At 74.3% G+C, this 106,490-nt stretch carries 96 protein-coding genes and 1 pseudogene; 60 read left to right on the top strand and 37 right to left on the bottom strand.

Going from position 1 to position 106,490, the window contains the following annotated elements; all coding sequences use genetic code 11:
- Positions 1-86: 86 nt before the first annotated feature.
- From rfaE2 to ACH5AO_RS15065, 7 genes are all read right to left on the bottom strand, one after another.
- Positions 87-1,499: a D-glycero-beta-D-manno-heptose 1-phosphate adenylyltransferase gene (rfaE2, locus tag ACH5AO_RS15095; RefSeq protein WP_398924687.1), complete on the bottom strand. Its 1,413-nt coding sequence runs from the start codon at positions 1,497-1,499 to the stop codon at positions 87-89.
- Positions 1,496-2,122 carry an SIS domain-containing protein gene (locus tag ACH5AO_RS15090; protein ID WP_398924686.1) on the bottom strand — a complete coding sequence of 209 codons (627 nt, stop codon included), beginning with the start codon at positions 2,120-2,122 and terminating at the stop codon, positions 1,496-1,498. Before ACH5AO_RS15090 ends, rfaE2 begins: the two co-directional genes overlap by 4 nt.
- Positions 2,123-2,196: 74 nt before the next feature.
- A complete protein-coding gene (locus ACH5AO_RS15085) occupies positions 2,197-3,444 on the bottom strand; it encodes a glycosyltransferase (protein ID WP_398924685.1) in 1,248 nt (415 codons plus the stop codon).
- 298 nt (positions 3,445-3,742) lie between these two features.
- Positions 3,743-4,807 (bottom strand): glycosyltransferase family 2 protein, encoded by a 1,065-nt coding sequence (locus ACH5AO_RS15080; RefSeq protein WP_398924684.1) that lies wholly within the window; start codon positions 4,805-4,807, stop codon positions 3,743-3,745.
- Positions 4,804-6,468, bottom strand: a complete 1,665-nt coding sequence (locus tag ACH5AO_RS15075; protein WP_398924683.1) for a carbamoyltransferase — start codon at positions 6,466-6,468, stop codon at positions 4,804-4,806. The genes ACH5AO_RS15080 and ACH5AO_RS15075 overlap by 4 nt, the downstream gene beginning before the upstream one ends.
- Positions 6,469-6,546: 78 nt before the next feature.
- Positions 6,547-7,509, bottom strand: a complete 963-nt coding sequence (locus tag ACH5AO_RS15070; protein ID WP_398924682.1) for an NAD-dependent epimerase/dehydratase family protein — start codon at positions 7,507-7,509, stop codon at positions 6,547-6,549.
- A 333-nt stretch (positions 7,510-7,842) separates the two neighbouring features.
- Complete coding sequence (locus ACH5AO_RS15065; protein ID WP_398924681.1) at positions 7,843-8,352, bottom strand: hypothetical protein; 510 nt, start codon at positions 8,350-8,352, stop codon at positions 7,843-7,845.
- 170 nt (positions 8,353-8,522) lie between these two features.
- Here ACH5AO_RS15065 and ACH5AO_RS15060 point away from each other — a divergent pair, with 170 nt between their 5' ends.
- From ACH5AO_RS15060 to ACH5AO_RS15035, 6 genes are all read left to right on the top strand, one after another.
- On the top strand, positions 8,523-9,776 hold the full coding sequence (locus ACH5AO_RS15060) for a cytochrome P450 (RefSeq protein WP_398924680.1): 1,254 nt from the start codon (positions 8,523-8,525) through the stop codon (positions 9,774-9,776).
- A 124-nt stretch (positions 9,777-9,900) separates the two neighbouring features.
- Complete coding sequence (locus ACH5AO_RS15055; RefSeq protein ID WP_398924679.1) at positions 9,901-10,089, top strand: hypothetical protein; 189 nt, start codon at positions 9,901-9,903, stop codon at positions 10,087-10,089.
- A gap of 23 nt (positions 10,090-10,112) precedes the next feature.
- The gene (locus tag ACH5AO_RS15050; RefSeq protein ID WP_398924678.1) at positions 10,113-10,808 is read left to right on the top strand and encodes a hypothetical protein; all 696 of its coding nucleotides are present in this window, start codon (positions 10,113-10,115) and stop codon (positions 10,806-10,808) included.
- Positions 10,805-11,782: a DUF6895 family protein gene (locus tag ACH5AO_RS15045; RefSeq protein ID WP_398924677.1), complete on the top strand. Its 978-nt coding sequence runs from the start codon at positions 10,805-10,807 to the stop codon at positions 11,780-11,782. The genes ACH5AO_RS15050 and ACH5AO_RS15045 overlap by 4 nt, the downstream gene beginning before the upstream one ends.
- The gene (locus tag ACH5AO_RS15040) at positions 11,779-12,696 is read left to right on the top strand and encodes a DUF6895 family protein (protein WP_398924676.1); all 918 of its coding nucleotides are present in this window, start codon (positions 11,779-11,781) and stop codon (positions 12,694-12,696) included. Before ACH5AO_RS15045 ends, ACH5AO_RS15040 begins: the two co-directional genes overlap by 4 nt.
- Entirely contained in the window at positions 12,693-13,778 is a 1,086-nt protein-coding gene (locus ACH5AO_RS15035; protein ID WP_398924675.1) for a serine hydrolase domain-containing protein, read from the top strand. The genes ACH5AO_RS15040 and ACH5AO_RS15035 overlap by 4 nt, the downstream gene beginning before the upstream one ends.
- Before the next feature lie 55 nt (positions 13,779-13,833).
- Here the strand turns inward: ACH5AO_RS15035 and ACH5AO_RS15030 are convergent, their stop codons facing one another.
- From ACH5AO_RS15030 to ACH5AO_RS15010, 5 genes are all read right to left on the bottom strand, one after another.
- Positions 13,834-15,204: an alpha-lytic protease prodomain-containing protein gene (locus ACH5AO_RS15030; RefSeq protein ID WP_398924674.1), complete on the bottom strand. Its 1,371-nt coding sequence runs from the start codon at positions 15,202-15,204 to the stop codon at positions 13,834-13,836.
- Between the two features lie 182 nt (positions 15,205-15,386).
- Complete coding sequence (locus ACH5AO_RS15025; RefSeq protein ID WP_398924673.1) at positions 15,387-17,051, bottom strand: alkaline phosphatase D family protein; 1,665 nt, start codon at positions 17,049-17,051, stop codon at positions 15,387-15,389.
- A 226-nt stretch (positions 17,052-17,277) separates the two neighbouring features.
- Complete coding sequence (locus ACH5AO_RS15020) at positions 17,278-18,039, bottom strand: metallophosphoesterase (protein ID WP_398924672.1); 762 nt, start codon at positions 18,037-18,039, stop codon at positions 17,278-17,280.
- The gene (locus tag ACH5AO_RS15015; protein ID WP_398924671.1) at positions 18,036-18,323 is read right to left on the bottom strand and encodes a BON domain-containing protein; all 288 of its coding nucleotides are present in this window, start codon (positions 18,321-18,323) and stop codon (positions 18,036-18,038) included. The genes ACH5AO_RS15020 and ACH5AO_RS15015 overlap by 4 nt, the downstream gene beginning before the upstream one ends.
- A 22-nt stretch (positions 18,324-18,345) precedes the next feature.
- The gene (locus tag ACH5AO_RS15010) at positions 18,346-19,035 is read right to left on the bottom strand and encodes a nucleotidyltransferase family protein (protein ID WP_398924670.1); all 690 of its coding nucleotides are present in this window, start codon (positions 19,033-19,035) and stop codon (positions 18,346-18,348) included.
- Between the two features lie 238 nt (positions 19,036-19,273).
- On the opposite strand from ACH5AO_RS15010, the gene ACH5AO_RS15005 reads away from it, so the two are divergent.
- The 7 genes from ACH5AO_RS15005 (at position 19,274) to ACH5AO_RS14975 (ending at position 29,067) form a co-directional block, all read left to right on the top strand.
- A complete protein-coding gene (locus tag ACH5AO_RS15005) occupies positions 19,274-19,849 on the top strand; it encodes a hypothetical protein (protein WP_398924669.1) in 576 nt (191 codons plus the stop codon).
- A gap of 24 nt (positions 19,850-19,873) precedes the next feature.
- Positions 19,874-24,196 carry an HAD-IC family P-type ATPase gene (locus ACH5AO_RS15000; RefSeq protein ID WP_398924668.1) on the top strand — a complete coding sequence of 1,441 codons (4,323 nt, stop codon included), beginning with the start codon at positions 19,874-19,876 and terminating at the stop codon, positions 24,194-24,196.
- Between the two features lie 327 nt (positions 24,197-24,523).
- Positions 24,524-25,597 (top strand): zinc-binding dehydrogenase, encoded by a 1,074-nt coding sequence (locus ACH5AO_RS14995; protein WP_398924728.1) that lies wholly within the window; start codon positions 24,524-24,526, stop codon positions 25,595-25,597.
- 106 nt (positions 25,598-25,703) lie between these two features.
- On the top strand, positions 25,704-26,306 hold the full coding sequence (locus tag ACH5AO_RS14990; RefSeq protein ID WP_398924667.1) for a hypothetical protein: 603 nt from the start codon (positions 25,704-25,706) through the stop codon (positions 26,304-26,306).
- A gap of 109 nt (positions 26,307-26,415) precedes the next feature.
- A complete protein-coding gene (locus ACH5AO_RS14985; RefSeq protein WP_398924666.1) occupies positions 26,416-28,146 on the top strand; it encodes a SulP family inorganic anion transporter in 1,731 nt (576 codons plus the stop codon).
- Positions 28,143-28,568 (top strand): ATP-binding protein, encoded by a 426-nt coding sequence (locus ACH5AO_RS14980; RefSeq protein ID WP_398924665.1) that lies wholly within the window; start codon positions 28,143-28,145, stop codon positions 28,566-28,568. The genes ACH5AO_RS14985 and ACH5AO_RS14980 overlap by 4 nt, the downstream gene beginning before the upstream one ends.
- 148 nt (positions 28,569-28,716) lie before the next feature.
- Complete coding sequence (locus ACH5AO_RS14975; RefSeq protein WP_030869497.1) at positions 28,717-29,067, top strand: metalloregulator ArsR/SmtB family transcription factor; 351 nt, start codon at positions 28,717-28,719, stop codon at positions 29,065-29,067.
- Between the two features lie 108 nt (positions 29,068-29,175).
- Here ACH5AO_RS14975 and ACH5AO_RS14970 read toward each other — a convergent pair whose 3' ends face one another.
- Entirely contained in the window at positions 29,176-29,625 is a 450-nt protein-coding gene (locus tag ACH5AO_RS14970; RefSeq protein WP_030869494.1) for an SRPBCC family protein, read from the bottom strand.
- 97 nt (positions 29,626-29,722) lie between these two features.
- Positions 29,723-30,400 (bottom strand): class I SAM-dependent methyltransferase, encoded by a 678-nt coding sequence (locus tag ACH5AO_RS14965; RefSeq protein WP_398924664.1) that lies wholly within the window; start codon positions 30,398-30,400, stop codon positions 29,723-29,725.
- 84 nt (positions 30,401-30,484) lie between these two features.
- Here ACH5AO_RS14965 and ACH5AO_RS14960 point away from each other — a divergent pair, with 84 nt between their 5' ends.
- On the top strand, positions 30,485-30,937 hold the full coding sequence (locus tag ACH5AO_RS14960) for a flavodoxin family protein (protein ID WP_030869489.1): 453 nt from the start codon (positions 30,485-30,487) through the stop codon (positions 30,935-30,937).
- Positions 30,938-30,961: 24 nt separating this feature from the next.
- Here the strand turns inward: ACH5AO_RS14960 and ACH5AO_RS14955 are convergent, their stop codons facing one another.
- Positions 30,962-32,044: a YihY/virulence factor BrkB family protein gene (locus tag ACH5AO_RS14955; protein ID WP_398924663.1), complete on the bottom strand. Its 1,083-nt coding sequence runs from the start codon at positions 32,042-32,044 to the stop codon at positions 30,962-30,964.
- A gap of 104 nt (positions 32,045-32,148) precedes the next feature.
- On the opposite strand from ACH5AO_RS14955, the gene ACH5AO_RS14950 reads away from it, so the two are divergent.
- The 3 genes from ACH5AO_RS14950 to ACH5AO_RS14940 all read left to right on the top strand — a co-directional run bounded on the left by ACH5AO_RS14950 (position 32,149) and on the right by ACH5AO_RS14940 (position 35,915).
- Positions 32,149-32,781 carry a GNAT family N-acetyltransferase gene (locus tag ACH5AO_RS14950; RefSeq protein WP_398924662.1) on the top strand — a complete coding sequence of 211 codons (633 nt, stop codon included), beginning with the start codon at positions 32,149-32,151 and terminating at the stop codon, positions 32,779-32,781.
- A 182-nt stretch (positions 32,782-32,963) separates the two neighbouring features.
- Positions 32,964-33,638 (top strand): lytic polysaccharide monooxygenase, encoded by a 675-nt coding sequence (locus tag ACH5AO_RS14945; protein WP_398924661.1) that lies wholly within the window; start codon positions 32,964-32,966, stop codon positions 33,636-33,638.
- A gap of 282 nt (positions 33,639-33,920) precedes the next feature.
- On the top strand, positions 33,921-35,915 hold the full coding sequence (locus tag ACH5AO_RS14940; RefSeq protein ID WP_398924727.1) for a DUF1996 domain-containing protein: 1,995 nt from the start codon (positions 33,921-33,923) through the stop codon (positions 35,913-35,915).
- Between the two features lie 89 nt (positions 35,916-36,004).
- Here the strand turns inward: ACH5AO_RS14940 and ACH5AO_RS14935 are convergent.
- Positions 36,005-36,454 (bottom strand): annotated as a pseudogene (locus ACH5AO_RS14935) (MMPL family transporter); the annotation flags it as partial.
- Entirely contained in the window at positions 36,445-39,036 is a 2,592-nt protein-coding gene (locus ACH5AO_RS14930; protein ID WP_398924660.1) for a SpoIIE family protein phosphatase, read from the bottom strand. The gene ACH5AO_RS14930 and the pseudogene ACH5AO_RS14935, both read right to left, overlap by 10 nt.
- A gap of 153 nt (positions 39,037-39,189) precedes the next feature.
- Here ACH5AO_RS14930 and ACH5AO_RS14925 point away from each other — a divergent pair, with 153 nt between their 5' ends.
- On the top strand, positions 39,190-39,771 hold the full coding sequence (locus tag ACH5AO_RS14925; RefSeq protein WP_398924659.1) for a hypothetical protein: 582 nt from the start codon (positions 39,190-39,192) through the stop codon (positions 39,769-39,771).
- An 18-nt stretch (positions 39,772-39,789) separates the two neighbouring features.
- Here the strand turns inward: ACH5AO_RS14925 and ACH5AO_RS14920 are convergent, their stop codons facing one another.
- Positions 39,790-40,482: a GAF and ANTAR domain-containing protein gene (locus ACH5AO_RS14920; protein WP_398924658.1), complete on the bottom strand. Its 693-nt coding sequence runs from the start codon at positions 40,480-40,482 to the stop codon at positions 39,790-39,792.
- A 166-nt stretch (positions 40,483-40,648) separates the two neighbouring features.
- Between ACH5AO_RS14920 and ACH5AO_RS14915 the strand changes: the two genes are divergently transcribed.
- From ACH5AO_RS14915 to ACH5AO_RS14885, 7 genes are all read left to right on the top strand, one after another.
- Positions 40,649-41,443, top strand: coding sequence for a restriction endonuclease (locus ACH5AO_RS14915; RefSeq protein ID WP_398924657.1), 795 nt, complete (start codon positions 40,649-40,651; stop codon positions 41,441-41,443).
- Positions 41,444-41,478: 35 nt separating this feature from the next.
- Entirely contained in the window at positions 41,479-41,745 is a 267-nt protein-coding gene (locus ACH5AO_RS14910; protein WP_398924656.1) for a hypothetical protein, read from the top strand.
- A 78-nt stretch (positions 41,746-41,823) separates the two neighbouring features.
- Complete coding sequence (locus ACH5AO_RS14905) at positions 41,824-42,699, top strand: oxygenase MpaB family protein (protein ID WP_398924655.1); 876 nt, start codon at positions 41,824-41,826, stop codon at positions 42,697-42,699.
- Positions 42,700-43,070: 371 nt separating this feature from the next.
- On the top strand, positions 43,071-43,577 hold the full coding sequence (locus ACH5AO_RS14900; RefSeq protein WP_398924654.1) for an SRPBCC family protein: 507 nt from the start codon (positions 43,071-43,073) through the stop codon (positions 43,575-43,577).
- Positions 43,570-45,216 carry a phytoene desaturase family protein gene (locus tag ACH5AO_RS14895; RefSeq protein ID WP_398924653.1) on the top strand — a complete coding sequence of 549 codons (1,647 nt, stop codon included), beginning with the start codon at positions 43,570-43,572 and terminating at the stop codon, positions 45,214-45,216. The genes ACH5AO_RS14900 and ACH5AO_RS14895 overlap by 8 nt, the downstream gene beginning before the upstream one ends.
- 45 nt (positions 45,217-45,261) lie before the next feature.
- The gene (locus ACH5AO_RS14890; protein WP_398924652.1) at positions 45,262-45,735 is read left to right on the top strand and encodes a hypothetical protein; all 474 of its coding nucleotides are present in this window, start codon (positions 45,262-45,264) and stop codon (positions 45,733-45,735) included.
- Positions 45,732-46,607 (top strand): SDR family oxidoreductase, encoded by an 876-nt coding sequence (locus ACH5AO_RS14885; protein WP_398924651.1) that lies wholly within the window; start codon positions 45,732-45,734, stop codon positions 46,605-46,607. The genes ACH5AO_RS14890 and ACH5AO_RS14885 overlap by 4 nt, the downstream gene beginning before the upstream one ends.
- A 14-nt stretch (positions 46,608-46,621) precedes the next feature.
- Here the strand turns inward: ACH5AO_RS14885 and ACH5AO_RS14880 are convergent, their stop codons facing one another.
- From ACH5AO_RS14880 to ACH5AO_RS14865, 4 genes are read right to left on the bottom strand one after another with little or no spacing between them, the layout of a single operon-like run.
- Complete coding sequence (locus ACH5AO_RS14880) at positions 46,622-47,638, bottom strand: DUF5914 domain-containing protein (RefSeq protein ID WP_398924650.1); 1,017 nt, start codon at positions 47,636-47,638, stop codon at positions 46,622-46,624.
- Complete coding sequence (locus tag ACH5AO_RS14875; protein WP_398924649.1) at positions 47,635-48,636, bottom strand: phytoene/squalene synthase family protein; 1,002 nt, start codon at positions 48,634-48,636, stop codon at positions 47,635-47,637. The genes ACH5AO_RS14880 and ACH5AO_RS14875 overlap by 4 nt, the downstream gene beginning before the upstream one ends.
- Positions 48,633-50,162 (bottom strand): phytoene desaturase, encoded by a 1,530-nt coding sequence (locus ACH5AO_RS14870; RefSeq protein ID WP_398924648.1) that lies wholly within the window; start codon positions 50,160-50,162, stop codon positions 48,633-48,635. Before ACH5AO_RS14870 ends, ACH5AO_RS14875 begins: the two co-directional genes overlap by 4 nt.
- Positions 50,159-51,448 carry a polyprenyl synthetase family protein gene (locus ACH5AO_RS14865; RefSeq protein WP_398924647.1) on the bottom strand — a complete coding sequence of 430 codons (1,290 nt, stop codon included), beginning with the start codon at positions 51,446-51,448 and terminating at the stop codon, positions 50,159-50,161. The genes ACH5AO_RS14870 and ACH5AO_RS14865 overlap by 4 nt, the downstream gene beginning before the upstream one ends.
- 243 nt (positions 51,449-51,691) lie before the next feature.
- Between ACH5AO_RS14865 and ACH5AO_RS14860 the strand changes: the two genes are divergently transcribed.
- From ACH5AO_RS14860 to ACH5AO_RS14850, 3 genes are read left to right on the top strand one after another with little or no spacing between them, the layout of a single operon-like run.
- The gene (locus ACH5AO_RS14860) at positions 51,692-52,885 is read left to right on the top strand and encodes a lycopene cyclase family protein (protein WP_398924646.1); all 1,194 of its coding nucleotides are present in this window, start codon (positions 51,692-51,694) and stop codon (positions 52,883-52,885) included.
- Between the two features lie 27 nt (positions 52,886-52,912).
- Entirely contained in the window at positions 52,913-53,644 is a 732-nt protein-coding gene (locus ACH5AO_RS14855; RefSeq protein WP_398924645.1) for a methyltransferase, read from the top strand.
- Positions 53,641-55,260, top strand: a complete 1,620-nt coding sequence (locus ACH5AO_RS14850; RefSeq protein WP_398924644.1) for an FAD-dependent oxidoreductase — start codon at positions 53,641-53,643, stop codon at positions 55,258-55,260. The genes ACH5AO_RS14855 and ACH5AO_RS14850 overlap by 4 nt, the downstream gene beginning before the upstream one ends.
- On the opposite strand, the gene ACH5AO_RS14845 is transcribed toward ACH5AO_RS14850, so the two are convergent.
- The 7 genes from ACH5AO_RS14845 to ACH5AO_RS14815 all read right to left on the bottom strand — a co-directional run bounded on the left by ACH5AO_RS14845 (position 55,232) and on the right by ACH5AO_RS14815 (position 60,872).
- Positions 55,232-55,600: an STAS domain-containing protein gene (locus tag ACH5AO_RS14845; RefSeq protein WP_398924643.1), complete on the bottom strand. Its 369-nt coding sequence runs from the start codon at positions 55,598-55,600 to the stop codon at positions 55,232-55,234. The genes ACH5AO_RS14850 and ACH5AO_RS14845 overlap by 29 nt on opposite strands.
- Complete coding sequence (locus ACH5AO_RS14840) at positions 55,597-56,679, bottom strand: B12-binding domain-containing protein (RefSeq protein WP_398924642.1); 1,083 nt, start codon at positions 56,677-56,679, stop codon at positions 55,597-55,599. Before ACH5AO_RS14840 ends, ACH5AO_RS14845 begins: the two co-directional genes overlap by 4 nt.
- On the bottom strand, positions 56,676-58,343 hold the full coding sequence (locus ACH5AO_RS14835; RefSeq protein WP_398924641.1) for a PP2C family protein-serine/threonine phosphatase: 1,668 nt from the start codon (positions 58,341-58,343) through the stop codon (positions 56,676-56,678). The genes ACH5AO_RS14840 and ACH5AO_RS14835 overlap by 4 nt, the downstream gene beginning before the upstream one ends.
- A gap of 356 nt (positions 58,344-58,699) precedes the next feature.
- Positions 58,700-59,116 (bottom strand): ATP-binding protein, encoded by a 417-nt coding sequence (locus ACH5AO_RS14830; protein ID WP_030866689.1) that lies wholly within the window; start codon positions 59,114-59,116, stop codon positions 58,700-58,702.
- A gap of 79 nt (positions 59,117-59,195) precedes the next feature.
- Positions 59,196-59,345, bottom strand: coding sequence for a hypothetical protein (locus ACH5AO_RS14825; protein WP_179167355.1), 150 nt, complete (start codon positions 59,343-59,345; stop codon positions 59,196-59,198).
- 89 nt (positions 59,346-59,434) lie between these two features.
- Positions 59,435-60,487 carry a DUF6745 domain-containing protein gene (locus ACH5AO_RS14820; RefSeq protein WP_398924640.1) on the bottom strand — a complete coding sequence of 351 codons (1,053 nt, stop codon included), beginning with the start codon at positions 60,485-60,487 and terminating at the stop codon, positions 59,435-59,437.
- A gap of 58 nt (positions 60,488-60,545) precedes the next feature.
- Positions 60,546-60,872, bottom strand: a complete 327-nt coding sequence (locus tag ACH5AO_RS14815; protein ID WP_398924639.1) for a hypothetical protein — start codon at positions 60,870-60,872, stop codon at positions 60,546-60,548.
- 221 nt (positions 60,873-61,093) lie between these two features.
- Here ACH5AO_RS14815 and ACH5AO_RS14810 point away from each other — a divergent pair, with 221 nt between their 5' ends.
- The 8 genes from ACH5AO_RS14810 (at position 61,094) to pgm (ending at position 69,507) form a co-directional block, all read left to right on the top strand.
- Positions 61,094-62,050: an STM4015 family protein gene (locus ACH5AO_RS14810; RefSeq protein ID WP_398924638.1), complete on the top strand. Its 957-nt coding sequence runs from the start codon at positions 61,094-61,096 to the stop codon at positions 62,048-62,050.
- An 8-nt stretch (positions 62,051-62,058) separates the two neighbouring features.
- Positions 62,059-63,015 (top strand): STM4015 family protein, encoded by a 957-nt coding sequence (locus ACH5AO_RS14805; protein WP_398924726.1) that lies wholly within the window; start codon positions 62,059-62,061, stop codon positions 63,013-63,015.
- Complete coding sequence (locus ACH5AO_RS14800; RefSeq protein WP_398924637.1) at positions 62,996-64,171, top strand: STM4014 family protein; 1,176 nt, start codon at positions 62,996-62,998, stop codon at positions 64,169-64,171. Before ACH5AO_RS14805 ends, ACH5AO_RS14800 begins: the two co-directional genes overlap by 20 nt.
- A gap of 55 nt (positions 64,172-64,226) precedes the next feature.
- Positions 64,227-65,048, top strand: a complete 822-nt coding sequence (locus ACH5AO_RS14795) for an STM4013/SEN3800 family hydrolase (protein WP_398924636.1) — start codon at positions 64,227-64,229, stop codon at positions 65,046-65,048.
- The gene (locus ACH5AO_RS14790) at positions 65,045-66,409 is read left to right on the top strand and encodes an STM4012 family radical SAM protein (RefSeq protein WP_398924635.1); all 1,365 of its coding nucleotides are present in this window, start codon (positions 65,045-65,047) and stop codon (positions 66,407-66,409) included. Before ACH5AO_RS14795 ends, ACH5AO_RS14790 begins: the two co-directional genes overlap by 4 nt.
- Positions 66,410-66,419: 10 nt before the next feature.
- Positions 66,420-67,268, top strand: a complete 849-nt coding sequence (locus ACH5AO_RS14785) for an STM4011 family radical SAM protein (RefSeq protein WP_398924634.1) — start codon at positions 66,420-66,422, stop codon at positions 67,266-67,268.
- A 54-nt stretch (positions 67,269-67,322) separates the two neighbouring features.
- Positions 67,323-67,751, top strand: coding sequence for a hypothetical protein (locus ACH5AO_RS14780; protein ID WP_398924633.1), 429 nt, complete (start codon positions 67,323-67,325; stop codon positions 67,749-67,751).
- Positions 67,752-67,866: 115 nt separating this feature from the next.
- Positions 67,867-69,507: a phosphoglucomutase (alpha-D-glucose-1,6-bisphosphate-dependent) gene (gene pgm, locus ACH5AO_RS14775; protein ID WP_398924632.1), complete on the top strand. Its 1,641-nt coding sequence runs from the start codon at positions 67,867-67,869 to the stop codon at positions 69,505-69,507.
- A gap of 53 nt (positions 69,508-69,560) precedes the next feature.
- Here pgm and ACH5AO_RS14770 read toward each other — a convergent pair whose 3' ends face one another.
- Positions 69,561-70,058 (bottom strand): hypothetical protein, encoded by a 498-nt coding sequence (locus ACH5AO_RS14770; RefSeq protein ID WP_398924631.1) that lies wholly within the window; start codon positions 70,056-70,058, stop codon positions 69,561-69,563.
- Positions 70,059-70,302: 244 nt separating this feature from the next.
- Between ACH5AO_RS14770 and ACH5AO_RS14765 the strand changes: the two genes are divergently transcribed.
- From ACH5AO_RS14765 to ACH5AO_RS14715, 11 genes are all read left to right on the top strand, one after another.
- Positions 70,303-71,400, top strand: coding sequence for a PP2C family protein-serine/threonine phosphatase (locus ACH5AO_RS14765; RefSeq protein ID WP_398924630.1), 1,098 nt, complete (start codon positions 70,303-70,305; stop codon positions 71,398-71,400).
- Between the two features lie 34 nt (positions 71,401-71,434).
- A complete protein-coding gene (locus ACH5AO_RS14760; protein ID WP_398924629.1) occupies positions 71,435-71,950 on the top strand; it encodes a MarR family winged helix-turn-helix transcriptional regulator in 516 nt (171 codons plus the stop codon).
- A 91-nt stretch (positions 71,951-72,041) separates the two neighbouring features.
- Positions 72,042-72,452: a hypothetical protein gene (locus tag ACH5AO_RS14755; RefSeq protein ID WP_398924628.1), complete on the top strand. Its 411-nt coding sequence runs from the start codon at positions 72,042-72,044 to the stop codon at positions 72,450-72,452.
- Positions 72,453-72,516: 64 nt separating this feature from the next.
- Positions 72,517-73,782 carry a glycosyltransferase family 4 protein gene (locus ACH5AO_RS14750; RefSeq protein ID WP_398924627.1) on the top strand — a complete coding sequence of 422 codons (1,266 nt, stop codon included), beginning with the start codon at positions 72,517-72,519 and terminating at the stop codon, positions 73,780-73,782.
- Positions 73,779-74,576 (top strand): transferase, encoded by a 798-nt coding sequence (locus ACH5AO_RS14745; protein WP_398924626.1) that lies wholly within the window; start codon positions 73,779-73,781, stop codon positions 74,574-74,576. Before ACH5AO_RS14750 ends, ACH5AO_RS14745 begins: the two co-directional genes overlap by 4 nt.
- A gap of 166 nt (positions 74,577-74,742) precedes the next feature.
- Positions 74,743-75,843, top strand: coding sequence for a substrate-binding domain-containing protein (locus ACH5AO_RS14740; protein WP_398924625.1), 1,101 nt, complete (start codon positions 74,743-74,745; stop codon positions 75,841-75,843).
- A 162-nt stretch (positions 75,844-76,005) separates the two neighbouring features.
- Entirely contained in the window at positions 76,006-77,337 is a 1,332-nt protein-coding gene (locus ACH5AO_RS14735; protein ID WP_398924624.1) for an ABC transporter substrate-binding protein, read from the top strand.
- A 25-nt stretch (positions 77,338-77,362) separates the two neighbouring features.
- Complete coding sequence (locus tag ACH5AO_RS14730) at positions 77,363-78,352, top strand: carbohydrate ABC transporter permease (protein WP_398924623.1); 990 nt, start codon at positions 77,363-77,365, stop codon at positions 78,350-78,352.
- Positions 78,349-79,212: a carbohydrate ABC transporter permease gene (locus tag ACH5AO_RS14725; RefSeq protein WP_398924621.1), complete on the top strand. Its 864-nt coding sequence runs from the start codon at positions 78,349-78,351 to the stop codon at positions 79,210-79,212. Before ACH5AO_RS14730 ends, ACH5AO_RS14725 begins: the two co-directional genes overlap by 4 nt.
- Before the next feature lie 31 nt (positions 79,213-79,243).
- Positions 79,244-80,269: a hydroxyacid dehydrogenase gene (locus ACH5AO_RS14720; RefSeq protein WP_398924620.1), complete on the top strand. Its 1,026-nt coding sequence runs from the start codon at positions 79,244-79,246 to the stop codon at positions 80,267-80,269.
- Positions 80,266-82,164 carry a DUF2264 domain-containing protein gene (locus ACH5AO_RS14715; RefSeq protein ID WP_398924619.1) on the top strand — a complete coding sequence of 633 codons (1,899 nt, stop codon included), beginning with the start codon at positions 80,266-80,268 and terminating at the stop codon, positions 82,162-82,164. The genes ACH5AO_RS14720 and ACH5AO_RS14715 overlap by 4 nt, the downstream gene beginning before the upstream one ends.
- A 15-nt stretch (positions 82,165-82,179) precedes the next feature.
- On the opposite strand, the gene ACH5AO_RS14710 is transcribed toward ACH5AO_RS14715, so the two are convergent.
- A complete protein-coding gene (locus ACH5AO_RS14710; protein ID WP_398924618.1) occupies positions 82,180-82,965 on the bottom strand; it encodes a hypothetical protein in 786 nt (261 codons plus the stop codon).
- A 305-nt stretch (positions 82,966-83,270) separates the two neighbouring features.
- Between ACH5AO_RS14710 and ACH5AO_RS14705 the strand changes: the two genes are divergently transcribed.
- Both ACH5AO_RS14705 and ACH5AO_RS14700 read left to right on the top strand, forming a co-directional pair.
- Positions 83,271-86,654: a CARDB domain-containing protein gene (locus tag ACH5AO_RS14705; RefSeq protein WP_398924617.1), complete on the top strand. Its 3,384-nt coding sequence runs from the start codon at positions 83,271-83,273 to the stop codon at positions 86,652-86,654.
- A 173-nt stretch (positions 86,655-86,827) separates the two neighbouring features.
- Positions 86,828-87,709, top strand: coding sequence for a L,D-transpeptidase family protein (locus tag ACH5AO_RS14700; RefSeq protein ID WP_398924616.1), 882 nt, complete (start codon positions 86,828-86,830; stop codon positions 87,707-87,709).
- Between the two features lie 147 nt (positions 87,710-87,856).
- Here the strand turns inward: ACH5AO_RS14700 and ACH5AO_RS14695 are convergent, their stop codons facing one another.
- Together ACH5AO_RS14695 and ACH5AO_RS14690 are read right to left on the bottom strand one after the other, a co-directional pair.
- Positions 87,857-88,861: an MASE1 domain-containing protein gene (locus tag ACH5AO_RS14695; RefSeq protein ID WP_398924615.1), complete on the bottom strand. Its 1,005-nt coding sequence runs from the start codon at positions 88,859-88,861 to the stop codon at positions 87,857-87,859.
- A 51-nt stretch (positions 88,862-88,912) separates the two neighbouring features.
- Complete coding sequence (locus tag ACH5AO_RS14690) at positions 88,913-89,743, bottom strand: PP2C family protein-serine/threonine phosphatase (RefSeq protein ID WP_398924614.1); 831 nt, start codon at positions 89,741-89,743, stop codon at positions 88,913-88,915.
- A 132-nt stretch (positions 89,744-89,875) separates the two neighbouring features.
- Here ACH5AO_RS14690 and ACH5AO_RS14685 point away from each other — a divergent pair, with 132 nt between their 5' ends.
- The 9 genes from ACH5AO_RS14685 (at position 89,876) to ACH5AO_RS14645 (ending at position 98,321) form a co-directional block, all read left to right on the top strand.
- A complete protein-coding gene (locus ACH5AO_RS14685) occupies positions 89,876-90,226 on the top strand; it encodes a hypothetical protein (protein ID WP_398924613.1) in 351 nt (116 codons plus the stop codon).
- A 228-nt stretch (positions 90,227-90,454) separates the two neighbouring features.
- Positions 90,455-92,509 carry a discoidin domain-containing protein gene (locus tag ACH5AO_RS14680; RefSeq protein WP_398924612.1) on the top strand — a complete coding sequence of 685 codons (2,055 nt, stop codon included), beginning with the start codon at positions 90,455-90,457 and terminating at the stop codon, positions 92,507-92,509.
- 17 nt (positions 92,510-92,526) lie between these two features.
- A complete protein-coding gene (locus ACH5AO_RS14675; protein WP_398924611.1) occupies positions 92,527-92,973 on the top strand; it encodes a hypothetical protein in 447 nt (148 codons plus the stop codon).
- 97 nt (positions 92,974-93,070) lie between these two features.
- The gene (locus ACH5AO_RS14670) at positions 93,071-93,508 is read left to right on the top strand and encodes a Fur family transcriptional regulator (protein ID WP_398924610.1); all 438 of its coding nucleotides are present in this window, start codon (positions 93,071-93,073) and stop codon (positions 93,506-93,508) included.
- A gap of 33 nt (positions 93,509-93,541) precedes the next feature.
- Positions 93,542-95,773, top strand: a complete 2,232-nt coding sequence (katG, locus tag ACH5AO_RS14665) for a catalase/peroxidase HPI (RefSeq protein ID WP_398924609.1) — start codon at positions 93,542-93,544, stop codon at positions 95,771-95,773.
- Between the two features lie 130 nt (positions 95,774-95,903).
- The gene (locus tag ACH5AO_RS14660; protein ID WP_391793361.1) at positions 95,904-96,134 is read left to right on the top strand and encodes a DUF2945 domain-containing protein; all 231 of its coding nucleotides are present in this window, start codon (positions 95,904-95,906) and stop codon (positions 96,132-96,134) included.
- On the top strand, positions 96,131-96,481 hold the full coding sequence (locus ACH5AO_RS14655) for a DUF3140 domain-containing protein (protein WP_398924608.1): 351 nt from the start codon (positions 96,131-96,133) through the stop codon (positions 96,479-96,481). Before ACH5AO_RS14660 ends, ACH5AO_RS14655 begins: the two co-directional genes overlap by 4 nt.
- A gap of 204 nt (positions 96,482-96,685) precedes the next feature.
- On the top strand, positions 96,686-97,648 hold the full coding sequence (locus tag ACH5AO_RS14650; RefSeq protein WP_398924607.1) for a YihY/virulence factor BrkB family protein: 963 nt from the start codon (positions 96,686-96,688) through the stop codon (positions 97,646-97,648).
- A 148-nt stretch (positions 97,649-97,796) separates the two neighbouring features.
- The gene (locus ACH5AO_RS14645) at positions 97,797-98,321 is read left to right on the top strand and encodes a hypothetical protein (protein ID WP_398924606.1); all 525 of its coding nucleotides are present in this window, start codon (positions 97,797-97,799) and stop codon (positions 98,319-98,321) included.
- A 455-nt stretch (positions 98,322-98,776) separates the two neighbouring features.
- Here the strand turns inward: ACH5AO_RS14645 and ACH5AO_RS14640 are convergent, their stop codons facing one another.
- From ACH5AO_RS14640 to ACH5AO_RS14625, 4 genes are all read right to left on the bottom strand, one after another.
- On the bottom strand, positions 98,777-99,199 hold the full coding sequence (locus ACH5AO_RS14640; RefSeq protein WP_398924605.1) for a DUF350 domain-containing protein: 423 nt from the start codon (positions 99,197-99,199) through the stop codon (positions 98,777-98,779).
- An 89-nt stretch (positions 99,200-99,288) separates the two neighbouring features.
- Entirely contained in the window at positions 99,289-101,397 is a 2,109-nt protein-coding gene (locus ACH5AO_RS14635) for a bifunctional serine/threonine-protein kinase/ABC transporter substrate-binding protein (RefSeq protein ID WP_398924604.1), read from the bottom strand.
- 4 nt (positions 101,398-101,401) lie between these two features.
- On the bottom strand, positions 101,402-103,600 hold the full coding sequence (locus ACH5AO_RS14630) for a bifunctional serine/threonine-protein kinase/ABC transporter substrate-binding protein (protein ID WP_398924603.1): 2,199 nt from the start codon (positions 103,598-103,600) through the stop codon (positions 101,402-101,404).
- Positions 103,597-104,262, bottom strand: coding sequence for a hypothetical protein (locus ACH5AO_RS14625; protein WP_398924602.1), 666 nt, complete (start codon positions 104,260-104,262; stop codon positions 103,597-103,599). Before ACH5AO_RS14625 ends, ACH5AO_RS14630 begins: the two co-directional genes overlap by 4 nt.
- Before the next feature lie 347 nt (positions 104,263-104,609).
- On the opposite strand from ACH5AO_RS14625, the gene ACH5AO_RS14620 reads away from it, so the two are divergent.
- Both ACH5AO_RS14620 and ACH5AO_RS14615 read left to right on the top strand, forming a co-directional pair.
- Positions 104,610-104,966: a hypothetical protein gene (locus ACH5AO_RS14620; protein ID WP_030866824.1), complete on the top strand. Its 357-nt coding sequence runs from the start codon at positions 104,610-104,612 to the stop codon at positions 104,964-104,966.
- A gap of 163 nt (positions 104,967-105,129) precedes the next feature.
- Positions 105,130-106,362, top strand: coding sequence for a ricin-type beta-trefoil lectin domain protein (locus ACH5AO_RS14615; protein ID WP_398924601.1), 1,233 nt, complete (start codon positions 105,130-105,132; stop codon positions 106,360-106,362).
- The last annotated feature ends 128 nt before the right edge of the window (positions 106,363-106,490 follow it).

Here is a 106,490-nt window from a genome sequence, read left to right as displayed (position 1 = left end):
GGGGGGGGCCCCCCCCCCCCCCCGGGGGGGGGGGGGGGGGGGGGGGGGGGGGGCCAAAACCCCCCCCCCCCCCCCCCCCCCCCGCCTCACCCGTCCGCCGCCCGAAGGGCGACCGCCGCCCGCGCCGCCCGCCGGGCCAGCAACGTCGTGGACCGCCCGTCCAGATACGGCAGCACCACCGCCTGCCCGCCCCAGGAACGCAACACCTCCGCCTCCGGCAGCTCCTGCACGGAGTAGTCCCCGCCCTTCACCCACACATCGGGCCGCAACCGCCCCAGCACCGCCTCGGGCGTGTCCTCCTCGAAGACCACCACCGCGTCCACGCTCCCCAGCGCCGCCAGCACCCTCGCCCGGTCCGCCACCGGCGTCAGCGGCCGCCCCGCCCCCTTCCGGCGCGTGACCGAGGCGTCGGAGTTCAGGCACACGATCAGGCAGTCACCGACCCGCCGCGCGCTCTCCAGCAGCCCGACGTGCCCCGCGTGCACCAGATCGAAGCAGCCCCCCGTGGCGACCACCGTCCCCCCGCGCGCCCGCACCTCCTCCGCCAGCTCGAACGCGTCGGCGGCCGGATCGTGCGCGGGACCGGGCACGGCCGGCGCGTGCCACAGGTCAGGGTTCCCCGCCCCGCCCGCCGCGACGAACGCCGCCGCCTCGGCGACCGCCCGCTGCAGCGCCTCCTCCGGCAGCAGCCCGTCGGCCAGTGCCGCGACCGCCGTCGCCGCGAAGCAGTCACCCGCGCCGCACGGATCCCCCACCGCCCGGAACGGCGCCGGGATCAGCATCGGCGTACCCACGCCGGGCCGGGTCAGCAGCACCCCGCGGTCCCCGAGCGTCACCGCGACCCCCGCCACCCGCCAGCGCTCGGCCAGTTCCGTCCCGCGCGCGGCGAAGGCGCCCAGCGACACCCCGGACACCCCCGGCGCACCCGCGCACAGGGCGACCGCCTCCGCCGCGTTGGGCGTGACCAGGCGCGCCCCCGGCACCGGGGGGTCGCCCTTGGGGTGCGGGTCCCACACCAGCGGCGTGTGCCGGGCCGCGTCCTCCAGCTGCGGACGCACGGCCCCCGCGGTGTGCCGCCCGTAGTCCGCGACGAGGACGGCGTGCGCGCCCGCGAGCGCCTCGCGCACCGCCTCGTCGGGCTCTCCCGGCGTCCCGCCGCCCCGGTCGATGCGCACCACGGGCCGCCCGCCCGCCAGCACCCGTGTCTTCACCGGCAGCGTGCCGTGCAGCGGCAGCTCGAGGAGCCGGACCCGGCCGTCGAGCTCCCGGCGCACGGCCTCGCTGGCCGGGTCGTCACCGAGCGCGGTCACCAGCACCACGTCCCGGCCGCCGCGGGCCGCGAGCGCGGCGGCCAGCCCGGCCCCGCCCGGATGCCGGCGGTCACCGGTGACGTCGACGACCGGGGCGGGCGCGTCCGGGGCCAGCCGGGTCGCGACCCCCTCGATGTCCTCGTCGAGCAGGACGTCCCCCACCACCACCAGCGGCTTCGGAGCGGTCATGACGTCCTCCCGGGGGCGGTCGCCGCACCGCGCGCGAGGGGCGCGGCCACGGCGGCGTCGAAACACTCGCAGAGCAGGTGCACGGCGACCAGATGCGTCTCCTGGACGGTCGCGGTGCTGCCCGCCGCCACGCACAGTGCGTCGTCCGCGGCCTCCGCCAGCGGGTTCGGGCCGGGCCCGGTGAGCGCCCACACCCGCAGCCCGGCCCGCCGGCCCGTCACCGCCGCCGCGATCAGATTGGCGCTGCGCCCCGAGGTGGACAGCAGTACCAGCACGTCGCCGGGGCGCCCGTGGGCGGCCACCTGGCGGGCGTAGACGTGGTCGAAGCCGTAGTCGTTGCCGATGGCGGTGACGCTGGAGGTCTCCGCGTGCAGGGCGAGCGCCGAATAGGCGCGCCGCTCCCGCCGGTAGCGGCCGACCAGCTCGGCGGTCAGGTGCTGGGCCTGGGCGGCGCTGCCGCCGTTGCCGGCGGCCAGCAGCCGTCCGCCGCCGCCGAGGACGGAGGCGAGGCGCCCGCCCCAGTCGGCGATCCGGGGCAGGCCGCTCCGGCGGAAGCCGTCGAGGGCCTCCTGGAGCGACCGGCAGTGCAGCCGGGCGGCGTCGAGCGCGGGGTGTTCGGTCATGGTGTTCCGGGCGTGCCGCCTCGAGGGGACGACGGCGGGACCCGCACCTCCTTCCAGGGTCGGACACCGGCAGGTCAGCCGGTTCCGGTCGCGGCGGGCTCGGCGTCGAGGACCTCGCAGTACACCGCCTCGGTGGCCGCGGCGATCCGCGGCCAGCCGTAGCGGCTGAGCACCCGGCGGCGGCCGGCCGCCCCGCACGCCCGGCGGGCCGCCGGATCGGCGAGCAGGCCGGCCACGGCCCGGGCCAGTGCCCCGGGGTCGCCGGGCGGGACCAGCCGGCCGGTGCCGGGGTCGGCGACCGTGTCGAGCTGGCCGCCGACCGCGGTGGCCACCACCGGACGGCCGCAGGCCATGGCCTCCAGCGGGACGATCCCGAAGGGCTCGTAGTCGGCGGGGCACAGCACCACGTCGGCGGAGCGCAGCAGCGCCGGCACCCGCCCGGCGTCCACCCCGCCGGTGAACCGGACCCGGTCGGCGACCCCGGCGTCCCGTGCGACGCCGCGCAGTCGGCGCACCTCCGGGTCGTCGTCGAGGCGGTCCGCGGGGGGACCGCCGACCACCAGCAGCTCGGTGCCGGGCAGCCGGGCCAGCGCGGCCAGCGACACCGCGGCGCCCTTGCGCGGCACCAGCCGCCCGAGCTGCACCAGCCGGTACCGGAACGGGCCGCGCGGCGCGACCGGGCCCACCGGTGTGAACCGGTCCGTGTCGACGCCGCACGGCACGACGCAGATCCGCTGCGCCGGCACACCCATCCGGATCAGCTCGGCGACCTCGTCCCGGCAGGTGGCGACGATCCGGTCGCAGCCCAGCCCCACCTCGGTCTCGCAGCCGATCCGCTCCGGCGGACTGGTGTCGGCGAGCCGCTGGTGCCGGCGCTTCACCGTGCCCAGCGCGTGGTACGTGTGCAGCAGCGGCAGTCCCAGTTCCCGGGCCGCCCCCAGCGAGGCCAGCCCCGACATCCAGTAGTGCGAGTGCGCCACGTCCGGGGGGCGCGCCCGCCACTCCCGGGCCAGCAGGCGCCCGAACTCGTCCATGTACGGCAGCAGCCGGTCCTTGGGGACCGGCTCGGCGGGGCCCGCCGCGACGTGGTGCACCTCGACGCCCTCGCGCAGCGTCACCCGGTCGGGCAGGCCGGGCGCGTCGCGGCGGGTGTGCACGGTGACGCGGTGGCCGCGGTCGGCGAGCGCCCCGGCCAGGGCGGCGACGTGGACGTTCTGCCCGCCGGCGTCCACCCCGCCGAGGTTGGCGAGCGGGCTCGCGTGCTCCGAGACCAGGGCGACGGACAGCACGCCCGGGGCGAGCGGGCCGGAAGCGGGGGTCATGGGCGCACCTCCGTGATCGGTCGCGGCACGGGCCGCGGCGGAATGTTCCTGGGCACCCCGGCCCACCGCCACGGCCGGACACCGGCCGCCCGCCGGAGCGGGCGGGCCCGCCGGCCGCACGGCGGGCGGACCGGGCGTCTCTCTCCCCGCGGCCGTACGGCCCGGGTGCGGAGGCCCGCCGGAGGGGAGGCCGTGGCTCCCGTCGGCCGGGACGCGGCCCCGGCGGGGACGGCGGCACCGTCGCGGAGGGACACGGACGGAGGGGCCGCGACCGGGGACGGCCGGCGGGACGGGCGGGTCACGAGGGGAGCCGTTCGCCGGCCGACGGGGAGTACGCGGCAGCGGGGGGACCGGCCCGGTGCGGGCGGGACCGCGCCGCGCGGTGCAGGGCGTGGCCGCGCAGCCAGTGCCAGGTCGCGGCGGGCGGGACCAGCACGCTGGTGAGGGACATGGTGACGATCTCCTCGCGGGTGCGCGGGCCCGGCAGGATCCGGGCGAGGGCGAACTCGGCGGTCCCCGCCAGCCACCCGAGGGCACACACCGCCGCCGTGCGCGGCCGGCCGGACAGCAGACAGCCCGCTGCCGCCAGGCCCGCCGCGGTCAGCGCCAGATGCGCGGGCAGCCGGCCCCGCGGTGCCTGCGCCCGCCGCCACCAGCCGCGCCCGTGCAGCCGGGTCATCAGCACGTCGTCGGCGTTGCCCGCCTGGAGCCGGACGGAGATACAGCGCCCGGCGGGCCGGACCGGATGGGCGGTGGTGCGGCGGCCCTCGGACAGGACCCAGCCGGCGTCGAGCATCCGCAGCGCCAGGTCCGCGTCCTCCCGGAAGGCCCTGCGGAACCGTTCGTCGAAGCCGCCGACGGCCTCCAGCGCCCGGCGCCGGTACGCCATGTCGGCGGTGATCCAGCGGGCCCGGGCGAGCCCGGCGGTGTTCCGCTCCCAGTCGGTGGGCGGCCGGTCCGGCGGCAGGGGCACCTCGATCCGGGCGGCGATCCCGGCGGTCGCGACGCTCGCCCCGGCGAGGTCGAGCGCCAGGTCGTCGGCCCAGGTGGGGCCGGGTACCACGTCGTCGTCGAGGAAGACGATCCACGGCGCGTCCCCGGCGGCCCGCCACCCGGTGTTGCGGGCGGCGGCCGGACCCCGCGCCCCGCCGGGCACGACGAGGGTGCGCGAGCGCAGCGACGGCGGGACGGCGGCGGTCAGCGGCGCACCGGCCGCGTCCGGGCGGTCGTCGACCACCACGACCCGTACCGGGCCGGGCCCGTCCGCCTCGGCCAGCGCCCGCAGGCACCGGCCGAGTCCGGGCCGGCCGAGCGTCGGCACCACCACCGCGTACTCCCCGTCCGGGGCGGCGGGGCCGGTCACCGGGGGACCTCGCCGTCGCCGGAGCGGAACAGGTCGCCGCGCCGGATCGCGTACGGGCCGATGGCCAGGAGGTCGACGGGGGAGGAGCCGAAGCACTCCAGGGCGTCGCGCGGATCGTCCACCATCGGCCGGCCCGCCGTGTTGAGGCTGGTGTTGACGACCACGGGCAGCCCGGTCAGCCGCTCGAACTCGCCCAGCATCCGCGCCACCAAGGGCTCGCGCGCCGGATCGACCGTCTGGATGCGGGCGGTGCCGTCGACGTGCACCACGGCCGGGACGCGGTCCCGCCAGGCGGGCGCCACGTCGTGCACGAACAGCATGTACGGGCTGGGCAGCGGCCCGTCGAAGATCCCGGCGGCCCGGTCGGCGAGCACCATCGGCGCGACCGGCCGGAACTGCTCGCGCCCCTTGACGTCGTTGAGCCGCTCCAGATTGCCCGCGTGTCCGGGGTGGGCCAGCAGCGAGCGGTGGCCGAGCGCCCGGGGGCCGTACTCGCTGCGCCCCTGGAACCAGGCGACGATGCCGTTGCCGGCCAGCGTCCGGGCCACGGTGGCGGCGATGTCCGCCGGCCGTTCGAAGGGGACGGCGGCCGTCTTCAGCCACGCCCCCAGCTCCGCGTCGGACCAGTCCCGGCCGAGGTCGGCTCCGGTCATGGGCTCGGGCCCGTCGCCGGCGCCGGCGGACAGCAGCAGGGCGCCGCCGAGCGCGGTGCCCGCGTCCCCGGCCGCGGGCTGCACCCACACCCGGGAGAACGGACCCTCGCGGGCGATACGGGAGTTGGCGACGCAGTTCAGGGCCACGCCCCCGGCGAGGGTGAGCACCGAGCCGTGGGTACGGCCGTGCAGCCAGCGCACCAGGTCCAGCAGGGTCTCCTCCAGGACCGCCTGCGCGCTCGCGGCGACGTCGGCGTGGTCCCGGGTCCACGGTTCGTCCGGGCCGCGCGGCGCGCACAGGTCGTGCCAGGGCACGCCGGTGGCGTGGAAGCCGCCGTCGCCGGTCGGATACACGTACCGGCGCAGTTCGGGCAGCATGCGCGGGGTGCCGTGGGAGGCGAGGGCCATCACCTTGAACTCGTCACAGGAGCGCAGGAAGCCGAGGTGCTCGGTGAGTTCCTCGTAGACGAGGCCGAGCGAGTGGGGGAGGTCCTGGGCGCGCAGGGGTTCGAGCCGGTCGCCCACCCGGCGGGCGGCGAGGTGCGAGGCGCGTTCGCCGCGGCCGTCCAGCACCAGCACGGAGCAGTCCCCGGCGTCCGGCGCGGCGAAGGCACCGGAGGCGGCGTGCGCCATGTGGTGCGGTACGAAGCGGACGAGCCCGGGGTCGAGTCCGGGCAGCGCGGTCCGCAGGAAGCCGGGTGCCTCCCGCGCGTAGGTGAGCCGCAGGTGGTCCCACGGGTCGTCCAGACCCATCGCGTCGGCCGGGCGGGCCAGCGCCGGGTCGAAGGAGTAGGCGACCGCGTCGAGGTCCTCCGGGCGCAGCCCGGCCCGCTTCAGACACCAGGCGGCGGCCCGCTCGGGCAGCTCCCAGGCGGAGAACGGCAGCGGGCGCTTGCCGTGCTTGCGCCGGGAGAACCTCTCCTCCTCCGCGGCGGCGACGGTCCGCCCGTCGATCACCAGGGCGGCCGCGGGGTCGTGGAAGAGGGCGTTGATACCGAGGATGCGCATGGGCGGACGGGCCTTTCACGGATCGGGCGGCCGGGTGGTGGGGCCGCGGTGTCCCGGGGCCGGCGGGGACGACCGCGCTCAGCGGCGTGCTTCGGCGCGGAACCAGTCGATCGTGCGGCGCAGCCCCTCCTCGGTGCCGACCAGGGGCTCCCAGCCGAGCTTGTCGCGGGCCAGCGTGATGTCCGGGCAGCGCACGGCCGGGTCGTCCACCGGACGGTCGATGTAGCGGATCTCCGACCGGGAACCGGCGAGCGCGACGACGAGACGGGCCAGGGCCAGCATGGTGATCTCACCGGGGTTGCCGATGTTGACGGGGCCGCGCATGCCGTGGCCGGCCGCCGCGAGGACGCCGGCCACCGTGTCGTCGACGTAGCACAGCGAGCGGGTCTGCAGGCCGTCACCGGTCACGGTGAGGGGTTCGCCGGCCAGGGCCTGCCTCACGAAGGTCGGCACGGCGCGGCCGTCGTGGCCGCGCATCCGCGGGCCGTAGGTGTTGAACAGCCGCACGATGCAGGTGTTCGTGCCGTGGGTCTCCGCGTAGGCGGTGGTCAGCGCCTCGCCGAAGCGCTTGGCCTCGTCGTAGACGCTGCGCGGGCCGACCGGGTTGACGTGGCCCCAGTACCGCTCGTCCTGCGGATTCTGCTGCGGGTCGCCGTAGACCTCCGAGGTGGAGGCGAGGACGAAGCGGGCCTCGGCGTCCTGGGCAAGCCTCAGGGCGTTGCGGGTGCCGCGACTGCCCGTCTCCATGGTGTGCAGCGGCAGCCGCAGATAGTCCGCCGGGGAGGCGGGGGAGGCGAAGTGCAGCACCAGGTCGGGAGGCCGCTCGACGGGCAGCTCCTCGGCCACGTCGGCCCGTACGAGCGTGAACCCGGGCCGCTCGAGCAACGGGGCGATGTTCTCCGGCCGGCCGGTGCTGAGGTCGTCCACGCACGTGACGGCGGCGCCCGCGTCGAGCAGGGCGGTGCACAGATGGGAGCCGACGAACCCCGCGCCGCCGGTGACGACGGCGTGCTCCCACTTCCGCGATATGACGGTGCTCATGCCGCCCAGCCTGAACCCGGCCCCCACGCACGGCACGACCGCCTACTGCATTCCGGTGAACGACGCAGCGTGACCACCACGTGCACCCCCGCCCACCGCGTGCAGTCGTGCCGCAGGGCGCCCCGCAACCGCGGGCAGTCGTGCCTCCCCCAGTGCCTCAAGGGCCTGGGAGGTACCCCCAGGGCGGCACGGGTGGGCGGTGGGGGTACCTCCCGCTCGAGCGGAGCCGAGAGATGGGGGAGGCACCCCGCAAGTGCCGGGCCGCGCGAACACCCCCCGGCTCCCACCAACGCGGGGCACCCGCACACGAGGAACCCGGCAGGAAGCCCCCCGTCACCTCACGAGCGTGGCGTCCGGGTCCAACCGGCCGAGCAGCGCCGACCGGTGAAGCCCCGCCACCGGACCCACCAGATCCGGATGCCGCAGCAACGCCGACGCCCGGCGATCCGTCTCGTCGGGCGCGACCAGCCGACGGAACTCGGCGGACCCGGCACCCCCCGTGAGCGCGGTCACCGCGAGACCGGCCAGCCCCGGATCGGCCAGCAGGCACACCGCCCAGCTCGCGACCACCTCGTCGACCCAGGTACGCCAGGCGTCCCCCGCGGCACCGTCGCCCCCGTCCGCCCCGGTCACCCAGTCGAGCCGCCCCGAACCCCCGGGCCCCGCCAGCCCGACCAGGGCGACGTCCATCTCCGTCGGATACCGCAGCCGCGCGGCGACGGTCACCGCCTGCCGCGCCTGCACCTCGCACAGGGCGGCCGCGAGCGCCCCGCCGGGCGCGGGAAAGGAACGGGTCAGCCACTGCGCGGTCGCCGCGATGACCGGGGAGAGATCTGCTTGCACTGCGGGCCGTCCGAGCTGCCGGGGTGAGAGAACCGCACGGAACGCTAGCCGCCGGCCCCCGGCCCCGATGTGACCCCTGCCTCCTTCGGCACGTGGTCTCGGACACATCTGAACGGGTGGTCCCGGCCGCGGTCGGAGTGTCGCGGCATCCCCCGGGGCACCCGGCAGTCATGGACGTACTCAGCCGCCCCATGATCGACCGCACCCTGCCGCTGTTGGCCGAGGGCTACGCCTGGCTGCCCAACCGGATGCGCGACACCCGCGGTCCCGTGGTCCGCACCCGGATCCTGGGCCGGCCCGCACTCGCCCTGCGCGGCCCCGAAGCGGTGCGGTTCTTCTACGACGAGCGGAACGTGCACCGGCACCGCGCCATACCCGAACCCGTACTCGCCACCCTGTTCGGCCACGAGGCGGTGCACACCCTCGACGGCGTCGCCCACCGCGCCCGCAAGTCCCTGTTCCTGCCGCTGCTCGCCCCGGACCGGATCGCCGGTCTCGTCGACCACACCACCGCCGCCTGGGACGAGGCCGTCCCCGCGTGGGGCCGGCGCGGCTCCGTCGTGCTGTTCGACGAGGCGAGCACGGTGCTCACCACCGGGGTCCACCGGTGGGCCGGCGTACCGCTGGACGACGCCGGCGCCGAGACGACGGCCCGCGACATGATCGCCATGGTCGACGGTTTCGCCACCGCCGGACCGCGCCACCTGCGGGCCCGGCGCGCCCGCGCCCGGCAGGAGGACCGGCTGGGCCGGCTGGTGCGGGACGTGCGGACCGGCACGGTCACCGCCCCCGCGGACTCGGTCCTCGACCTGGTGTGCCGGCACCGCGACGCGGACGGCGAGCCGCTCGACGAGAAGACGGCCGCGGTGGAACTGCTCAACGTCGTCCGCCCGACGACCGCCCTCGCCTGGTTCGTCGCCTTCACCGCGCACGCCCTGCACAAGTGGCCCGAGCACCGCGCGCCCCTCGCGGACGGGGACGTCCCGTTCGCCGCCGCGTTCGCCCACGAGGTGCGCCGCTTCTACCCGTTCGTGCCGTTCCTCGGCGGCCTGGCCGCCCGGGACCTGTACTGGCGGGGCGAGTGGGTCCCGGCCGGGGGACTGGTGGTGCTCGACGTGTACGGCCAGAACCACGACGAGTCGCTGTGGGGCGATCCGTACGCCTTCCGCCCGCGGCGCTTCCTCGAACGGCCCGTGGAGCGCGACGAACTGATCCCGCAGGGCGGCGGCGACCCGGGCGCCGGCCACCGCTGCCCCGGCGAGGGCATCACCGTCGGCGTACTGGAGGCGCTCGCGGTGCGGCTCGCCCGAATGGAGTACACGGTGCCGGAACAGAACCTCACGATCCCGCTGCACCGGGTCCCGACCCGCCCGCACAGCGGCGTCCTCCTGTCCGGCGTACGCCCGCCCGCCGCCTCCTCGTGAAGCCCCGGCACCCCGGCCTGTTGAAGAAGTGACGAAAGTAAGTACTGAGAAAAGTGGCGCAGTTCGTCCGGTATGGGCGAGTCTGGGAGGGAAGGTACTCGCTCCACTTCAGGGAGATGGTGTCATGCGTCCCGACCAGAAGGTCACCGAGGAACTCACCGGCATCCACAGCGCCGACATCGAGGCGGCACTCGACCCGGTCGAGACCGACGGTGTGTACCGCGACAGCCGGCAGGGCGCCGCTCTGGCCCTGCTCGTCGGCGGAGGCGCGCTGCTGCTGTCGCCGCCGACCCCGCGTCCGAAGAAGGGCTGAACGGACCGACCGGAGCAAGTGACATGGAGCAGTCAGGCGCTTCGACCCGTTTGCGGGCCGCGGTGCAGGACCTCGCTTCCGGTGTGGTCTCCGCCCTTCGGGACGGGGGCCGCACCCGCGCGGTCCTCCCGGCGGGGACCGACGGGGAAGCGGGGGACCTCGCGCTCGCCGCCGTACGGGTGCTGGGCGCGGACGCGATGCTGCCGGCCCTTCTGCTGGGCACCCCGCCCGACCCGGCGGAAGCGGCCGTCTTCCGCAAGGCGGTCGAGGCGTACCCGCCCCGTGCGGACGCCGCACCCACCGTCCGCTGGAGCCACTGGGGCATGGCGCGCGCCCTGCGGCGGATCGACCCCTCCTTCTCCTCCGGACCGCCGGACGAGCCGGGCACCGGCTGGCTCGACGAGGCGGGCTGGCAGTCCCTCACCCACCAACTCGCCGTACTGGCCCCGCTCGCCCTGCCCGGCGAGGACTGCGCGGTGGGAAGCGCCGCCGGGCGCCGCCCCGTCGACGTCGCCCGCGGATTCGTCCGGGCGGTGCGCCGCCGGGACTGGCGGCAGGCCGCCGGAGCCGGCCGCTGGCTGACCCTGCTGCCCGGCGTCCCGGACACCCTCGGCCTCGAAGCCGGCCTGGACTTCGTGGAGCTGATGGGGGAACGGGACCCGTACGTCGCGCTCCAGGTGCAGGCGGCGCGGCTGATGCGGACCGGAGCACGCGTGTGACCGCGCCCGGCACCCGGGACGTCCGGCGGGTCGCCGAGGACGCCCTCGCATGGGTGACCGCCCACCGCGCACGCTTCGCACTCGGCGAGGACGCGCTGGCGGCCGACGGCCGGGTCGACGGCACCTGGAAGCCGCTCGGCGAACTGGCCAGGGTCTGCGCGACCGTGACCCGCCGCACCGCCCCCGCCGACCCGCTGCACGCCCGGGCGGGCGCGCTGCTGGAGTTCGCCTGGCGGCAGACGCGCGACGGCGAACTGTTCGCGCTGCTGCAACGGTTGGAGCCGTTCGCCACCTACCCGTTGGAGGTGTACGCGGCCTTCGCCTCGGCCGGCTTCTCCCACCCCGCCTACGAGGAGGCCGCCGCCGTGGTCGCCCGCACCCGGGGCTGGCGGCTCACCGAGCAGGACCCCACCCGGCGCCTCGGCGTCCTGAAGGCCGAGGAGAGCTGCGGCATCCACCGGTCCGGAGGGGACCCGGCCCTGCTGCCGCGCACCTGGCTCGGCGGACTCCCCGAACCCTGGACCTTCGAGCGCGCCGCCGGATACGCCCTCACGCACGTCGTCTTCCACCTCACCGACTGGGGACGCGCCGACGACGCGCTGCCGCCGGACCTCGCCGGCTATCTGGCCGACTGGCTGCCGGCCTGGCTGGACACCTGTCTCGACGCCGAGATGTGGGACCTGGGCGGCGAGTTGCTGGCCGTGGCCGCGACCCTGCCCCGCGGCACTCCCGAGGACGTCGTCCCGCCGGACGCCTGGCAGCGCCTGAGGGCGGCGCAGGACCCCTCGGGTGCGATCCGGGAAGAGGGCCGCGACGACGGGGACGGCGAAGCCGTCGACCCCGAACGGTACTTCGCCCACCACTACCACTCCACCCTCCTGGCCGTCTTCGCGGCCGTACTGACCATGGCGCGTCCGGCCGGCGCACCCGTCGGCACCGGAACGCGGCACGGCCGGCAAGGAGCGCCGGCATGACCGACACCCGCCTGATCCACACCGTCGGAGCCGGCGCCGTGGAATGGCTCTGGGCCCACCGCGACGGCTTCCGGCTGGAACCCGACGCGGACCCGGAGACGGGGTTCCTGGAGCGCTTCAAACCGGTCGGTGAACTCGCCCTGATCTGCGCCGTGCTGTTCCGTGAGGGCGTCGCCGGCTCCCGCCAGGCCGCACTGGCCCGCCGGCTGATCGACCACGCCTGGCGCGACACCCTGGACGGCGGCCGCATGCTGGTGCGCGGACAGCGCACCGAACCGGTCTCCCCCGTCCCGTTCGAGGTGTACCTGCCGTTCCGGGAACTCGGGTACAGCCAGCCCGAGCTGGAACGTGCCGTCGTGCTCAACCACCGCCTCGGCAGCTGGCGGGCGTTCGAGGCGTCCCCGACCCGGCGGCTCGCGCTCTGCGCGTTCCAGCGCCGCTACGGACTCACCCCCCGGCCCCCGGAGTCCGAGGCCCTGCGCGCCACCTGGCTGGCCCGCACCCCCGAACCCTGGACCGTCGAGGGCCACATCGCCTACGACATCACCCACTGCGTGTTCCACCTGACCGACTGGGGGGAGAACCCCGGCGGACTGCCCGAGGACATCGCCGACTACCTCACCACCTGGCTGCCGGCCTGGATCGACGACTGGCTGGACCTCGAACGCTGGGACCTGCTCGGCGAACTCCTGGTGGTCGACGCCTGCCTGCCCCGGCCCACGCTGGACGAGCCGGCCTGGAAGGCCTTCGCCGCCGCACAGCAGCCCGACGGCGCCATGCCCGCGGTCCGGACGATGCCCGAGGGCGACGGGGAAGCGGTGTTCGACACCGTCTACCACTCGACGCTGGTCGCCGCCTTCGCCTCCGTCCTGGCCACCTCCCGCGCCCTGACCGAACTGGCCCGCGCCTCATGACGACGACGTACCGCACCCCCTGGCCGGGCCTCCCGCCCGACGACGAGCCCCCCGCGCACCGGACGGAGTCCCGCGCCGACGAGCGCCTGTACGAGCGGCTCGGCGACGCCGTCGTCGCGGTCGACGCGCCCGACGCCGTCTTCGCCGTGTCCCGGCACGGCCGCCGCACCGTACGCACCGGCGGCACCGCCCCACCCCCGGAACACCCGCGCGACACCCTCCGCTACGAGATCGGCTCGGCCACCAAGGCGTTCACCGGACTGCTCCTGGCCCACCTGATGGACAGCGGCCGGCTCTCCGGCGGCGAACCGGCCCGCACCCTGCTGGACGGCGGCCGGCCCGCCGGGTCGGCGCCGGCGACACTCGTCCACCTGATCACCCACACCGCCGGACTGCCCCGCCTCCCGGCCGGCTTCCGCGTCCGGGCCCTGCCCGCCCGGCGCGGCAACCCCTACGCCCGCTACCCCGACGCGCGCGTCGTCGACGCCTTCCTGCGCCACCGCCCCCACCACCGTCCCGGCACCCGCTGGCACTACTCCAACTTCGGTGTCGCCGTCCTCGGCCACGCCCTGGCCGCCGCCACCGGCACACCCCTGAACGACCTGATCGCACGGGAGCTGCTCGAGCCCCTCGGCCTCGGCGGCACGGCCCTGCGGGCGGACGCGGGCGGACCCGACGCCACCGGGCACGGCAAGGACGGCAGGACGACCGTCCCGGCCTTCGACGCGGGTGGCTTCCAGGCGGCCGGCGCCGTCCGGGCCACCCCGCACGACCTGCTCACCTTCCTCGAGGCCCATCTCGACCCGGCCCGCGCACCCGGCCTCGCCGGCGCGCTGCGCGCCGTACGCACGCCTGTCCTCCGCCGCGGACCCGGGCACCGGCACGTGCACACCACCGCCTGGTTCCGGCACCCGACGGACGGCGGCCCCCTGTACTTCCACGCCGGGGCCACCCTCGGCCAGCAGGCCTTCCTCGGCTTCCGGCCCGACACCGGGACCGCCCTGGCCGCGGTGTGCACCCGCCGCTTCCGCGCCCGCGACCCGTTCCAGGCCACGGCGTACGCCCTGCTCGCGCAGGAGTGACGCCGCCTCGCACGGACGGCGCCGGCCCCGGGCCGGCGCCGTACCGGTCACACGGTCACAGCCGCTGCCACAGCGCCGGGGTCCCGGCGGGCGCCCACGCGCCCTGCGCCTGGTGGGTCTGCAGGCACTGGTAGCGCACCCCGTCACGGGTCACCGTGGCGCCCACCTCGTAGATCCGGCCCGCGGTCCACGCCTGCGCGCCGTCGCCCTGCTGGTCCGGCACGGTCTGCGCCGCGGCGGTGGTCAGGGTGAGACCGAAGTCGCCGAGGATCGGGTTGACCGGCTGGTAGAACGTCGTACCGCCACTGGTGCAGTCACCGGACCCGCCGGAGGTGACGCCCTGCGCCTGCGCGCCCGTGACGTACGGCCCTCCGGAGTCGCCCGGCTCGGCGCACACCGTCGTCCGGGTCAGCCCGTCGACCCTGCCCTCGGCGTAGCGGACGCTGGTGTCGTGCTGCTCGATGGTGCCGCAGTGCCATCCGGTGGTCGAGCCGGAACGGCACACCGACGCCCCGACGAGCGCCTGCGCCGAACCGGTGACCTGCACCTCCTGGCCCTCCTGCGCCTTGACGCCGGGCGTGGGCGTCCACTGGTCGTTGGTGGCCACCCACGCCATGTCCTCGCCGGGGAACGTGGAGGCCTGGAAGACGCCCTGCGCGGTGCGGTCGTACCCGGTCGTGGTCGCGCCGGGATCGCCGCAGTGACCGGCTGTGACGAAGCCCGCCTGTTCGCCCCGGGTGACGGAGAAGCCGACGGAGCACCGCGCGGAGCCGTCGATGTAGAAGGCGTCGCCGCCGGTGATGTCCTGCAGCAGGCGCGGCCGTTCCGTCGTCATCCGGATGCCGATGTCCTCGCCCTCGAGTCCCGCGGCCTCGACGAAGGCGGTGCCGGCCGCCTGGCTGGTCGCCTGCACCACGACCCGGTTCCCCGGTACGTCGACGTACCAGACGGGCGTGTCGAGGGTCTCGACCCGCTCGGCCGCCGCGTCCAGTTCGGCCTTGGCCGCCTTCAGTTCGGCCAGCGTCCGCCGGACCACCTTGGCCGTGGCGCCCTCGGCCTCGATGGCCGGCGCGTCCTTGGCGTCGGTGGTCGCGACCGTGAGCTCCCCGGCCGTCCTGCCGTGCACCCAGGCACCGGCGAACCGGTCGCCGAGCGCGTTGCGCAGCCGGCCGGCCCGGGCGCCCGCCTCCGCTTCGTTGACCAGCCGTTCGGAGGCCTGCGCCGGGTTCAGCCCCAGGTCGCGCCGGAGCGCCGCGAGCAGGTGGGGCGAGGGCCGGTCGGCGCCGAGGGTCTGGGCGGCACCGGGCGCCGGCCCCGCCACGGGCGTGGGGTCGGCCGCCGCGGCGCAGGGGAGTCCGGCGAGGACGAGGGCGCCGAGCGCCGTGAACGCCGACCGGCGTGCGACCCGGACGTGTCTGAGGACCATGCGGTACGTCTCCTTCATGTGCGGTGCGGAGCAGCGGAGGAGACTCAGTCCTTGCCCGTGGCGCCCGGCACGATGTCAGGACACGCCGGGGTTACCGCGTTCGTGGCACGTGCGGACGCCAAGTGCAGTACACGCGTACGGCTCCGGTCACCCGGACGGGTGGGGCCGGCGTCAGACCGGCGTCAGACCGGCGTCAGACCGGGCGAGCCCGCCTCGGTGACGAAGGAGGCGGCCGTGAAGACGGGGGCGCCGGGCGTCGTCACGGCCGGGACGATCCGGTAGTCGGCCCGGGCGTTCTCCCGGCCCAGCTCGACGCGCACGTAGCCGCGCCGGCCGTCGTAGAACCTCAGGTGGGGGTTGGCCCGCAGGTAGGTGTCCCGGTTGGCCGGGTGCTCCGCGCCGTCGCGGCCGCTGGAGACGGAGGTGCAGGTCAGTTCCGTGCCCAGGACGGCGGAGTCGGGGTCGTCGAAGTCGTCCTTGATGTCGAAGGCGTACGCGGCGTGGACGTCGCCGGTGAGGACCAGCCAGTTGGCGACACCGGCCGCCTTCGCGCCCGCGACCAGCCGGCCGCGACTGGCGCGGTAGCCGTCCCAGGCGTCCATGGAGACCCTCGCCTCGGCGTTCAGGTCCAATCGGCGCTGCGAGAAGCACACTTGTTGGGGCATCACGTTCCACAGCGCCGTCGACGTGCCCCATCCGTCGAGCAGCCAGCGCTCCTGGGCGTCCCCGGTGAGGGTGCGCGCCGGGTCGTCCGACTCGGGCCCGGGAACGTGCGGGGTGTCGCCGTAGGCCTGGTCGGAGCGGTACTGCCGGGTGTCGAGGACGTCGAACTGGGCGAGGCCGCCCCAGTGCAGCCGGCGGAACAGCCGGGCGTCGGGACCCTCGGGGAGCTGGTCGGCGCGCAGCGGCTGGTTCTCCCAGTAGGAGCGGTAGGCGGCGGCGCGGCGGGGCAGGAACAGCGCCGGGTCGCTGCCGTTCTCGTCGAGCGCGCCCGCGTAGTTGTTCTCGGTCTCGTGGTCGTCCCAGGTGACGACGAACGGGTGCGCGGCGTGCGCGGCCCGCAGGTCGGGGTCGCTCTTGTAGAGCGCGTAGCGCATCCGGTAGTCCGCCAGCGTCGTCGTCTCGCGGTTGAACACGGCCGGCAGCGTCACGTCGGTGTAGCGGCGGGCGCCGCCCGCGGAGTCGACGGCGTACTCGTACAGGTAGTCCCCGAGGTGGAACACCACGTCGACGTCCTCCTGCGCGAGGTGCCGGTGCGCCGTGTAGTAGCCGTCGTGGTACGCCTGGCAGGAGACCGCCGCCAGTCTCAGGCTCGCGGTGCCGGCGCCGGCCGGGGGAGCGGTGCGGGTGCGGCCGGTGGGGCTGATCCAGGTGCCCGTGCGGAACCGGTAGTAGTAGTGGCCGCCCGGTTCCAGGCCCTGCACGTCGACGCGCACGCTGTGCCCGTACTCGGGCAGGGCGAGGGTGGTGCCCTGCCGCACGACCAGCGTGAAGGACTCGTCGGCGGCGACCTCCCAGGAGACCTCCACCCGTTGCTGTCCGAGACCACCGTCCGGTGTGAAGGGGACCGGGGCCAGCCGGGTCCAGATGAGCACCGAGTCGGGCAGCGGGTCCCCTGAGGCGACACCGAGCGTGAACGGGTCCTCGGTGATCCGGGCCGCGTCGAGCCGGGGCGCGGCGAAGGCGCCGCGCGCGGGGAGGTTGGTGGTGAAGGCGAGGGCGGCGGCCGCGGCGGTGACGGTGAGGAAGCGGCGGCGGGCCGGATGCCGTGCGGCGGCGCGCAGTTCGGCGTCGTGCGGGGTGAGGGCGAGCGCGGACGACGGTCCGGTACGGCTCGACAGTGCCATCAGGTGTCCTCTCGTACGCGGGCAGGCAAGCGCGACCGTGACTCGGGCGTGTGCGCGGCGACGCGGGCCACGGGGCCCGGAGCCTGCATGCTAAGCAGGTAAAAGGAGCAAAAGGCGCGCGCCTTGCGGGGTGTTCACACGAGAGGCCCCGCACGGACCTGTTCCTGAGGCAGAGAGAAGCGCCGCCGGTGTGACCGGCGGCGCTGGTGCGGGGCAGGGCGGCGGGTTAGGCGGTCGCGGCTCCCGGGCCGGCGCCCACGCGGTCGCGCACTGGCAGGTGGTAGACGTGGAAGGCGCGGCCGATGACCGGCTGGGCGACGTTGCGCACCTTCACGCCCCCTGTCGTCATGCCGTGTTCGCTGCCGGCGTGCGCGTGCCCGTGCACGGCGAGGTCGGCGCCGGCCGTGTCGATCGCCTCGGCCAGCAGATAGCTGCCCAGGAACGGATAGATCTCCAGCGGCTCCCCGGCCAGGGTCTCCGGCACGGGGGAGTAGTGGGTGAGGGCGATGCGGGCGTCGCAGCCCTCCTCGTCCAGCTTCTCCAGCGAGGCCCGCAGGCCGTCGGCGCACCGGCGGGAGAGGCGCACGAACTCCTTCATCACCGGCTCGCCGAACTCCCCGGCGCTCGCCCCGACGAACCCGCCGCCGAACCCCTTGGTACCGGCCACCCCGACGCGCGCGTCACCGGCCCGCACGACCGCCGACTCCCCTTCCAGGACGTGGGCGCCGGCGTCCCGCAGGACGGCCGTGACCTCGTCCTGCCGGTCGTCGTGGTGGTCGTGGTTGCCGAGCACGGCGACCACGGGGACGCCCAGGCCCCGGATCTCGTCGGCCACCACGCGGGCCTCCTCGACGGTGCCGTGCCGGGTGAGGTCCCCGGCCAGCAGCAGGAGGTCGGCGCACTCGGGCAGGGTGTCGAACGCGGGGCGGAGCGTGCCCCGGGTGTCGGGGCCCATGTGGATGTCCCCGACGGCGGCGATCCGGATCATGACAGTTCCTCCGCGTGGTCGGGTGACGAGGTATCGCTGATCACGACGTCGCAGTGCACCTCGAGCCCGGCGAGCTCCTCCCGTACGGTGCTCAGGGCGTCCTCGCGGCACTGGGCGGAGGGGACGGTCCCGGTGACCAGTACGTCCTTGCCGCGGACCTCGACCCGCACGCCGAGTTCGCCGAGTTCGCCGGAGGCGAGCCGGTCCTGGAGGTGGGCGACGCGGTACTCCGGGCTCGCCGCCGCCGGTGTGCCGCCTGCGGAGCCGGCGTCGTGGGTGTCCATGAGCGTTCCCTTCCGCGGACGTTCAGATGACGTTCAGGCGTTCCAGGAGGAAGAAGAAGGCGGCCGGCATGGGCTCGTCCCCGCAGTCGCGCCGCACCTGTTCCCAGTCGACCTTCTCGCGCAGGGCGCGGGCGATGGGCAGGACGGCCCCGAAGTCGCAGTGGTGCTCCGAGAAGGCGGCCAGCAGGCCGGTCAGCAGATCGGTGGGCGCCAGGACCGGCATGCGCACCGATTCCACCGGGAGTTCCCGCGCCCGCCGGAGCATCTCGGTGGAGACGGGCCGGTGCGCCAGCTCGAAGATGAGGTCCACGTCCTGGCCGAAGCACGTGGCCTTGATCAGCCAGTCCTCGGGCGGGGTGTACACCGTCAGCCCGGCCTCGCGGAGCGTGGCGGCCGCCGACTCGGCGTCCTCGGGCCGGATGCAGAAGTCGACGTCGTGCTGGAGGTTCCCACTGCCGCCGTGGGCGTGCACGGCGACGCTGCCGGCCAGCGCGAACAGGTGCCCGCCCCGCTTGAGCACCGCGCCGACCTGCTTGGTCGCCTCCAGGATCGCCTGGTTGCGGTCGCGGGGCAGCTCCGGGTCGTCCTCCTGGACCCGTGCGCCGCCGCGCGCGGCGTGCGCCGGCACCGGCCCCGGGGCGTCCGTGGCCAGACGGAGCTCCCGGGTCCCCGGGGGCCGGGCGAGCGTGGCGTCCTCGCCGTTCTCCGTCATGACCACTCCCTTCGCCCACCGGGCGGTCCGCGCGGCCGCCGCGTGCCTGCACCTAGTACCCGGCGTGCCCGTTCCGACACGGGCGCGGGCGAAAGGCCCCGGACCGGACCGGGGCGCTGTGCGGCCCCTCGCCGTCACGGAGGTACAAGAAAGGCGCTTTGTCTGACAAAGGCCGAATATGGGGCAAAAGGCAGGGAAGGTGATGAGTGCCGTGAGGGACTCGCTCATGGAGGCCGGCATGGAACAGCACACGTCCCGTCCGTCTGATCTTCCGGGGCCCCTGCGGACCGTCGCCTCGGGCCTGCGGAACCTGCCGGGCGCGCGGCAGGTGGGAAGGGTGGCCGGTGGCGCCCTGGACGCGATCGGCGCGGTCTCCCCGCGCGGGCGCCGGATGGCCGTCTACGCCGGAGCCGGAGTGCTCGGGGCGGCCGGCGTCGTCGAGTGGCCGGTGGCCCTGACCGGCGCGGCCGTCGCCTGGCTCACCCGGCCGCGCCCCGCGCGGCGGCCCGACGGCGCACGGGGCGCGGAGTCACCGGAGGGCGCGGACGGACACCACGGGGAACCGGCCGGCAGCGGCACGTCGGACGACCGGCCGCCCACGGGCCCCGGCGACCGGCTCGCCCCCTCCCGCGACCGCGACCGCCGGGCACGGCCCCCCGTGCGCGAACAGCCCGCCAAGGTGGGCGACACCGCCACCGCCTCGGCCCTGAAACAGGTCGCCGGCGCCACCCTGCACCACGGCGAGCACCACACCCCCCGTCCGGACCCGGACGCCGCACCCAGGCCGTCGCGCGACGCCCGGCACACCGGCTGAGCCACGATCGACGGGACCCCACCGATGCTCACACGTCTCGACGTCGCCCCCCTCGCCGGGGCCGTGGCGGGAGCCGCCGCGGGCGCCGCCCGCGGCACCGCGCGGGGCATGACGTCCGTCCACGACACGACGCGCCGCCTCGGCCACGTCGCCCGCAACGCCCTCGGCGGCGGCCGGCACTGGCGGGCCGGACACCACGTCCACCTGGCCCTGCGGCACCCGGACGGCGCCACCGCCCCGCTCGCCCGCAGGGTCGCCGCCGAACTGCTCGACCACCCCGACGTGCTGACGGCGTACTGGGACGAGGGACTGTCCCGGCTCGTGGTGACCGCCGTGACGGACGCGGCCGGCGACCGGGTGACCGAGCGCGCCGTCGCGCTCGCCGCACGCCTCGGACTGACCGAGGACGCCGGCCCCGAGGAGGAGGACGACACGGCCCACCCCGGCGACCCCCGCGAGGTACGGGTCGCCGCCGCCGCGCTGCTGCTGGACGCCGCCGGCACGGCCGGCGCCCTGGCGGGCCGGGCGCTGGGCCTGCCCCGCAGCCCCAAGGCGGTCACCGCCGCCGTCACCCTGCTGCGCGAGAACCCCCGCTTCCGCGCCCTGCTGCGGCAGCGGTTCGGCCGCGGCGGCATGGAACTCCTCCTCGCCGCCGCCAACGCCGCCGCGCACGGCGCCGGACAGTCACCCGTGTCCCTGGTGCTCGACGGACTGGTGCGCACCGGCCAGCTGACCGAGGCGACGGCCCGGGCCGCCGCCTTCGAGGCCCTGCACGACGACGTCTGCCTCGAACGGCGCACCAGCGTCCCCTGCCCCGCCGGCACCCGCCCGCCCCTGCGGGTGACGCCCGCCCAGGCGTACGCGGCGCACGCCGGCACCGGCAGCGTCGCGGGCGCCGCCGCCACCCTCCTCGTCACCCACGACACCGGGGAGGCGGCCGAGGCCGTCCTCGCCGGATCCCCCAAGGCGGCGCGCTACGGCCCCGCCGCCTTCGACGCGTTCCTCGGCACCCACCTCGCCCGGTCCGGGGTCCTGGTCCGCAGCGCCGCCCGGCTGCGGCAGCTGGAGATCGCCGACTCCCTGGTCCTGCACGCCGACGCCCTGCGCGGCCGGGCACGGCCCGCCGACGGCGCGCCCGCGGTGTTCGAGGACCCCGTCGACCCCTGCGCCGAAGCGGTCCTCGACGCGGCCCGCCGGGCCGGGCTGCACGTCGTGGTCACCGGCGGCTCCGACCTGAAGGACATCACCCGTCTCGCCGACGAGGTCGCCCCCGCCGGCCTGCCGTTCGGCGACGTCGTACGGGCGCTGCAGAACGACGGGCACATCGTGGTGAGCGTCGCCCGCGTGGCCGCGCACGGCGGTGACGACGTGGCGGCCGGACTGCCCGCCGGCGACGTGGCGATCGCCCTCACGGACGCGCGCTCGGCGCTCGCCTGGGGCGCCGACGCGCTCGCCCCGAACGGACTGGCCGACGTCTGGCGCCTGCTGACGGCCGTCCCGGCGGCCCGCCGGGTCGGCCGCCGCTCGCAGACCCTGGCCCGGGCCGGCGCCGCCCTGTCCGGGCTGATGGTGGCCCGCGGCGGCACGCCCGGCGGCCGGCTGTGGCAGCGGCTCACCCGGCACGCCCCGGTGAACGTCGCGGCGGCGGGCGCCCTGCTCACCGGCTGGACGGAAGGCCTGCGCGTGGCCCGCGCCACGCCGCCCGAGCCCCGGCTGCACGTGCCCTGGCACGCCCTGGCACCGCACGAGGCACGCGAACTGCTGAGCGACACCCGCACCGACGCCGAACCCGGCGGACTCGCCCTGCTCGCCGAACGCTCCCGGCAGCGGGCCGCGCGGCTCACCCGCACACCGGCGGCCGCCCCCGCCCGCTGGACCTGGCAGGCGGCCGGCGCCGTCCGCCGTGAGCTCGACGACCCGCTCACGCCGGTCCTGGCCACCGGGGCGCTCGCCTCGGCGCTGCTCGGCTCGCTCGTCGACGCGCTGCTCGTCGTCGGGGCCATGGACATCAACGCGGTGGCGGGCGGACTCCAGCGGCTGCGCGCCGAACGGGCGCTGGCCCGGCTCGCCGCCCACCAGCGGCCCAAGGCCCGCCGGCAGGTCACCCGCGACCGCACGGTCACCGTCGACGCCGCCCGGCTGCGGCCGGGGGACCGGATCGGTCTCGGCGCCGGCGACGTCGTACCGGCGGACGCACGGCTGCTGGAGGCGGACGGGCTGGAGGTCGACGAGTCGTCGCTCACCGGCGAGTCGCTGCCCGTGACCAAGGACGTGGAGGCGACCCCCGGCGCCCCGGTCGCCCGGCGGACCTGCATGGTCTTCGAGGGCACCACCGTCGTGGCCGGCCGCGCCGACGCCCTCGTCGTGGACACCGGCGACCGCACCGAGGCGGGCCGCGCCGTCGCCCTGGCCGCCCGCGTCCCGCCGCCCGCCGGGGTCCAGGCCCGCCTGCAGGAACTGACCCGCAAGGCCCTCCCGGTGACCCTCACCGGCGGGGCACTGGTCACCGGCCTGTCCCTGCTGCGCGGCAGCCCCCTGCGGCGCGCCGTCAGCGGCGGCGTCGCCGTGGCCGTCGCCGCCGTCCCCGAAGGGCTGCCGCTGGTCGCGACCGTCGCCCAGATGGCCGCCGCCCGCAGGCTCTCCCGGCGGGGCGTGCTGGTCCGCACCCCGCGCACCCTGGAGGCGCTCGGCCGGGTCGACACCGTCTGCTTCGACAAGACCGGCACCCTCACCGAGAACCGGCTCCGCCTGGTCCGGGTCGCCACCGCCGACGGCACCGTCCTCGCCCCGGACGCCGAGGACGCCGTACCGGTCGTACGGCTCGCCGCGCGCGCCTGCCCGCAGGAGGAGACCGGAGAGGGGCGCCGGGTCGCCCACGCCACCGACGAGGCCGTCCTCGACGTCGCCCCGCCCGACACCGGCTGGACCGCCGACGGCGAACTGGCCTTCGAGGCCAGCCGCGGCTACGCGGCGGCCGTCGGCCGCGACGGCGACGCCGCGCTCCTCGTCGTCAAGGGCGCCCCCGAGACGGTCCTCCCCGCCTGCCGGGACCTCCCCGAGGAGACGGCCGGCACCGCCCACACCCTGGCGGGCCAGGGACTGCGCGTCCTCGCCGTCGCCCGGCGCCCGTGCCGGGGGACCGACGCGGACGCCGAACTCGACGCCGACCTCGCCGACCTGGAGTTCGCCGGACTGATCGCCCTCGCCGACGTACCGCGCGACACCTCGCGGGAACTGCTCGCCGCACTGCGCCGGACCGGCATCCTGCCCGTCATGCTCACCGGCGACCACCCGGAGACCGCCCGCGCCATCGCCCTGCAACTGGGCTGGCCCGAGGAGACGGAGGTGGTCACCGGGGACGACCTGGTCACCATGGGCCGCGCGGAGCGGGTGCGCGCGCTGCACGGCGCCGGAGTCGTCGCCCGCGTCGCCCCCGAGCAGAAACTGCACGTCGTGGAGGCCCTGCAACAGGCCGGCCGGGTGGTGGCGATGGCGGGCGACGGCGCCAACGACGCCGCCGCCATCCGCGCCGCCGACGTGGGCGTCGGCATCGAGGCCCGCGGCTCCGCCGCCGCCCGCAACGCCGCCGACCTGGTGCTCACCACCGGCGACCTGTCCGTCCTGGTGGACGCCGTCGGTGAGGGCCGCGCGCTGTGGCGCAGCGTCGCCGACGCGGTCAGCATCCTCATCGGCGGCAACGCGGGCGAGGTCGGCTTCAGCGTGCTGGGCACCCTGCTCGCCGGGTCCTCACCGCTGTCGACCCGTCAGCTGCTCCTGGTCAACCTGCTCACCGACATGTTCCCCGCCATGGCGGTGGCGGTGACCCCCAGCGACGACCCGTCGACGGCGGCGCACGCCGCGACCGGACCGATGGGCCTCGACGTTCTCGGCGCGCCCCTGCTGCGCTCCATCCGGCGCCGGGGCGTCACCACCTGCCTCGGCGCGGTCACCGCCTACCTGATCGGCCGCCTCACCCCCGGCACCGAACGCCGCTCCACCACGATGGCCCTGTGCGGGGTGGTCGGCGCCCAGCTGGCACAGACCCTCTCCGGGCGCCGCCACAGCCCCCTGGTGTGGGTGACGGCCCTGGGCTCCGCCGCCGTGCTCGCCGCCCTCGTCCAGACGCCGGGCGTCAGCCACTTCTTCGGCTGCGCCCCGCTCGGCCCCGTCGCCTGGGCGGGCGTCGCCCTGGCCATCGTCCTGTCGGCCCTCGCCCCGCGCCTGGAACGCCTGGAAGCGGTACGCCACCTGTACGACCTCGCCTCCCGCCTCGCCCCACTCCTGGGCGACTCCGCGAGGCGAACCCGCCACCTCCTGACCGACGGCATCGCCCGCCCGGTGGCCTGATCCCCGGGGACGTGAAGGGGGGATCAGGCCAAAGGGGCGCGGGGAACTGCGCGAACGGGGGTCTGGGGGCGGAGCCCCCAGGGACGGGACGGGAAGGGGCGGCGGGGGCGAGAAAAACCCGGCCACCCCGACGGCGCGAGAGGCGGAACCCCAAAGGAACGCCATCCGCCCGACAGGGGACCGCCCGCCCCGAGCGAATCCGCCACCCCGCGCCCAGACTGGAAGTGCGGGGCGCCCCGCCGCACCCACCCGGCACCCCGCCGACGCACGGGCAACCGCACCCGGCGCCGAAACCCGCCGCAGCAGCGAGAAGGGGTGAGGATCGGCATGAAGGGCTACGTCTTCCACGGCCCCGGACAGTCCGCCTGGGAGGAGGTCCCCGACCCGGCCGTCAAGGAACCCGGCGACGCCATCGTGCGCGTCGACGCCGTCACCGTCTGCGGCACGGACCTGCACATCCTCAAGGGCGACGTGCCCGAGGTCCGCCCGGGCACCGTCCTCGGCCACGAGGCGGTCGGCGAGATCGTCGAGACCGGCGGCGACGTCCGCACCGTACGCCCCGGGGACCGCGTCCTGGTCTCCTGCATCTCCGCCTGCGGGCGCTGCGCCTACTGCCGCGAGAGCGTGTACGGCCAGTGCCGGGGCGGCGGGGGCTGGGTCCTCGGGCACCTGATCGACGGCACCCAGGCCGAGTACGTACGCGTCCCCTACGCCGACCTGTCGGTGTACCCGCTGCCCGGCGCGGTGGCCAACGAGGACGCCGTGCTGCTGGCCGACATCTTCCCCACCGCCTACGAGGTGGGCGTGCTCAACGGGCGGGTCCGTCCCGGCGACACCGTCGTCGTGGTCGGCGCCGGACCCGTCGGGCTCGCCGCGATCGCCACCGCCCGGCTGTTCGGTCCCGAACGCGTCGTCGCCGTGGACGTGGCCGCCCCCCGGCTGCAGGCCGCGAAGGAGTTCGGCGCCGACGTCGTCGCCGACGCGGGTGAGGGCCCCGAACAACTCGTCGCGGACCTCACCGGCGACCTCGGCGCGGACGTGGTCATCGAGGCGGTGGGCGTCCCCGAGACCTTCGAACTGTGCGCCCGCATGGTGCGGCCCGGCGGGCACCTGGCCAACGTCGGCGTGCACGGCGCGCCCGCCACACTCCACCTCGAGGACCTGTGGAGCAAGAACATCACCGTCACCACCGGACTCGTGGACACCCGCTCCACCCCCACCCTGCTGCGGATGGCGGCCGCCGGCCGGCTGCCCACCCGCCGGCTGGTCACCCACACGTTCCCGCTCGACCACATGCAGGAGGCCTATGACGTCTTCGGCAACGCCGCCGAGACCGGGGCGCTCAAGGTCGTCCTCGGCGTTCCGCAGCACGAGGTGGTGCCCGTGCACCCGACGGTCTGACGGACGGACCGGAGGACCGGGCCGTTCGGCCCGTGCGGGAGCGGGGCGGCCGGGTCCACCCTGGAGTGAGGCGCCGTTCGTCACCCACGCGAGGAGGTGACCTCCGATGGCGAGGACGCAGGGTGCGGGACCCCGGAGGGTGCGGTTGTGGCGGTGGCGGAGGAACCCGCTGCGCCGCCGCAGCGATCTGGCCGAGGCCTGGCTGGGGCTGGCCGCGGTCGTCCTCGCCCTGCTGCTCGGGGCGCTCTGCGGCCTGACGGCGGCCGGGGCCGTGGACGGGTCGCTCGCCGAGCGCCGGGAGCGGGCCGTCCCCGTCCCCGCCGTACTGGCCGAGGACGCCGCCGGGCCGTCCGCGTCGGTGACGGAGAACGGGGGCGGGGACGGTGGCGTATGGGCCGAGGTGCGGTGGACCGCCCCCGACGGCACCGGCCGCACGGGCCGGGCCGAGGTCGACCCGGGAAGCCCGGCGGGCACCGGGGTCACCGTGTGGACGGACCCTGCGGGCCGGCAGGTCCCCGCACCGCCCGAGGGCGCGGAGGCGCGGTTCCAGACCGTCATGGCCGGGATCATGGTCGCCGTCGCCGCCGGGGGAGCGGTCCTGTTCGGCGGTTGGCTCGTTCGTGCCCGGCTGCGACTGCGGTGCCTGGACGCGTGGGAGACCGAGTGGCGCCGGGTCGAACCGTCGTGGCGCAGGCGCATGACGGGCTGAGGGCGCAGCGGCTCGGCAGGGGGACCCTCATTGACCTGCGGAATTGCCAAATTTAGCAATTGGCTACATGCTATATCCGTCATACAGTCGTATCCGAAGTCGAGGGTCCGTGTCCGTACCGCTGTCGCAGGCCGGAATCCGGTCCCGGATCACCTCGCTGCTGCCCACCCGCGCCGACGCGAACCAGGTGCGGCGCCATCCCCGCCGGGACCTGCTCGCCGGCCTGACCGTCGCGGTCGTCGCGCTGCCGCTCGCGCTCGGTTTCGGTGTCTCCTCCGGGCTCGGCGCCGAGGCGGGGCTGGCCACCGCCGTGGTCGCCGGGGCCCTGGCGGCCGTGTTCGGCGGCTCCAACCTCCAGGTGAGCGGGCCGACCGGGGCGATGACCGTGGTCCTGGTGCCCATCGTCGCCGACCACGGACCCGCGGGCGTGCTCACCGTCGGTCTGATGGCGGGCGTGATCCTGGTCGCGCTGGCGCTGCTGCGGGCCGGGGGAAGCATGCGGTACGTGCCCGCGCCGGTGGTGGAGGGCTTCACCCTCGGCATCGCGTGCGTGATCGGACTGCAGCAGATCCCGAACGCCCTCGGTGTGCCCGTGCCCGAGGGGGAGCGGGTCCTGGTGGTGGCCTGGCGGGCGGGCGGGGAGTTCGTCCGCGACCCCGGCTGGACGTCCCCGGCCCTGGCGCTCGCCGTGGCGGCCGTGATGCTGCTCGGGGCACGCTGGAAGCCGACCGTCCCCTTCTCCGTCCTGGCGGTGATCGCGGCCACCGTCGTGACGGAGGCGGCCGGCCTGGACGGGGCACGCCCGATCGGCGACCTGCCCCCGGGCCTGCCCGCACCCTCGCTCTCCTTCGTCGACACCGGCGCCCTGGGCAGCCTGCTCGCGCCCGCCCTGGCCGTGGCGGCGCTGGCCGCCCTGGAGTCGCTGCTGTCCGCCTCCGTCGCCGACGGCATGACCGTCGGACAGCGGCACGATTCCGACCGCGAACTGTTCGGCCAGGGCCTCGCCAACATCGCCGCCCCGCTGTTCGGCGGCGTCCCCGCGACCGGCGCCATCGCCCGCACCGCCGTCAACGTCCGCACCGGCGCGACCTCCCGGCTGGCCTCGCTGACGCACGCCGCCGTCCTCGCCGTGATCGTCTTCGCGGCCGCCCCGCTGGTGTCGCGGATCCCGCTCGCCGCCCTGGCCGGCGTGCTGCTGGCGACCGCCGTCCGCATGGTCGAGGCCGGTTCGCTGCGCGCGATGGCCCGCGCCACCCGCTCCGACGCGCTGATCCTCGTCCTGACCGCCGTCGCCACGCTCGCGCTCGACCTCGTCCAGGCGGTGATCATCGGCCTGGTCGTCGCCGGCGTCCTCGCGCTGGGCGCCGTCGCCCGGCAGGCCCGGCTCGCCCCACTGCCGCTCGACCGGGGCGACCACACGGACGAGGAGCACGAGCTGCTGGCCGAGCACATCGTCGCCTACCGCATCGACGGCCCCCTGTTCTTCGCCGCCGCCCACCGCTTCCTGCTGGAGCTGACCGAACTCGCCGACGTGCGCGTGGTCGTCCTGCGCATGTCCCATGTGAGCGTGGTCGACGCCACCGGGGCCCTGGTCCTCAAGGACGTGGTGACGAAGCTGAGGCGGCGCGGCATCGGCGTGATGGCGTCCGGCGTCCGCCCGGAGCACCGCCGGGCCCTCGACTCCGTGGGCGCGCTGGAACTGCTGCGGCACGAGGGCCGCGAGTACACCACGACCCCCGAGGCGATCCGCGCCGCCCGCGACCACCTGGAACGCGACGGTGTCCTGCGGGCGGCGGACTCCCCGGCCACGGTGCCCGCGCCCGCCCGGGAGACGCCGTGACGACCTCCGCGCCGCACACCCTGCCGCACCGCCATGTGCTCACCCTGCCCACCGGTCCCGGCGCCGTGCGCCTCGCCCGCGAGACGGCCGAGCGGGCCCTGGCGGAGTGGGGCGTCGGCGAGCACCACCCGGTGGTGGGCCCGGCCCTGCTGATCCTGAGCGAACTGGTGACCAACAGCGTCCGGCACGCGGCCGAGGTCTCCCCGCAGACGACGGTGGTCTACGCGGCGAGCGCCGACTGCCTGGTGTTCGCCGTGCACGACCGCCACCCCCACCGGCCGCGCCTGTCCGGGCCGGACGGCACCGGGACGGGCGGTCTGGCCATGGTCGTCGAACTGACCCACGGGCTGGGCGGCACCGCCGTGGTCCGGGGCGACGACGACGGCCGGGGAAAGAGCGTCTGGATCACGCTCCCCCTGTGAGCCCACCGTCCACGACCACCCGGCGGCGGGGATGTACCGAGTTGCTAATGTCGGAAAGCGTCGAGGCGGACGCCGACGAACAGACGAGGCGATGGACCGAGGACCGGCCGCCCGGGCCGCGCTGCCGCGCCGGAAAGGGGACGGCACGATGACCACGCCGCTGTACCAGCTGAAGGCCGAGTTCTTCAAGACACTGGGCCATCCCGCCCGCATCCGCGTGCTGGAACTGCTCAGCGAGCGCGAGCACGCGGTCGGGGAGATGCTTCCCGAGGTGGGCATCGAGCCGGCCCACCTCTCGCAGCAGCTGGCGGTGCTGCGGCGGGCCAACCTGGTGGTCGGCCGCAAGGAGGGCTCGACCGTGTACTACTCGCTGACCAGCCCGCACGTGGCGGAGCTGCTGCGGGTGGCGCGCACCATCCTGTCCGGCGTGCTCGCGGGGCAGGCCGAACTCCTCGCCGACCTCCAGGCCGCACAGGGCGGGCCGAAACCACTGCCGTAGACGACGGTGGTCCCGGCCCGCGGGCCGGGACCACGAAGGCCTCGTACCGGGTGGGGCCGGGACCACGAAGACGTCGTACCGGACGGGGGCGGCGCGCCCCCGCCGAGGTCAGACCTCGCCGCGCCAGGCGCCCGTCTCCAGGCCACGCCGCTCGATGAACTCCTTGAACCGCTTCAGGTCACCACCGACCTGCCGCTTGACGAAGCCGAGCTTGTCACCCACGTTCTCGGCCATCCCCTGCGGGTCGAAGTCCATCTGCAGCATCACCTTGGTGGTGGTGTCCCGCACGCGGTGGAAGGTGACGACCCCGGCCTGCCGCGCCTCGCCGTCGACCGTGGTCCAGGCGACCCGCTCGTCCGGGATCTGCTCGGTGATCTCGGCGTCGAACTCCCGCTCCACACCCCCGACCTTGGTCACCCAGTGGGTGAGCGTGTCACCGCGCTGCTCGATGCGTTCGACCCCGCTCATGAACTCCGGGAAGCTCTCGAACTGGGTCCACTGGTTGTAGGCGGTGCGGACCGGGACGTCGACCTCGATCGATTCCTCTACCTGCGACATGCGTCGGCTACCTCGCTTTCCGATGGGGAACGGAATGCGAGTACCTGATTCCGCGCCGGTCATTCCCGACGATCCGTCACACCGGCCGGCCGAGGGGTTACGCCTCCTCGCGGCGGCAGTGCAGGAAGAGCTGCGGTTCCGGCCGGGCGTCGGGATGGTCCGGGGCGAACATCACGCTCTCCTGCGACTCCACCGCCAGGCCCGCCCCGCGCACGAGGGCGACGACGTCCTCGGCCGCGAAACTGGTGACGCGCACGTCCTGTCCCATGAAGACGCCGTCGAACCCCTCGACGTCCAGCGGCACGGTGGCCAGCGCCAGCAGGCCGCCCGGCCGCAGCGCCCGCGCCAGCCGGCGCACGAGGTCCGACTGCTCCGCCCGGGTCATCTGCAGCAGCGCGAAGTACACGCAGACCGCGTCGAACGCACCGTCCTCGAGCGGCATCCGGCGGATGTCGGCACACCGGAACTCCGCCCCGGGCACCTGCCGGGAGGCGATCCCCACCATCACCGGGGACACGTCGACGCCCAGCACCCGGTGGCCGGCCCCGGCGAGCGCGGCGGCCGTGGGACGGCCCGTCCCGCTGCCCACGTCCAGCACCCTGCTGCCGGGCGCCAGCCCCTCGAGCAGCCGGTCCAGCGACGCCCGGTGCGCCGGTGAGGAGGCGAACGCCTTCTCGTACTCGCCGCCCAGCGCGTCGAACACCGCCGCCGCCGGTGACCCGTGATCCTCGTCGACCAAGACGCACTCCGTCCGTCGCGTACCGATGCGGGGCATCGTGCCACTCCCGCCCCGCCGCCACAACGGGACACCGGTCGTGGCGGCTTGCGGGCACGTGGACCGGCACGGCAGGGTCGGGGCGTGCCGACTCTGCTGATCGTCCACCACACGCCCTCGCCGAACTGCCAGGCGATGTTCGAGGCCGTCCTCTCGGGCGCCACCACCGAGGAGATCGAGGGCGTCCGGGTGGTGCGGCGCGCGGCGCTGTCCGCCACCGCCGCCGACGTCCTGGACGCCGACGGCTACCTCCTCGGCACCCCGGCCAACCTCGGCTACATGTCGGGCGCGCTCAAGCACTTCTTCGACCAGGTCTACTACCCGTGCCTGGACACCACCCGGGGCCGGCCCTTCGGGTACTACGTGCACGGCGGGAACGACGTCACGGGCGCGGTGCGGGGCATCGAGTCGATCACGACGGGCCTCGGCTGGCGGCGCGCCGCCGACGGAGTGACCGTCACCGGCGAACCGGACCGGGCCGCCGTCGAACGGTGCTGGGAGCTGGGCGCCACGGTCGCCGCGGGCCTGATGGACTGAGCCCCGCCGACGACCGTGGCGCCCTCAGGTCTCGTCCATGCGCCGTCGGTCCTGCTCGTCCCAGGCCCGGGTGTCGCGCGGCTGCGTGTACGGCTCCGCCTGGGGCGGATGGCCCCCGGCGATGGCCCGCTGCCGGGCGATCTCCGCGTCGAACTCCAGCCCCAGCAGGATGGCCAGGTTGGTGATCCACAGCCAGATCAGGAACACGATGACGCCGGCCATCGTGCCGTACGTCTTGTTGTACGAACCGAAGTTGGCCACGTAGAGGGCGAACCCGGCGGAGGCGATCAGCCAGATCACCAGCGCCAGGAAACTGCCCGGAGTGATCCACCGGAACCCCTTGACCCGGGCGTTCGGAGCCGCCCAGTACAGCAGCGCGATCATGATGACGACCAGGACGACCAGCACCGGCCACTTGGCGATCGACCACGCGGTCAGCGCGGTGTCGCCCAGGCCGAGCAGATCGCCCGCCTGACGGGCCAGTCCGCCGGTGAAGACCACGATCAGCGCACTGATCACGGCCATCACCATCAGGACGACCGTCACCCCGATCCGTACCGGCAGCACCTTCCACACCGGGCGCCCCTCGGGCATGTCGTAGACCGCGTTCGCCGCGCGCATGAACGCCGCCACGTAACCCGACGCCGACCAGACGGCCAGCACCAGACCGACGATCGCCACGATCGACCCGATGCCCGCCCTGCCCTGCAGTTGCTGTACCGCCTGGGTGAGGATGTCGCGGGCCGCGCCGGGGGCGGTGAGCTCCTGGAGGTTCTCCAGCACCTTGTCCGTGGTGGACCTGCCGGTGAGACCCAGGACCGACACCAGGGCCAGCAGTGCCGGGAACAGCGCCAGCACGCCGTAGTACGTCAGGGCGGCGGCCCGGTCGGTGAGCTCGTCGTCCTTGAACTCGCGCAGACTGCCTCTCAGTGCCGCGCCCCACGCGCCTTTCGGCAGCTCGCCCGGCGTGTCCGGTGCCGCCCGCTCCACCTCGTCGCTGGGGCCGGGCTCGTCCGCCGCCCCGGCGCTCCCGTGACCCGGACGGGGCTCGTCCGTCGCGCTCTCGTCGGTCTGCCGGCCGTTCCGCCCCGGGATATGCAGCTTCATGTGTCCCGGGTAACCAGGGACCGGCGGGATAAGCCGGGGAGCCGGGGCCCGGACCGGCCGGAAAGAGGTTGTGGGAGCGCTCCCAGGTGGGCAGGATGCCCAGCATGACCGAGTCCCCCAGGATCCGCCCGTACCGCCGAGAGGACCGACCGGCCCTCGACGACATCTGCATCCGCACCGCGCACAACGGCCAGGACAGCCGCCCCCACTACACCGACCCCACCGTCTTCCCCGACACCTTCGCCGCGCCCTACGTCCATCTGGAGCCGGAGCTGGCCTTCGTGCTGGACGACGGCCGGGGCCGGGCGGTCGGCTACATCGTCGGCACCGCCGACACCGTCCGCTTCGCCAGGACCTTCCGCGCCGCGTGGCTGCCCCTGGTGGCCGACCGCCACCCCGAGCCGTCCGGCCCGCCGGCCACCCCGGACGAGGCGATCGCCCTGCTCCTGCACCACCCCGAGCGGATGATCGTCCCGGAACTGGCCGCCTGGCCGGCCCACCTGCACATCGACCTGCTGCCCGACTGGCAGGGGCGCGGCTACGGGCGGCAGCTGATGCGGACCTTCCTCGAGGCCCTGCGGGACGGGGGAGTGCCGTCCGTCCACCTCGTCATGGCGACCGCCAACAAGCCCGCCCGGGCCTTCTACGACCGCATGGGCTTCGAGGAGATCGACGCCCCGATGGACGACTCGGTCGTCTGCCTCGGCCGTACGACGCACGACCTCGACGGACTCTGAGGGGCCGGCGCCGGTCTCCGTCGAACGCGTCGAACGCGCCATCGTCCGAGCGGAAGTGGCGTGAACGCGCATTGCCGCTCTGCTTCGACGGGCGCAGCCTGTGCATTGGGAGCGCTCCCATAGTCATCGTGGGGGCGCACCCCATCCCCCCACAATCCCCCCGCAACGAAAAGAAGGAATCCATGAGTTGGCATGGGCATGATGTATTATCGCTTCGGTCCCGTCTGTCGCTCGCCCTGACCGCGGCCGTCGCCGCGCTGCTCTGTCTGATCCCCTGGAGCGGTACCGCCGTCGCCCACGGCTCGGTGATCGACCCCGCGTCCCGCAACTACGGCTGCTGGCAGCGCTGGGGGAGCGACTTCCAGAACCCGGCGATGGCCCAGGAAGACCCGATGTGCTGGCAGGCGTGGCAGGACGACCCCAACGCCATGTGGAACTGGAACGGTCTCTACCGCAACGGCTCCGCCGGCAACTTCCAGGCCGTCGTCCCCAACGGCCGGCTGTGCAGCGGCGGGCACGCCGAGGGCGGGCGCTACGACTCCCTCGACGCGGTGGGCGCCTGGAAGACGACGAACGTGGACGACGACTTCACCGTCAAGCTGTACGACCAGGCCGGCCACGGCGCGGACTACTTCCTCGTCTACGTCACCCGGCAGGGCTTCGACCCCACCACCGAGCAGCTGGGCTGGGACGACCTCCAGCAGGTGGCCCGCACCGGCTCGTACGCGCCCAGCCAGAACTACTCGATCCCGGTGAGCACCTCCGGCCTCAGCGGCCGCCACGTCGTCTACACGATCTGGCAGGCCTCGCACATGGACCAGACGTACTTCCTGTGCAGTGACGTGAACTTCGGCTGATTCACCGGCACCCCACCGCTCCCGTCCCCACGTCCCCGCCGGACCGCAGAGGTCCGGCGGGGACCGGCGCGTACGGGACCGGGTTCTTCCGGGGTTCCGCGTAGAAATCCGTGAGGCCTTTGAACGCGCGGCGGCCCGCCTGCGTATGGGGCGTGGGAATCCCTTGCTCACCCCCCGCGACAGAAGCGTAGGAGTACCGCCTTGGCACGCAACACACGCAGACGGCCCAAACAGCGCGCGACGCTCGCCGCCTTCGCCCTGATCCTGGGTGGAGGCGGGATGATGGCGGCCAACGTCTACGCTTCCGCGACGGAGGAGGGCGGGCAGGGCGACGGCCAGGCGCAGGTCTTCTCGGGCGCCACGATCGACTGCCCGGACGTGGCCACCGAACTGACGTCGGTGCCGGAGGAGGCACGGGCGGAGGTGGACAAGGAACTCGCCGGCCTGGACGCGCAGATCGCGGAGGCGTACAAGCGGATCGGGGAGTCGGCCGAGGCGCTCCGCCAGGACCCGGGCTTCGCGGAGAACGCGATCGCCAAGCCGCTCGAGGAGAAGCGTGCCGCGGCCCTCGCCCGCATCGGGACCGCCATCGACCGGGTCGGCGACCGGCCCGAGGGCCTCGAGGAACTCGCCGACTGCGCCGTGCGCGAGTCCGGCAACGCCGCACAGCCGGACGCCGGGCAGTCGGACGCCGGGCAGGAGGGCGCCGGCGACGAGGGCGAGCAGGTGGGCGACGGAGGCGACGGCCAGGATCAGCAGGGTCAGAGCCAGGACCAGCAGGATCAGGGCCAGGACCAGGGCGGAAACGGCGGTCAGGCCGGCAACGGGCCCGTCGTCGGCGACTACGTCGACATCGAGAGCGTCCAGCCCAACGTCACCGAGCCGAAGCAGACGGAGAACGCCTCCCGCGGCACCTTCACCAGCGAGTGCGGCGTCAACGAGAACGGTCTGTTCAACTCGGACAACGTGATCGCCGCACCGGGTGTCAGCAACGGCGCCCACCACTTCCACGACTACATCGGCAACCAGGCCACCAACGCCTTCTCCAGTGACGAGGACCTGGCGGCGGCGGAGACCAGCTGCGCCGACCAGGGCGACAAGTCGTCGTACTACTGGCCCGTGCTGCGACTGCAGAACGGCACCCAGGAGCAGGACGCCCAGTCCCCGGGCGGCGGCATCGAGGGCAACGCCGGTGAGATCGTCACGCCCAAGGAGGTCACGCTGACCTTCGAGGGCAACCCGCAGGGCGAGGTCACCGCCATGCCCCGGCTGCTGCGCATCATCACCGGTGACGCCAAGTCGTTCGTCAACGGCCCCGCCAACGCCAACGCCTCCTGGAGCTGCACCGGTTTCGAGGACCGGCAGCTGACGGACAAGTACCCGCTGTGCCCGCAGGGCAGCGACGTGGTGCGCAGCTTCGACTTCCAGAGCTGCTGGGACGGCCGCAACATCGACAGCGCCAACCACCGTACGCACATGGCGTTCGCGGACGAGGCTGGCAACTGCCCGGCCGGTTTCAAGGCCGTGCCGCAGCTGGTGCAGCGCATCGTCTACGACGTCGACGCGCCGAGCCTCGACGACGGGGGCAAGACCACTCCGCTGTTCGCGGTGGACTCCTTCCCGGAGCAGCTGCACAAGCCGATCACGGACCACGGCGACTTCATCAACGTCTTCGACGAGGACCTGATGAACGAGGTCGTCGCCTGCATCAACGAGGGCCGCACCTGCGGCGCGGGCGCCGGCGACGGTGGTGGTGACAACGGCAACGGCGGCGGCGACAACGGCGGCGACCAGGGCGAGGAGCCTCAGCAGCCGGAGGAACCGGAGGAGCCCACGGCCACGCCCGACGACCCGGCCCAGGGCGGCGACGACGACCAGGACGACGGTAAGAACGACGACGGCAAGAACGACGACGGGAACCAGAACAACGGCGGCGGTCAGGCCGACGACGGCGCGCAGGAGCAGCCGTCGCAGGACCCGGCCACCGAGCAGCCGGACGTCAAGGCCTCGACCCCGGCCGGGAACGGTGACGACGTCGGCGCCGGGAACCAGGACGGCGGCGGCGAGGGCGGCCAGGACGACGGCGGTCAGGCGGCCCAGGCCGCCGAGGTCCCCGGCAGCCTCCCCGAGCTCGAGACCGAGAACCAGGCCGAGGCCCAGGGCGAGAGCGGCAGCCTCGCCGAGACCGGGGCCCAGCTCTGGCCGGCCGCGATCGGCGGAGTGCTGGTGGTCTTCGGATTCTTCGTCCTGCGCAGCGTGCGGCGCGGCGCGGTCTGATCCCTCGGGACGGGGGCCCGACCCCCGCGGCACGTGAACGGCGGCAGGACCCCTCATGGGGCCTGCCGCCTCGCGTTTCCCTCCCCCTCCGCGTCGATGAGGACGCTGACCGCCAGGCCCGGGCCGAGCGTCTTGACCACCACGTCGTCGCTGACGACGAACGTCGCGAACACGCTCACTATGATCAGCGCGGCGCAGGTGATGACCCGCGCGGTGATCTCCAGGGCATGGGCGACCGACGCCCTCGCGTCCCCGGTGCGCGGCCAGGCCTCGTGGACGCGGGAGAGCAGGAAGATCTCGTAGTCCATGCCGAGGCCGAAGACGATGGCGGACATCATCATCGGCACGTGGCTCTCGATGGGTGCCGCGCCGAAGACCCCGAGCGCGGGCCCGCCCCAGCCCTACTGGAAGACGGCGGCGACGACGCCGTACGAGGCGGTGACGGAGAGCACGTCGAGGACGGCCGCCTTGACGGCGACGAGCAGACCGCGGAACACCACGGCGATGATCAGCGGCAGCCGGGCGGCGGTCAGCGGCCGGGGCGCCAGTCGTAGGCCGTCAGCAGCAGCGCCACGTCGTCCGGGCGGTCCTCGGTCCGGCGGGCCGTCCTGATCAGCCGGTCGGCGAGCTCCTCGACCGAGTCGGTGCGGCTGCGCGCCAGAGAGCGGCGGATCACCTCGATGCCCGTCTCGATGTCACCACCGGGCGTCTCGACGAGCCCGTCCGTGTACAGCGCGAGAACGCTGCCGGGCGCCAGGGTGATCTCCGTGACCGGGTAGACGGCCTCCTGCAGCACCCCGAGCAGCACGCCACCGGGCAGGTCCAGGCTCTCCGTGTGCCCGTCGGGGTGGCGCAGCAGGGGCGGGGGATGACCCGCCCGGACGGTGAGGGCACGGCCGGTGGCCGGGTCGAGCTCGACGTAGCAGCAGGTCGCGAAGACGTCCGTCTCCAGCTCCACCAGCAGCCGGTTGGTGTGGGTGATGACCTCCTGCGGCGGCCTGCCGCTGGCGGCGAAGGCGTGCACCGCGCTGCGCAGCTGCCCCATGACGGCGGCGGCCCCGACGCTGTGCCCCTCGACGTCGCCGATCACCAGTGCCACCCCCCGCCCGGTCCTGATCACGTCGTACCAGTCGCCCCCGATGGCCATGCCCTGGGTGCCGGGCAGATAGCGGCCGGCGGTGAGCATCCGGTCGATGGCGGGCAGCCGGTGCGGCAGCAGCCCCTCCTGCAGCCCCCGCGCCACGGCGGACTCCGCGTCGTAGAGCCGGGCCCGCTCCAGCGCCTGCGCGGTCAGACCGCCCAGCGCGGTCAGCGCGGTGCGCTCCTCGGGGGTGAACCGGTGCGGTGCGGTCCAGCCGAGGATGCAGGAGCCGACCGGATGACCGGAGGCGATCAGCGGCAGGAACGCCCAGGCGTTCATCGGGTCCAGGAGGATCTGCGGGTAGGCGTTGACCAGGGCCTCCGGCGACTCGAAGAAGAGCGGCAGGCGGGTGGTCAGGGCGTGCACACCGGGCAGGTTCGCGTTGAGCGGCACCCCTTCGAAACTGTCGAGGAAGTGCTCCGGGTAACCGGACTCCCACAGCAGGTGCATCCGGTTGTCGCGGATCGTGTACAGGGCGATCTCCTGCGCGCCGAACGAGGGCAGCAACTGCTCGGCGACGGCCAGGCAGACGTCCCTGACGGTGACGGCCTCGGTCAGCACGCTGGCCATCTGCACGACGTGGTAGAGGGCTCCCGCGCGGGCCGTCGCTACCAGCTCCGAGGGCGCCGCGCCGCCCCCGCCGGCCGGCGCCATGGGCCGGCCCGGCTCGCCCCTGGCGGGGGCGCCGGTGCGGAACACGCGGCCGGTCAGCCCGTGCACCCCGGGATAGAGCACGAACCCCAGCCAGACGCCGTCCGGGTCCTGCACCAGGTACGACACCGGCTCCTGCGACAGCATCGCCGCCCGGTAGCGGTCCTCGTAGGCCGGGTCGCGCAGCCAGGCGAGCACGTCCCACGGGTAGTGGCCGAGCATGTGCTCCAGGTCGCAGCCCAGCAGTTCCTGGCAGCGCTGGTTGGCGTAGACGACCCGGCCGTCCTGGTCTAGGGAGAACACGCCGTCGGGCAGCCGCTCGGCGGCCTCCGCCGCGGTGATCCCGCCGGCCGCGTCGACGAGGGCGCCCACCAGGAGCCGGGCGGCCCCCTCCGCCCGTACGACGTGCCCCCACAGTTCGAGCGGCCGGTAGCGGATCCGCCCGTCCTCCCCGGCCTCGTCCAGCACCCTGAAGCGCCGGCTCCTGATCTGCCCGGTGTCCGCCGCCTCCCGCCGGCCCGCCCGCAGTTCGTACAGGTCCTCGGGGGACACCCGGTCCTCGACCTCCGCCATGGTGCCGCCGAACTCCTCCCGGCCGACACCCAGCAGGGACAGCGCGTCGTCGTCCCCCGACCACCGGTCGCTGTCCAGGTCCCACTCGATCATGCCGACCGACACGGCCTGGGCGGGCGGCGTGGGCAGCCGCACGCTGACCGGCTGGTCGTCGTAGTCGATGCCGTACGCCACGGCGTCCGCGCCCTCCCTGCCGGGCATCCGGCGGGCGAACGCGGCGAGGCGCTCCTCCATGTCCCGCCCCGCGTCGTGCAGCGCCGCCCGCACCGTCGGCTCGTCCACCGGGTCCCGGGCGGCCGACCGCAGGACGGACAGGACGCCCACGGGTTCGCCGTCGACGTGCACCGGGTGGAAGGCGGAGCCGAACGAGTACGGCAGCGCGGCGGTGAACTGTGGGAAGCGCAGCATCATGGCCCGCTCGTCCGGCAGCCACATGCTCTCGCTCCTGCGGTACGCCTCGGACATGGGCAGTGCGCCGCCCACGGGCACCCGCCACCAGGTCATCAGCAGCGACCGCGGGACGCCGGCCACCACGCACAGCACCAGCGAGCGCCGGTCCCGCGAGCGCAGGTACACCAGACCGCCGTACCCCCCGATGTCCCGGACCGCCGCCACCACGGGCTCCGCGAGCGCGTCCTCGATCCGGCCCGCCGGGCGCGCCGTCCGGAGCCCGTCCGCCCCGGCGCTCTCCCCGGTGCCGCGGCCGGGCACGTCCGCCGGCCGCTCCCCGTGCGGTGCGGCGGCTGCGTCATCCATGTCGCGTCCTCCCGGTACGGACGCACGGCCCATCCGTTCGCTCCTCACCAGGATGTGCCATGCCGGACGGTCCGGCGCGGCGGAACCGCAACCTTCGGTCCGTCCCGGTCGTCTCACCCGATACCAGAAGGATGCGAGCCCAGGGGGCCGAAAATGCTTCGAAAGCGAACAATCTGCGCGACCCTCGTGCTCGTGGGCGCCGCACTGACCGCGGCGGCGGTACCGGCCGCCGCCACCCCGGCGACGGCGGCCCGGGCCACGGCGTGTCCGGCCGGCTGGGACAGCCTGCCCGAGTCCGTCTCCGGCAGCACGACCACGCCGGTACGGGACGTCAGGACCGGCCGGCACGCCTGCTACGACCGCATGGTCGTCGATCTGCCCGGTGCCGCGCGCGACGGCCTCGGCCACTTCGTCCGGTACGTCGACCGTCTCCACCAGGACGGATCGGGCCGGCACATCCCCGTCTCCGGCGGCGCCGTCCTCGAGGTGCGGGTGGCCGCGCCCTCGTACGCGCCCGAGAGCGGCGAGCCCACCTATCCCGCGCGCGCCGGACACCCCCTGCCGGGCGTGGACCTCACCGGGTACCGCACCTTCAGGGACGCGCGGTTCGCCGGCAGCTTCGAGGGCGAGACCCAGATCGGACTCGGGGTGCGGGCGCGGCTGCCGTTCCGGGTGCTGCGGCTCGACGACCGCCTCGTGATCGACGTCGCCCACGACTGGACCGGCGGCCGCTGAGCGACCGCCGCCGGACGGTCACCGGTCCGGGGCGTCCGTCTCGCAGATCCGGCGCGCCACCTCGCGCAGCTTCGTGTTGGTGCGCTGGGACCGGGTGCGCAGGAGGTCGAAGGCCTGGTCCTCCGTCACCCGGTGGCGGCCCATCAGGATGCCCATCGCCTCGCCGATCAGATGCCGCGTGGCGATGGCGTCCTGCAGCTGGGCGTCGGTCCTGGCGGTGGAGAAGGCGACCGCCGCGTGGGAGGCCAGCAGCCAGCCGGCCGTCTCGCTGTCCTCGGTGAACGTGCCCGGCCTGTGGGAGTACATGTTGAGGGCTCCCAGCTCCTCCTCCCGGGTGTACAGCAGGAAACCCATCATGCTGCCCACCCCGAGCTCCCGGCAGCGCGGCACGAAGGACGTCCAGCGTTCGGGCTCCGCGGTGAAGTCGGGGATGCGGAAGAGGCGTTCGGCCCGGTCGGGCCGGGCCGCGTCGAAGCAGGGCCCTTCGCGCAGGCACCCCTGGAGGCGGTCGCTGTCGGTCACGAGCCGCGCGGTCGGCGCCAGCGATCTCACCCGGTCCCCCTGCAGGACGAGGATCCCGGAGGCGTCGCAGCCGTCGACGAGTTCCACCGCCTTGCGCGTGATCCGCTCCAGGGTCGCGTCGAGGGTGTGCTCGGCCAGGAGATCGCGCGCCATGGAAGCCATCTGCCGCGCGAAGTTCCGCCAGTCCATCGTCCGCCTCCCCGGTCGCCGTGGTCGGCACACACCGCCCCTACCCCGCGCCGGTGTGCGGCACGCCGGTGAACGGCCCGATCCGGGGCAGACGGCGTATGTGATCTTCAGGGTCCCGTGGACCCCGGGTGCACGTCCCGCCGGCCGCGAGAGAGGAACCACCAGGGTGACCACGCACCAGCGCCGCATCCGTCCGAGACACCACGGGCAGCGCTTCGACCTGCGGGCGACGGCCATGTTCTTCGGTCTGCTCGCCACGGCCCTGATCGTCGCCGGCTTCGCGGTGCGCGCGCTGGCCCCGGTCGTGCAGCGGCGCCCGGTGTGGGCCGTCGTCCTGCTGTGCGTGGTCGTCGCGGCCCTGCTGGCCCACGGACGCAGCCGGCGCAGGCCGTCCGCGGCGAGGATCGCCCGCAGGGCCGGTGAGGCCCTGGAAGAGGCCACGTCGACGGCGCTCGACGCCCTGGACGACCCCGTTCCCTCCCCGCTCACGCCCGCGGTCCCCGCACCGGCCGGGGCGTACGACGACGTCCTCCCCACGGCCGCCGCGCCCGCCGCCCCGGTCATCGACCACGGTGCCCTGAGCCCGGAGGAGTTCGAGGCGGCGATAGCCGGCCTGTGCGCGCGGGACGGCTGCGAGCGGGTCGAGGTCGTCGGGGGAGCGGGGGACCTGGGCGCCGACGTGACGGCCCTGACCCCCGACGGGCGCCGCCTCGTCGTCCAGTGCAAGCGCTACGGCGACGACAACAAGGTGGGCTCGCAGGACCTCCAGCGCTTCGGCGGCACCTGCTTCACCGTCCACGAGGCGGACGTCGCCCTCGTCGTCACCACCAGTGATTTCACCGCGCCGGCCGTCGAGTACGCCGAACAGTGCGGCATCGTGTGCGTGAACCGCGACGCCCTGCTCGCCTGGAGCGAGGGACGGACGCTGCCCCCCTGGACGCCGGGCGCGGACGGGGCGTAGGCCCGGTTGTCAGTGCCGGATGCCACCCTGCCGGTATGGACGAACTGGAGTTCATGCGCGGCAGGGTCTACGGGGCGGACCACGACGATCCGGGCCCGCGCGCCGGACGGTCGTACGTCCAGCTGGCCGGGGGCCCGCTGGACGGTCTGCTGCTGGACGTCACCGGCCGCAGCGAGACGGAACTGAGGCACGGCGTCGGACTGCCCACCGAGATGGGCCGCTACGGCGCGGGCGGCCGCGCGGTGTACGCGCCCCGCGGCGCCGGCGCCCGGGTGTACGACTGGCGGGGCGACGTTCCCTAGCCGCCCGGCCGGGTACCGGGCAGGTGTGACCGTGGACGCCGACGGGTCGTCGGAGCGCGCGAGGAAGTGGGGCGAGCCATGGGAGTGCTGACGGAAGGCGGCGCGGTGCTGCGCGACCGGATCGGCCAGGCGATCTTCTCCCGGGTCGCGGGCCCGGACGGACCGGACCACCGCGCACGCATCCACGCCACGCCCGGCCCGCGCTGGTACGGTCCCGACCGGCCGGTCAGGAGGGTGCACGGGGACGCGTCGATGTTCATCGGCGGACTGTCGGCCCTGCTGCTGCAGTCGCTCCACCCGCTGGCCATGGCCGCCGTCGCCGGGCACTCCGGGTTCCGCGGCGACCCCTGGGGGCGCCTGCAGCGAACCAGCACCTTCCTCGCAGCCACCACGTACGGCACCGCCGACAGCGCCCAGCGGGCCGTCGACCGGGTGCGGGCCGTCCACGAGACGGTGCGCGGCACCACCGCCGACGGTGAGGAGTACCGGGCGTCGGACCCCCGTCTGCTGTGCTGGGTGCACATCGCCGAGGTCGACATGTTCCTGCGCGCCCACCAGCGCTACGGCGCCCGCCCCCTGGACGACGAGGGCTGCGACGCGTACGTCGCCGACATGGCGCGCGTCGCCACCGCGCTCGGCGTGCCCGACCCGCCGGTCGACCGCGCCGGACTCGCCGAGCGGCTGGCCGCCTACCGCGGCGAACTGCGCGCCACCCGCGAGGCGCGCTCCACCGCCCGCTTCCTGCTGCTCACCCCGCCCGTACCGCTGCTCGCCCGGCTGCCGTACGGCGTCCTCGCCGCCAACGCCGTGTCCCTGCTGCCCGGCTGGGCCTCCCGCGCGCTGTGGCTGCCCCGCATACCCCCGGCCGAGGGCGTCTGCGTACGCCCCCTCGGCACCGCCGTCACCGCGGTCATCCGCTGGGCCCTGCCCCCGGTCCGCGACACGACCCCCTGACCCCAGCCGCGCCGACTACGCCGACCGCGTCAGCCACGCCGACCGCGTCAGCCACGCCGACCGCGTCAGTCGTGTCGACTGCGTCAGTCGTGTCGACTGCGCCGACCGCGTCAGCCGCGCCGGCCGCGTCAGCCGCGGGCAGTCGTGCCGCAGGGCGGCACGGGTGGGCGCGACGGCACCCCGCAAGCGCCGGGCCGCGCAACCCCGCCCCGGCCCACACCAACACGGGGCACCTCGCAAACGCCGGGCCGCGCGCCCCCCGACCTCACCAGCACGGGGCACCCGCAAGCACCGGCCACGCCCCCGGTTGACCTCACCGAGGAGGGGCACTCAGTGCTGACCGACATCACTCACGGACACGGGAGGCCGAAGTGGCGGTCCGCCATCACCTGATCAGGACGAGCCCGCAGTCCGTCTGGTCCGTCCTGGAGGACGGCACCCGGTACGCGGACTGGGTCGTGGGCACCTCCTCGTCGAAACCGGTGCGCGGCCACTGGCCGCAGCTCGGCTCGGCGATCGGCTTCGAGGTGCGGCTCGGACCCCTGCGCCTGTCCAATGAGACCGTCGTCCGGCGCTGCGTGCCCGGCGAGGCACTGGAACTCGAGGCCAAGGCCGGCCCCCTCGGCACGGCCCGCATCGCCGTCGAACTGCGCCCCTGGGGCGACCACTGCCTGGTCATCGTGGACGAACACCCCCTGCGGGGCGCCGGCGGCACGGTGCACAACGCGGCCGTGGAGGCCCTGATCCAGATCCGCCACCGCGCCATGCTCGCCAGGCTGGCGAAGATCTGTGAGGCGGACGCGGCCGAGGCCGAGGGGCGCCGTCCCCTCGGCCAGGTGGTGTCACCGGTCCCCGACGACGGAGGCGCCCGTGCCTGACGCCGTGGTGATCGGGGCCGGCCCCAACGGACTGGTCGCGGCCAACCTGCTCGCCGACGCCGGCTGGAGCGTCGAGGTACTGGAGGAGCAGCCGGAGCCCGGCGGCGCCGTGCGCCACGACCGGGGCACCGACCCCGAGTTCGTCAGCGACCTCTGCAGCTCCTTCTACCCGCTCGCCGCCGCCTCCCCGGTCGTCTCCGGACTGCACCTGGAGCGTCACGGGCTGCGCTGGAGCCACGCCCCGCACGTGGTCGCACACCCCCTGAGCGACGGCCGGTGCGCGGTCCTCGACCGTCGCGTCGACGTCACCGCCGACTCGCTGGAGGCCTTCGCACCAGGCGACGGGGCCGCCTGGCACCGTCTGCACGACATGTGGGAGAACCTCAGGCCGGACCTCCTGGACGCCCTGTTCACCCCCTTCCCGCCCGTCCGTTCCGGGCTCCGGCTGGCCGTCAAACTGCGCGGCACGGGCGGGCTGCGCATGGCGCGCACCCTGGTCCTGCCGGTGCGCCGGATGGCGGAGGAGGAGTTCCGGGGCGAGGGCGGAGGACTGCTGCTGGCCGGGAACGCCCTCCACGCCGACCTGGCACCGGAGGCCGCGGGCAGCGGCGGCTTCGGCTGGCTGATGACGATGCTCGGACAGACCTACGGCTTCCCCGTGCCGGCCGGCGGCGCCGGAGCCCTCACCGAGGCCCTGGTACGCCGACTGGAGTCGCGCGGCGGGGTGCTGCGCTGCGGCAGACACGCCGACCGGATCCTCGTACGCGACGGCCGGGCGACGGGGGTGCGCACGGCCGACGGCGAGACGTTCGCGGCAGGCCGCGCCGTCCTCGCGGACGTCGCCGTGCCCGCCCTGTACCGCGAACTCCTCGGCCCCGAGGACGTTCCCGCCCAGACACTGGACGACCTGCGGCGCTTCCAGTGGGACTTCGCCACCTTCAAGGTCGACTGGGCGCTGGACGGCCCGGTGCCCTGGAGCTGCGAGCAGGCCGCGGGCGCCGGCACCGTCCACCTCGCGGACGGCCTCGACGAACTCACCCGCTTCGCCGCCCAGCTCGCCACCGGCACCGTCCCGGACCGCCCCTTCTGCCTGTTCGGCCAGATGACGACCGCCGACCCGTCCCGCTCCCCGCGGGGCACCGAGTCCGCGTGGGCCTACACCCACGTGCCCCACGACATCACCGGCGACGCGGGCGAGGACTCGCTCACCGGTTCCTGGGACGTCAAGGAGCGGGAACTCATGGCCGACCGGGTGGAGCGCCAGGTGGAACGCTTCGCGCCCGGCTTCCGGTCCAGGATCCGGGCCCGGCGCGTCCTCGCCCCGCCCGCCCTTCAGGCCCTCGACCGGAACCTGTACGGCGGTGCCATCAACGGCGGCACCACGGCCATGCACCAGCAGCTGTTCTTCCGCCCGGCCCCCGGCACCGGGCGGCCCGAGACCCCCGTCAAGGGCCTGTACCTGGCGTCCGCCGGCGCCCACCCGGGCGGCGGCGTGCACGGAGCGCCGGGCGCCAACGCCGCACGCGCCGCGCTGCGCCGGTCCCTCGCGCCGGGCCTGGCCGGGGCACAGCGGCTGCTGGCCCGCCGCGACCGCACCGGCCGCCGGCAACCCGGCAAGGGCGGCAGCGGCGGTGGATGACCGGCGCGCACGATCCCCACGACCACGACCGACAGAGGCGGGACGATGACCCCACACGACGACGGCCCCGACCGCGCCCACCGGCGCCCCGAAGGCGTGAGCGACGAGACGGTGGAGGCGCTCGGCTCACTGTCGAAGGCACTGGAGACGACCGAGCGGGCTCGCGGCCACCTCTACAGCTTCCACCAGCTCACCGGCACCGCCGACCTCGAACTCGACCGGACGGTCGAACTGCTGCACAAGGCCGGGCACCCGGACTGGGCGGAGACGGTGCGCACCCAGGTGCTGGGCCGCAACGTGATTCCAGGTCACTGGACGTTCCAGGTCGTCGAGGCCTACGACGCCACGTACTACCGCCCGTTCAGGGAGCTCGAACAGGCCGCCGTCGAGGAACTGGCCGAGGGCCGGGACCACCTCTACGAGGCCGAGATGAAGGAGGCCCGCCGGACCGCCGGCCACCCCGACCACACCGCCCGCCCCGGCACCGGCCCGCGGCCCGGCGAAGGGAACGGACGGTGAACGGCGGCCCGCTGCGCGGCCGCACCGTCGTGGTCACGGGCGCCGCACGCGGGATCGGCGCGGCCCTGGCCCGCGACCTCGCCGGGCGCGGTGCCCGGATCGCGCTGCTCGGCCACGAGCGGTCCGGGCTGGAAGCGGTGGCGCGGAGCCTGCCCACGCGGACGTGGGTGGGCGAGCTCGACATCACCGACGACGCCGCGCTGGAGCGGGCCGCCGAACAGGTCAGGACACACCTCGGCACTCCCTCCGCCGTCGTCGCCAACGCCGGTGTCGCGGAGGGCGGCCCGTTCGTCACCTCGGACCCGGCCCTGTGGCGCCGCGTGATCGACGTCAACCTCACCGGCAGCGCGGCCACCGCCCGCGCCTTCCTGCCGGGTCTGCTGGCGACGAAGGGCTACTACCTCCAGGTCGCCTCGCTGGCCTCGATCGGCGCCGCCCCGATGATGAGCGCCTACTGCGCCTCCAAGGCGGGCGTGGAGGCCTTCGCCCACTCCCTGCGCGCCGAGGTGGCGCACCACGGCGTCGCCGTCGGCATCGGCTACGTGAACTGGACCGACACCGACATGATCCGCGACGCGGACAGCCATCCCGTACTGCGGGAGCTGCGCGGCCACATGCCGCCGCCGGCCCGGCGCCTGTACCCGGCGGACCAGGTCGCCGCCCGGCTCGCCGCCGCGGTGGAACACCGCAGCACGGCCGTCTACGTGCCCCGCTGGCTGCGCCTGGCACAGGCGGCGCGTGCCGCGCTGCCCCCGGTCGTACTGCGGGTGGCCCGCCGGGAACTGGCCCGGCTGGAGGCCGAGGACCCGATGCGGCACACCGGGCTCCTCGGCGCCGGCGGCGAGGCCGACCGGGCCCGGACACGCACCTGACCGGGTGCGTCCGCTCAGCCCGGGAAACGCCCCGAGGAACGCAACGACCAGCGGCGCTCCGCGTAGGCCAGGTCGTCGCGCCACAGCCGCCCGGCGGCGGCCCGTACGAGCGGACGCAGCAGCGGCGCCGCGCCGCGCGCCAGGGCGAACCCCGGACGGCCGGACGCCGCCACCACCGCCTCGACGACCGCCGTCCGGGGCCGCCCGCGGTCGTCGGGCCCCAGGGGAGTGGCGTGCGTCTCCACCACGGACCCCACCCCCTCGCCCTCGGTGATGCGCATGACGACCGTGCGCGGCTCGGGAGCGGTGAACACCGCCCGCACCGGGACCACCAGCCGTCCCGCCACCTTGAAGGACACGTCCACGGTGAAGCCGTCCCCGTCCCCGTCCCCGCTCCCGTCCGGCGCGCCGGCCACGGTGAGGTCGACGAACGAGTAGGGGTGGAACCAGGCCCCGTGCCAGGGGTCCAGACGGTTGGCCACCACGTCCTCGGGCTCACAGACCCCCACGCCGGTGTACACCGCCGTCAGGGCGCGCGCCGGGTCCGGCCGCGGCGGCACCACCGGCGCGTCCAGCGGCGCCTCGCCGCCCACCGCGTCCAGCCGGACCCACAGCAGGACACCGTCGTCGTACGCCGGGAACGGCTCCCAGCCCGCGAAGGACCCGCCGTCCAGGGCGAGCCCGTGCCAGTGGCACACCAGCGTGCCGCAGCGCACCGGACTGTCCCGCAGCGGAGCGCCCAGGTGCGGGCAGATCCCGGGCCCGGCGACCGGACGGCCGACCGCGTCCCGCCACACCACCACCTCCTGCCCCGCCACGGTCCGCGCCAGCGGACGGTCACCGCCCGCGTCGCGGGAGGCGCCGACGACGTACCAGTTGCCGGACGGACGTGCCAGCGCCCGCTTCAGCGCCCCGGCGATGACGGCGGGCCGGGCCTCGCGCCAGGTGGGACGCTGCCGCTCCCACGGCACCGGGTGCCGGCGCAGGGACAGCGGCAGGCGGCGGCGCCCCTTCCCGGATCCGGTGCTCACGCGACCTCCCCGGGAACCGGCGGGCACGGGGTGAGCGGGCGGGCGTCCGGGCGCCGGGCGCCGCCGCGGGCCCGCAGCCGGGCGGCGGCCACCCGGGCGAGCCCGTCCGCGGCCACCACGGCACGCCGCCGGCGCGGCACCACCGCCCTCCGGTGCAGCACCGACCAGCCGTCCCGCGCCACCGCCTCCAGGATCCCGCCGTACAGCACGAACGCCGCGCGGATGCACGGCCGGGACACCGGTTCCAGCATCGCGAGCCCCGGTGCCGCCTCCCGGTACACGCCCCGCGTCAGCGCCTCGAACTCCCTCAGCGCGGCGGTGACCCGCCGGTCGTGGCGGCCGGTCTCCCGGCACCAGCGCAGCAGCGCCCGGTGGACGCCGTGCGCGGCGAGCAGGTCCGCGGGCAGGTACACCCGCCCCCGGTCGAGGTCCTCGCCCACGTCCCGCAGGAAGTTGGTCAGCTGGAAGGCGACCCCGAGGGCCGCGGCGTGCGGCGCGGCCGCCTCGCGCGGGACGACCGTGCCGAGCACGGGCAGCGTCTGCAGCCCGATGACCGCCGCCGAACCGTGCGTGTACCGGCGCAGGGCCGCGTAGTCGGCGTACTCGGTGACCACCAGGTCGGAGCGCATGGCGGTCATGAAGTCGGCGAAGTGCCCGTGGTCGATGCCGTACCGGCGCGCCGTGTCGGCGACCGCCCGCACCACCGGTTCGGTGCTGTTCCCGTCCCGCAGGCCCTTGTCGAGTTCCCGCTGGAGCGCGGAGAGTTCGGCGTCCCGGCGTGCGGTGTCCGCCCCCGTGCCGAGCGCGTCGACGATGTCGTCGGCCCAGCGGGCGAAGCCGTACAGGGCGTGCACGGCGGGGCGCCGCTCGACGGGCAGCAGCCGGGTGGCGAGGAAGTACGTCCTGCCGTGCCGGGCGTTGAGCGCGCGGCAGTGGCGGTAGGCCTCGCGCAGCACCGGATCGGTGACGCCGGCCGCGTCGAGTTCACGGTCGGTCATACGGGGACCTCCTGCGTGGGGGTGAGGGGGCGACGCGGCGGTCGCGGGCCGCCGGTGATCCGTGCCGCGGCCAGCTTCCCGGACAGCAGCACGGTCGGCACGCCGACACCGGGAGTGGTGCCGCAGCCGGCCAGTACGGCGTTCCCGGTGCCGCGGACCAGGTTGCGGGGCCGGAACGGGCCCGTCTGGGCGAAGGTGTGGGCCGTGGCGAACGGCGTGCCGGCCGCGTGCCCCCGCGCGTGCCAGTCGGCGGGCGTCACCACGCACTCCGCCTCCACGGCGGCCCCGAGCCCGGCCAGCCCGCGCCGCTCCAGCTCCCGCAGCAGCGCGTCCCGGTAGCCCGGCGCCAGGTCGCCCCAGGCGGCGGGACCAGGACCGACGTCGGTGTTGGGGCACGGGGCGAGGACGTAGTGCAGGTGGCGTCCCGGCGGGGCGAGGGACGGGTCGGTCGCGGTGGGCCGGGTGACGAGCAGCGACGGGTCGCTCATCAGCCGGCCGGTGCGGGTGAGCTCGTCGAAGGTGGTGCGCCAGGCGGCGCCGAAGGACAGGGTGTGGTGCGCCAGCTGCGGCCAGGTCCGGTCGGTGCCGAGGTGCAGCACGACCGCGGAGGGGGAGTGCCGCAGCCGTACGGGGCGCCGCGGCGCGCGGCCGAGGAGCGCGTAGGCGACGGGCAGGTCGGGGGTGAGGACCACCGCGTCGCAGGGGACGCGGCCCTGGTCGGTGACGACGGCGGTGATCCGCTCGCCGGAGCGTTCCAGCCGGGTCACCTCGTGGCCGAACCGCAGGTCGGCGCCCGCGTCGGCGGCGGCGTCCGCCATGGCCCGGGGCAGCGCGTGCATCCCGCCGCGCGGGAAGTACACGCCGGCGACGGTGTCCATGTAGGAGATGACCGCGTACGCGGCCAGCGCCCGGGCCGGCGGGACACCCGCGTACAGCGCCTGGAAGGAGAAGACCCGGCGCAGCCGCTCGTCCCGCAGGAAGCGCCCGATGCGCGCGTCGAGCCGTCCGAAACCGCCCAGCGCCGCCAGCCGGGCGAGGTCGGCGTTCAGCAGGCCGAGCGGGGAGTCGAAGTTGGCGTCGATGAAGCGGCGCGCCTGCGCCCGGTACAGCCGCTCCAGCCAGTCGCGCAGCCGCAGATAGCCGGCGGCCTCACGGGCGCCGGCGAACCGCTCGACCTCCGTGGCCATCGCCTCGGCCCCGGTGTGCACGTCGAGGCTGCTCCCGTCGGCGAAGCGGGCCCGGTACGCCGGGTGCAGCGGCACGAGTTCCACACGGTCCCGCAGACTGTCGCCGACGGCGGCGAACGGCTCGTCGGCCAGGTCGGGCATGGTCAGCACGGTGGGACCGGTGTCGATCCGGTAGCCGTCGAGGTCCAGGCGCCCGGCGCGTCCACCGGGCGACGCGTCCCGCTCGACGACGGTGACGCGGCGGCCCGCGCCCAGCAGGTGCAGCGCCGCCGACAGCCCGGCCAGCCCGGCCCCCACGACGACGACATGATCCGTGCGGCCCGTCACGGTGCGCGTCACCGGCCGGCCTCCCGTGCGGGCTGCGGCCGGGTGCCGCGGGGGTGTGCGTCCCGCGCGGGCCCCTCACCCGCCGCGGAGGCCAGCAGCAGCCGCAGCCGCTCCCCGCCGCGCGGATCGAGGAGGGCATCGTCGACGTGCCGCAGCCCCTGGGCCACCAGACGGTCGATCATCGCCTCGACCGCGCTCCGCGCCCCGGTACCGGCCAGCACCTCCCGCACCTCCTCCAGCCCCTCCCCGGTGAGCGCCCCATGGCCGAGCGAGCGCTCGAGCACGTCCAGGGCCCGGCGGTCGCCGGAGGCCGTGGCGCGCGCGTGGGCGAGCGCGACCAGACAGGTCGGTTTCCCCTCGCGGATGTCCCCGCCCGCCGGTTTTCCGGTGCGCCGGGGATCACCGAACACGTCGCTGAGGTCGTCACGGAGCTGGAACGCCGTGCCCACACAGCGCCCGGCCGCGCACAGGGCCGCCGTGACGCCGTCGTCCGCGCCCGCGAGCGCGGCCCCGAGGGCGATCGGCCGTTCGACCGAGTACAGGGCGCTCTTGAGGCGGGCAGTGCGCAGCGCGCGCGGCAGGGACCGCGACCCGGTCGCCTGCCCGTGCAGGTCCAGGTACTGGCCGGCCACCATCTCGGTGCGCATGTCGCTCCAGATCCGGCGCACCGTCCGCGCGGTGCCGCCTTCCAGCGGGACCTCGGCCAGGAGATCGTCCGCCCAGGCGAGCGCCAGGTCACCGGCGAGGACGGCGGTCCCGCCGCCGAGGCGCTCGGCACGCCCGGCCGGTGCCGCGTCCGCGTACTGGGCGGCGACGTCGACGTGGAGGGCGGGCCGCGCACGGCGCAGCACGGAGCCGTCCATCACGTCGTCGTGGACGAGCGCACAGGTCTGCAGCAGCTCGAGCGCCGCACCGATCCGCAGGGCCGCCGCGACCGGGGCGGCGCCCTCCCCGCCACAGGCGCGCAGCGTCCACCACAGGAAACGCGAGCGGGTGCGCTTGCCGCCCGCCCGGGTGAAGCGCGCGACGCGCCCGGCCACGTCGTCGCCGAACAGGGGGTCCAGGTCGCGTGCGCGCTCCACCCGGCCGGCCAGCACGTGGTCGAGGACGCGTCCGACCGCGCCGGCCACGTCCCGGTCCACGGCGGACGCGTCCTCGTCCCACGGCGGGCGCGCCGTGCGCGTCGCGTCGTACCGGGCGCCGGACCGCGCACCGTCGGGCCGGGCCCGCGCCGACACCGGGCCCTCGACGAGCCGAGGCCCCGCCGTGCCGTGATCCTCCGCCTGCGTGCGGCCCATCCCGGTTCCTCTCGTCCTGAACGCCGATCGTTCCGTCCCCGATGCCCTTCCGCCCGCGCACCACGCGCGGACGCGGTACGAGCCGGAACGGTCCGACGAACTGCCGCCGCATGCCTTCCCCCTGAGTGCCCCGTCTCACCGGTGGCGGTTCGTCACACGTTCGAGTGACCTGAATCCGATCGGGCACACAAACAGGAATGCTGACGAGGCGCGTGTGCCGAGGAGCGGGAGGAGAGTGCCGTCGTGCTGGACGCCGAGGTGGCGATCGTCGGGGCGGGCGCCGCCGGACTGTCCCTGGCCCACCGCCTGTCGCGGACCGCGCCGGGGTCCCGGGCGCCGTCGGTCGTCCTGGTGGACGCCCCGCCCGGTCCGCTGCGCCCCCCGCGCCGCACGTGGTGCTTCTGGGAAGCGGGCGCGGGCCGCTTCGACGCCGCCGTCACGGCGGCCTGGCGGCACCTGCGGGTGCGTCCCCCCTCCGGCCCCGCGATCGCGGGGGACATCACCCCGCTGCGTTACAAGATGATCCGGTCCGACGACTTCGAGCACCTGGTCGGCCACGACCTGGCCGGCAGCCCGGTCGTCCGCCGGCTGGAGGCGACCGTCGAAACCGTGGAGGACGTGCGCGAAGGGGCCCTGCTGCACCTGCGGGGCACCGACGGCCGCACCCGGTCCCTACGGGTCCGCTGGGTGTTCGACTCGCGTCCCCCCGGCAGCCTGCCGGCCGCCCGCACCACCTTGCTGCAGCACTTCCACGGCTGGTTCGTCCGCACCGCCCGCCCGGTCTTCGACCCGCGGACCGCCGACCTGATGGACTTCCGCACCCCCCAGCCCGCCGGCGGACTGTCCTTCGGCTACGTCCTGCCCGTCGGCCGCCGCGAGGCGCTGGTGGAGTACACCGAGTTCTCCCGGCGCCCCCTCACCGCCGACGGATACGAGTCGGCGGTACGGCGGTACACCGAGGACGTGCTCCGACTGGGGGAACTGCGGGTCCTGTCCACCGAGACGGGCGTCATCCCGATGACCGACGCCGCGGTCCCCCGTCAGGTCGGTGCCTCCGTCTTCCGCATCGGTGCCGCGGGCGGCGCCACCCGCCCCTCGACCGGCTACACCTTCGCCGGGATCCAACGACAGACGCGGGCCGTCGCCGACGCCCTCCACCAGGGCCGTACACCGGTGCCGCCCCCCGCCCATTCGGCCCGCTCCCGGGCCATGGACGCCGTCCTGCTGCGCGCCCTGGACAGCGGCCGGGCCGACGGACCCGCGCTGTTCTCCCGGCTCTTCACCCGCGTGCCCATGCGGCGCCTGCTGCGCTTCCTGGACGGCCGCACCCGGCTCCACGAGGACCTCGCCGTCGGCCTGCACGCCCCCGTCGGCCCGATGCTCCGCTCGGCGCTGGAACTGCCCACCCTGCCCCGCCGCCCGTTCGACGGCCCCTGACCCGGCCCCTCTGCACCAGGAGACCGCATGACCCTGCTGCGCGACGAGGACCTCGCCGCCGCCTTCGACCACGCCGCCCGCGGCTACGACACCCTGGTGGCCGCCAACCCCGGCTACCACGCCCACCTCCGCCGCTCGGCACGCCGCCTGGGACTGCCGCGGCGGGGCGAGGGACTGCGCGTCCTGGACCTCGGCTGCGGCACCGGCGCGTCGACCGCCGCACTCGCCGCCGTGCTGCCGGGCGCGCGGATCACCGGCGTGGACGCCTCCGCCGGCATGCTCGAACGGGCCGCCGCCAAAACCTGGCCGGACGGGGTGACCTTCGTACGGGCACCGGCGGAAGGGCTGGCGGAGGCCGGGGTGGAAGGGCCGTTCGACGCGGTGTTCGCGGCCTACCTCTTCCGCAACCTCTCCGATCCCGACGCCGTGCTCGCCACCGTGCGCGATCTGCTGACCCCCGGCGGGAGACTGGGCGTGCACGAGTACACGCTCGGCGGACGCCGCGTGGACCGCGCGGTGTGGACCCTGGTGTGCCGCGGCATCGTCCAGCCGGCGGCCGGCGTGCTCGGGGACGCCGGACTCTACCGCCACCTGTGGCGCAGCGTCGTGGAGTTCGACACCGCCGGCCGTTTCGCCGGCCGGCTGCGCGCGGCCGGCTTCGAAGCGGTGCGCGCCCTGCCCCTGCCGGGATGGCAGACGGGCATCACCCACACCTTCGTCGGCCGACGGCCCCGCACGGAGAGCGAGGACGAGGGATGACCCCCTTCCGCCGCCCGGACGCCACCCGGCACGGCCGGGACCGCCGCGCCCGGGTGCTCACACCCCCGCCCGGGGCACGCCGGATCGAGGGCGCCCGCCCGACGACCGCCGTCGTCGGCGGCGGCATCGCCGGTCTGGCCGCGGCGACCGCGCTGGCCGAGCGCGGCGTGGCCGTGACGCTCTACGAACGCGAACCCTTCCTGGGCGGACGGGTCGGCGGCTGGCCGACCCGCCTGGCGGACGGCACCCCGGCGACCATGAGCCGGGGCTTCCACGCCTTCTTCCGCCAGTACTACAACCTGCGCGGCCTGCTGCGCCGTACCGACCCCGGCCTGGAGCGGCTCACCGGCCTGCCGGACTACCCGCTGCGGCACGCCGACGGACCGCGGGACGGCTTCCGCCACGTCCCGCGCACCCCTCCGTGGAGCGCGCTCGGCTTCGTCGCCCTCAGCCCGTCCTTCCGCGCACGCGACCTGCGCCGCATGAGACCGCTCGCGGCCCTCGACCTGCTCGACGTGCGCGTGCCCGAGGTGTACGAACGCCTGGACGAAGTCAGCGCCCATGACTTCCTCGACGCCGTGCGCTTCCCGCCCAGCGCCCGCCACCTGGCCTTCGAGGTGTTCTCCCGCAGCTTCTTCGCCGACCCCAGGCGGCTGTCGGCCGCCGAGATGGTCCTGATGTTCCACATCTACTTCCTCGGCTCCGCCGAAGGGCTGCTGTTCGACGTGCCCGACGCGCCCTTCCCCGCCGCCCTGTGGGACCCCCTGGCCGGCTACCTGCACCGGCACGGCGCCCGGATCCGCACCGCCACGGCCGTCGAGCACATCGCCCCCACCGGCGACGGCGGCTACGAGGTCGCCACCACCGGGGAGGAGAGCCGTCACGACACCGTCGTCCTCGCCCTCGACGCCGCGGGACTGCGCGCGCTGGTCGCCCGCTCCGGCCGGCTGGGCGACGACCCGTGGCGGGAACGGGTCGCCCGCCTGCGCACCGCCCCGCCGTTCCTGGTCAGCCGGCTGTGGCTGGACCGGCCCGTCGCACCCGACCGGCCCGCGTTCCTGGGCACGAGCGGATACGCCGGCCTCGACAACATCAGCGTGCTGGACCGCTACGAGGACGAAGCGGCCCGCTGGGCCGCCCGCACCGGGGGCTCCGTGGTCGAACTCCACGCGTACGCGCTGGACCCGGACGCCTCCCGGGACGTCGAGCGGAAGCGGCTGACCGCACAACTGCACCGCGTCTACCCGGAGACACGGGAGGCCACGGTCGTCGACGCCCGGCACGAGTGGCGGGCCGACTGCCCCTTGTTCCCCGTGGGCGGCCACACCGACCGGCCGACGGTACGCACCCCGGAGCCCGGCGTGACGATGGCCGGCGACCTGGTCCGCACCGACCTGCCCGTCGCACTGATGGAACGCGCGGCGACGACCGGGTTCCTCGCCGCCAACGCCCTCCTGGAACGCTGGGGGGTGCGCGGACAGACCCTGTGGACGGTGCCCGACCGGGGACGCGGCGCCCTGCTGCGGTCCCTGGCCGCACTGGGCCGGCGGCCCGCGGACCGGCGGGGAACCGGCGGCCGGACCCGGACTACTCGGCTCCCGCCCCCGTCGCGGTGAGGTGTTCGAGGACGTTGGTCAGCCGCAGGAGGCGTTCCAGGAAGGGAGGCCGGCTGTCCAGGTGCAGGACGGCACGGGCGGCACTGCTGTGCCGGCCGACCATGAGGAGCGCGGCCAGTCCCAGCCGGTCGATGCCCGCCAGGTCGCGGAAGTCCAGCCGCACGGCACGCGGCGGGGCCGGCCCGGTCAGGTGCGCCACCACGACGGCGGTCAGCTCCGCACCGCAGGCGTCGTCGAGTTCGCCCCCGACGCGCACGGTCGGCGTCGCCGTCCGCGGGTCCGCCGAGGGGCGGACACCGGTGGCGTGCGACGCGCTCGTACGGGGGTGCGGCGCGCTCATACGGGGGTGCCGCGGACGGCCTGTCCGGCGGACAGGCCGCGGAGACCGGCCGCGCCCTCGCGGACGATGCGCAGGCCGCGGGGGAAGTCGTGCAACTGCTCCGCGAGGATGTCCAGCCCGGTGACCAGGGAGTGCACCGGAACACTCCGTGCCGCGAGCACCTCGGAGGTCCACCCCAGGAATTCGGTGAACACCTCCGCGTCGTCCAGGTACAGGGCGGTGGCCAGGAAGTCGAGGATGTGGACCAGGTCCTCCGCGGTCCGCTCCCGTTGCGCGTCGTCGTACCCGCGCATGGCCGGGAACCGGCTCTCCAGGTCCGTCAGCACCTGTTTGACCAGCCGGCTGCGGGACCGGACCACCATCGTGTACTCCTGGTCCGCCAGGTGCGGCAGGTCGTCGACCGCCTGCCGGACCGCCGTGGGGCGCGGCAGACCGGCCTGAAGCGCGGCGGCCGCGCCGCGGGCGTCCGGGGCCCACCCGTCGGCGCCCAGGGCCCGCGCGAACCGGCCGTCCTCGCCGAAGGCCCTGCCCCCGGCGAGCACGGGCACTCCGACGGCCTGGCAGGCGGTGATGGCCGCGTGCGCGGCCGGCAGGTGGGTGGGGATCGACCCGGAGAGCAGGACGGCGTCGGAGCCGGTGTGGTGCTGGTGGGCGACGAGGTGGGGCGTGGGCGTCTGGGCGCCCAGGTAGTCCACCTGCCAGCCCCGCAGCCGCAGGACCTCGGCGACGAGCCGGGCCGGGAAGGCGTGCCACTCGCCGTCGACGCACGTGACCGTCACCCGCCCGCGGTGCGGGGGGACGGGCCTGCCCGCCGCCGGACGGTGGACGAGGGTGGCGATCACGCGCTCGTTGATGGCCGTGGCGGCGTGCTCCTGGGCGACGGTGATGCGGTCGGCGGCCCATTCGGCACCGATCTTCCTCTGCACCGCCGCGACGACGTCGAGCAGCAGGGTCTCCTCCTCCCATCCCGCGTCGAGCCCGGCGCGCACCACGTCGACGGCGTCGTACTCGGTGCCCTCGAGCACCGCCCGCCAGAGTTCGTCGCGCAGAACGGCGGTCGACGGGCGGTTCGTGCTCACGTGTCCCTCCCGGGAGTCTCGCCGGTGCCCGTGGGCGGCGCCGTGCGCGGTGCGCTGATGGCGAGGGCGGCCATGTCGTCGTGGCCGCCGCCCAGCCACTGGGTGGCCAGCATCTGCACCCGCTCCACGACCGCTTCCCCCGGCAGGCCGGCGCATTCCACCAGCGCCTGCCGCAGACGGCGTTCCCCGAACAGTTCGTTGCCCAGCGGCCCGCCGCGGGCCTCGGTGATGCCGTCGGTGTAGAGCAGGCACGTCTCCCCGGGCGCGAGCACCTCCTCGGCCGTCCGCACCGTGACGGAGGGGAGCGCGCCGACGAGGGTGCCGTGGGTGGTCGCCTCCTCGACCCGGCCGTCGGCGCGGACGATGAGCGGGGGCATGTGCCCGGCGCTGGTCAGTCTCAGACGCACCCGGCGGCCCTCGCGCCTGACGGAGGCCAGCACCATGGTGGCGAAGCGGGTGTGGTGCGAGGTGAGCAGGGCCCCGTTGAGCAGGGTGAGGACCTGCTGGTGGTCGGAGGCCAGGGGCAGCAGCGCGTGCAGCGTGTTGCGGATCTTCCCGGTGAGGACCGCCGCCTCCAGTCCCTTGCCGGCCACGTCGCCCAGTACCACTAAGGTCTCCTGCGAGGCGTCCGCCCCGGGATGGACGTCGTAGAAGTCACCGCCGATCCGTTCGTGGTCGCTGGCGGCGCGGTAGCGCCCCGCGTAGTCCACCCCGTGCAGGTTCTCCAGGACCGGTGGCAGCAGTTCCCGCATGAGCGTGGTGGTGATCGCGCTCTGCTCGCCGTACAGGCGCGCGGCCGACAGCGCGGTGCCCGCGCGTGCGGCGAAGAGCCGGGCGAACGCCTCCTCGTCCGGGGTGAAGGCCCGCTCCGTGCCGACGCGGAGCAGGATCAGCGCGCCGGCGGACACCCCGTGCCCGGGGAGCGGTGTGACGATGACGGAGCCGACGGGCCCGTCGAAGCCCTCCGGGACGACCCAGTCGGGGAGGGCGCCGGGGTCGATCCAGCGCGCGGGCACCGGCGGGAAACCCTGGAGGGCCTCGTCCAGGCCCGGGACGTCACGGGCGTCGAACTGGCGCGAGGTGTGCTCCGCGGGACCGCCGCGCAGGGCGTGGGTGACGCTGTGGCGGCGGCCGACGGGCGGCAGGACGATCAGCGCGGCGTCGGCGAGGTGCTCGGCCGCCAGCTGCGCCGCGACCTCCGCGCAGCGCGGTACGTTCAACGACGCCAGCAGAGTGCTGGAGACCATGGCGCGGATCTCCGCCTGCTCCCGGGCGCTGCGCAGGGACGTCTCCGCCCGGCGGTGGCCGGTGCGGTCCATCAGCCACCACACGACGCTCCCGTCCGCGAGCGGGCCGGGACGTGCCTCGAAGAACCGGTCGCCGATCTCTCCGACGGCCTGCGGGGCCGCCGGTGTGACGTCCGCCTCATCGGTGAGGCGGCGGTGCGCGTCCGCCAGCCAGGACGGCACCACGTCCCGTGGACCGCCTCCGTCGTGGTGGTCCGCCAGCACCAGCCGGGCGGGCGGGTTCAGGTCCACGACCGTGCCCTTCGCGTCGAGGACCACGACCGGGTAGGGGGCGTCCTTCCACGTCGGACCGGTACGGACGTCCGTGTCACGCGGGTGGGCGGGGGAACCGGGGGAAGGAATCACAAGCGCAGGCACGCGTCGTGCGCACCCCACCACCTCTCTGCCGGGAAACCGGATTCGGTTGCCACGGTCTCCCATCCGCATCCGCGAAATCAACCCGATCGGGCGACGACCTGCCCGCCGGGCAGCCATGTACCTCGAGGCGGGACTCTCACCCCTGCTCTTGGCCCGCCCCCGCCCGGTACCGCGCCGGTCATCCGCCGGCCGGGGCCCGCGGTCCACAGCGGCGCGTGCGGCCGTTCGCCGTGCTCGGTACGGGTCGGGCACCGCGGCGACGGTGGGGCCGGGGAGGACGGCGGTCACCGTGCGGAGTTCCTTGCCGGGCGGACCGGCCGGTCCCGGGGCCTGTCGCCCCCCGCGCACGGGTCGGGTCAGTGCCCCGTGCCCTCCGGCAGCCGGAAGCAGGCCGTGACGGTCTTGCCGTGGGGGCAGGGGCGGGCCTCCCAGGTGTCGGCCAGGGCGTCGACCAGCAGCATGCCGCGTCCGCCGACGCGTTCGGCGCTCGGTCCGCGGGGCGTCGGCAGAGTGGCGGACCTGTCGTGCACCGAGATGTGCAGACAACGGCCGTCCCACGACATGACCAGCTGCGCGCTGCTGCGGGCGTGGACGTGCGCGTTGGTGACCAGTTCCGAAACGGTCAGCAGTACGTCGTCCGCCGTCTCGGGGGCGGCCGTGTCCCAGCCCAGCGCGACGAGGTGCTCGCGTGCCCACTCGCGGGCCGCCTTCACCTCGTGGTCCATCGGCAGTGAGCGCGCCCAGCCCACCGTCCGGACCGACGACTCGTCCATCAGATCCTTCCAGGTCGTCGCCACGCGGCCCGGACGGGGACGTGCCGGACCGCGCGGAAGCGGAAAAAAGAGGAACGGCTCAGCGGTGGCCGCCGCGGAGCCGGCCCAGCAGACGCTGTGCCTGGGCCCGGCGCCGGGGGTCGGCAGCCGCCCGCCGCACCTGCTCGGCCGTGCGTCGCCCCTGAGGGCTCCTGGCGAACTGTTTGATGCGCTCCACCATGCTCGGCATGGGTGCTCCCTTCCGCGGGTCCGGTTCGTCCTTGCTGTTCTCCGCCTACCCCCTGCGGGCGAGGTCAGCCCTCGGACGGCCGGACGGGCTCACGTCTCCTCCAGCGGCTCGTACGCCTCGGCTCCGAGGCCGAACGTCCACGCCACCCCCTCCCGGGCCGTCCGGGTCGTCGGCGGCACACGGAGCCAGTACGTGCGGTGGGTGCCGTCCGGTTCGGGCGTGGAGTTGAGGACCTCGACCATGACGACCGGCTCGTCGCCGTCCAGTTCGACGCGCCAGAGCGTGCCCGTGCCGTCCCGGTGCAGGGGGCGTGCCCCCGAGTCGGCGAGATAACGGTCGTAGCCGTAGTACTCGAGCATCACCCGCCGCAGTTCGGCGTTCTCCTCCTGCCGGATCCGCTCCGGGGTGAGGGTGCGCAGCTCGTCCAGGAAGTCGCGCGTCACCGGCATGCCGCGCCAGGCGCACAGGGCGAACCCGTCGGGGAACTCCAGCGCCGGGCCGTCGCCGTGGTCGAGCCGGCCGGCCTCGTCCCGGTGCAGGGCGACGGGACGCTCGCACACCACCGCCACCTTCTCGAACGGCCACCACCAGCCGGCGCTGCGGCACACCAGCGCCGGCCCGGCGAGCGCGGACCCCCCGGTGTGCAGGGCCGCCAGCCACGGCGCGTCGTGCTGACCGAGCAGGGCATCCAGCAGGACCAGCCGTATCTCCGTGCGCGCGGCGGAGTCCCCGGGGGCGAGCTCGTCGAGCACTCCGGTGCGGATCCGGTCGACCAGCGCCTGCGTGGTGTCCCACAGGGTGCCGCCGGTCCGGGACCAGCGCCGGGACCAGCCCGCGGCGCCCGACTCCTCGTACAGCCGGGCGCGTTCGGCCGCCCACGGTTCATTGCGCACCGCCTCGCGCACGCTCGCCCCGAAGCCCGTCCCCTCCCGGACCAGCGTCACGCCCTCGCGCGGCGACCCGGCCCAGATCACGCGCTCCGGCTCGGCCAGCCCGGCGCTGCGGTAGGCCAGCCGGACGCCCTCCTCCGCCGCCGCCCGGTCGGCGGGCCCGGTGGCCGCGGCCCACGCGCGCCAGCGCGCCGTCTCCTCCGCGAAGCCCTCCGCCACGGCCGCCGTCCCGCTCTCCTGCGCGATCGTCATCGTCAACGTCCCCTGTTCCCTGCCGTGATGTGGTGTTCCGTACGGTTTCCGGTGTCCGTCAGTCCGCCACCAGCCGCACCGAGCCGGGGACGTACTCCCGCTGCCGGATCACCCGGAACCAGCCCTTCGGCAGGGCTATCGCCGCGTGTTCCTCGTGGACGACCCGGCCGCCCTCGGGCAGGTGCAGCAGGAACGGACCGAACGGGCCCGGCTCACGGACGAGTTCGCCCTTCCCGAGCACCGCGTGCGCGTGTCCGGTGACCTCCCCCAGCGCCAGCACCAGCCGGCCCCTGGCGTCACGCGGCTCCTTGGGCGCGTCCGGGACGTGGGCCGGCACCGCCTCCTTCGCGACGGGCACGATCAGCACGTCTCCCTGCCGGTACATGACTCTCCCCTCCACTCCGGCGCACCCTGCTCCGGAGTCCATGTACGGACAGTAGGAGCCGGCACTGACAACGGACCGTCACCGGACCCTCCGCCGGGCGTTGTCAGTCCCTGTTGGTAGAACTGCTGCACGCACCGCCGAAGGGCCCGCACCCCGTGCCCCGTGACGGCCTCGCCCACGCACCGCCTTCCTTCCCGCGTCGCACGACAGGAGCAGCCCGTATGACCATCGGTGGCCACCTCGAGGAGCTGTACGGCCTTCCCGCCTTCACCTTTCCCGGGCCCGGTGAGACACCGAGTGAGCTGCCCGGACCCGAGGCCGTGGCCTGGCGGATCACCGTCGACTCCTACGACGCCGAGGAGCAGTGGACCGAGGCCTTCGCCCGTTTCCGCTCCGCGGTCGACACCACCCGGGTCCGCGCCCTGATCGTCGGCGCCTGGGAGGACGCGTACGAGAGGAGCTCCGCCGGTATCGTCGAGGCGCTGGTGGCGGCGCGTGACCGGATGCCCGGCCTGCGGGCGCTGTTCCTCGGGGACATGCACTTCGAGGAGTGCGAGATCTCCTGGATCACCCAGACCGACGTGACACCCCTGCCGGCGGCCTTCCCGGACCTGGAGGAGTTCGGTGTGCGCGGGGGCAAGGACCTGGCGTTCACCGCCCTGCGCCACGACAAGCTGCGGAAACTGGTCGTGGAGACCGGCGGTCTCCCGGTGGACGTCGTCCGCGGTGCCGGGGCCAGTGAGCTGCCCGCGCTGGAACACCTCGACCTGTGGCTCGGCACCTCCTGGTACGGCGCCGACACCGAGGTCGCCGACCTGGAGCCGATCCTCTCCGGCGACCGGCTGCCCCGGCTGCGGCACCTGGCCCTGCGCAACAGCGACATCCAGGACGAGATCGCCGCCGCCATGGCGTCCGCGCCGGTCGTCGCCCGGCTGGAGGTGCTCGACCTGTCCATGGGCACCCTCGGTGACGACGGCGCCACCGCCCTCCTCGGCGGCCAGCCGCTCACCCACCTCAAGAAGCTGGACCTGCACCACAACTACCTGAGCGAGCCCGTCCGGCAGCGCATACAGCACACACTGGAAGCGGCGGGGGTCGAGGTGGACCTCGACCCGGACGACGCGGACGCGGACGAGGACGAGGACGAGGACGAGCGCTTCGTCTCCGTGGGGGAGTGAGCACCCGCATGGGCTACTACCCCTCCCACCTGAAGCACTTCCACGGCCTGCCCGTGCACCACGTCGACGGACCCGAGGGAGAGCCGGCTCCCGGCCCGGGGCTGCCCCCGCCCGCCTCCGTCGCCTGGCGGCTCGCTGCCGACTGGGACGTCCCGTTCGAGGAGCGGTGGAGCTCCTTCATGGACCGGGTCCGCACCGACGAGGTCGTGGCCCTGGTCGTCGGCCCCTGGTGGCAGGAGTGGGACGAGCACGGCATCGGTCCCGTCCTGGACCTGATCACCGCCGACGCGCACCGGCTGCCCCGGCTGCGGGCGGTCTTCCTCGGGGACGTGGAGTCCGAGGAATCGGAGATCTCCTGGATCAAACAGGGCGACATCGGCCGGGTGCTGCACGCCTGGCCCGGCCTGCGTGAACTGGGTCTGCGCGGCGCCGAGAACCTGGTGATCGAGCCGCTGCGCCACGCCGAACTGCGCACATTGCGCGTCGAGTCCGGCGGGCTGCCGCCCGAGCCGGTACGCGGCCTCGCCGCCTGCGACCTCCCCGCCCTCCAGCACCTGGAGCTGTGGCTGGGCACCACCTGGTACGGCGGCGACTGCACCGCCGACGACGTACGGGCGCTCCTGGACATGCTGGGCCGCGGCCGGGCGCTGCGCCACCTGGGCCTGTGCGACAGCGACATCCAGGACGAGATCGCCGCCGCCGTGGCCGCCGCGCCCGTGGTCGCGGGTCTGGACTCCCTCGACCTGAGCATGGGCACGCTCAGCGACGACGGGGGAGCCGCGCTGCTCTCGGGGCAGCCGCTGACCCATCTGCGGGCGCTCGACCTCGGGCACCACTTCATGAGCGAGGAGATGACCCGCCGGGTCCGCGAAGCACTGGGGCCGCACATCCCGGCCCTCGGCCTCACCCCCGCCCACCGCAGGGCCCACCGCCCGGAGGACCGGTATGTCGCGGTCGGGGAGTGACCCGGGGCGGGCCGGCGCACCCGTGCGCCTCGCCGTCGTGGGCAACCCCGAGAACCGCAGGACGGCCCTCTTCACCGACGCCGCCCGCGCCGCCGGACTGCCCGCACCGCGCGTCGTGCCCTGGGAGCGGGTGCTGCGCGAGGGCGGAGCCGACTTCGCGGCCGACGAGACCGTCCGGCTCGATTCGCCCGGTGAGGATCCCGAGGTCGACCGGTTGCTGAGGGGAGTCGACGACCCCACCCGCGTGGAGGGCTCGGCACGCTGGTACGAGCGGTTCACCGGCGCCGTCCGAGGACTGCGGGGCGGGGTCCGCCTCGACGACGTGGACGAACTGGCCGTCCTGTTCGACAAACGGCGCTGCCACGCCGTCCTCGACGCGGCGGGCGTCCCCGTGCCCGGGTCACCCACCTCCGGCCCGGACGCCGTACGGGTGACCGGCTGGGACGACGTACGCACCGTCATGCGCGAGCACCGCATGCCGAGGCTCTTCGTCAAGCTCGCGCACGGCTCCTCGGCCTCCGGGGTGCTCGCCGTCGAGGCGTCGGGCAGCGGACGCGTCAGGGCCACCACCTCCGTCGAACTCACCGGGAACGGCAGGCTGTTCAACTCCCTGACGGTGCGCCGCTACGAGCGGGAGCAGGACATCGCCGCCGTCGTGGACGCCCTCGCCCCCGACGGCCTCCACCTGGAGCGCTGGCTGCCCAAGGCCTCCCAGCGGGGCCGCGCCGCCGATCTGCGGGTCGTGGTGGTGGCCGGCCGCGCCACCCACGCCGTCGTGCGCACCAGCACCTCCCCCCTGACCAACCTCCACCTCGGCGGCACCCGCGGCGACCTCGACGCGGTGCGCGACGCCGTCGGGGCGGCCGGCGGCCGGTGGGCGGACGTCCTCGCCGTGTGCGAGCGCGCGGCGGCCTGCTTCCCGCGCACCCTGTGCGTCGGCGTCGACCTGCTCCCGGCCGTCGGCTGGCGCCGGTTCGCCGTCGGCGAGGTCAACGCCTTCGGCGACCTGCTGCCCCGCCTCACCGGACTGCAGGGCAGCGGGGCGGAGGGCCTCGACACCTACGCGGCCCAGGTCGCGGCGGTCCTGCGCCGCACCACCGGCCCGTCCCACCCGCACCACCAGTACAGAACGGGAACCACCCATGTCAGCGCCTGAACCGACGCCCGTGCCCGACCCCCGCGGGGCCGCCGCACCGGATCACGACCCGGACATGAACGAGATCGTCGGCAGCCACGACATCCTCCTCGTCACCCTCGACACCCTCCGCCACGACGTCGCCGCCGAACTCGCCGCCGAGGGACGCATCCCGAACCTGGCCCGCCACCTGCCCGGCGGCCGCTGGGAGCGGCGGCACGCCCCCGGCAGCTTCACCTACGCCTCCCACCAGGCGATATTCGCCGGATTCCTGCCGACACCCGCCGCACCCGGTCCGCATCCACGCCTGTTCGCCGCCCGCTTCGCCGGCAGCGAGACCACGGCCGGGCGCACCTTCGTGTACGACACGCCCGACCTGGTCTCCGGCCTCGCGGCGGAGGGCTACCGCACGGTGTGCGTCGGCGGGACCGGCTTCTTCAACAAGCGGGGCCCGCTCGGCTCGGTGCTGCCCGGCCTGTTCCAGGAGTCGCACTGGGAGCCGGAGTTCGGCGTCGCCTCGCCCACGTCGTTCGAGGCCCAGGTGGCCCGCGCAGAACACGTCGTCCGCGAACTCCCTCACGAACGGCGCCTGTTCCTCTTCGTCAACGTCGCGGCACTGCACCAGCCCAACTGGTTCCACCGGCCGGGCGCGACCCGCGAGGACGGCGACACCCGCGCCACCCACGCCGCCGCCCTGGAGTACGTGGACCGCCACATCGGCCGGCTGTTCGCCGCCGCGAGCAGCCGGCGCCGCTGCTTCGCCGTCGTCTGCTCCGACCACGGCACCGCCTACGGCGACGACGGCTACACCGGCCACCGCATCGGCCACGAGTCCGTGTGGACCGTGCCCTACGCCCACTTCTTCCTGGACCACACCCCCGCTGAGGCCGCCCGATGACCACCGCCACGCCCGCCCGGACGACCGGCACCGCCACACCCGCGAGCCCGTACCAGAGCTACGTCTACGCCTACCCGCACAAGACCGCCTACCGGCGGCTCACCGACCGCCCCCGCCTCGACACCCTCTGGGCCGGCGAACCCAAGGACGCCCTCTCCCTCTACCTGCACATCCCGTTCTGCGAGGTCCGCTGCGGCTTCTGCAACCTGTTCACCCGCATCGGCGCCCCCGACGGCCTGACCGGCGCCTACCTGGACGCCCTGGAACGGCAGGCGACGGCGGTGCGCGAGGCCCTGGGGGAGGGGGCACCCGTACGGTTCGCCACCGCGGCCTTCGGCGGCGGCACCCCCACCTTCCTCACCGCCGCCGAACTCGAGCGGCTGTGCGACATCGCGGAACACCGCATGGGCGCCGACCTGCGCGCGGTCCCGCTGTCCGTGGAGGCCTCGCCCGCCACGGCCACCGCCGACCGGCTGGAGGTACTGGCCGCCCGCGGCACCACCCGCCTCAGCCTGGGCGTGCAGAGCTTCGACGACACCGAGGCCCGCGCCGCCGTACGCCCCCAGCGCCGCGCCGACGTCGAAGCCGCCCTCGGCCGCGTCCGCGACGCCCGGATCCCCGTCCTCAACATCGACCTCATCTACGGCATCGACGGCCAGACGGAGCACACCTGGCTGCGCTCCCTGGACGCGGCCCTCGCCTGGCACCCCGAGGAGCTCTACCTCTACCCCCTCTACATACGCCCCCTCACCGGCCTCGGCCGCCGCGCCGGCGAGGCGGACCCGGCCTGGGACGGACAACGGCTGCGCCTGTACCGCCTGGGCCGCGACCACCTCCTCGCCCACGGCTACGAGCAGCGGTCCATGCGCATGTTCCGCCGCGCGGACGCCCCGCCGCAGGGCGCGGACGACTACGCCTGCCAGACCGACGGCATGATCGGACTCGGCTGCGGCGCCCGCTCCTACACCGCGGGCCTGCACTACTCCTTCGACTACGCCGTCGGCATGCACGAGATCCGCGGCATCGTCGACGACTACGTCTCCCGCCCGGCCGCCGACTTCGCCCACGCCGAGTACGGCCGCCGCATCGACACCGACGAGGCGCGCCGCAGGCATCTGCTGCAGTCCCTGCTCCAGGCGGACGGCCTCGACCTCGCCGGCTACCGCGCCCGGTTCGACGGCCGCACCCCGGCGGACGACTTCCCGGAGGAACTCGCCCGCTTCGCCGGCCGCGGCTGGCTGACGCAGAACACCGCGCTGCTGCGCCTGACCCCCGAGGGCCTGGCCCACTCCGACGCCATCGGCCCGGAACTGTTCTCCCCGGCCGTACGGGCCGCCATGGCCGCCTACGAGCGGAAGTGAGACCCGCCCGATGGACCTGACCCTCCTCTACCGGGGCCCGCTGGCCTCCTGCGACTACGACTGCCCCTACTGCCCGTTCGCCAAGCGGCGCGACAGCCGCGAGCAACTCCGTACCGACCGCGCCTGTCTGGAGAGGTTCGCCGACTGGGCCGAGGCGCAGACCACCGACCGGCTCTCCCTGCTCTTCACCCCCTGGGGCGAGGGCCTGGTCCGCTCCTGGTACCGCGACACCCTGACCCGGCTCTCCCACCACCCCCACATCCGCCGCGTCGCCATCCAGACCAACCTCAGCTGCCGCACCGACTGGCTCGCCGGCGCCGACCTGGACACCCTCGCCCTGTGGTGCACGTACCACCCGGGCCAGACCCCCTACGACCGCTTCCTGGCCAAGTGCCGCGAACTGGACCGGCTCGGCGTCCGGTTCAGCGTCGGCGTCGTCGGACTGCCCGAGCACCTGGAGGCGGCCCGGCGGCTGCGCGCCGAGCTGCCCGAGAAGGTGTACCTGTGGGTCAACGCCGCCGAGGGACACACCTACGACGACACCGAGGCCGGCGTGTGGACCGCGCTGGACCCCCTCTTCCCCTACAGCCGCCGCCCCCACGCCAGCGCGGGCCTGCCCTGCCGCACGGGGGAGTCCGTGATCTCGGTCGACGGCGAGGGCACGGTCCGCCGCTGCCACTTCGTCCGTGCCGAACTCGGCAACCTCTACGACGGCAGCTACCGCGAGGCGCTGCGCCCCCGCCCCTGCCCCCTCACCACTTGCGACTGCCACATCGGCTACGTCCACCTCGAAACGCTGCCGCTGTACGACGTGTTCGCCGGCGGTGTGCTGGAACGGATACCGGCCCCGGCCGGATAGCCGCCCGCCCCATGCGACGTGTTTGCCGCGGGAGCCAGCGGCAAGTCGGTGTCCATGAGCGAACAGAACAAGAACACGCAGCAGAAGACCACGTCCGCCCGGTCCGCCGCGACCAAGACACGGGAGGCCGCGGACAAGGCCAGGGAGACCGCGGGCAAGGCGACCGCCCCCGCCGCCGGCAAGGCCGGTGACGCGGCGTCGACGGTCGCGGCGGGCGCCGGGCGCGCGGCCCGGGCGGCGAGCGGCGCCGCGCAGACCGCGGCCAAGGGCGTCGAGGCGGGCCGCCGCGCGGTCGTCGCCACCTCGGGCCAGGTCGCCACCGGCGCCAGGACCGCCTGGACGGTGATGGCCAACCGCAGGCTCGTCGCCGCCGGTGCCGCGGCCGGCCTGACCGCGCTGACCGCCGCCTCCTACGCGGTGGGCCGGCGCGCCGAACGCCACACCCACGGCCCCCTCACCCGGCTGACCGGCGGCCGGATCTGACACCGGGGCGGCGGGGCGGGACGGCGCGGAGCCGGGTCCCACTCGCGCGGTGCGGCCCCGAAGAGGAAAGATGTCTCCGCAAGCGAAGAATCAACCCATGCGGAGGAGTGGGCACATGCAGCACGAGCGAGCGGGCGGCCCGGCCGGCCCGGAGGATCTCGTCGACGTCGCTCGGCTGGTCACGGCGTACTACGCACTGCGCCCCGACCCCGACGATCCGGGGCAGCGCGTCGCCTTCGGGACGTCGGGGCACCGCGGTTCGTCCCTGACGGCCGCGTTCAACGAGGACCACATCGCCGCGACCAGCCAGGCCATCTGCGAGTACCGTGCCGGCCAGGGTACCGACGGGCCGCTCTTCCTCGGCGCCGACACCCACGCGCTGTCCGAGCCCGCCCGGGTCACCGCCCTGGAGGTGTTCGCGGCCAACGGGGTCACGGTGCTCATCGACAGCGCCGACGGCTACACCCCGACCCCGGCCGTCTCGCACGCGATCCTCACCCACAACCGGGGCCGCGCCACGGGCCTCGCGGACGGCGTCGTCGTCACCCCGTCCCACAACCCGCCCGCCGACGGCGGGTTCAAGTACAACCCGCCCAGCGGCGGCCCCGCGGGTTCGGACGCCACCGGCTGGATCCAGGACCGCGCCAACGACATCATCCGCGGCGGCCTCAAGGACGTCCGCCGCATCTCGTACGCCCGCGCCCTGACCGCCCCCGGCACCGGCCGGTACGACTTCCTCGGCACCTATGTCGCGGACCTGCCCAGCGTGCTGGACCTGGACGCGATCCGCGCGGCCGGCGTACGCATCGGCGCCGACCCGCTGGGCGGGGCGTCCGTCGCGTATTGGGGCCGGATCGCCGAACAGCACCGGCTCGACCTCACCGTGGTCAACCCGCTCACCGACCCGACCTGGCGGTTCATGACGCTGGACTGGGACGGGAAGATCCGGATGGACTGCTCCTCGCCGCACGCGATGGCGTCCCTCATCGGGCAGCGCGACCGCTTCGACATCGCCACCGGCAACGACGCCGACGCCGACCGGCACGGCATCGTCACCCCGGACGCCGGGCTGATGAACCCCAACCACTACCTCGCCACGGCAATCGGCTACCTCTACGCGCACCGCGAGCGGTGGCCGTCCGACGCCGGCGTCGGCAAGACCCTGGTCTCCTCCGCGATGATCGACCGGGTCGCCGCCGACCTGAAGCGCGAACTCGTCGAGGTGCCCGTCGGTTTCAAGTGGTTCGTGGACGGACTGGCCGGCGGCACCCTCGGCTTCGGCGGTGAGGAGTCGGCCGGGGCCTCCTTCCTGCGCCGGGACGGCTCGGTGTGGACCACCGACAAGGACGGCATCATCCTGGCGCTGCTCGCCTCCGAGATCACGGCCGTCACCGGGAAGACGCCCTCCGCGCACTACGCCGCGCTCACCTCCCGCTTCGGCGAGCCCGCCTACGAGCGGATCGACGCCCCGGCGACCCGTGAGGAGAAGGCCCGCCTGGCGAGGCTGTCCCCCGCCCAGGTCACCGCGGACACGCTGGCCGGGGAGGCGGTCACCTCGGTGCTCACCGAGGCGCCGGGCAACGGCGCGTCCATCGGGGGCATCAAGGTGACCACGGACAGTGCCTGGTTCGCCGCCCGGCCCTCCGGCACCGAAGACGTGTACAAGATCTACGCCGAGTCGTTCCAGGGCCCCGAGCACCTCCGCCGCGTACAGGAGGAGGCCAAGGCCGTGGTCCTCGCCGCACTGGGCGACTGAGCCGCACCCCGGACGGGCACGCCCCGGTCACCCGCCTCGGTGGCCGGGGCGCGTCAGCCGGTCCGCACGCCGGGGGCGGACGGGGCCGGGGAGGCGGGTTCCGGCGACCGGGACGTCGCCGTGGGCAGCTCCGCCGGCAGTTCCTCCGACTGCTGCAGAACGGTGCCGCCGGGCTTCCCGTCCGGCGTGCCCGCACCGGTGGACAGCTGCGACCAGGCGCCCAACGCCAGGGCGATCGCGGCGGCGGTGCCCACCACGCGGCCGGCGCGGCGCAGCCTGGCGCGCCCGTCCATCTCCCGCCAGGACGGTCCGTCCCACGGGTCGTCGGGCTGCCACAGATCACCGACCGCCTCGACGCCGGCGTCCTCCCGCGGCACGCCGCCGCCGGTGTGCGGCCGTGTCCGCTGCAGCGCGGAGGGCTCCCTGGGCGCGGTGGCCCGGATGGCGCGCTCGTTGTCGGTGAGGAACCGCTGCCAGACGTCCTCGGGCAGCGCCGGCGCACCGTCCCGCTCCTCCGGCGTCCCGCCGTCGTCCGGCCTCTGCGCGGTCACGTCCGTTCATTCCTTTCGAGGATCCCGCCAGGATCATTGCACAGCGCAAAAACGTAGGAACAGCGGCCCGCGGAACCGAACACATGGCTGAGACGGTGCGGTCCGGATGCGGACTCGATCGGATAAAGGTCCGCCCGGGAGGAGCACGGAGCAGCCGACCTTTGCATAGTCTAAAGATGAGGGAGGGGCGTCTGCGGAGGAACCGGGCGGCTCTCGAGTGCCCTCGACACCGCTGGAGCAGGACATGACCGACGAGAAACCGCCATCGGGCCGGTGGGCGCCGTCCGCGCTGGCCTGGATGCCGTTCGTGGTGATGGCGGTGATCGCGGTCGTCGACGTGGTGGCCGGTCCGGGAGTCGGACTGCTTCCCCTGGTGTCGCTGGGGCCCGCCTTCGCGGGCCTGGTCGGAGGCTGGCGCCGCACGGCGGTGATCGGCGTCCTGGCACTGCTGCTCTGTGCCGGGCTGGGCCTGTACAACGAGCTGTTCCCGGCGCGCCGCGGTTACACCGCCATGGCGTCGGTCGCCGGGGTCACCGGCGTCGGTGTCACCGCCGCGGTGATGCGCTCGCGCCGGGAGGCGGAACTGGCCGGCATGCGGTCGATCGCCGAGGTCGCCCAGCGGGTGCTGCTGCGGCCGGTGCCGCTGACCGTCGGCCCCGTGCAGGCGGCCGTGTCCTACACGTCCGCCGTCGCCGAGGCGCGGATCGGCGGTGACCTCTACGAGGTGGTGGCCTCGCCGCACGGCGTCCGGGTCATCCTCGGCGACGTGCAGGGCAAGGGCCTGGCCGCCGTGGAGACGGCCGCCGTGGTCCTCGGCGCCTTCCGGGAGGCCGCCTACGACGAGCCGGACCTCGTCAAGCTGGGCGAGCGGGTGGAGCGCAGCGTGGCCCGGGAACTGGAGGACGAGCGGTTCGTCACCGCGATCCTCGCGGAGATCGGCACCGGCCAGGAGGTCGTCCTCCTCAACTACGGTCATCCGGCCCCGATGCTGCTGCGCCTCGACGGCGGCACCGACTTCCCGGAGCCGCCGTCGTTCGCGCTGCCGCTGGGCCTGTCCGCGCACGGCGCCGGGGGACCGGAGCCCTACCGGGTGGCGTTCTCCCCGGGCGAGCAACTGCTGCTCTACACCGACGGCGTCACCGAGGCCCGCGACCGGGACGGGCGCTTCTACCCGCTGGGCGAGCGCGCGCACCTGCTGAAGGAACCCGACGCGCACCACGCCCTGGAGGCCCTGCGCGAGGATCTGGTCCAGCACGCGGGAGGACCGCCCGGAGACGACGCCGCGATGCTCCTCCTGCGCTACCACCGCCACCAGGACGAGGAACCCGCGTCCACCGGGTGAACGGCCGGTGAGCACCGCGAGGTACAAAGGACACATGCATCGGGACGAACCCCCCGACGGGGCCAGGGACGACGTCGAGGCGGTCACCCGCGCGGTACTGACCGCCTCGCGGCTGCTGGTGGCGGTGTCCGCGCGCTCCCTCGCCGCGGTCGAGGACCGGGTGACGCTGCCGCAGTTCCGGATGCTGATGGTGCTCTCCACCCGCGGCGCCACCAAGCTGGTCACGCTCGCCGACCTGCTCCACGTCGCCCCGTCCACCGCGATGCGCATGGTCGACCGGCTGATCGCGGCCGGCCTCGCCGACCGGCAGACCAACCCCGCCAACCGCCGGGAGACCCTGCTGCGGCTCACCGGCGAGGGCCGGCGCACGGTCGAGGACGTCACCGCGCGGCGCCGCGCCGAGATCGCCGCGATCGTCGAGCGGCTGGCCCCACCGCAGCGGGCGGCGCTGGTCGGCGCCCTCACCGCGTTCAACGAGGCCGGCGGCGAGCCCCCCGCCGGCGAACCGCAGCCGTACCCGCTCGGGTGGGCGGTGGACGACGGACCGTGACCGGAACCGGCCGGATCCGCCTGCTAGGTTCGCGGGTGAGAGGCGGCCGCGGACGGCCGCCGCGTCCACGCACCAGGGACGGTGACACCCCATGACCTCAGAAAGCGGCGGCGTTCTTGACGAGGACGGTCCGCTCCCGCGGATCCTGTGCGACACGGCCGCCCTGGCCGCCCTCGACGACGCGTCCGCCGGCGCCCTGTGGCGGCTCGCCGAGCCGGGCCGCCAACTCGACGCCAACGTCGTCCGCATCCCGCCCGGGCGCGGGGTCGACACCCACCGCGAGCCCGACCTCGACGTCCTCCTGCTGGTCCTCGCCGGCCACGGCACCCTCACCGCCCCCGACGGCCCCCGCGCCCTTTCCGCCGGCGCGCTGACCTGGCTCCCGCACGGGTCCACCCGAAGCCTCACCGCCGGCCCCGAGGGACTGACCTACCTCACCGTCCACCGCCGCCGGCCCGGCATGCGTATCCAGCGCGGGAATCCGGCAGTTCAACAACAATGATCATCGAAGCAACAAACTGATAACACCAGACAACTCCTGAACGTCTCCTGCGGTCTAGACCGCTATGAAGATCTCTTTTCTGATCCACAACGCCTACGGGATCGGAGGCACGATCACCACCACGTTCAACCTGGCGGCCGCACTGGCCGAACGGCACGACGTGGAGATCGTCTCGGTGTTGCGGCACCGGGAGCACCCCAACCTCACCCCGCACCCCGGGGTACGGCTGCGGGCGCTGGTGGATCTGCGGAAGGAGAAGGGCCACCCGCTGCACGGCAGACCCGCCAAGGTGTTCCCCGCCGCCGAGTACCGCCACCACCAGTACAGCGAACTGACGGACCAGCGGATCGCCGAGTGCCTGGCGGACATCGACGCCGACGTCGTCGTCGGCACCCGGCCGGGACTCAACGTGCACCTCGCCCTCCAGGCCCCGGAGCACGTCGTACGCGTCGGCCAGGAGCACCTCACCCTCGACAACCATCCGCCCGCGCTGCGCACCGCGCTGCGCCGCGCCTACCGTCGGCTCGACGTGCTCACCACCGTCACGGAGGCCGACGCCGGCTCCTACCGGCGCAAGATGCGGCTGCCCGGCGTACGGGTGGAGGCCCTCCCCAACAGCGTCCCCGACCCCACGCTCCCCATCGCCGACGGCACCGCCAAGGTCGTGGTGGCGGCCGGCCGGCTGGTCCCCGTCAAGCGGTTCGACCTGATCATCGAGGCGTTCGCCCGGGTGGCCGCCGAACACCCCGACTGGCAGCTGCGCATCTACGGCAAGGGCGAGGAACAGGACCGGCTGCGCGCCCTGATCGAGAGCCTCGGCCTGTGGAACAACGTCTTCCTGATGGGCGCGGCGATCCCCATGGAGGCCGAGTGGGTCAAGGGCTCGATCGGCGTGGCCGCCTCGAACTTCGAGCCGTTCGGCATGACCCTCGTCGAGGCGATGCGCTGCGGACTGCCCTTCGTCAGCACCGACTGCCCCTACGGGCCCGGCGAGATCATCAAGGACGGCGAGGACGGCCGGCTGGTGCCGGTCGGGGACAGCGCGGCCTTCGCCGCCGCCCTCCTCGACCTGGTACGCGACGACGAGCGCCGCCGCCGCATGGGTGAGGCGGCCGTGGCCAACGCGCACCGGTTCGCCCCCGGCCCGGTCGTCGCCCACGCCGAGCGCCTCTTCCAGGACGCGATCGAGGCTCGCGGCGGCGGACGGCGCGACACGGCGGAGCACGGCGGAAGACAGCACACCCTCGTCAGCCGGGGCCACGCCGCCCGCGACCTCGCCCGCGCCGCCGCGTCGAACGCGCTGCGCACCGTACGGAAGGGACGCCGATGAACACGGCCCCGCGCACCCACTGTTCCGTCGACGCCGACGGCCGGATCACCTTCCGCCTGCGGCCACCGGCGACCACGCACCCCCGGCTGCTGCTGGTGCTGCGCCCCAGGAAGGGCCGGCCCGAGGAGACGACCCACACCCTCGACCTCGAACCCCACGGCGGCGACGGCGAGTTCCGGGCCGTGCTGGAGACGCTGCCCCGGCTCGCGGAGGGCCGCTGGGACACGTATCTGCTGCCCGGTCCGGACGCCGCACGGGAACGGCTGCGCCCCGGCCCGCGGGACCTGCGGGCGCTCGTCGACGGCGGCTCGCGCCGGTGGCCCTCACCGGTGGCCGTCCGGGTGCCGTACACCACCAAGGACGGCTTCCTCGCGATACGGACCTGGCTGCGCACCGCCCACGCGGAGGCGGGCCCCGTGGAGATCACCGACGGGACGGTGACGGTCCGCGCCCGTCTTCACGGAGCCGAACTCTCCGAAGGGGCCCGGGCGGTGCTGCGGTTGCGGGGCACCAAGGACACCCTGCACGGCGTCCCGGTACGGCCGGCCGAGGACGGCGGCTTCGCCTTCACGATCGCCTGCGAGGACCTCGTGGCCTCCGACAACCGGATCTGGGACGTCTTCCTCCGTCCCGCCGCCGACGCGCCGCTCGTCAGGGTCGGCCGCCTCCTCGACGACGTGGCGGACCGCAAGACGGTGTTCGTCTACCCGCGGGTCACGGCGGGCGGGTCCGCGGGGCGCCCCTACTACACCGTCGACAACGACCTCGCCGTCGAGGTGACCGCCCTCGGCTGAACGGCCGCACCGCCCCGGCAGTGCCCGCGGCACCCGCGGGCCGGACAGCCGACGGGCCGCTGTCCTCGTGCCGGACGGGGGGCGGCTGGACGGGCTCCCGCGCCTGTGACGATCGTTATGATGCCCGTATCGTTCAAACGAACATCCTGGTACGGGGAGGGGCCTCATGCGGGAGCCGGTCGAACTCAGGAGGCAGCGGATCCTGGCCGCCGTCGAGTCGCGGGGTTCGGCGCGGGTGAGCGACCTCGCCGCCGAACTCCAGGTGTCGGTGGTGACCGTGCGGCGGGACGTGGAGGAGCTGGCCCGGGAGGGCCGGCTGCGGCGCGGTCACGGCGTGGTGCGCTCCGCCCTCGCCGCCCAGGACCTGCCGGCGGCCCCGGTGCCGGACGGCGACACGGTGGCCGTCGTCGTCCCGGAGCGCCACAGCTACCTGTACGAGTCGCTGCACGGCGCCCGCTCGGTGCTGGAGGCGGCCGGCAAGCGGATCGCCCTGCACATCGCGCCGCAGGTGGCGGGCGCCGAACGGCCGCTGGTGGAACGGGCCCTCGCGGACGGCGCCACGGGCCTGCTGCTCGCCCCGCGCTGGCGCACCCGGGCCGACGAGGAGGGCGACTACGGCTGGCTCGCCGCGCTGGACGTGCCCGCGGTGCTGATGGAGCGGCGCCCCCGGCCGGGCGGCGCGCTGCACGCGATGGACTCGGTCTGCTCCGACCACGCCTACGGCGTCCACCTCGCCGTGCGGCACCTGGTGGGGCTCGGCCACCGGCGGATCGTGTTCGCCACCCGCGACGACAGCCCCACCGCGCGCACCCTGCGCGCCGCGTGCGCCCGCATCGCCGACGCGCATCCGCTGGTGGAGGAGTGGGCGTGGACGCTGTGCGCCCCGGAGGCCGGCCAGGACGGGCCGTACACGGAACAGGAGACGGCGGAGCTGTCCGCGCTGCTGCGCGAGGTGGGGGCCACGGCGGCGGTGCTGCACGGGGACGTGGACGCGCTGATGCTCGTCCAGCGGCTCGCGGACAACGGCGTACGGGTGCCGGAGGACTGCTCGGTCGTGGCGTACGACGACGTGGTGGCCGGACTCGGGACCACACCGCTGACGGCCGTCGCCCCGCCCAAGGCCGAGGTCGGACGGGCCGCGGCCGAGCTGCTGCTCCAGCGGCTCGGCACCCCGCGCGGCGGCGGGGGACCGGTGCGGCGGACGGAGCTGCTGCCGACGCTGAGCGTACGCGGATCCACCCGGGCGTGGACCGGCGTCACCGGATGAACGCGGTGAAAGCGCTGAGTGCGATGGACACGTGAACGCGATGAGCGTTTGAACGTTTCATTTTCTTCTGATCGGTCTATTGACCGTTTCCCGTGAAGCGTTGAGGATTCCCGTGTCCCGAACAGCCGTGTCCCCGGACACGCAGGAGCCGCGGGAGGCGCCATGCCCGGACGACCCAGCCGTCGCTCCGTGCTCGCCGCGACGGCCGCCGTACCGCTGACAGGAGCCGTGAGCGCCTGCAGCGGGGGAAACGGTGCCTCGTCGGCGCGCACGGGCTCCACCACGCGCATCACCTTCTGGTCCGCCCTGCGCGGCAGCCAGGAGGTGGTCGACGCGTTCAACCGCACCCACCGGACCGTCCAGGTGGAGTTCCAGCAGATCCCCTCCGGCGGGCAGGGCGGCTACGCCAAACTCAGCAACGCCGCCCGGGCCGGCAACGCGCCCGACGTCGCCACCATCGAATATCCGCAGGTCCCCGGGTACGCCATCGACGGCGTGGCCCGCGACATCACCGACCTGGTCGGCGAGCGCCTGCGCCGCAAGCTGCTGCCGCAGGCGCTCGGACTGACCACCTTCGAGGGCCGGGTGTTCAGCGTGCCGCTGGACGTCGAGCCGATGGTGATGCACTACCGCGCCGACCTGTTCGACCGGTACGGACTGAAGGCCGCCCGCACCTGGGACGAGTTCGCCGAACAGGCCGCGACTGTCCGCCGCCAAGCCCCTGGCCGGCGGCTGGTGCTGTTCCCCACCGACGGCATGACCCAGTTCGCCGCGTACGCCTGGCAGGCCGGCGCCCGGTGGTTCGACACCTCGCGCGGCGCCTGGAACGTCTCCCTCGCCGACGCGCCCTCCCGGAAGGTCGCCGCCTACTGGCAGCGGCTCATCGACCGCGACGACGTCTTCGTGAACGCCGTCGAGAGCCGGCAGTCCGACGCCCAGATCGGCGACGGCCTGGTCCTCACCCGGCTCAGCGGCGCCTGGGACGCGGGCGCGCAGATGAACGCGCGGCCCGGCCAGAAGGGGCAGTGGCGGATCGCACCGCTGCCGCAGTGGGACACCGGTAGCCCCTCCGTCGGCACGCACGGCGGGTCGACCTTCGCGGTCACCAAGGACAGTCGGCACCCCGAGGCCGCCATGGAGTTCATCGAGTGGCAGGTCTCCCACCCCGACGCCCTGCGCGCCCGCCTCTCCAGCGGCACCAGCAGCCAGTACCCGGCCGCCCCCGGCCTGGTCTCCGTGGGCCGGGACGCCTTCGACCGGTCGTACTACGGCGGACAGGACATCTACACCCTGTTCGAGCAGGAGGCCGGGAAGATCGGCGGGAACTGGCTCTGGGGACCGCGGATGAGCGCGACGCAGAAGGTCATGCAGGACTCCTTCGCCCGCGTCGGCGGCGGCCGGGGCACCCTCGTCGAGTCCCTGCGCACCGCCCAGGAGGGCACCATGCCCGACCTCAAGGCCCTGGGCCTGTCCACCACCCAGCACAGCACCTGAGCCGACGAAAGGCAGGTGACACCCCATGACCACGACCACCCGCACCCGGGTGCCGGCCGGCGCCTCCCGCGCCGGCGCCCCGGCCCCCTCCGCGTCGGGCCGGCGTGCCCGCAGAGCGGCCAGGCGCCGTCAACTGACCGCCGCGGGCGTCCTGATGACGCCGTTCTTCGCCCTGCTGGTCACCGTCTTCCTGATCCCCGTCGGCACGGCCGTCCACCTCAGCTTCTACAGCGACGACCAGCCCGGCCTCGGCTTCGGCCCCGAGCGCACCGTCTTCGTCGGCCTGCGCTCCTACGCCGCCGTCCTGACCGACCCCACCTTCCTGAGCGGACTCGGCACCGTCGCCCTGTACTGCCTGATCTACATCCCGCTCATGGTCGCCGGCGCGCTCGCGCTCGCCCTGCTCCTGGACTCCGGCGTGGTCCGACTGCGCGCCTTCGCCCAGCTCGGCCTGTTCCTGCCGCACGCGGTGCCCGGCATCATCGCGGCGCTGATCTGGCTGTACCTGTACACGCCCGGCATCAGCCCGGTCATCGAACTGTTCGCCCGGGGCGACATCACGATCGACTTCCTCGGCATCCACACGGTGATCCCGTCCATCGTGAACATCGCCCTGTGGAGCAACCTCGGCTACAACATGGTGGTCTTCTACGCCGCCCTGCAGGCCGTGCCCCGCGAGGTGATCGAGGCCTCCGTGGTGGACGGCGCGGGACCGGTGCGCACCGCGCTCCAGGTCAAGACACCCCTGGTGCGCGCCTCCGTCGTCATGGTCGCGATCTTCACCCTGATCTGGGCGCTCCAGCTCTTCACCGAGCCCATGCTGCTCAGCCAGTCCTCCCCGATGATCAACTCGCGGTTCTCGCCGAGCATGTACATCTACGACGCGGCCTTCACCCGCAACAACTACAGCCTCGCGGCGGCCGCCTCGGTCGTCCTGCTCGTCTGCACCATCGCCCTGTCCTACGGCGTCACCCGCTTCACCAGCCGCGCCGACGCCCCGGAGGAGGCCCGATGAGCGCCACCGACAGTTCCCCGCTCCGCCCGGGGCTGCTGGGCCGCGCCACCGTCAACGCGGTCGTCGCGGTCTCCGTCCTCTACACGCTGCTGCCAGTGCTGTGGCTGGTGCTGGCCGCCACGAAGAACCGCGACGCGCTGTTCGGCAGCGACCTGCTCTCCCTGAGCGACTTCTCCTTCCTGCGGAACCTGAAGGACCTGTTCGCCATGGACGGCGGGCTGTACGGCCGGTGGTACGTCAACAGCCTGCTGTACGCGGTCCTCGGCGCCGCCCTCGGCGCGCTGGTGAGCGTCGCCTGCGGCTACGCCTTCGACAAGTACCGCTTCCGCCACAAGGAGAAGCTGTTCGGCCTGGTCCTGGCGGCGGTCATGGTGCCGCAGACGGTGCTCGCGCTGCCGCTGTACCTGATGGCCTCCGAAACCGGCCTGGTCAACACCTTCTGGGCGGTGTTCGTCCCGGTGCTGTTCAACCCCTTCGGCGTCTACCTCGGCCGCGTCTTCGCGCGGGGCTACGTGCCCGACGAGGTGCTGGAGGCCGCGCGGGTGGACGGCGCCGGCGAGCTGACCACCTACGTCCGGGTGGCGTTCAGGATGCTCGGCCCCGGCCTGGTCACCGTCTTCCTCTTCCAGCTCACCGCGATCTGGAACAACTTCTTCCTGCCCATGGTGATGCTGTCCGACCAGGACCTGTATCCCGTCAGCCTCGGCCTCTACCAGTGGAACAGCTCCGCGTCCGTCTCACCGGAGTACTACCCCGTCGTCATCATGGGGTCCCTGCTCGCCGTGCTGCCGCTCATCCTCGCCTTCACCCTGCTCCAGCGCTTCTGGCGCAGCGGCCTGACCGCCGGCGCCGTGAAGTGACCCCGCCCGCACAAGGAGTTCCGCCGTCACCATGACCGAGCCCACGCCCGGCCCCCGCCCCCGCGCCGCACTGGCCATGTCCCCGGACGTCGCCTCGGCCGTCCTCGACGACGAGTCGCTCACGGCCCTCGCCGCGCTGTGCGACCTCGCACCGCTCCCGGTCCTGGACGACCTGACCACGCCCCGCGCCCGCACCGTGCTCGAAGGCGTCGAGCTGCTGGTCACCGGCTGGGGCTGCCCGCCCCTGGACGCCGACGTGCTGCGGGCGGCGCCCCGGCTGCGAGCCGTCGTGCACACCGCGGGCAGCGTACGCGGCCATGTCACCGACGCCTGCTGGGACCGCGGCGTCGAGGTGTCCTCCGCCGCCGCGGCCAACGCCGTCCCGGTCGCCGAGTACACCCTCGCCATGATCCTGCTCACCGGGAAACAGGTCCTGGAGAGCGCGCGCGACTACCGCGCCTCGCGCACCCGGCCGGACTGGCTGCGCACCTCCCGCTCGGTCGGCAACCACCGCCGTACCGTCGGCGTCCTGTCCGCCTCCCTCATCGGCCGCCGGGTCATCGACCTGCTGCGCCCGCACGACGTCGACGTGCTGCTGTACGACCCGTTCGTCGACGAGGCCGGGGCGAGGGAGCTCGGCGTCGAACGCGTCGGCCTGACCGAGCTGTTCCGGCGCAGCGACACCGTGAGCGTGCACACCCCGCTGCTGCCCGAGACCCGCGGACTGGTCAGCGGCGAACTGATCGGCTCCCTGCGCCCCGGCGCCGTACTGATCAACACCGCGCGCGGCGCGATCGTCGACCAGGACGCGCTCGCCGGCGCCGCGCTGGCCGGCCGCGTCCGCGCCGTGCTCGACGTGACCGACCCCGAAGTCCTGCCGCCCGAGCACCCGTTGTGGGAGTGCGACAACGTCCTCCTCACCCCCCACCTCGCCGGCTCCCAGGGCAACGAGTGGCGCCGGCTCGCCGATCTCGCCCTCTCCGAGATCGCGCGCTGGACCTCCGGCGAGGGCTTCCTCCACCCCGTACGACGCGAAAGGCTGGCCTTCCTGGCATGAGCACCCCCTTCGAACTGCCCGCCGACGACCACGATCTCAGCCCCCGCACCGGCTACACCCGCGCCCACTGGGAGGCCGTGGCCGACGGGCTCCTCGCGGCGGCCTGGCGCTGGAGCACCCCCGGCTGCGCGCTGCTGGACCTGCCGGGACGCCCCTCCCGCTCGGGAGTGCGCTCCGACGGACTCGAGGGCTACTCCAGGACGTTCCTCGCCGCCGCATTCCGCGTCGCGGGCGCGGACGGGGACGACCCGCACGGACTGCTGGAGCGGTACGCGAGCGGACTCGCCGCCGGCACCCGCACACCCGGCCGTGACGACACCGAGTCCTGGCCGCTGATCCTCGACCACGACGTGCAGGGCCAGCCCATGGTCGAGTCGGCGTCCGTCGCGCTCGGCCTGCGGCTGACCGCGCCCTGGCTGTGGCAGCGGCTCGACCCCGATGTGCAGGACCGCGCGGAGGAGTGGCTGCGGGGCGCACTGCGGCACACCCCGGCACCCAACAACTGGTACCTCTTCCCGTACACGGTCGCCGGGTTCCTGGAGTCCGTCGGACGAGGCGACGCCGAGACGGCGGCGGCCCGGCGGCGGGCACTGGACCTGCTGGAGGGCTGGTACCGGGGCGACGGCTGGTACGCCGACGGGGACGGACGCGCCTTCGACCACTACAACGGCTGGGCCCTGCACCTGTACCCGGTCCTCGACGCCCATCTCGCGGGCGACGAGGAGGCGTCGGCCCACCACGGCGCACGGCTGCGCGCCCACCTGGAGGGCTACGCCCTGATGTCCGGCGCGGACGGGGCGCCGCTGCACTTCGGCCGGTCGCTGACGTACCGCTTCGCCGCCTCGGCGGCCGTCGCGCTGGGCGCCGTCACCGGCCACACCCCGCTGACCCCGGGCGCCTCCCGGCGCATCGCCAGCGGCGGCCTGCGCCACTTCCTGGACCGGGGCGCGCTGACCGCCGACGGCCTGCTGAGCCTGGGCTGGTACGGCCCGCACGAGGCCAGTCTGCAGGGCTACTCCGGCCCGGCGTCACCGTACTGGGCGTCGAAGGCCTTCGTCGCCCTGCTCGCCCCCGCCGGCCACGCGTTCTGGACGGCCCGCGAGGAGCCGGCGCCGGTGGAGGAGTCCGACCGCGTGCTGGCGCTGCCGGCGCCGGGACTGCTCGTCCAGGCGACCCGCGCCGACGGGATCGTACGGCTGCACAACCACGGCAGCGACCACGTGCGCCCGCACGAGGGCGAGACGGCGGACGGGGACGACCCGCACTACGGGCGCCAGGCCTACTCCACCCGCACCGGCCCCACCGCACCCGGCAACGTCGCCGACAACCACCTGTCGGTGGAGGTCGGCGGCCGGCCCAGTGTGCGCCGCCGCATCCACCCCCTGGGCGCGGGACACGGCGACGGCTGGGGCTGGGCGGCCTCGTGGCACCGGCCCGTGTTCGCCGGAGGTCCGCCAATGGTCCCGGGCCTGCGGGTGGAGAGCGTGACGGTGGCGCGCGGCCGCCACGAACTGCGCGTGCACCGCGTCGTGGGGGCGCCGGAGGGAACCCGGCTCACCCACACCGGCTGGGCCACCGGCCCCGAGGAGCCGCTGACCTCCGCCCTGTACGGCCTGCACGGCTGGGACGACCCGTCCCCCGCCCCGGTCCGCGCCCCCCAGGGCACGGCCTGGACCCGCTGGGCCCACGTCCCGCGCCTCACCGGCGGGTGCGCGGGCACCTCCGTGCACATCGCCCTGGCCTCCCTCACGGCGGACCCGGACGCCGCGCCCCTGTCGGAGGCCGTCGAGGAGGTCCGGGTGGACGGCGGGACGGCCGAGGTCGTCTGGGCCGGCGGCACGGCCCGTACCCGGATCGCCTTCGAGCCGGTGGAGGTGCGCCACACGGAGCGGTGAACGGCCGAGGCGACGTCAGGACCGCGCGCCCTCCCCGGCCTTCGGGGCCCGCCCGGTGCTGTCGGGCGTGGTGTAGAAGACCGACGAACCCTGCTTGGTGCGCTGGGCCTGGTTGCGGGCGACCAGGCCCTCCAGGGTGCTGCGCACGACCGTGGTCTTGACGGCGCGCTCGGGGTGGGCCTGCCCGAGCGCGCCGGCGACCTCCGCCGCCGAGCGGGGCTCGCGCTGCTCCTCCAGGTGCCGGCGGACGAGCTCGACCAGCTTGGGGCCGTCCGTCTTGGCCCTCTCCGTCCTGGGCTTCTCCTCGGCCTCCTCCTTGGGCTTCTCCGTCCTGGGCTTCTCCGTCTTCGCGGCGGGCGGCTTGCGCGTGGACTTCCCCGACGGGGCGGACTTCCCCGGCGCGGTGCGCGCGGCCGTCCTCCTCGCCCGCTTCGGCTTCTCCTCGCCCGACGCGGCCGCAGGCCGGGCCCCGCCCCTCTTGCGCGGCGCCGGCACGGTCGCACCGTCCGGCGCCGTGCCGGCCTCCGGAGCATCCACTGCCGCCGGAGCATCCACGGCCTCCGGCGTGCCCGCCGGCTGAGACGCACGCACGGACTCGGCGGGCGCCGAGGCGAGGCCCAGCGCCTGCCGCATGTTCACCAGGAGGGTGTGGTCGTGCTGAAGCACGGTCAACCGCTCCTGCAGCGCCGCGATCTCCGCGGTGACCCGCTCCTGCTCCTTGACGTTGCGCTCGAGATCACCCGCGACCTGAGCGGAGTACTGCGACGTGAGGTCGGTGGCCGCGGTCGAGTTCTCGGACATGGCGGTGCCCCTTTCTGCCCGTTGGTTCCCCTGGTGGCCAGCCATGGTACGGCCGAGCGCGGTTGACCGTTTCTTCTGCGCGGTCACCGGTTGACGTTCTCACGCGGCACGAGGGACGGCACGGCCCTCGAGGACGTTGTGTGCACGCCATTGACAAGAGGGGCGCGAGCCGGAAACTTCAATCCGGAAGACGCAAGAAATGAACTCCCTCGCGCAAAATTCACACTTGGTCATGGCAATCCGTGGCAGGAGTACCGATTGCCTGGTTGGCCACCCTCCAGCACCCGCCGTGGAACGAGGACTTCATGAGACGGAAGCGTTTCGGCCTGCGGACGATCACCGGCCTGCTCCTGGCCGGCCTGGTCGCCGTCGGCCTCCCACCCGGTACGGCCGGCGCCGCCCCGAAAGCGGTCCGCGGCCCCAACCTGGCGCTCGGCAGGAGCGTCACGGCCGGCGGCTCCCACGCCGGCTATCCCGCCGCCCATGTGACCGACGGCAGTCAGCTGAGCTACTGGGAGGGCCCGGCGGGGGACTTCCCGCAGTGGATCCGCGTCGACCTCGGCGGCACCGTCGAGGCCGAGCAGGTGGTCCTCGAACTGCCCACCGCCTGGGAGGCCCGCACCCAGACCCTCTCCGTCGAGGGCAGCACCGACGGCTCCGCCTTCACCACGCTGTCCGGTCCCGCCGCCCACCGCTTCGACCCCGACGGCGGCAACACGGTCACCATCGGCTTCCCCGCCCGCGACGTGCGCCACATCCGTGTCCGGGTGAGCGCCAACACCGGCTGGAACGCCGCCCAGTTGTCGGAGATCGAGGTCTACGGCGGTGACGACGGAGGCAATCCGGAGGAACCACCGGCCGACGGCACCGACCTGGCGCTCGGCAAACCGATCGAGGCCTCCTCCACAATTCACTCGTTCGTGGCGACCAACGCCAACGACGGACAGCTGGGAACCTACTGGGAGTCCACCGGTCACCCCGCCACCCTCACGGTCGACCTGGGCGCCGACGCGGACCTCAGCGCGGTCGTGGTCAAGCTCAGCCCCGAACCGGCCTGGGCGAAACGGACCCAGGGCATCGAGGTCCTCGCACGCGAGCGGGCGTCGGACACCTTCACCTCGGTCAAGGCCCGCGCCGACCACACCTTCGACCCCGGCGCGGGCGGCAACACCGTCACCATCCCGGTCACCGGCCGCTACGCCGAGGTGCGACTGAGGTTCACGCACAACACCAGCGGATACGGCGCCCAGGTTGCCGAGTTGCAGGTCGTCGGCACCGCCGCCCCCCACCCCGACCTGGTCGTCCCCGACCTCTCGTGGACACCCGCGTCGCCCACCGAGACGGACGCCGTCACCGTCCGCGCGACCGTGCGCAACGCGGGGACGGCCGCGTCCGCCGCCACCACCGTCGACGTCAGCCTGGAGGGCACCGTCGCGGGCAGCGCCCCCGTCGGAGCGCTCGCCGCGGGAGCCTCCACGACCGTCTCCGTGGACGTCGGCAAACGCGCCCGGGGCAGTTACACCGTGTCCGCCGTGGTCGACCCCACCGACACCGTCCCCGAACAGGACGACACCAACAACAGCCGCACCGCGACCGGCAGGCTGACCGTCGCGCAGAGCCCGGGCCCCGACCTGGAGGTCCGGAGCATCAGGACCGCCCCGGCGAACCCCGCCACGGGCGCGCCGGTGTCCTTCACCGTCTCCGTGCACAACCGGGGCACCTCACCGGTCCCCGCCGGCTCCGTGACCCGTCTCGCCGTCGGCGGCAGGACCCTCGACGGAACGACGGGGACTATCGCCGCGGGCACCACCGCCGAGGTCGCCGTCGACGGCACCTGGACCGCCACCGCCGGCGCGAGCATCCTCACCGCCACCGCGGACGCCACGGACACCGTCGACGAGACCGACGAGGACAACAACGTCCTCACCCGCCCGATCGTGGTCGGCCGCGGCGCCGCCGTGCCGTACACCGAGTACGAGGCGGAGGACGGCACGTACCGGGGCACCCTCCTCACCGCCGACGCCAAGCGGACCTTCGGCCACACCAACTTCGCCACCGAGTCCTCCGGACGCGAGTCGGTCCGCCTCGACTCCACCGGCCAGTACGTCCAGTTCACCTCCAGCGGCCCGACCAACTCGATCGTCGTACGCAACTCCGTCCCGGACGCCCCGGGCGGAGGAGGCACCGAGGCCACCCTCAGCCTCTACGCCGACGGCGAGTTCGTACGGAAGATCGGCCTCAGCTCCAAGCACAGCTGGCTGTACGGCGACACCGACGACCCCGAGGGACTCACCAACATCCCGCAGAGCGACGCCCGCCGCCTGTTCGACGAGTCCCACGCGCTGCTCGACGCGACCTACCCGGCGGGCACCGTCTTCCGGCTGCAGCGCGACGCCGGTGACACCGCCGCCTTCTACGTCGTCGACCTGGTCGACCTGGAGCAGGTGGCCCCGCCCGCCGAGAAGCCCGCGGGATGCGTCTCCATCACGGAGTACGGCGCCGTCCCCAACGACGGCATCGACGACACCGACGCCCTCCAGCGCGCCGTGACCGCCGACCAGAACGGGCGGATCGACTGCGTGTGGATCCCGCCGGGCCAGTGGCGCCAGGAGCAGAAGATCCTCACCGACGACCCGCTCGACCGCGGCCAGTACAACCAGGTCGGCATCCGCGACGTCACCATCAGGGGTGCCGGCATGTGGCACTCCCAGCTCTACACGCTGACCCCACCGCACCAGGCGGGCGGCATCAACCACCCGCACGAGGGCAACTTCGGCTTCGACATCGACGACAACACCCGGATCTCGGACATCGCGATCTTCGGCTCGGGCACCATCCGGGGCGGCGACGGCGGAGCCGAGGGCGGGGTCGGCCTCAACGGCCGGTTCGGCAAGAACACGAAGATCAGTAATGTGTGGATCGAGCACGCCAACGTCGGTGTCTGGGTGGGCCGCGACCACAGCAACATCCCCGAACTGTGGGGCCCGGCCGACGGACTGCGCTTCAGCGGCATGCGGATCCGCGACACCTACGCGGACGGCATCAACCTCGCCAACGGAACACGCGATTCAGAGGTGGAGAACTCGTCGTTCCGCAACACCGGTGACGACGCGCTCGCCGTCTGGGCGAGCAAGTACGTCAAGGACCCGTCGGTCGACATCGGCCATGACAACCACTTCCGCAACAACACCGTCCAACTGCCCTGGCGCGCCAACGGCATCGCGATCTACGGGGGCCACGGCAACACCATCGAGAGCAACCTCGTCCAGGACACGATGAACTACCCGGGCATCATGCTGGCGACCGACCACGACCCCTTGCCCTTCTCCGGGCAGACCCTCATCGCCGACAACGGCCTGTACCGCACCGGCGGTGCCTTCTGGAACGAGGACCAGGAGTTCGGGGCGATCACCCTGTTCGCCCAGGGACAGGACATCCCGGGTGTGGTCGTCCGGGACACCGACATCCACGACTCCACCTACGACGGCATCCAGTTCAAGTCGGGCGGGGGAGCGGTGCCGGACGCCCGGATCACGGGCGTCACCATCGACAAGTCCAACAACGGGTCCGGCATCCTCGCCATGGGCGGCGCCCGCGGCAGCGCCACGCTCACGGACGTCACCATCACCGGTTCGGCCGAAGGCGACGTGCTGGTCGAACCCGGCTCGCAGTTCGTGATCAACCGGTAGCGCCGGCCCCGCGCGCCACTTCGTCCGGCGGGCCCGTACTCCACTCGGAGCGCGGGCCCGTCACCCGCACGGACCCCCTTCGGCACTCCTCCCGAGCAGCGCAGATGGGGGACATCGGCGGACTCGCGCGGGGAGCTGTCGTGATTCCGGGAAGTCGAAGTCAGGCTGAGGACATGGCTTCATCGATCGACTGCCCGCCCCGTCCGCGTCACCGTGCCCCGTACCGTGCCGGGCGGCGGGCCGGTGCCTCCGCCCCGCTGCGCGGCCGGGCGGCGTGGGCGGCCGTCGCCCTCGTCGTGCTGGCGGCGCTGAGCGGATGCGGAGCGGACACCGGAACCACGACGCGGGACGTCCCGGCGGCCGGCGCGCCCGGCACTCCCCGCACCGCGCCCAGCGCCACCGGCACCGCGCCCGGCACCGCCAACACCGCACAGGGCCGGCCCGGTACCGGGCCGGAGACACGACCGCTCGCCAGGATCCCCGGCCTCGGCCCCCGGACCCGGGCGTGGATTCCCGCGAACGCCCGCCAGGTGCTCGTCGTCACCGGCCGCCACAAGGACGCCAACCGCTCCCGGGCCGTGCTGTACCGGCACACCGGCTCCGGATGGGAGGGCGGCCCGGCATGGCCCGCGCGCAACGCCCTCAAGGGCTGGACCGACGACCACCGGGCGGGTGACCTCCGCTCACCCATCGGCGTGTTCACCCTCACCGACGCAGGGGGGCTGCTGCCCGATCCCGGCACCGAGCTGCCGTACGACCGGTCGGAGGGGTTCACGGCCGGCGGCACCGGCTTCGAGGGCGAACCGCTGGAAGGTTCCTTCGACTACGTCATCGCCATCGATTACAACCGGGAGCCGGGCACGTCCCCGCTGGACCGGACCCGTCCGCTCGGTGCCGACCGGGGCGGCGGCATCTGGCTGCACGTCGACCACCAGGGGCCCACCCAGGGCTGCGTCAGCCTCTCGGAGCGCCACATGGAGGAACTCCTGCGCACCCTCGATCCGGACCGGCACCCGGTGATCGTCATGGGTGACGCCGACTCCCTGGGCGAGTGAGCGGTCCGGGACCGCGGGGGAGCCGGCGTACTCGGACGTGCTCGGCACGCGGTGTCCGCCCCCGCCGCTCCTTCCCGTCCCGACCCGGGGCTCGGCCCCTGGGAACGGGACGGGAAGGGAAGAGAGGGGACGGCAGGGCGAAGAGGATCAGTCCGTGTTCCGCGGCCGCCCGTCCTCGTCCCGCGGCGGACGCGCCGCCGCTTCCCCCGCCGTCAGATGCTCCAGCACCTCGACCAACTCCTGACAGGCCCGTTCCACGGAACGCCGCGTATTGCGCTGCTCGGTGATCACCGCCGACAGCAACAGCGCGGTCAGCGCCAAGGCCCCGTTGAACGCGTGAAGGTTGACCAGAACCTCCACCTCGGTCAGCTGTTTGAACGGCCCGACACGATCGGTCGCCGCGATGGTGGCCATGACGGACGCGAACAGGGCACACACCATGCTGCCTCCGAGCTGGAACCGCAGGGCCGCCCAGATCAGCAGCGGGTAGATGACGAACAGCAGACTGGCCGGGCTGCGCGTCGCCAGCGGGACGAGGACGCCCGCGATCACCGCCAGCCCCACCGCCTCCTTCCACCTCGACCAGTGCACCGGCGCGCGCGCCCGGTACAGCATGAGCAGCACCGGGGTGACGAGCAGTACGCCCATCGCGTCACCCACCCACCACGCCAGCCACACCACCCAGAGGTTCTGCGGCGGGAGGTCGCCCGTGGCCACGAGAAGGACGGCGCCGACGGTCGCGCTGATCAGCATCGCCGAGAAGGCGCCGAGGAACACCAGGTGGAGACAGTCCCGTAACCGGGTGAGATCGCTGCGGAAGCCCACCCTGCGGAGCAGGAGGTACCCGCACACCGGCGCGGCGGTGCTGCCGACGAGGATGCCCAGCGAGGACGGCCGCAGCGCGGCGAGATGCATGAGGATCAGCAGGGCACCGAGTGCGATGCCCACCCAGCAGCGCAGCCCGAAGACCAGCAGACAGGTGACGGCCACTCCCGTCGGCGGCCAGACGGGTGAGACCACCGCACCGCCGATGTGGAGCTCGCGCAGCAGCCCCAGCCGTCCCCCCGCGTAGTAGCAGGCGGCGACGGCCAGCGTCTCGAGCACGAAGACAGCCGGTGTACGAAGGTCCTGGCGAGCCACCACACAAGCCATCAGACACCGAGGCCGCCGCGTCGGCGAGGTGAGACGCGCCGCCCTGCGGCCCTATGGCCGAGTGGCCGGCCCGTCGTGCCCGAGCACCATGACGGCCGCGTCGTCGTCGTGGCCCACCCGCTCCGCCTGCTTGATCACGGCGGCGGCGAGCGCGTCCGTGTCCATGCGTGCGACCGCGGCGACGCCCGCCAGCCGCACCACCTGGTCCAGCCCCTCGTCGAGCCGCATGGACGGTCCCTCCACCACCCCGTCGGTGAGCATCACGAACACCCCGCCCGTGTCCAGCCGGTAGCGGGTGACGGGATAGACCGCCCCGGACAGGATCCCCAGCGGAGGGCCTCCCTTGTCCTCGGTCACCCCGGACCGGCCGTCCGCGGTGGCCCATACGCACGGCAGATGCCCGGCCCGTGCGCTCTCCAGCAGCCGGGTGGCCGGATCGAGCCGCATGAAGGTGCAGGTGGCGAAGAGATCCGAGCTGAGGGACAGCAACAGTTCATTGGTCCGGGCGAGGAGCTCGCCCGGTTCGCTGTCGACGGAGGCGAGCGCCCGGAGCCCGACCCGGACCTGCCCCATGAAGGCGGCAGCCTCGATGTTGTGCCCCTGGACGTCGCCGATCGACAGACCGATCCGGCCGTCGGGCATGGTGAAGGCGTCGTACCAGTCACCGCCGACATTGAGCCCCTGGTACGCGGGCGCGTACCGCACGGCCAGCCGCACACCGTCGGCGACGGGCAGCCCCCGCGGCAGCATGCCGCGCTGCAGGGCGATGGCCAGCTCGACCCGGGAGCGCTGCACCTCCGCCTGCGCACGCGCCTGTGCCGTCAGCGTCCTGAGCCTGACCAGAAGCTCGTCGCCGTCGTCCGTGGAGCCGGTGCGGGACATGGATCACTCACTCGGGCGAGGGCACCCGCAGGCGCGGTGGCCACCCTAGGCGGACAAAGCTCTCATTTACATATGTAAAGGATGATAGTCGGAAGCGGTTCGGCCGGACCAGTCCATGCCTAGGCTGTGTCCATGGAGCAGCGGGAGATCATGCAGCGGGGTGTGGGGATCCTGACCGAGGCCCTCGAGATGCGGCGGCGGCTCCGCGCGGACCCGGACGCCGACATGTCGGGGAGCGGAGCCGTCGCCCAGCTCCTGGAGGAGATGCTGCCGCGGATCCAGCTGCCGGCCGACGCGAGCGCGCGCGAGGTGGCGGACATCGTCACCGAGAAGCTGGGCCCCGCCATCGTGCAGATCACCTCCGCGCTCACCTTCGCCTTCGTCCAGCTTGCCGAGATCCACGACGAGGGCCGCACCGACGTCTCCTCCGCCGACGTCCTGCGCTCCATCTCGCTGCACTACGAGAGGGGCGGCAAGGGGTAGCCCCGGCCGGCCGCTCGTACCACGCCGGGGCGCCGGGATGGTCGCCGACCGGGACGCCGGCGAAGAGGCCGGGAGCCGTGGGGCGGTGCCGCGGTCCCGCGGCTTCTCGTGGAGGGCCCGAAGCGGACGGGTGACGCGCACGCACTTGACGCCGTACGCGCCAGTGGCGATCCTCCCCCCATGGCCTTGCACCGGTCATGACAACTCCGCGACGGAGGGACGTGCGTAATGGCCACGTACCGCACCCGACGGCACCTCGGGGTCGTATCGCTGCTCCTCCTCGTGCTGGCCGCGGCCCTCGTGCCCACGCCCGGTTCCGCCGCCGACGGCGGCGACTGGTGGGATCCGGTCGCCCGGCCCGCGCCCGACTCCGGCATCGGCGTCACCGGGGAGCCGTTCAAGGGCACGAACGCCGCCGGTGAGGTGCGCGGGTTCGTCGACGCGCACAACCACGTCATGTCCAACGAGGCGTTCGGCGGCCGGCTCATCTGCGGCAAGGCCTTCTCCGCGAAGGGGATCGCCGACGCGCTCGAGGACTGCCCCGAGCACTACCCCGACGGCTCGCTGGCGATCTTCGACTTCATCACGGGCGGCGGTGACGGCAGGCACGACCCGGTCGGCTGGCCCACGTTCGAGGACTGGCCCGCGCACGACTCCCTGACCCACCAGCAGAACTACTACGCCTGGATCGAACGCGCCTGGCGCGGCGGACAGCGCGTCATGGTCAACGACCTCGTCACCAACGGCGTGATCTGCTCCGTGTACTTCTTCAAGGACCGCGGCTGCGACGAGATGACGTCGATCCGTCTCCAGGCGAAGCTGACCTACGGCATGCAGGCCTACGTCGACGGGATGTACGGCGGGCCGGGCAAGGGCTGGTTCCGGATCGTCACCGACAGCGCGCAGGCCCGCGACGTCGTCGCGCAGGGCAAGCTCGCGGTCGTCCTCGGCGTCGAGACCTCCGAACCGTTCGGGTGCAAGCAGGTCCTGGACGTCGCGCAGTGCGACAGGGCCGACATCGACGCCGGACTCGACGAACTGTACGCACTCGGTGTGCGCAGCATGTTCCTGTGTCACAAGTTCGACAACGCGCTGTGCGGGGTGCGCTTCGACGAGGGCGCGCTCGGCACCGCGATCAACGTCGGGCAGTTCCTGTCCACCGGCACCTTCTGGCGGACCGAGAAGTGCACCGGGCCGCAGGCCGACAACCCGATCGGGCTGGTCTCCGCGCCCGGCGCCGAGAAGGAGCTCCCCACGGGCGTCGAGGTCCCGTCGTACGACGAGGACGCGCGGTGCAACGTCCGCGGGCTCACCGAACTCGGCGAGTACGCCGTGCGCGGCATGATGGAACGCGACATGATGCTCGAGATCGACCACATGAGCGTCAAGGCCACCGGGCGCGTGCTCGACCTCTTCGAGGCCGCGTCCTACCCCGGAGTGATCTCGTCGCACAGCTGGATGGACCTCGACTGGACCGAGCGGATCTACGGTCTCGGCGGATTCGTCGCCCAGTACATGCACGGCTCGGAGGAGTTCGTGGCCGAGGCGGACCGCACCGGGGCGCTGCGCGACGAGTACGGCGTCGGCTACGGCTACGGCACGGACATGAACGGCGTCGGCGGCTGGCCGGCCCCGCGCGGCGCGGACGCGCCCGACGCCGTCACCTATCCCTTCCGCAGCGTCGACGGCGGCTCCGTCCTCGACCGGCAGACCACCGGTGAACGCACCTGGGACCTGAACACCGACGGCGCCGCGCACTACGGCCTCGTCCCCGACTGGATCGAGGACATCCGGCGCGTCGGCGGGCGGCACGTGGTGGACGACCTCTTCAGGGGAGCCGAGTCCTACCTCGACACCTGGGGCGCCTCCGAACGGCACCGGGCCGGGACGAACCTCGCCGACGGCGCGACGGCCACGGCCAGTTCGACGGAGTGGAACCCGTTCACCAGCTACGCGCCCGGCCGGGCCGTGGACGGCGACCGGGGCACCCGCTGGGCCAGCGACTGGAGCGACGACCAGTGGTTGCGCCTCGACCTCGGCGCCACCCACCAGGTCGGGCGCGTCACCCTGGACTGGGAACGCGCGTACGGCACGGCGTACCGCGTCGACCTCTCCACCGACGGCACGAACTGGCGCACCGTCTGGTCCACCACCTCCGGCGACGGCGGCCTGGACACGGCCGTGTTCACCCCCGCGCCGGCCCGCCACGTCCGGGTGCGGTTCCTGGACCGGGGGACCGAGTGGGGGTACTCGCTCCGCGAGGTCGGCGTCCACGGCCGCTGACCCCGTGCTCGACGGCCGTGGGGGAGCGCCCCGTCCACGATCCCGCGCACCGCGCCGAGAGCCGTGGCCCGGTCGGCGGGGACGAGTCCGAGGCGGGTGCGGCGGTCGAGCACGTCCTCCTCGTCGAGCGCTCCCTCGTCGCGCGGGGATCACAGCAGCTCGGTACCGGTGACCGGACACCCGGACGGCACCGGCCCGCCCAGCCGGGGATCCCGCGCGGCGAGCGCGGTGAGGAGATCCGTATCGAGGCCGACCGGGAGATCCCCTACGGCGCCGACGGGGAGGCTGGCGCCCTCCTCCCCGTCACGGTCAGGGGCCTGCCCGGAGTCCTGCGCGTCCTGTACCGGCCTCGGGACAGGACGGGACGCCACACCCGGTACAGCCCCGCCCCGGGCGCGCGCCCGCGCGACGACGGACCGCCGGTTCACGACACTGAAGCCGCCGCACGTCGTGCGGTGACGTGACGCAACTCGGGAGCCACCCGCCGTTACCGGACGTGACCCAAGGCTGGACCCATTCGTTCTCTGGAATTGTTCCTGTCTCGGGTTATAGGTTCGACGTATGACCGCATCCCGGCCGTCGACCACCGCCGAGGAGCTGCGCGGTGCGGGGCTCCGTGCGACGGCGGCCCGCGTCGCCCTCCTCAAAACCGTCCGCCAGGGCGGCCACCTCGGAGTCGAGGCGATCGCCTCCGAAGTACGCCGGCGCACAGGGCAGGTCTCCCCGCAGGCGGTGTACGAGGCGCTGAACGCGCTCACCGGAGCGGGCCTGGTGCGCCGCATCGAGCCGGCCGGCAGCCCCGCCCGCTACGAGGGCCGGGTCGGGGACAACCACCACCACGCGGTGTGCCGTTCCTGCGGTGCCGTCGCCGACGTCGACTGCGCGGCCGGTGACGCGCCCTGCCTCGCCCCGCCCGGCGGTCACGGTTTCACGATCGACGAGACCGAGGTCGTCTTCTGGGGCCTGTGCCCCGACTGTTCCACCTCCCGCAGTACCTGAACTGCGCGAACGTTTCCGCCCGGAAGGACTCCCATGACCGAGAACCATGACGCGATCGTCACCGAACCCAAGACGGAGGAGGCGGGTGGCTGCCCGGTCGCGCACGGGCGCGCCCCGCACCCCACCCAGGGCGGCGGAAACCGCCAGTGGTGGCCCGAGCGCCTCAACCTGAAGATCCTCGCCAAGAACCCGGCCGTGGCGAACCCGCTCGGCGAGGACTTCGACTACGCCGAGGCCTTTCAGGCCCTCGACCTGCCGGCGGTGAAGCGGGACATCGCCGAGGTGCTGACCACCTCGCAGGACTGGTGGCCGGCCGACTTCGGCCACTACGGCCCCCTCATCATCCGCATGGCCTGGCACAGCGCCGGCACCTACCGCATCAGTGACGGCCGCGGCGGCGCCGGCGCCGGCCAGCAGCGCTTCGCCCCGCTCAACAGCTGGCCCGACAACGCCAACCTCGACAAGGCCCGGCGGCTGCTGTGGCCCGTCAAGAAGAAGTACGGCAAGAGCCTGTCCTGGGCCGACCTGCTGATCCTCTCCGGCAACGTGGCCCTGGAGTCCATGGGCTTCACCACCTTCGGCTTCGCCGGCGGCCGCGAGGACGTCTGGGAGCCGGAGGAGGACGTCTACTGGGGCCCCGAGTCCACCTGGCTCGGCGACGAGCGCTACACCGGCGACCGGGAGCTGGAGAACCCGCTCGGCGCCGTCCAGATGGGCCTCATCTACGTCAATCCGGAGGGCCCCAACGGCAACCCGGACCCGATCGCCTCGGCCCGCGACATCCGCGAAACGTTCCGCCGCATGGCGATGAACGACGAGGAGACCGTCGCCCTGATCGCGGGCGGCCACACCTTCGGCAAGACCCACGGCGCCGGCCCCGCCGACCACGTCGGCGCCGACCCGGAGGCCGCCGGCCTCGAGGAGCAGGGCCTGGGCTGGAAGAACACCTTCGGCACCGGCAAGGGAGGTGACACGATCACCAGCGGTCTCGAGGTGACGTGGACCAACACCCCGACGACCTGGGACAACAGCTTCTTCGAGATCCTCTTCGGCTACGAGTGGGAGCTGTTCGAGAGTCCCGCGGGCGCCCATCAGTGGCGGCCGAAGGACGGCGCGGGGGCCGGCACCGTGCCCGACGCCCACGACCCGTCGAAGAGCCACCAGCCGACGATGCTGACCACGGACCTCGCGCTCCGCTTCGACCCGGTCTACGGCCCGATCTCGCGCCGCTTCCTGGAGAACCCGGACGAGTTCGCGGACGCCTTCGCCCGCGCCTGGTACAAGCTCACCCACCGCGACATGGGCCCCAAGTCGCTGTACCTCGGCCCGGAGGTGCCCGCCGAGACCCTGCTGTGGCAGGACCCGCTGCCGGAGCGCACCCACGACCTGATCGACGCCGCGGACGTCGCCGCCCTCAAGGAGCGGGTCCTCGCCTCGGGCCTGACGGTGTCCGAGCTGGTGTCGACGGCGTGGGCGTCGGCCTCGTCCTTCCGCGGCAGCGACAAGCGAGGCGGCGCCAACGGCGCGCGCGTCCGCCTGGAGCCGCAGCGCGGCTGGGAGGCCAACGACCCCGACCGGCTGGCGACGGTGCTGCGCACCCTGGAGGGCGTCCAGGAGTCCTTCAACGCCGAACAGACCGGCGGCAAGCAGGTCTCGCTCGCCGACCTGATCGTGCTGGCCGGCGCCGCGGGCGTCGAGAAGGCCGCCAAGGACGGCGGCGTCGACATCGAGGTCCCGTTCACGCCGGGCCGCGTGGACGCCGCGCAGGAGCAGACGGACACGGAGTCCTTCGCCGCGCTCGAGCCGACCGCCGACGGCTTCCGCAACTACCTCGGCAAGGGCAACCGCCTGCCCGCCGAGTTCCTGCTGCTCGACAAGGCCAACCTGCTGACGCTGAGCGCCCCCGAGATGACCGTCCTGGTCGGCGGCCTGCGGGTGCTGGGCGCCAACCACCGGCAGACGTCGCACGGCGTGTTCACCACGGCCCCCGGCACCCTGACCAACGACTTCTTCGTCAACCTGCTCGACCTGGGCACCACGTGGAAGTCGACGTCCGAGGACCAGACCGTGTTCGAGGGCCGCGACGCGGCCACCGGCGAGGTCAAGTGGACCGGCACCCGTGCCGACCTGGTGTTCGGATCGAACTCCGAACTGCGCGCACTCGCGGAGGTCTACGCGAGCGACGACGCCAAGGAGAAGTTCGTACAGGACTTCGTCAAGGCGTGGGACAAGGTCATGAACCTCGACCGGTTCGACCTCGTCTGATCCCTCCGCCCCGCTGATCCGGGCCGGCCCTCCGGGGCCGGCCCGGACGTGCGCCGCCCCCGAGATGCGCGCGGTCCGCCGTGCCACCAGGGTGGAAGCGAGCCGACCGCCACCGAAGGAGGCGCTGGACATGGGCAAGGGCACCGGCCGCGGCAAGGATCTCCACAAGGGCGACGAGGTCGCCTGGAGCAGCCACGGCGGCGAGGCGACGGGCAAGGTCGAGAAGAAGATCACCGAACGTACCGAGGCGGCCGGACGCACGGTCGCCGCCTCCGAGGAGGAACCGCAGTACGAGGTGCGCAGCGAGAAGTCGGGCAGGCCGGCGGTCCACAAGCCCTCCGCGCTCAGGAAGAAGAAGTGAGCGCCGTGGAACCGGACCGCGAGGACGAGACCTGGGACGAGTTCCGCGAGCTGGTCAACATGGAGCCGGCCGACCTCGAGAAGTGGCTCGGCACCGAGGAGTCCCGCAGCGCGGGCCAGCACGCGGACGGCGGCGAGTCGACCGGCCACGCGTCCGGCCGCCGCATCGTCGGCATCCTCCGCACCGCGAGGAAGGACCTCTCCGACGACGACTACGCCCACATGCGCAAGGTAGTCGGCTACATCCGCCGCCACCTCGCCCAGCGCCCGTCCGGCGACGTACGCGACACCCGCTGGCGCCACTCGCTGATGAACTGGGGACACGACCCGCTCGGCGACGGCTCCTGACGGCGCCGCTCGCGAAAACCCCGAGGGCCGGCCCACCCGTACGGGATCCGTCCGGGTGGGCCGGCCGGGGGCACGACCACCGTGCGCCGTCGCCGTGGCGTCCCCACCGCACACGCCACGACGCCCGCCACCGCGGGTGTGACATCGGGGAAACGGGCCATCAAAGAGAGGAGCGGAGCCACTCGACGCGAGGAGTGTCCACGTATGGGAACCGTCGTCCACGTCCCGCAGACCCGGGACATGATCGGAGAGGAACTCTCCGGCGACGAGGCGTTCGCCGCGCTGCGGCACTACGGAGGCCTGCGGCTGCTGACCGACTCCTTCGCACGCTTCCGCTACGCGGACGGCTTCTCCCACGCGCGGGCGCTCGCCTTCCAGGTCGTCCTCGGCCTGGTGCCGTTCACCGTGGCGCTGGTCGGCCTGGCGACCTCCGTGCACACCGAGGACGTGGGCCGGGTCATCGAGCTCACCCTCGGCCGGATCGTGCCCGGCGCCAGTGCCGACATCGTCGAGGACGCCTTCGAGGGGACCCGGCGCAGCGCCCACGACGACGTCGGGAGCGCGCTGGCGCTCTGGCTCGGCCTGGGCTTCGCCCTGCTGAACCTCGCCTCCGCCATGGGCCAGATAGAGCGGGGCGCCAACCGCATCTACGGCATCGAACGCGACCGCCCCTTCCCCCGCAAGTACGGCAGGGCCGTCCTCCTCGCGCTCACCGCGGGCCTGCCGCTGGTCCTCGGGTTCGTCGTGCTCGTCGCCGGTGACGCGGTGGGCGACGCGGTGGCCGAGGTGGCCGGGGGATCCGGCGGCTCGGGGTGGTGGACCGTGCTGGAGCTGCCTGTGGGGCTGGTACTGGCGTGGGTCGCCTCGGCGGTGATCTTCCGCTGGTCACCCCGGCGTACCCAGCCCGGCTACACCTGGCTGGCCTTCGGCTCGGCCGTGCACCTGCTGCTGTGGGTCGCGGCGACGTGGCTGCTCGCCCTGTACGTCGAGGGCAGCGGGGCGTTCGGCGCCCTGTACGGGCCGCTCACCGCCTTCATCGCACTGCTGCTGTGGGCCAACCTCACCGCCGTCGCCCTCTTCCTCGGCATCTCCTTCGCGGCCCAGCTCGAAGCGGCGCGCGCCGGCATCGACGCGGCGGTCCGCCCGGATCCGGGACCGGGCGCCTGACCTGCCGGGACGAACGCGCCGGCCGGAAATTGGGCGTGGCGCCTGCGCGTTGTCGGTGTGAGGTTGCACAATGATCGGAAAAGGAGATCAACTCCGGCGCCGCGCTGGGTAGACGGTCTCGTATCCCGGCTCCGGAAAGGTCCTGCTGATGCTCGCCACCGTCGACCGCCCCCACCCCCTCGTCGCCCTGCCGACCGCGCGCCGCCGACCGGACCAGCGTCGCGGCGGACCGATAACGACCGAGTTCCCGACCGTCCCCTCCCGGCCGCACACCCCGGCCGACACCACCCGCACCGACGTGCTGCGCATCATCTCCGACCCGCGCACCCCCACGTACGTCACCGAGTACGCCAACGGCCGCCGCAGGTACAGCTACTGGCGCCCGCTCGACTCGGCCACCGGCGCGGGGGGCTGTTACGCCGCCCTGCCCACCGACGAATGCGACGCGTTGCACGCGGCAGGGCGGATCGCCCTCGGCGAGCCGGTCGTGGACCCCCACCGCACGACGTACCGCGTCCGCCCCGCCACCCGCTCCGGTCAGGCCTCCCGCGCCCAGTCGGCCACCCGCTCCGGTCAGGCCCCCCGCGCCCAGTCGGCCGCACGCCCCGAGCAGGCCACCCGCGTCCGGCCCGAGCCGGTCCGCCCGGCACGGGAGCGCGCCCGCGTGGCCTGACCGGGGTGTGGGGCGGCCGCGCCGTGGTCCGCCTGTACCACGGGCGTGCGCCCGTGACCGAATGCGTGTCCTGCTGTCGATCGAGGCGACCCTGCGGTCGCGAGCCGGGCGGAGATTCCGCTCACCGCACTCACCGCACCCTGCGCCGGCATGGTGCTTCGGGATGAGGCCTTCGGCACCAGGGCGGATCGCGGGCGCCTCCGGCTCTCGGCAGGGATCCGAAGGAGCCGATCCGGAACGAGCCCACCGGCATTGTTGTCATGTCCCTGAAGCTATTTCCGGTCGGGAGGCGCTCCCGCTCCTCCGGGGGTGCCGATGGGCTTCTCCCCGCACCGGGCCTGGCCCCGGACCGCCGCAGTGGCGCCCCCGGCGGCTGTACCGTCCGCATGACACGCGCGACCGCCCGGTCTCCGCGTTCCGGAACGCGGAGACCGGGCGGTACGGGGGTACCCCGGTCAGGCGATGGACGCCGAGATGACGGCGGACACCGCGAGGTTGCAGGACGCCGTCACCCAGACCGCCGGGTGGGGTTCGGGCTCGACCAGCGTGGCACCCAGCCGCCCCGGGGTGATGAGGTCCACCACCAGGAACGCCACGGCCATCATCACCAGCCCCAGCACGCCGAACGCCGCGGTCGACGCCAGCCCCTTGCCGAAGTCCTCGTACGTCGTCCAGATCGACGTGAACACGATCCCGCCGATGCCGAGCAGCGCGGAGCTCAGCACCAGCGCGGCGTTGCGGTTGCGCTCCTGCCAGATCTGCCGGCCGAGCTTTCCGGGCGTCAGCACGTCGACCAGGACGATGCCGAGGACCAGCAGGACCAGTCCGAGTGCGCCGTACGCGCCTGCCCGGCCGAGTCCGTTGACGATGTCGCTCATGGGGTTGCCGGCTCCGTAGGGTGAGTGATCGCGGTCAAGGGCGAGCAAAATGTAGCGCACCCGTTCGGCACCTTGACCTGCTGCCCCCGTCATCCCCCGGCGCCGATGTCGTCGACGCGGGCGACGAAGTGCGCGGCGCCGCCGCCGATCCGGTAGAGGAAGGCGCCGCCGTCCCGGTCGGCGGCGTAGAACTGGCCGCCGGGATCGTAGGAGAACCGGCGGGTGACGCCCTGCCAAGGGGCGCGCAGCAGTTCGGAGCGGAGGGCGGAGGGACCGTCGGCGCCGGCTTCGGTCAGGCCGTGGGCGGCGAACCGCACGGCGTCGTAGGCCTCGGCCGCCCAGGGTGCGGGGGAGTCGCCGTGACGTTCGCGGTGGGCGGCGGCGAAGGCCCGCAGGCGCGGGTCCGCGCCGGCGTCGGCGTAGGCGGTGCCCACCATCCAGCCCTCCGCCTCGGCGAGAAAGCGGCCGCCGAGCACCGGTTCCTCCGCCACCCGGGCCCCGCGGTGCCCCGCCTCCCGCAGCGCGCGGGCCAGCAGGGCGGCACGCTCCGGACGCAGACCCGCGAACAGCACCGCGTCCCGCGGGCGTTCGGCGATCCGCCGGGCGACGGCGGTGAACCCCTCGTCCGCCGCCACCTCCTCCACCACCGCCGGGGCGTCGAGTTTGCCGTACACGGTGACGACGCGGACGAACGCGGAGGTCTCGGCGGCGTCGGTGAGATCGTGCACGATCACGGCCCGCTCCGGCTTCACCTCGCGGTTGAGGTGGCGCAGGATCGCCGGCGGCCCCGCCGTCCTGGTCGGACGCAGCAGCAGCGCGGTGGTGAGGTTGGCGCTGTCCAGCCGGCTGCTGTCGGCCCGGGTCACCAGCGCGGTGGTCGACGCACGGGTGAGGGCCTCCACGGCCGCGGGGACGGTCGCGTTGGTCCCGGCGCAGATCACCACGGCGAGGTCCCGCGCGGCGACCAGTCCGGCCGTACCCCGCCTGGAGCCCTCCGCGGTGCCCCCGTCGTCGGCGGTGCGCAGCGCCAGGTCGAACGTCCGCGCGGGATTGTGGTTGTGCTCGTCGACGGCGAGACGCGCGCCGCGCTCCTGGGCCGTGAAGGCACCGTCCGCCCGGTGGCCGAGCAGCCCGACGACGTACGTGGGCCGGTCCCCGGACCCGGGGTGCGCGGGGGTGCCCCGGGACCTGAACCACCAGGCGCCCGCCGCCGCGGCGGCGACACCGAGCACCGACCCGGTGGCGAGCAGACGCCGCCGGGTGAGGGAGGAACTGGCCGGGCCCGGACCGGCGGGCTCACCGCCGACGACGGTGGGCTCGGGCACGGGCAGGCCGACGACACGTGTGGCCTGCGCCGCGATCAGCGCCGGGAGCCCTTCCGGCAGCCAGCCGTCCGCCTTGAACTCGCCGAACAGCGCGCGTAGTTCGGTGACACCGGGGCGCCGCTGCGGATCCTTCTCCAGACACCGCCGCACGATCGGGGCGAGGCCGGGCGGGACGCCGTCCAGGTCCGGTGGCTCGTGCACGGTCCGGTACAGCACCGCCGCCGCCCCGCCGGTGCCGAACACGGCCCGGCCGGTGGCCGCGTGGGCGAGGACGCAGCCGAGGGAGAAGACGTCGCTCGCCGGGCCCACCGTGCGGCCCCTGGCCTGCTCCGGCGAGAGGTAGCCGGGCGAGCCCACCACGGAGCCGTCGGCGGTGAGCGCGGTCGCCCCGACCGCCCGGGCGATCCCGAAGTCGATCAGCCGGGGACCGTCCGCGGTGAGCAGCACGTTCGCCGGTTTCACGTCCCGGTGGACCAGCCCGGCCGTGTGCACCTCGTCCAGGGCCTCCGTCAACGCGGCCGCTAGGGAGCGGAGTTGCCCCTCGGGCCAGACGCCGTGCCTGGCGATCGCGTCGGCGAGGGAGGGACCCGGCACATAGGCGGTGGCCAGCCACGGGGAGGCGGCGTCCGCGTCGGCCGCGACGACCGGCACGGTCCACCGCCCGCCCAGCCGCGCCGCCAGCTCCGCCTCCCGCCGGAACCGGGCCCGGAAGCCCGGGTCGCCGGCGTGCTCGGCCCGGATGACCTTGAGCGCGCACCAGACGCCGAGCGGGGAACGCGCGAGGTAGACGACGCCCATGCCGCCCGCACCGAGCCGGGCCGCCAGCCGGTGACCGCCGACGGCCGACGGATCGGTCGGCCGCAGCCGTTCCATGCCTCTATGCCTCCGTCGCCCGCCGCAGGTCGCCGAGCGAACCCCGTTGCACGAACCGCCCACCGTGCACCTGATGGACGAACGTGCTGTTCAACCAGCCCTGGTTGTCGCTCTCGTACTCGTGGAAGTCGCCGAAGGCATAGGTGCGGGAGACGCCCGTGTACGTGGCCTTCGCCATCCGTGTGCCGAGCGCGGTCCGCGCCGGATGGCGCCCGCCGCGGGCCGGGACCGTCCGCGCGAACTCCGACAGCAGCATCCGTACGGTGTCGTACGCCTCGGCCGCGTACGGGTCCGGGGCGGAGTCGTACCGGCGGTGCCACGCCCTGACGAAGGCCCGCGCCTTCTCGGTTCCCAGCGCGCCGGCGTCCACGGCCGCCGTCACCGCGTACCAGCCCTCACCGGCGGCGCCCGCCCGCCGCGGGAAGTCCGAGCCGTACAGCTGGCTCTGCATCCAGCGCGGCCCGTCGAAGCCGGCCGCGGCGAGCTGCCGGGCGGCCCGTACGGTGGCGTCCAGCGGGCCGAAGTAGGCGAAGGAGTCGATGCCCTTCGCCAATAGGGAGCGCACGGCCGCGGGCGCGTCGCCCGTCTCCTCGGCCACCACCCTGGGCACGGCCTCGGCGCCGAGGGTGTCCCGCCACTGTCCGATCAGCAGGGTGCCCTGGTCCTGGACGGTCGTCCCGCCCGACCGGTCGATCAGCACGCCGATCCTGCCCAGCTGCTTGGTCACCAGGGCGTGCAGCGCGATCCAGGTGCCCAGCGCCGAATGGGGCGCGCCGCTCTGGAACGAGGACTTCGGGGACAGCAGGAAGAAGTCCTGCTGTCCCGTGGTGCTGGACACATGGGTGAGCCCGGCCTCGCCGTAGACGTTCGCCGCGGTCCGCATCGCGATCTCGGTGACCGGCCCGAGGACGGCGACGACGTCCCGGTCGGCGGTGAGGGAACGGGCCACCTCCCGGGCGCTTGCGGAGTCCCCCCGGTCCCGCACCACCCGTACCGCCAGGTCGTAGGCGCGGCCCGGGTCGGCGTTGTGCTGCGCGACCGCGAGACGTGCCGCGCGCTCGCAGGCCCGGTCGAACAGGGCGGTGGCGGCGCCGCTGGTGGAGTGCACGCCGAGCACGTACCCGGGGCGTTCGGTGCCGGAGCCGTCCGATTCGTCGTCGCGGGAGGCGAGCACCGCCGCCGTGGTCGCGCCGCCCGCCGCCAGCAGCAGCGCCCCGCCGGCCAGCAGCAGCCGGCGCCGGGCCGGGCGCCGGACGGCGTCCTCGGGGGCGTCCGGCCCGGCGCCCTCCGCGCCCTCGTCCACGACCGTCGGCTCCACACCGGGCAGCGCGAGGCTCTCGGTGGAGCGTACGGCGACCATCCGGGCCACCGGGTCGGGGAGCCAGCCGGGGCCGTCCGGGACGTCCTCGGCGAGCTCTTCCGCCGCCTCGGCCGCCGTGGGGCGCGCCTGCGGGTCCTTGTCGAGACAGCGGGCCACCAGCGGCCGCAGCGCGCTCTCCACCCCGCCGAGGTCGGGATCGTCGTGGACCGTGCGGTACAGCAGGGCGTCCGGCTCACCCGTGCCGAACGGCGGCCGGCCCGACACCGCGTACGCCAGGACGCAGCCCAGCGCGAAGACGTCGCTCGCGGACGTGGCCGGCTCGCCGCGCGCCTGCTCCGGGGCGAGGAAGCCGGGGGTGCCGACCACCAGGCCCGACGCCGTCAGCGCGGTGTCGTCGACGGCACGGGCGATACCGAAGTCGATGAGCCGCGGCCCGTCCGGCGCCAGCAGGACGTTGCCGGGTTTGACGTCACGGTGCACCAGGCCCGCCGCGTGCACGGCGGCCAGCGCGCCGGCCAGCAGCCCGCCCAGCACACGGGCGGCCGGGGCGGGCAGCGGGCCGTGCGCGGCCACCGCCTCGGCGAGCGAGGGACCGGGGACGAAGGCGGTGGCCAGCCACGGTGTCCGCGCCTCGGCGTCCGCGCCGAGCACCGGCACGACCCAGGGGTGGTCGACCCGCCGGGCCAGCTCCGTCTCCCGCGCGAACCGGGCCCGGAACTCCTCCTCCGCGGCGCTCTCGGCGTGGATCACCTTGACCGCGGCGAGCTGTCCGGAGTCGGTGCGGCCCAGGTAGACCACGCCCATGCCGCCCGCGCCGAGGCGCCGCAGCAGCCGGAAATCCGCGACGCGGGAGGGATCGGAGGACCGCAGCGGCTCACTCATCGCGACGCCGCCTTCCCGCCTGGCTCGTCGGCACCGGCCAGCCGGTCGATGTCGGCGGCGACGAAGCCGACCCCCTTGGCCATGTCACCGGAGACGGTGGCCTGTTCCTCCTCGGTGCGCCCGGCGCCGATGCGGGCGGTCGCCGCCACGGTGACGGGGCCGAGCCGGTACTTGTACCACTCGAAGCGGCGGGGCTTTTTGTCGCCGTCCACCAGGTACTCCCCGTACTCGACGAGGTCGTCGTCGCCGATGGCGTTGCGTTCCTCGTCGAACGGATTGGCCTGCGAGTACAGCCCCCGGACCCGTTGGGTGGCGTTGAGCCGCTGCTCGGGACAGCGCAGCGCCTCCTCCAGCGAGACCGCCATGTCCCGGCGCCCTCCCGTGGTGTCCTCGTGCACGGTGACGGTGAGGGACACGTACACGGGCTCCTTGTCCTTCGTCGCCGGCAGCACGAACGCCCGGGTGAGACTGGCCGGCACCCCGTCCGGCAGCGGCTCGCGACGCCACAGGCAGTCGTCGCCGAGCACCGCCCACCGGGACGGATCGCTCTCGTACGGCTCGCCCTTGCGGAAACCGACGCCGAAGTAGTCGGGCCGTACGGGGAGTCCGCGCACGAACTCGACCGCCTCGGCCCGGGTGGCGGGCGCCCGGTCCTCCGCCACGGTGTACGGATCGGAGGAGGATGGGCCGGAACTCGGTTCACCCGTCGCGCTGCCGCCTCCCTGTGACGGCTTCCGGGTGCCGGTGTCCCCGTCGGGGCCACCGGTGCACCCCGCCAGCATCAACGTCCCCGCCACCGCGGCCACAACCGGTCTGTGCGCGACCATGTCCCGCCCTCGCTCCCCAACGGCCGGTTCCCACGTGAACAGTGTGGCCCACGGCAGGGCGGCAGGGTAACAACTCGACTGTACGGAAAGGTAGTTGAGTGAAGTCGTCGTCAGGGAGTCATATCCGCGCGCATCCGGGGCATCCGGTGTTCCACCGGACGGACCGTGAAGGAGAACCGGCCATGAGCAGCGGCAGCCGCACCCTCACCGCCCTGTACGTCGCCGTCGCCCTCTGGCTCTCCTTCTGCACCGTGCGCACCTGGGGCACCGTCCCCCTGTGGACCACCCTCGCGATGGCGGTCGCCTCCCTCGCCCCCGTGATCGGGATCGTGCGGGAGACGGTCATCGCCGACGAGCGGCGCGCCGTCGCCGTCCTCCGGGAACGGCAGGGGCGCCGGGCCGCGTGGCGCGACGCGGTGGCCGCCGCGGTCGCGCAGGCCGAGGTGGAGGCCGCCTGCTGCGAACGCTGGTGGACGTCGTGCGCGACCGAGCACGACCCCGCCTGCGCGCACCGGACCTCGTGGGGCACGACGGCCTGAACGGGCCCCGGCGGCGGTCTCCCGCGCGCCTCCGACATCTGGTCTGGACCAGACTCTTGACGCCGCCTTATCTCACTTCTTAAATCAAGTGGTTGTACCCCCACCCCCACAACCACGGTCGGCGCACCCGTACATCCGGGTCGCCGTACGGAAAGGGAGAGCCATGTCCTCTCCGCGCGGACTCCGCAGATGGCTGGTCACCGCGATGTCGGCCGCGCTCGTCGCCTCCGGTGCGGCGGGCACCGCGACGGCCGAACCGGCCGATGCCGCGGCCGCGGCCGCCGTGACCTTCTCGGACACCTTCGACGGTCCCGCCGGCGCGGCGGTCGACTCCTCGAAGTGGCAGATCGAGACCGGCGACAACGTCAACAACCACGAGCGGCAGTACTACACGTCCGGCAACAAGAACGCCGCCCTGGACGGCCAGGGCCACCTGGTCATCACCGCCCGCAAGGAGAACCCGGCCAACTACCAGTGCTGGTACGGCACCTGCCAGTACACCTCGGCCCGGCTCAACACCTCCGGCAGGTTCACCGCGCAGTACGGGCACGTCGAGGCGCGGATGAAGGTGCCGCGCGGGCAGGGCATGTGGCCCGCGTTCTGGATGCTGGGCACACCGGTCAACTGGCCGGACTCGGGCGAGATCGACATCATGGAGAACGTCGGCTTCGAACCCTCCACGATCCACGGTACGATCCACGGCCCCGGCTACTCCGGCTCCGGCGGCATCGGCGCCGGCTACACCCTGCCGGGCGGCCAGGCCTTCGCGGACGCCTTCCACACCTTCGCCGTCGACTGGGCACCGGACTCGATCACCTGGTCCGTGGACGGCAACGTCTACCAGCGGCGCACCCCCGCCGACCTCGGCGGGAAGCAGTGGGTGTTCAACAAGCCGTACTTCCTGATCCTCAACCTCGCGGTGGGCGGCTACTGGCCCGGCGACCCGGACGGCTCCACCGCCTTCCCGCAGCAACTCGTCGTGGACCACGTCTCGGTGACGACCGGCGACGCGCCGGCCGGCGGTGCGATCCGCGGTCTGGCCGGCAAGTGCGTCGACGTCGCCGGGGCGAACACCGCCAACGGCACCCCCGTACAGCTCTACGACTGCAACGGCACCTCCGCCCAGAACTGGACCGTGGGCTCCGACGGCACCATCCGCGCCCTCGGCAAGTGCCTGGACGTCGCCTCGGGCGGCACGGCCGACGGTACGCCCGTCCAGCTGTGGGACTGCAACGGCACCGCCGCCCAGAAGTGGGTCGTCACCGCCGCCCGCGACATCGTCAACCCGCAGGCCGACAAGTGCCTGGACGTGACCGGCAACAACTCCGCCAACGCCACCCGCCTGCAGATCTGGACCTGCACGGGCGCCGCCAACCAGAAGTGGACCGTCGGCTGAACCGACGGTGCCGGACACGCCGCGGGCCCCGGCCCGCCCGGGCCGGGGCGCGGGGCGGCGCACCCCGGCCCCCCCCGGGTTACGGGGGCGTGTACCCCCGGTAGCCCGGGGCCCCCGGGCCCCCCGCG

The sequence above is a fragment of the Streptomyces sp. NPDC018964 genome (genome assembly GCF_044390325.1).
In the GTDB taxonomy this organism is placed as follows: domain Bacteria; phylum Actinomycetota; class Actinomycetes; order Streptomycetales; family Streptomycetaceae; genus Streptomyces.
Note: the sequence above shows the minus strand (reverse complement) of the source record. Positions and strands in the feature narration are given on the sequence as shown.

Excerpts from the sequence above, each read along its gene's own strand:
- rfaE2 (WP_398924687.1), bottom strand. The coding sequence starts at position 1,499 with ATGACCGCTCCGAAGCCGCTGGTGGTGGTGGGGGACGTCCTGCTCGAC.
- ACH5AO_RS15090 (WP_398924686.1), bottom strand. The coding sequence starts at position 2,122 with ATGACCGAACACCCCGCGCTCGACGCCGCCCGGCTGCACTGCCGGTCG.
- ACH5AO_RS15085 (WP_398924685.1), bottom strand. The coding sequence starts at position 3,444 with ATGACCCCCGCTTCCGGCCCGCTCGCCCCGGGCGTGCTGTCCGTCGCC.
- ACH5AO_RS15075 (WP_398924683.1), bottom strand. The coding sequence starts at position 6,468 with ATGCGCATCCTCGGTATCAACGCCCTCTTCCACGACCCCGCGGCCGCC.
- ACH5AO_RS15070 (WP_398924682.1), bottom strand. The coding sequence starts at position 7,509 with ATGAGCACCGTCATATCGCGGAAGTGGGAGCACGCCGTCGTCACCGGC.
- ACH5AO_RS15060 (WP_398924680.1), top strand. The coding sequence starts at position 8,523 with ATGGACGTACTCAGCCGCCCCATGATCGACCGCACCCTGCCGCTGTTG.
- ACH5AO_RS15055 (WP_398924679.1), top strand. The coding sequence starts at position 9,901 with ATGCGTCCCGACCAGAAGGTCACCGAGGAACTCACCGGCATCCACAGC.
- ACH5AO_RS15050 (WP_398924678.1), top strand. The coding sequence starts at position 10,113 with ATGGAGCAGTCAGGCGCTTCGACCCGTTTGCGGGCCGCGGTGCAGGAC.
- ACH5AO_RS15040 (WP_398924676.1), top strand. The coding sequence starts at position 11,779 with ATGACCGACACCCGCCTGATCCACACCGTCGGAGCCGGCGCCGTGGAA.
- ACH5AO_RS15035 (WP_398924675.1), top strand. The coding sequence starts at position 12,693 with ATGACGACGACGTACCGCACCCCCTGGCCGGGCCTCCCGCCCGACGAC.
- ACH5AO_RS15030 (WP_398924674.1), bottom strand. The coding sequence starts at position 15,204 with ATGGTCCTCAGACACGTCCGGGTCGCACGCCGGTCGGCGTTCACGGCG.
- ACH5AO_RS15025 (WP_398924673.1), bottom strand. The coding sequence starts at position 17,051 with ATGGCACTGTCGAGCCGTACCGGACCGTCGTCCGCGCTCGCCCTCACC.
- ACH5AO_RS15020 (WP_398924672.1), bottom strand. The coding sequence starts at position 18,039 with ATGATCCGGATCGCCGCCGTCGGGGACATCCACATGGGCCCCGACACC.
- ACH5AO_RS15015 (WP_398924671.1), bottom strand. The coding sequence starts at position 18,323 with ATGGACACCCACGACGCCGGCTCCGCAGGCGGCACACCGGCGGCGGCG.
- ACH5AO_RS15010 (WP_398924670.1), bottom strand. The coding sequence starts at position 19,035 with ATGACGGAGAACGGCGAGGACGCCACGCTCGCCCGGCCCCCGGGGACC.
- ACH5AO_RS15005 (WP_398924669.1), top strand. The coding sequence starts at position 19,274 with ATGGAACAGCACACGTCCCGTCCGTCTGATCTTCCGGGGCCCCTGCGG.
- ACH5AO_RS15000 (WP_398924668.1), top strand. The coding sequence starts at position 19,874 with ATGCTCACACGTCTCGACGTCGCCCCCCTCGCCGGGGCCGTGGCGGGA.
- ACH5AO_RS14995 (WP_398924728.1), top strand. The coding sequence starts at position 24,524 with ATGAAGGGCTACGTCTTCCACGGCCCCGGACAGTCCGCCTGGGAGGAG.
- ACH5AO_RS14990 (WP_398924667.1), top strand. The coding sequence starts at position 25,704 with ATGGCGAGGACGCAGGGTGCGGGACCCCGGAGGGTGCGGTTGTGGCGG.
- ACH5AO_RS14975 (WP_030869497.1), top strand. The coding sequence starts at position 28,717 with ATGACCACGCCGCTGTACCAGCTGAAGGCCGAGTTCTTCAAGACACTG.
- ACH5AO_RS14970 (WP_030869494.1), bottom strand. The coding sequence starts at position 29,625 with ATGTCGCAGGTAGAGGAATCGATCGAGGTCGACGTCCCGGTCCGCACC.
- ACH5AO_RS14965 (WP_398924664.1), bottom strand. The coding sequence starts at position 30,400 with ATGCCCCGCATCGGTACGCGACGGACGGAGTGCGTCTTGGTCGACGAG.
- ACH5AO_RS14955 (WP_398924663.1), bottom strand. The coding sequence starts at position 32,044 with ATGAAGCTGCATATCCCGGGGCGGAACGGCCGGCAGACCGACGAGAGC.
- ACH5AO_RS14950 (WP_398924662.1), top strand. The coding sequence starts at position 32,149 with ATGACCGAGTCCCCCAGGATCCGCCCGTACCGCCGAGAGGACCGACCG.
- ACH5AO_RS14945 (WP_398924661.1), top strand. The coding sequence starts at position 32,964 with ATGAGTTGGCATGGGCATGATGTATTATCGCTTCGGTCCCGTCTGTCG.
- ACH5AO_RS14940 (WP_398924727.1), top strand. The coding sequence starts at position 33,921 with ATGGCGGCCAACGTCTACGCTTCCGCGACGGAGGAGGGCGGGCAGGGC.
- ACH5AO_RS14930 (WP_398924660.1), bottom strand. The coding sequence starts at position 39,036 with ATGGATGACGCAGCCGCCGCACCGCACGGGGAGCGGCCGGCGGACGTG.
- ACH5AO_RS14925 (WP_398924659.1), top strand. The coding sequence starts at position 39,190 with ATGCTTCGAAAGCGAACAATCTGCGCGACCCTCGTGCTCGTGGGCGCC.
- ACH5AO_RS14920 (WP_398924658.1), bottom strand. The coding sequence starts at position 40,482 with ATGGACTGGCGGAACTTCGCGCGGCAGATGGCTTCCATGGCGCGCGAT.
- ACH5AO_RS14910 (WP_398924656.1), top strand. The coding sequence starts at position 41,479 with ATGGACGAACTGGAGTTCATGCGCGGCAGGGTCTACGGGGCGGACCAC.
- ACH5AO_RS14905 (WP_398924655.1), top strand. The coding sequence starts at position 41,824 with ATGGGAGTGCTGACGGAAGGCGGCGCGGTGCTGCGCGACCGGATCGGC.
- ACH5AO_RS14890 (WP_398924652.1), top strand. The coding sequence starts at position 45,262 with ATGACCCCACACGACGACGGCCCCGACCGCGCCCACCGGCGCCCCGAA.
- ACH5AO_RS14875 (WP_398924649.1), bottom strand. The coding sequence starts at position 48,636 with ATGACCGACCGTGAACTCGACGCGGCCGGCGTCACCGATCCGGTGCTG.
- ACH5AO_RS14865 (WP_398924647.1), bottom strand. The coding sequence starts at position 51,448 with ATGGGCCGCACGCAGGCGGAGGATCACGGCACGGCGGGGCCTCGGCTC.
- ACH5AO_RS14855 (WP_398924645.1), top strand. The coding sequence starts at position 52,913 with ATGACCCTGCTGCGCGACGAGGACCTCGCCGCCGCCTTCGACCACGCC.
- ACH5AO_RS14850 (WP_398924644.1), top strand. The coding sequence starts at position 53,641 with ATGACCCCCTTCCGCCGCCCGGACGCCACCCGGCACGGCCGGGACCGC.
- ACH5AO_RS14845 (WP_398924643.1), bottom strand. The coding sequence starts at position 55,600 with ATGAGCGCGCCGCACCCCCGTACGAGCGCGTCGCACGCCACCGGTGTC.
- ACH5AO_RS14830 (WP_030866689.1), bottom strand. The coding sequence starts at position 59,116 with ATGGACGAGTCGTCGGTCCGGACGGTGGGCTGGGCGCGCTCACTGCCG.
- ACH5AO_RS14825 (WP_179167355.1), bottom strand. The coding sequence starts at position 59,345 with ATGCCGAGCATGGTGGAGCGCATCAAACAGTTCGCCAGGAGCCCTCAG.
- ACH5AO_RS14820 (WP_398924640.1), bottom strand. The coding sequence starts at position 60,487 with ATGACGATCGCGCAGGAGAGCGGGACGGCGGCCGTGGCGGAGGGCTTC.
- ACH5AO_RS14815 (WP_398924639.1), bottom strand. The coding sequence starts at position 60,872 with ATGTACCGGCAGGGAGACGTGCTGATCGTGCCCGTCGCGAAGGAGGCG.
- ACH5AO_RS14810 (WP_398924638.1), top strand. The coding sequence starts at position 61,094 with ATGACCATCGGTGGCCACCTCGAGGAGCTGTACGGCCTTCCCGCCTTC.
- ACH5AO_RS14805 (WP_398924726.1), top strand. The coding sequence starts at position 62,059 with ATGGGCTACTACCCCTCCCACCTGAAGCACTTCCACGGCCTGCCCGTG.
- ACH5AO_RS14800 (WP_398924637.1), top strand. The coding sequence starts at position 62,996 with ATGTCGCGGTCGGGGAGTGACCCGGGGCGGGCCGGCGCACCCGTGCGC.
- ACH5AO_RS14795 (WP_398924636.1), top strand. The coding sequence starts at position 64,227 with ATGAACGAGATCGTCGGCAGCCACGACATCCTCCTCGTCACCCTCGAC.
- ACH5AO_RS14790 (WP_398924635.1), top strand. The coding sequence starts at position 65,045 with ATGACCACCGCCACGCCCGCCCGGACGACCGGCACCGCCACACCCGCG.
- ACH5AO_RS14785 (WP_398924634.1), top strand. The coding sequence starts at position 66,420 with ATGGACCTGACCCTCCTCTACCGGGGCCCGCTGGCCTCCTGCGACTAC.
- ACH5AO_RS14780 (WP_398924633.1), top strand. The coding sequence starts at position 67,323 with ATGAGCGAACAGAACAAGAACACGCAGCAGAAGACCACGTCCGCCCGG.
- pgm (WP_398924632.1), top strand. The coding sequence starts at position 67,867 with ATGCAGCACGAGCGAGCGGGCGGCCCGGCCGGCCCGGAGGATCTCGTC.
- ACH5AO_RS14765 (WP_398924630.1), top strand. The coding sequence starts at position 70,303 with ATGACCGACGAGAAACCGCCATCGGGCCGGTGGGCGCCGTCCGCGCTG.
- ACH5AO_RS14760 (WP_398924629.1), top strand. The coding sequence starts at position 71,435 with ATGCATCGGGACGAACCCCCCGACGGGGCCAGGGACGACGTCGAGGCG.
- ACH5AO_RS14755 (WP_398924628.1), top strand. The coding sequence starts at position 72,042 with ATGACCTCAGAAAGCGGCGGCGTTCTTGACGAGGACGGTCCGCTCCCG.
- ACH5AO_RS14750 (WP_398924627.1), top strand. The coding sequence starts at position 72,517 with ATGAAGATCTCTTTTCTGATCCACAACGCCTACGGGATCGGAGGCACG.
- ACH5AO_RS14745 (WP_398924626.1), top strand. The coding sequence starts at position 73,779 with ATGAACACGGCCCCGCGCACCCACTGTTCCGTCGACGCCGACGGCCGG.
- ACH5AO_RS14740 (WP_398924625.1), top strand. The coding sequence starts at position 74,743 with ATGCGGGAGCCGGTCGAACTCAGGAGGCAGCGGATCCTGGCCGCCGTC.
- ACH5AO_RS14735 (WP_398924624.1), top strand. The coding sequence starts at position 76,006 with ATGCCCGGACGACCCAGCCGTCGCTCCGTGCTCGCCGCGACGGCCGCC.
- ACH5AO_RS14730 (WP_398924623.1), top strand. The coding sequence starts at position 77,363 with ATGACCACGACCACCCGCACCCGGGTGCCGGCCGGCGCCTCCCGCGCC.
- ACH5AO_RS14725 (WP_398924621.1), top strand. The coding sequence starts at position 78,349 with ATGAGCGCCACCGACAGTTCCCCGCTCCGCCCGGGGCTGCTGGGCCGC.
- ACH5AO_RS14720 (WP_398924620.1), top strand. The coding sequence starts at position 79,244 with ATGACCGAGCCCACGCCCGGCCCCCGCCCCCGCGCCGCACTGGCCATG.
- ACH5AO_RS14715 (WP_398924619.1), top strand. The coding sequence starts at position 80,266 with ATGAGCACCCCCTTCGAACTGCCCGCCGACGACCACGATCTCAGCCCC.
- ACH5AO_RS14710 (WP_398924618.1), bottom strand. The coding sequence starts at position 82,965 with ATGTCCGAGAACTCGACCGCGGCCACCGACCTCACGTCGCAGTACTCC.
- ACH5AO_RS14705 (WP_398924617.1), top strand. The coding sequence starts at position 83,271 with ATGAGACGGAAGCGTTTCGGCCTGCGGACGATCACCGGCCTGCTCCTG.
- ACH5AO_RS14700 (WP_398924616.1), top strand. The coding sequence starts at position 86,828 with ATGGCTTCATCGATCGACTGCCCGCCCCGTCCGCGTCACCGTGCCCCG.
- ACH5AO_RS14695 (WP_398924615.1), bottom strand. The coding sequence starts at position 88,861 with ATGGCTTGTGTGGTGGCTCGCCAGGACCTTCGTACACCGGCTGTCTTC.
- ACH5AO_RS14690 (WP_398924614.1), bottom strand. The coding sequence starts at position 89,743 with ATGTCCCGCACCGGCTCCACGGACGACGGCGACGAGCTTCTGGTCAGG.
- ACH5AO_RS14685 (WP_398924613.1), top strand. The coding sequence starts at position 89,876 with ATGGAGCAGCGGGAGATCATGCAGCGGGGTGTGGGGATCCTGACCGAG.
- ACH5AO_RS14680 (WP_398924612.1), top strand. The coding sequence starts at position 90,455 with ATGGCCACGTACCGCACCCGACGGCACCTCGGGGTCGTATCGCTGCTC.
- ACH5AO_RS14670 (WP_398924610.1), top strand. The coding sequence starts at position 93,071 with ATGACCGCATCCCGGCCGTCGACCACCGCCGAGGAGCTGCGCGGTGCG.
- katG (WP_398924609.1), top strand. The coding sequence starts at position 93,542 with ATGACCGAGAACCATGACGCGATCGTCACCGAACCCAAGACGGAGGAG.
- ACH5AO_RS14660 (WP_391793361.1), top strand. The coding sequence starts at position 95,904 with ATGGGCAAGGGCACCGGCCGCGGCAAGGATCTCCACAAGGGCGACGAG.
- ACH5AO_RS14650 (WP_398924607.1), top strand. The coding sequence starts at position 96,686 with ATGGGAACCGTCGTCCACGTCCCGCAGACCCGGGACATGATCGGAGAG.
- ACH5AO_RS14645 (WP_398924606.1), top strand. The coding sequence starts at position 97,797 with ATGCTCGCCACCGTCGACCGCCCCCACCCCCTCGTCGCCCTGCCGACC.
- ACH5AO_RS14640 (WP_398924605.1), bottom strand. The coding sequence starts at position 99,199 with ATGAGCGACATCGTCAACGGACTCGGCCGGGCAGGCGCGTACGGCGCA.
- ACH5AO_RS14635 (WP_398924604.1), bottom strand. The coding sequence starts at position 101,397 with ATGGAACGGCTGCGGCCGACCGATCCGTCGGCCGTCGGCGGTCACCGG.
- ACH5AO_RS14630 (WP_398924603.1), bottom strand. The coding sequence starts at position 103,600 with ATGAGTGAGCCGCTGCGGTCCTCCGATCCCTCCCGCGTCGCGGATTTC.
- ACH5AO_RS14620 (WP_030866824.1), top strand. The coding sequence starts at position 104,610 with ATGAGCAGCGGCAGCCGCACCCTCACCGCCCTGTACGTCGCCGTCGCC.
- ACH5AO_RS14615 (WP_398924601.1), top strand. The coding sequence starts at position 105,130 with ATGTCCTCTCCGCGCGGACTCCGCAGATGGCTGGTCACCGCGATGTCG.